This is a genomic window from Thiovibrio frasassiensis (genome assembly GCF_029607905.1).
Classification (GTDB): Bacteria; Desulfobacterota; Desulfobulbia; order Desulfobulbales; family Desulfurivibrionaceae; genus Thiovibrio; species Thiovibrio frasassiensis.
The window spans coordinates 2,568,516-2,680,888 of sequence record NZ_JAPHEH010000001.1 but is presented as its reverse complement, the minus strand read 5'-3'; the positions used below and the strand labels follow the sequence as shown (position 1 = coordinate 2,680,888).

The window sequence follows — 112,373 nt, the reverse complement described above, 5'->3', positions numbered from 1 at the left end:
ATACGATCTTGAGCAGTCGGGAGATCGAGGGAATCGAGGTCGAGGCGCAGGCAACCGCGTCGGGGATCAGCGCCAAGGTCAGGGTGCGGCAAGGGGTGCGGCTCAAGAACCCGGTCCATCTCTGTTTCGGCGTTCTCCATACAAGGGGGAGTCAGAATATCCAGATGGAGGTGCAGCTTGAAAAGAATGCCGCCGCCTCGTTTATCGCCCACTGTATCTTCCCCGAGGCTGAGCAGGTGCTCCATACCATGGATGCGGCGATCGATATCGGGGAAGGCGCGGAAATGCGCTATACTGAGATCCACTTCCACGGCAGGCATGGCGGGGTTGAGGCCATCCCCAAGGCCCTTGTCAGGGTCGGAAAAAACGGCAGATATTTGGGTGCGTTCACGCTGATTACCGGCCGGGTCGGCAGGCTGGCCATTGATTACGCGGTCCAGGCGGAAGAAAATGGCGTGGTCGAGTTGCTGACAAGGGTCTTCGGCCATGGGTCCGATGCCATTGTGATCAAGGAAAAGGTGGTGCTGGCCGGAGAGAACTCCCGGGGGCTGATAAAAACACGGGTTGCGATCGAGGATGAGGCAACGGCGGAGATAACCGGGATCACGGAAGGCAATGCCGCCGGGGCCAGAGGGCATGTGGACTGTCTGGAGATTGTCAAGGATCATGCCGTTGCCAGCGCCAGCCCGGTGGTGCGGGTGACCAACCCCCTGGCCAAGGTGACCCATGAGGCGGCCATCGGCAGCGTGGACAAGCGGCAGCTTGAAACCCTCATGGTGCACGGACTCACGCCTGAAGAGGCCGTGGAGGTCATCGTCAAGGGGATCCTGCGGTGATAAGGGCAAGCTGGGCCGGCCCACAGGCAAGGACCTCTCCGGGGAATAGCGTTTCCTCGCGGCACCTTAAGGAGACCCCATGCGTCTGAGCGAACGCCGCAAAGAGGGAGCCTTCTACTTTGCGGTGCAGCACACGGCAGGGGAGGTGGCCGGCGGGGAGGTGGAGATCGCGGTCTTTGCCGCCGTCCCCGAAGGGGAGGGGGTTCTGCTCCTGCTCCGCAGCCTGTATTTTGACGAGCAATCTCTTGGCCATATCGACAACTTCTGCAAGGAGTTCGCCTACGACCCCCATTACCGCAAGCTCTGCCTCTACGGTGCCGCCCATTGGTGCCGGGTGGCCCGGCTATACGAGGCCAACGCCCGGATCCTGCAAGACGAGCAGCCCGTTGGCCCGGCCGCCCTGGAAAAGAATTGCCGGGAGCTCTTCCACTTGCTGCGCCGCGATCTGGTCCGGATTGAGTCCAGGCCAGAATACCAGGCGGAGATGGCCCGGGTGAACCGCGGCGCCGAGGAGGCGCTGCAGGAGGCGCTCGGCCTGCTGGCAAGGATCAAGGGGCTGAAGGTGGTCTCGGCCTGCCAGGGTTCCGGCATGCTGCAGTTTGGTGAGCGGCGGCTCTATCTCCCCTCCTGCCATGGACCCAAGGCGAGCATCGTTATGGAGCACTTCCCGCACTCCCTGAAAAACCATCTGCAGAGCGGGCCCTTGGGGCAGCAGCATCTCGCTCTTTTCGAGGAAAACCGGCTCAGCGCCGACCATCCCGCCCACAACCCGCGTTTCATCCGGCTGCTCACCGCCTCTCTGCATCCCTTTTTGCAGAAACATCCGCATACCTAAGCCCGCCCATTCCTCCCGATGACAGGGGCTGTATTCTCCTGTATAGTGGCTCCATGAATCCAGCATCTTCCCCAACCGTCACGGCGGTCTATGCTTTCGACCGCACCACCGAGCTCAAACGCCCCCTCTTCGCCTGCCGCGTTTCCGCGGGGTTTCCCAGCCCGGCGGACGACTACATCGAGGGCAGGCTCGACCTCAACGAGCTCATGGTGGCTAATCCCGCCGCCACCTTCTTTGTCAAGGTGGCGGGCGATTCCATGCTCGGGGCCGGCATCCATCACAACGACATCCTGGTGGTGGACCGCTCGCTTACGCCGACCAGCGGCAAGGTGGTGATCGCGGTGCTCGACGGCGAGCTCACCGTGAAACGGCTGGTCATGCAGGGAGAGAGCATCTGCCTCAAGGCCGAGAGCCCCGATTACCCGGACATCCACATGGCCGAAGGAATCACCTGCGAGATCTGGGGGGTGGTTGCCTACGTGGTCCACGCCCTTTAGGCCCGCGCATGCCCTCCCTTTTTGCCCTGCTCGACTGCAACAACTTCTACGTTTCCTGCGAACGGTTTTTTAACCCCGGGCTTGCGGACCAGCCGGTGGTGGTGCTCTCCAACAACGACGGCTGCATCATCGCCCGCTCCAACGAGGCCAAGGCCCTGGGCATCCGGATGGGGGAGCCCTATTTTAAGTGCAAGCCCCTGCTCGAGTACTACCGGGTCCGGGTCTTTTCCTCCAACTACGCCTTATACGGCGACATGTCCCAGCGGGTCATGGAGGTCCTGGGACGGCTGGAGCCCGAGGTGGAGGTCTATTCCATCGACGAGGCCTTCATCCGGCTGCCCGCGACGGGTGAGGAATCCCTGCGCCGTCTGGGGACCGAGATCCGGGGCACGATCCGCCGGGAGACCGGTATCCCGGTTTCCATCGGCTTCGCTCCCACCAAGACCCTGGCCAAGCTCGCCAACCGGATGGCCAAGAAGCAGGTGGAGCATGGCGGGGTGTTCGGACTCCTGCCGGAGCACGATATCACCGCGTTCCTCAAGGATATCGGGGCAGGGGAGGTGTGGGGCATCGGGTCCCGCTCCGCCCAAAAGCTGGCCGCGCACAACATCCGCACCGCCTACGACCTGAGCCGGGCAGACGAGCGCTGGCTCAAGAAAAATCTGAGCATCACCGGGGTTCGCACCATGTACGAGCTGCAGGGCATCTCCTGCTTTCCCCTGGAGGAGATGCCGCAGCCCAAGCACTCCCTCGCCTGTTCCCGCTCCTTCGGCGCTCCGGTGCGCGAGCTTGGCGAGATGCACGAGGCCGCGGTCTCCTATGTCTCCCGCGCCGCCGAGAAGCTCCGGGCGCAACGGCTCAAGGCCGGCTGCCTCACCCTCTATCTCACCACCAACCGTTTCCGCACCGATCAGCCCCAGTACGCCAACAGCCGCACCGTCTCCCTGCCGTGCCCCACCGCCGATACCGCCGAGCTCATCATCCAGGCAGGCCGCTGTCTCAAGGAGCTCTTTCGGGAGGGTTACGTCTACCAGAAGGTGGGGGTGGTGCTCAGCGATCTGCTCCCCGAGCATCTTCACCAAGCCAACCTCTTTGTCACTCCCAGTCCACACCGCGACACCCTCCTGCAGGCCCTGGACCGCATCAACCTCCGCTGGGGCAAGGACACGCTCCAGTACGCCTCCGCCGGCTTCAGCAAGCAATGGCATCACAGGCAGGAGAGGAAATCCCCCTCCTACACCACCAGCTGGCGGGAGCTTCCGGTGGTGCGGGCGTTCTGACCCATCAGTATCATCCCTCTACGTTATAGGTTGTGCCTGGTTTTAGTAGTTGACAATCATTGGTCTCGCATGTGATGCTCCATGTATGCGTTTGGTTGGCCGCGAGGAAGTTTGCGGATAAAAAAAGTCTTTTTTGGGCCAGACAAACTGACGTGTGAGAAACTATATAAATAGGCAGCGGAAAGGGGGTGATACAACTTTTTATTAAATTGAATGCATAATTTGAGAAATGCAGGGAAATTTTCATTTTGAAAAGGAGGCTTTGAAATGAATAAAAAAAAATTAGAAGCACTAAAATCATTGGGAGATATGAAGATTTCTGCAAGTGAAATCGCTGACGCACGTATTGATTTTGCTAAAAGTAAATCTTCTTGCGATAAATGTAAGAAAATTTGTAAATGGATAATTGAAAAAGCTGCGGCAACAGGTTCGTGTGCAGCAGGCGCAGCGGCTTTAGATGGTATATTTGCTCTTGCAGATATTGTTTTTGTTGAAGCGGATGAAATTTTGGTCCCTTTGGAAGTCGTGATTAATGTCGCTTGGGGGACTGTGTGTGGTGAGATCGGAGTTAAGGTGCTGGGTAAAGAGGCGGATAAATATGCGAAAATATGGTGTCAACAGGCGAAGATCTGCTGAGTTGAATTTTTAGTCAAAATGTAGAGCGGTAATTGCTTAACCACTGCACAAATGCAATATGAGGAGGGCAGATTTATTTGTGATAAATAAATCTGCCTTTTTTTTGTTTCTGAATATGCCTGATAGAAATGGGGCAGTTCACTTCGGTCTGCTCCCTGACCATCTCCATCATCTCTCCCCTTGGTTTTCCTGCGTGGATGCGGCGAGAATCTCCTTGCGGAGCCGGGTGTGCAGATAGAGGCTCTCCAGCTTCTCTCTGGCCCAGGGGGTCTTGCGCAGGAATTTGAGGCTCGATTTGATGCTGGGATCCTTGGTAAAGCAGTTGATCGTAATCTTTTCCCCCAGCTTTTCCCAGCCGTAGTGTTGCACCAGTCGGGTGAGGATCATCTCCAGGGTGATGCCGTGCAGCGGGTTGCTTGTCTGGTTTGTGCTCATGCTACGTCCTTTGTGGGTTCGCCTTTCTTGCCGGTGAGCAGGTTGAGGATCAGGCGGATCAGCAGATCCTTCTGCTTGGGGTCACTTTCGGCAACCAGCAAGGCCAGGGCGACCAGGGCATTGTCGTTAAAACCGGATTGTTCCAGCAGGCTGTTTTCTCTGAGGAAGAGCAGAAAGAGAAAGGAGCCGATTCGCTTGTTGCCGTCGCTGAACGGATGGTCCTTGATGACAAAGTAGAGGAGATGCGCAGCCTTTTCCTCTACGCTTCCGTAGAGATCCTGGCCGCCGAAGGTCTGGTCCAGGTTGCCGAGGATGCCTTGGAGGTGCTGGTCCCGCTCCTGGCCGAACAGCTGCGAAGCCTCGCCCCGGGCAAGGAGATCGTCCTTGAGCGCACGAATGGATTTTCTGGTTTGCTCATAATCAAGGGGCTGCCGGGAGGGATGACGTTCCTTGGGCAGTTCAAGTCGGTCTTCATCGTACTGCAGGAGCAGCGACCAGGATTTGGCATATCTGCCGACCACCTCCAGAACGGCCTTGCCCTCCTCGCTGAGGGTTTCATGTCGTGCCAGGGTCCGGGTCAGGAGCGCCAGGGTTTCTTTCATTTCGGCGAGGCCCTTTTCGGCCAGGCGTCGCTCGTTGGCCGTATAGCCCTGGATGAGATGCTGTTTTAAAACCCTGCTGGCCCACTGGCGAAAACGCACGCCGCGTTTTGAATTCACTCGGTAGCCAACTGAGATAATTACATCCAGATTGTACCAGTCAACATGTCTTGTGACCTCACGGTTGCCTTCAATTTGAACCGTTGCATTTTTTGCAACAGTTCCCTCTCGTTGCAGCTCGCCAGAAGAGAAAATTGTCCCCAGATGCCTGGAAATAACAGATTTATCTCTGGCAAACAGCTCGGCCATCTGGGTTAAGGTCAGCCACACCGTCTCTTCGGCAAGATGAACCTCAAATGAGGCCTGGCCGTCATCAGACTGGTAGATGATTATTTCGCCCTGTTCGGGTTGGTGTTGCTCTTTCATTCCGCCTTCTCCAGACTACGCTGGGTTGCTGTGCCGCCATCCGAGGATCTCGCCTGCTTTGCTCCATCATAAGCCGGTTTGCTTCTTTTTGCCAGAGAGGAGAGGGCGAAACCGTTCCGGCCATCCTGCACAATTTTCCTGCGCGAGGAGCGCCCCGCTCAAATTTTGCCGCTCTTGTGGGCGATGTACACCACATGCCTGCGCCCGCCCCTCCCCGGGCGTTGCCGGTTTACGCTGAAACCGGCCGCCTGCAGCCTTTTTTCAAAGGCTTGATCCGGGTCTTCGGCCCAGACCGCAAAGACCCCGCCCGGTTTCAGGGCGGCCCGGCTTAAGGCCAAGGCCTTCTTGCCGTACAGATAATCCCCCCTGCCCTGGTCCCCCTCGTAGGGGCCTTCGTAGAGGTCGAGGATGATGGCGTCAAACCGCTGCTCCTTGCCCTGCTTTGCCGCCTCGGAAATGACCTTGGCCACATCGCTAATCACCACCCTGACCCGGGGGTCGTCCACCGCCCCGCAGGTGAGTTGGGCAATGGGTCCCCGGCACCAGGTGACCATGATCGGGTTGAGCTCCGCCACCACCACCTCGGCATCGAGGGGGAGATGATCCAGGGCCGCCTTGAGGGTGAAGCCCATGCCCAAGCCGCCCACCAACACCCGGGGCTGCTTGATTTCCTTCAGCCCGGTACAGGCCAGCTCCGACAAGACGATCTCGGACATATTGGCCGAGGAGTTCATCAGTACCCGGCTGTCGATGGTGATCAGGAAATCCTTCTCGCCCCGCTGCCGCAGATCGAGGAGCCCCTCATCCGTTTCAATGCTGTCAACCACATGCCAGGGTTGCGCCATTTACGATTCTCCTATTTTTTTCTGATTGCCAAGCAATACCGGTAGCCAGAGCAATATGCGTTATGTTTCTGTTCATTTCTTTGCGTGCCCAAAGAAACGAACCAAAGAAAGGGCACCCTGTGTCCCTCGCCGTGTAATCAAGTCACACTGCTGTCCCGCCATGGGCGGGATACCCGGCGCTCCTCAAGGCTGCCGGGGCTTTGCAAACTCGGCTTTGCCTCAAACAGTGCAAATCCCCTTTTCGGCAGCCTCTCCGGTGCTCGGCGGCGTGCCAATGGGAGTTTAACAGCTATGAAAGCAAAGAATTTGATTGAGATTGCTCGGTAAGCAGAATCTTTTTGACTCGGCCCACCGCCCCGCTTTCCAGGCGGACCTTGATGCCGTGGGGATGGGTGGGGGATTTGGTCAGGATATCCTTGACCACCCCCTCGGTGAGGTTGCCGGTGCGCTGGTCCTCTTTAAGCACGATGCAGACCCGCAGCCCGGGCTTGATCTCGCTGCGCGGGATGCTGCTCATGGCTTGCCTGCCCGTTGGATCAGGGTCAGCAGCTCGGGAAAGGTGTCGCCATAGTAATGGGGCGTGGTCTGCCCCGGGCTGCTCGGGTTTTCCTGGTTCACCCCGTAGGCAAGCCCCTGTTCGGTGAGCACCTTGTACTTTTTCATCTTGCCCGCATACTTCGAGCTGGGCCGCTCTTTTTCCGCGAGCAGGCCGAGGGAGACCAGGATCTTGTTCGCCTTGACCGTGGAGATCTCCACCATATGCTCTTTGAGCAGATTGGTGAGTGAATCGGTTTTTTCCACTGCTGCCTCCTTCAAAGTTCGCTCCGGAAAACGCCCGCCGGAGCTGCGACCATCTTGTCTTTATCTTCAGCCGCCCTGGCCCAAGCCCTCCGCCATAAGCAGACTCTCCAGGCAATGCTCCCGGATCCCATAAAACGCCTTGATCTCCCGGATCTGCTCCAGCCGCTCCGCCTGTTTGCTCACATCCCCCGTCTTCACCCCCAGGATCATCTTGTTCTTGCTGGTGTGTTCCAGGGAGACGAACTCAAATATCTGGGTCTCGTAGCCCGAGGCCTCCAGGAGCAGCGCCCGCAGGGAGTCGGTGACCATCTCCGCCTCCTGACCCAGGTGGATGCCGTGCTTGAGCATGGGCTTGAGCAGGGGAGGGCTGGTCATCTGGGGGCGGATCTGCTTGTGGCAGCAGGGGGCGCACATGATGATCGAAGCGCCTGAGCGGACGCCTAAATGGATGGCGTAATCCGTGGCCATGTCGCAGGCGTGCAGGGCGATGATGATGTCGATACTCTCCGGCGGGAAGCTGCGGATATCGCCCTGGGCAAAGGAGAGGTCGTCGAGTTTGAGCTTGCGGGCCGCCTTGCTGCAGAGATTAACGAGGTCCTCCCGCAACTCCACCCCGGTCACGCTGGGCTTGAGCCCCAGACCAGCGCGCAGATACTCCTCCATGGCAAAGGTGAGGTACCCCTTGCCCGAGCCGAAATCAACCACCCGCAGCCGCTTTTTTTCCTTGAGCTTGGCGGCGACGATGGCGTGGTCGAGAACCTCGATGAACTTGTTGATCTGCTTCCACTTGCGCGCCATGGAGGGAAGCAGCTGGTGCTGCTGATTGGTGACCCCAAGCTCCCTGAGAAAGGGGGAGGTAAGTTCGAGAAACCGCTCCTTCTCCCGGTCGTGTTCCTGGAGAGGGACACTCCTGCCAGAAGCTTTCCCCTGCTGCAGGGTGCACTTGCCCTTCTTGTTTATGGAGAGCTGGATATCCTCACTCACCGTTTGCAGATGGAGATTGTTGAAACTGGTAGCAAAGAGGTCGCGGAGGGTGGCAATCCCCGCCGGGATGGGCAGGTTCTTGGTGATGTCCTTGCTTTGGTAGCGATAGAGAAAGGAGAGGCACTCCCCCTCTTTCAAGGTAAGGCGGCGAACAAAGAGCCGTTCCAGCCCGGGCTCCGCGCCATGGTATTTCCCCAGCACCATTTTGACAAAGGTGTTGTGGCTCAGGCAATCCTCCAGCAGGCTGAAAAAAAGTTCCCGCTGGTTGTCTCTCTCCTTGGGGACGGTTTCCGTTTCAGTTATCTCAGTCATCATCATGCACCATTATATAAGATTCCCAAATAATCTCAGTCGGGTCTTTTAGTTTCATCGCAGTTACAATCCCATTGGCCCGCCGCCGAGCACCGGAGAGGCTGCCGAAAAGGGGATTTAGGTAAGCGGAGCCACAACGTGGCGAAGACTCCGACTGTTTGAGGTACCCCGAAGGAGCATAAACTCCGCGAGTTTGCAAAGACCCGGCAGCCTTGAGGAGTACCCGCAGGGCATAAACTCCGGGCATCCCGCCCACGGCGGGACAGCAGTGTGACTTGATCACGCGGCGAGGGACACCGGGTGCCCTTTCTTCGCCGCTTCGCTGCTGGTTCGTTTCTTTGTACCCTGACGGGCATAAAGTTCCGCAAAGAAATGAACAGAAGAACAAACTATATCACTTGTGCTGCTGAGATTGCAGCGTACTCAGGAAAAACTAAGGGAACAAGCCCCTCACCCTTCTTTAAGAGAAAGCGCAATCCTCTTCCGCAACGCATCAACCTCCAGCACCCGCACCATTACCTGCTGCCGCACCTTGACCACCTCGCCGGGCTCCTTGACATAGCGGTCGGCCAGCTGGCTGATATGGATCAGCCCGTCCTGGTGCACGCCGATATCGACAAAGGCCCCGAACTTGGTCACGTTGGTGACCAACCCCGGCAGCCGCATGCCCACCTTGAGATCAGCGATGGAGTTGACCTCCTCGCTGAAGGCAAAGGTGCTGAAGGTGGCGCGCGGGTCGCGGCCCGGCTTGGCCAGCTCCCCCAGGATATCGTTTAGGGTCGGCAGCCCCACCGTCTCGCTGACATAGCGGCTGAGCTCGATCTTCTCCCGGAGCTCCGGGAGCTCGATAAGGTCCGCCACCTTGCAGCCGCAATCCTTGGCCATCTGTTCCACGATCCGGTACTGCTCCGGGTGGACCCCGCTTGCGTCCAGGGGATTGGCCGCACCCCGGATCCGTAAAAATCCGGCGCATTGCTCAAACGCCTTGCTCCCCAGGCGGGGCACCTTGAGCAGCTCAGCCCGGCGGCTAAAGGGGCCGTTTTCGTTGCGGTACTTGATGATGTTTTGGGCCAACACCGGACCCAGGCCGGAAACATGGGCCAGCAGCTCGGCGCTGGCAGAGTTCAGCTCCACCCCCACCCGGTTGACGCAGCTGGCCACGGTATCGTCCAGGCTCTTTTTCAGGGCCGTTTGGTTAACATCGTGCTGGTACTGGCCCACGCCGATAACCTTAGGGTCCAGCTTCACCAGCTCGGCCAGGGGGTCCTGCAACCTTCGGCCGATGGAGACCGAGCCGCGCACCGTCAGGTCGTGATCGGGAAATTCCTGCCGGGCAATCTCCGAGGCGGAGTAGATCGAGGCGCCGCTCTCATCCACCATGGTGATGATTATCTCGGGAGCCAGCCCCAAGGAGCGGACAAAGGTCTCGGTCTCCCTGCCCGCGGTGCCGTTGCCGATACCGATGGCCTCGATCCGGTATTGTCGGCAGAGTTCGGTTACGATCTTGCCGGCTTCCCGGCTCTGCGCCTCGGAGAGGGTGGGGTAGATGGTGGCGTGGTGCAGGAGCGTGCCCTGTTCGTCCAGGCAGACCAGCTTGGCCCCGGTGCGAAAGCCGGGGTCCAGGGCCAGGACCCGTTTGCGCCCCAGGGGCGAGGCAAGAAGCAGCTCGCGGAGGTTGTCGACAAAGACCTGGATCGCCTCCTGGTCCGCCCGTTCCTTGAGCTGGGAGCGGAGCTCGTTTTCCAGCGACGGGGCCAGGAGCCGTTTGTAGCTCTCCTGCACGGCAAGCTCAACCTGTTGCGCTGCCGCAGTGGTGCCCATGACAAATCGCCTCCGCAACAGCTCGCAGGGTGCCTCTTCCGGCGGGCGCACCGCCAGGGTCAGCACCTTTTCGTTTTCCCCCCGCAGCATGGCGAGCAGCCGATGGCCAGCCACCTTGGCGGCCGGTTCCTGCCAGTCGAAATAATCGCGAAACTTAGCGCCCACCTCCTGGTTCTTTTTCACTACCTTCGAGACGATCACCCCCTTGGAGGTAAAGAGATGCCGCAAAGCGGACCGGGCGGCAGGATCCTCGTTGATCCATTCCGCGATGATGTCGCGGGCTCCATCTAAGGCCTCGTCCGCAGTGGCGACCCCTTTGGACGGGTCGATGAAGTGTTCCGGCTTAAGCGGAGTGTTGTCCTGGCGGAAGATGGCGCGGGCCAGGGGCTCCAGCCCCTTTTCCATGGCGATGATGCTTCTCGTCCTGCGCTTGGGGCGGTGCGGCAGGTAGAGATCTTCCAGGACGGTCAGGTTGGCGGCCCCAAGCAGGGCCTGGTGCAGCTTGGGCTCCAGCAGCTCCCGTTCGCTTAAGGATCCGATGATCGCCTGCCGCCGCTTGTCCAGCTCCGCCAGTTGCAGCAACCGGTCCCGGACCGCGCTGATCTGGATTTCATCCAGCAACCCGGTGGCCTCTTTCCGGTAGCGGGCGATGAAGGGGACCGTGGAGCCGTCCGCCAAGAGGGCGGCCACGGCCGCCACCTGGGTGGTCTTGATCTTCAGCTCTTGGGCAATGATTTCCTGGTGTTGGTTCATGGTTGCTTTTGTATTCATATTTGCGCAACAGCGCCAATTGTTTTTTGCCTTTTCGTGCCTGAGCTCTTTTTTGCTGTCCCTCGCCCCCCCCATCATATCACTTTGCATCCCCCAGCGAATATGGTCAAATACCGGACACCAATTCGTTCGGGTTTGGCTGAAATAAAAACAAAACGCTGCCTTTGCCGGCGGCTGAAACAGAGAGCAAGGAAACGCACATGGCAAACCCGTTGCAGGAACAGCTGCTCAAGGCAGGGCTGGCCAGTAAAAAACAGGCCAAGAAGGCCGAGCACGAAAAACGGATCAGCCGCAAGCAACACGACGGCAACCCTCCTGTCGCAGCCAGCAACGCGGCGCGGGAAGAGCAGGCGGCCAAGGAGCAGCGCAACCGCGAGCTCAACCTCCAGCGCGCCGAGGAGACCCGGGTCAGGGAGCTCAAGGCCCAGGTCAAACAGCTCATCGAGACCAACCGCCTGCCCCAGGATGGGAGGGGCGAGCCGTACCACTTTGCCGAACTCAACAAGATCAAGCGGATCTTCGTTTCCGATGAGATGGCAGATCAGCTCAGCCGCGGCCAGCTGGCCATTGTCAGGCTCGGCACCGGCTACGAGGTGGTGCCGGCCAAGGTGGCCCGCCAGATCGCGAGCCGGGACCAGGCGGCGGTGATCGTTTTTCATGAAAAGGTTTAGGAACCGGCAGCGCACTTGGGAAGGAATCCCGCCCCTGCTCCCATTACCCATGGCCCGGTTGAGGTGAGGCGTGTCAGAACATAAATCCATCGGTCTGGACGAAGAAGGTATCGATGTACCCTACGAGCGGCTCGACCCGGAAACCTTGCGGAATGTGATCGAGGAGTTTGTCACCAGAGACGGTGCGGATTGGGGGGAGGCCGGCGGTACGCTGGAGGAGAAGGTGGGGCAGGTCATGCAGCAACTGCGCAGCCGGAAGATTAAGATCGTTTTTGAGCTGAATTCGGAAACAACGAATATTGTTGTCAACCGCTGAATTGCGACTGAGCCCTTACAACCAAACGCCTAGTGTGACATTCAAGGCGGGAATCGTTTCCCATGCAAACCATACGAGGTGCGCTGTGACATCCCTCTTTTTCCCCGTCCCATTATGTCCCTGATTACCCTCTGGCTGGAAAGCCTGCTCACCCCCTGCCCCCGCTATCTCCGGCGGATGGGTTTTCTCCGTGAACAGCTGGCCATTGAAGACCGTTACCAACGCAACCGCGCCAGCTGGGAGCCGCATCTTGCGCGCAGTCGCAATGCCATCCTCGCCGCGGCCGATGGTTGTACCCAGCACCGCACCGTCCTGATCCTGGGGGGCGGGTTGATCAACGACGTGCCCCTGGCCGAACTGGCCGAACGTTTTCAGCAGGTGGTCCTGGCCGATATCCTGCATCTGCCCCGCAACCGTCGCAAATCCAAGGCCGTGGCCCCCAATATCACCTGCCTTGATTTCGACTGTACCGGAGCAGTGGAGAAACTGTACCAAGCAGGCAACAGACTTGCCGACGAAGCGGCGATTACCCTGTTCCGCCAAGCCTCGCCAAGCCTGCCCGCCGATCTTGCCGCAGGCTGCGACCTCGTTGTTTCTGTCAATCTTGCCTCCCAGCTCGGCTCCCTGCCGGCCAAGTGGTTAGCAAAAGGGCGTCCCCGGGACGATGATTTCCCTCTGCACCTCCGCCGGGCCGCAGCGCTGCGCCACCTCGAATGGCTACAGGGTCTGCCCGGAGTGCGCCTCCTCATTGGCGACCGCGCCATGGTGGTACGGGGCTTGGATGAAAGCGAGGTGGAGCGGGAGGTTATTCTGGGGGAGGGGGATCTGGAGTCCCCAAATGATAGCTGGGTTTGGCGTTTCGCCCCGGCGCCGGAATGGAATAGGCGGTATCATCTGGAACTGGAGGTTGGCGCCTATGCGCTTGGGGGGCACCCCTTGCGGCCGGACGATGATGTCACCGGAAATTGAAAAAATCGGCACAGACGCTCCGTATTCTTTCTGTATTGGTATAGAGGGTAAAACCTGCTAGGATAATCCGGCAATAATGGATGCAGTTAAAAAATGAGCTGGGGGCGGGTATGGCGAGGCGGAGAAGGCAAAGCGTTTTTGAGGATATTGTTGAAGTCGCCTCAAAATTACCGTGGAAGGTTGGCTTGGCTCTGGCGCTGGTATCCTATCTGGTTCTGCATGCGGTTGCGGGGATTCAGGTTGACCAACCGGCCAGTGTCGGGATCATGGGAAACTTTATGCTCAAACAATTTGTTGTGACGTTTGCCGCCTTCGGGCAGGTGCTTCTGCCTTTTTGTTTTCTGATCGGGGCGGGGTGGTCTTTTTTTAAGCAGCGGGAAAAGGAACAGATCTAAAACATCGCAAAGCCGGGGGCGAATGCTCCCGTTGTCTGCAATGGTGGGCGATACTGGGATCGAACCAGTGACCCCTGCCGTGTGAAGGCAGTGCTCTCCCGCTGAGCTAATCGCCCTATCTTTTCTTGAATAATAGTGCATTCCGCCGCCGGTAACAACCGAACTTTGCTGCCGAATAAAAAATAGGGATTGGTTTCAATTCTTTTGGCAGGAATTAAGTATTGTGTCCCCGGAATTTGATTTTGATCTGGGGATAGACAGGAATTGCGCAAGGTGTCCCGGGAAATCCTCATTGCCCATGTCGGCCGAGGTGACGAAATGAGTAAAAAATTGTTGCCGCCGAGTGAAGGTGAAGTGCTCATCTATCAGACCGATGACGGCAAGCTGAAGCTCGATGTCCGGCTGGAGAACGAGACAGTCTGGCTCACCCAGCAATTGATGGCCGAACTGTTTCAAACCACTCAGCAGAACATCAGTCAACATATTCAGAACATCTATTCCGAGGATGAGCTTGCCCCTACGGCAACTCACAAGAAATTCTTGTCGGTTCGGCAGGAAGGTTCTCGCCAAGTTCAACGCGCTCTGGATTTCTATAATCTCGACATGATCATCTCGGTGGGCTACCGGGTCAAGAGCCTGATCGCCACCCGTTTCCGCATCTGGGCCACCCAGCGGCTGAAGGAGTACATCGTCAAGGGCTTTGTCATGGACGATGAGCGGTTGAAGAACCCGCCGGTGCCGGGTTCCCCTGTGCCCGATTATTTCGATGAAATGCTGGCCCGCATCCGCGACATCCGGGCCAGCGAGCGGCGCATGTATCTGCGGGTGAAGGAAATCTTCGCCATGGCTGCGGACTACGAACCGAGCCGGCCCGAAGCCGCCAAATTTTTCAGCATCATCCAGAACAAGCTGCACTTCGCCGCCACCGGCCTGACCGCCCCCGAACTGGTCCGCGCCCGCGCCGATCATCTGCTGCCCAACATGGGGCTCACCAATTGGAAGGCGGGCGAGGTGCGCAAGACCGACGTGACCATTGCCAAGAACTATCTGAGCGAAGAGGAGATCGACGAGCTGAACCGCATCGTGGTCATGTGGCTCGATTTTGCCGAGGATCAGGCCCGACGACGCAAACAGGTGTTCATGAAGGACTGGGAGCAGAAGCTTGACGACTTCCTCCGCTTCAATGACCGGCGGGTGTTGCCCAATGCCGGAGGGGTGAGCCGGAAGACCGCTGAAGAGCATGCCGGTGCCGAATATGAACAATTCGCCCAACGCCGCAGGGAAGACAAAGAAAGCCAGGGAGAGGCGGAATCGATCAAGCAACTGGAGGCAGCGGCCAGGCAACTGACCGAGGGGAAAAAACCGGTTGGGAAAACGAGAGGCCGCAAGTGAAATCCCAGGCATCTCCGCAAGACAAGGATTCCGGGGTGGAGTGGCGGGAGGATATCCCGACGGTTTTTATTTGAGCAAATTCAAAAACAAAGAATATGGGGGATGTCCCTGATTTTCCCCTCAGAAGATCAGTATTCTTTCGGTATTGGTATAGCGTGTAAAACCTGCTAGGATATTCCGGCGCTATGGGATGCAGTTAAAAAATGAGCTGGGGGCGGGTATGGCGAGGCGAAGAAGACAAAGTGGTTTTGAGGACCTTGTTGAAATTGCATCAAAATTCTCATGGAAAACTTGTCTGCTTCTGGCTGTGGGATCTTATATCGTTTTGCATGCTGTCACGGGGATTACAGTTGACCAGCCGGCCACTGTTGGCAACATGGGGAACGTTGCTCTCAACCAATTAGGGGTGACGGTCGCCGTTTTTGCCCAAATGCTTCTGCCACTTGCATTCCTGTTTGGCGCAGTGCTGTCTTTTTTTAAGCAGCGAAAAAACAAACAACTCTACGAATCCATAGCCACCCATTCACCAACGGAAACGAAAAGTTCCGCCTTGCAGGCAGTTGAACGGTTAACCTGGCAGGAATTCGAACTGCTTGTCGGAGAGTCCTTCCGGCGCAAGGGGTATACGGTAAAAGAAACAGGCGGTGGCGGCGCTGACGGCGGTATCGATCTTGAGATGAGTTTGAATGGACAGAAGTATTTGGTGCAGTGCAAGCAATGGAAGGCTTTCAAGGTCGGGGTTGCGGTGGTGCGGGAATTCTTTGGGGTGATGGTGGCAAATGGCGCAAAAGGGGGATTTGTCGTTACCTCCGGTGTCTTTACCGATGACGCAGTGAGCTTTGCCGAAGATAAGAATATTACGCTTATCGATGGTGGTAAGCTGGTGAAGATGATCAATGCTGCCCTGGCCGCTCATCCGCTTGAAAAGAAAAATGTTCCTCCGCCGGGAATTAAAGACACCCCCCGGTCAAACAAAGAGACGAGCGCATCACCGTTTTGCCCGAAATGTAATAATGCTATGGTGAAAAGAACTGCCAGGCAGGGGGCGAATGCCGGGAAAGAGTTTTGGGGGTGCTCGCAGTACCCAAAGTGTAGAAGCGTAGTACCAATAACCATATAACATATTTTGGATGCGGGATAAAATTGGGGAGTGTGCCTAGTTTTGTCCTAGTTTTATCTAGTGTTACTTTCATGCAGTTGTGATCAGCGACAATAAGAAAAAGCTTGCATCCTTTGTTCAGGTTCGATATTTTATGCTAAATTATTACTTAATTTTGAACAACACCCCCAACGCATCTCGTAAGATCTGCGCACCATTGGGGGTTTCTTTTTATGGGGGCTGGTAATGCAATTTACCAAGCCCCCTAAATCTTTTGATGAACAGATTGGCCTGCTTATCGACCGCGGCATGGTAATCACAGACCGCGACCGGGCTAAACGCTATCTCGCCCACCTCAATTACTACCGTCTGGCCGCTTATTGGCTTCCCTACGAGCAAGACCATCCCACTCATCAGTTCAAGCCCGGTACCGACTTTAATCTGATTTTGGAGCACTACATATTTGACCGTGAGTTGCGCCTGTTGGTCATGGATGCAATCGAGCGAGTTGAAGTTTCCCTGCGCACCCGTTGGGCCTATCTCCTTGCGCACACCTATGGGCCTCATGCTCACCTGCAAGGAGATCTCTTCAAGGCAAATTGGAACCACGCGGAAAATATCACCGCACTCAAGGAAACGGTAAATAGAAGTTCCGAGATTTTCATCAAGCACTTCAGAAAATACGACGAAGAACTCCCTCCCCTCTGGGTTGTCTGCGAGGTCATGACTCTGGGGCAACTCTCAAAATGGTACGCCAATCTGAGGCATGGCAGTGACCGCAATGCCATTGCCCATGCCTATGACGTAGACGAGGTGAATCTCACCTCCTTTCTCCATCATCTCAGCATAGTGCGTAATCATTGCGCCCATCATGCCCGGCTCTGGAATCGATTATTTCCCTTTGCCTGGAAACTGCCGCGGAAAAGACCTGCTGATCTACAGGGAAATTTTAACCACACAGACGGGAAACGTCTTTACAATACCCTGGTTATGCTGGCATACCTCATGGATAGCATTAACCAAAATACATGGAAGCAGCGGTTAGCAAACCTTTTTGTCAAGCATCCGGATGTGCGGTCACAAGCCATGGGCTTTCCGGATGATTGGCAAGAGCGACCGTTCTGGGTTGCATGCAATAAGAATTAATAGTGCTGTCGTTGCTAAAAAACTGGGAGTTTAGCGAGATTATATGATCACCGGCGAAATACGATCCAAAATCGATAAAATTTGGGACACCATGTGGTCCGGGGGCATCTCGAACCCGTTGTCGGTCATCGAGCAGTTGACCTACCTGCTTTTCATCAAGCGGCTCGATGAGCTACAGACTTTGAAAGAGAGCAAGGCGGCCCGCACCGGCAAGCCCATTGAGGAGCCGGTTTTCTCCAAAGCCCAGGACAACCTGCGCTGGTCGCGCTTTAAAGAGACGGCGCCGGATAAGATGTTCGTCACGCTGCGCGACGAGGTTTTTCCCTTCATCAAGCAGCTCGGCAACAACGGCGACCGCGACCCGGAAGACTCCACCTACACCCACCACATGAAGGACGCCCTGTTCATGATGCCGACCCCTCGAGTGCTGGCCAACGTGGTCGATCAGCTCGACTCCATCGAGATGGCAGACACCGATACCAAGGGCGACCTCTACGAGTACATGCTCGGCAAGATTGCCACCGCCGGGCAGAACGGCCAGTTCCGTACCCCGCGCCATATCATCAAGCTGATGGTGGAGATGACCGCTCCGACTCCGAAAGACAAGATCTGCGACCCGGCCTGCGGCACCGCCGGTTTTTTGATCGCCACCTCGGAGTATCTGGTCAAGCACCACAGCGACGCCATCTACCGTGACGAAGCCTCCCGCCGCCGCTTCAACGAGGGCACCTTTCATGGCTACGACTTCGACTCCACCATGCTCCGCATCGGCAGCATGAACATGCTGCTCCACGGGGTGGAGAACCCGGACATCCGCTACCGCGACTCCCTGGCCCAGGCCGACGATAACGAGGCCGAGAAGTACTCGCTACTCCTCGCCAACCCGCCCTTTGCCGGCAGCCTCGACTACGAGTCCACCGCCAAGGACCTGCTGCAGATCGTTAAAACCAAGAAGACCGAGCTGCTCTTCCTGGCCCTCTTCCTGCGCTTGCTGCAGAGCGGCGGCCGGGCGGCGGTCATCGTGCCGGACGGGGTGCTGTTCGGCTCGTCCAATGCGCATAAGGCCCTGCGTAAAATGCTCGTTGAGGAGCAGAAGCTCGACGGGATCGTCTCCATGCCCTCGGGGGTGTTCAAGCCCTACGCCGGGGTCTCCACCGCCATCCTCTTCTTCACCAAGACCAACTCCGGCGGCACCGACCAGGTCTGGTTCTACGACATGAAATCGGACGGCTTTTCGCTGGACGACAAACGCACCCCGCAGCCGGACAAGAGTGACCTACCGGACATCCTCAGCCGCTGGCAAAACCGCAAGGCGGAAACCAAGCGCAAGCGCACCGAGCAGAGCTTCTGCGTGCCCAAGGTGGAGATCGCCGGGAACGACTACGACCTCTCCATTAACCGCTACAAGGAGGTGGAGTATAAAGCAGTGGACTATGATCCGCCCAAGGTGATCCTGCAGCGGCTGGCCAAGCTGGAGGAGGAGATTGGTGAGGGGCGCGAGGAGCTGGAGGGGTTGTTGGGATGAAGTGGGCAACTGCCACTATCGGGGAAGTGTGCGAAGTAGTTTCTGGCGCAACTCCCAAAACCGGGACCCCGGCATTTTGGGATGGTGACGTGCCTTGGGTTACGCCCAAAGACCTGAGCGACAATGTGCAGAAATATTTGACTGATACACCAAGGAAAATAACGACAGCCGGCCTCAGAAGCTGTTCTGCAAAAATGCTACCTGCTGACTCGGTATTGTTCAGCTCACGTGCGCCGATAGGGCTGGTGGCAATCAATAAAATTCCTGTGTGCACCAACCAGGGCTTTAAGAACATGGTGCCGCGCAACGGCATTCTTTCTCCCGATTACCTTTACTGGTGGTTGGATATACACCGGGAGGACGTTCAACGACTTGGACGCGGAGCAACATTTAAGGAAGTCTCCAAAAAGATTGTTGAGGATATACAAATCCCCCTCCCTCCCCTCGCCGAGCAGAAGCGGATTGCGGTCATCCTGGACGCGGCGGACGGGCTGCGGGCCAAGCGGCGCGAGTCCCTCGCCCAGCTCGACACCCTGCTCCAATCGACCTTCCTCGACATGTTCGGCGATCCCGTGACCAACCCGAAGGGGTGGAGAGTTGTGGATTTCAAAGAGGTCGGGACCAGCCGCCTTGGAAAGATGCTCGATAAAGGTAAGGAGGCCGGGAATTGTCAATTTCCGTACCTTGCGAACTTCAATGTGCAGTGGGGCCGTTTTGTGCTGGACGACCTGAGGCGCATGGACTTTACAGAGAAAGATCGCAAAGAATTTGAACTGAAAGATGGTGATCTTCTAGTTTGCGAGGGCGGTGAAGTTGGAAGGACTGCCATCTGGCGGGGCGAAATGAAGGACGTTTACTTTCAAAAAGCTCTGCATAGAGTAAGGCTGAATCCTTCTAAATCTGTCCCTGAATACGTCCAGCAGTGCATGTGGTTTATGGCTAAGAATGGAGGCTTTCGAGACTTCACTAACTCGGCGACAATTGCGCACCTCACCGGAGTGAAACTCAAGACTGTACCGTTTCCACAGCCTCCTCTCGACCTCCAACACCGCTTCGCCACCATCGTCGAATCAATCGAGCAGCAGAAAGCCCGGCTCCGTAGTCATCTGGCCGAACTCGACACCCTCTTCGCCTCCCTGCAACAGCGCGCCTTCAACGGAGAGCTGTTGCCATGAGCAACTTCACCTTCCTGCCCCAAGAATTTCGCGACATCGCGGAATCCGCCGCCAGAGCGGAAGGCCACATCATGGGCGACCCGCGCGCCGCCTGCTTTCACGCCCGCTTCACCCTGGAGGCGGCGGTGCACTGGCTCTACCGCCACGACCGCAGCCTGCGCATGCCCTACGACAACAGCCTCGGGGCGCTGCTGCACGAACCCTCCTTCCAGAACCTGCTACCGCAGCCGGTCTTTCAGAAAGCCCGCGTCATCCAGAAGCTCGGCAACCAAGCCGTCCACAGCCAGAGACCGGTGCGCCAGTACGACGCTCTGCAGGTGGTGAAAGAGTTGCACCATATCTGCTACTGGCTGGTGCGCACCTATGCCCCCGCCACCCCTCTTGCCGGGGTGATCTGGCAGGACGACCGGGTGCCGAAACCGGCGAAAGCCGAGGAAGTCGTCTCCCGCAAGGAACTGGAGAAGCTGGAAGCGACCCTGGCCGAGCAGAACCGGAAAGACCTCAAGCAACAGCAGGAGCGTGACTCCCTCGATGCCGAACTCCAGAGATTGCGCGAGGAGCTGGCCAAGGTCCGCGCCCAGGCGGAACAGACCGCCGACACCCACGACTACTCCGAGGCAGAGACCCGCAGCTACCTGATCGACGTCGACCTCCTTCGCGCCGGTTGGCCCCTGGATAAAAAACGCGACCGGGAATATGAAGTCATTGGCATGCCGAACAACAAGGGGGTTGGCTACGTCGACTACGTGCTCTGGGGGGATGACGGCAAGCCGCTGGCCGTGGTGGAGGCGAAGAAGACCACTGTCGACCCGCGAGTTGGCCAACAGCAGGCCAAGCTCTATGCCGACTGCCTGGAACAGATGCACGGCCAGAGGCCGCTGATCTTCTATACCAACGGCTACAAGACCCGGCTGTGGGACGATCTGAGCTATCCGCCGCGCCGGGTGGCCGGGTTCTACAAGAAGGACGAGCTGCAACGGTTGATCCTGCGCCGCAGCCAGAAAAACAATCTCGATGTCGCCCAGATCAAGGACGGTATTGTCGAGCGTTACTACCAGAAGCGCGCCATCGGCTCCATCTTCAACCAGTTCACCCAGGCCAGACGCAAGGCGCTGCTGGTGATGGCCACCGGCACCGGCAAGACCCGGACCGCCATTGCCCTGGTGGACGTGCTGCAACGGGCGGGCTGGGTCAAGCGGGCGCTCTTTTTGGCCGACCGGGTGTCGCTGGTCAACCAGGCGGTCGGGGCCTTCAAGGCGCATCTGCCGGAATCGAGCCCGGTCAACCTGGTCACCGAAAGGGATACCGAGGGCAGGGTCTACGTCTGTACCTACCCGACCATGCTGAACCTGATCGACCAGACCGATGGCGGCGAGGCCCGTTTCGGGGTCGGCCACTTCGATCTGGTGATAATCGACGAGGCGCACCGCTCGGTCTACCAGAAGTACGGGGCGATCTTCCGCTACTTCGATTCCATGCTGGTGGGTCTCACCGCCACGCCACGGGAAGAGGTGGACCACAACACCTACGATTTGTTCGAGCTGGAGCCGGGGGTGCCCACCGATGCCTACGAACTGCAGACCGCCGTTGCCGATGGCTTCCTGGTGCCGCCCAGGGCGCAGCAGGTCGACCTCAAGTTTCCCCGCGAGGGGATCGACTACGAGTCGCTCAGCGAGGAAGAAAAGGAGCAGTGGGAGAGCCTCGACTGGGGGGATGACGCCGACGAGCGCGGCATGCCGACCCAGGTCAATGCAACGGCGATCAACAACTGGCTGTTCAACCGGGACACGGTGGACAAGGTTCTCCAGCACCTGATGGAGCACGGCCACAAGGTCGATGGCGGCGATCGGTTGGCCAAGACCATCATCTTTGCCCGCAACCATAAGCATGCCGAGTTCATCGAGGAGCGCTTCAATCACCATTACCCGCACTACAAAGGGCACTTCGCACGGATCATCGACAACTACGCCACGTACCCCCAGAGCCTGATCGACGACTTTTCACAGAAGGGCAAGGCACCGCACATCGCCATCTCGGTGGATATGCTCGACACCGGTATCGACGTGCCCGAGGTGGCCAATCTGGCCTTCTTTAAACCGGTGTACTCTAAGATCAAATTCTGGCAGATGATCGGACGCGGCACCCGCCTGTGCCCCGAGTTGTTCGGCCCGGATGAAGACAAAGAGGACTTCCGCGTTTTCGACTTCTGCTTCAATTTCGACTTTTTTAACGAGAATCCGCAGGGCATCGAAGGCGGCGGCGGGGTGCCTCTGGCCATCCGTTTGTTCCGAGCCCGTGTGCAGTTGCTGGGGCAGATGCAGCAGTTGCCGGAACTGGACCCCGAAGCCAAACTGCGTGAAGGGATCACCTCGGGGCTCCACGAGGAAGTTACCGCCATGAACCGGGAGAACTTCATCGTTCGCATGCACCTGGAGGCGGTGGAGAAGTATCAGGATCGCGGGGCCTGGGACAAGCTCGGGGAAGAGGACCGCGAGGTGTTGCAGCGCGAGGTTGCCTGTCTGCCGAGCGAGCTTGCAACCGACGAGATCGAATCGCGCATGTTCGACCTCACCGTGCTGCGCATGCAGCTCGCCCTGGCTCAGAACGAACCCAACACCTTGGAGCGGCATCGTCAGAAGGTGGTTGAGATTGCCATGCTGCTTGAGGAAAAGGCGACCATCCCGGCGGTCAAGGCGCAGTTGAGCTACCTGGCTGCACTTCAGGAAACCGGCTTCTGGGAAGGGCTCAACCTGGAGATGCTGGAGGAGATGCGGTTGCGGCTACGCAACCTGGTGGTGTTCCTCGACAAGAAGAAGCGCAAGATCGTCTACACAGACTTCAAGGACGAGGTGCTGGGGGTGCGGGAGCCCGAGGCTGTTTATATGCCCAGGATGACCGGGGCGCAGTATGAAAAGAAGGTCAGGGACTATCTGCGTAATCATCTGAACCATCTCGTGATCCACCGCCTGCGAACCAACCAGCCGCTGACCGAGACGGACCTGAAGGGATTGGAGCAGGCCCTGTGCGAGATCGGCGAAGAAGACGGCCAGACCTTGCTCAGCAGTTTGCTGGCTCGCAGCGGCGCCCCTTCACTGGCCTGGTTCGTGCGCAGCCTGGTCGGCATGGACCGGGCCGTGGCACAGGCTGCATTCTCGCAATTTTTGAACGACCGCAGCCTCACCGAACCGCAGATGCGCTTCGTGGAGACGATTATCGACCAGCTCACCGCCCGTGGAGTGATGGAAGCCTCGGCGCTCTACGAACCGCCGTTCAGCAACCTGCATGCCGGTGGGCCTGACGCGTTGTTTGCCGACAAGAACAAGGTCATTGACGGAATATTTGGAGCGCTGAATGTCGTTCAGACCGGATTGAAGGGGCAGTTGGCGTAAAAGGCATCGTGGATTAAGGTTTGCCAATCGAGAAGGGGCGAGCCTCAGGGATCACAGGGCACACACCAAACCGCTTGACTCCATAACGTTATGACGTTACATTGCCCACAGGAGGAACAAGCGATGGGCACACTTACCAAAAGAGCAACTGTATATTTTGACCCCGCCATGCACCGGGCGCTTCAGCACAAGGCTCTGGCGACATCCCGATCCCTTTCCGATATTGTCAACGAGGCGATCCACCATGCACTGGCCGAGGACGCTGAAGACTTGGCCGCCTTTGAAGAGCGGCTCAACGAGCCGCTGGTTTCCTACGAAACCGTTCTGAAAGAGCTCAAGGCCAATGGCCGTTTATAACCTCTTTTTTAAGGATTCGGTCAGGAAGGATCTGGATTCCATCCCCAAAAACGACCTGCGACGGATCATCGAAGGGATAGAAAGCCTTGCCGCAAATCCCCGGCCCCTTGGTTGCGAAAAACTCTCCGGCCAGGAAAAATACCGCCTTCGCCAGGGAAATTACCGCATCATCTATTCGATACAAGACACGCAACTGACCGTTTGGGTGGTCAAGGTCGGCCACCGCCGGGAAGTCTACCGAGGCTAAATTTTCTCGCTTCGCCACTCCTCTTTTTTCTGAAAAACCTCGCCCGCGTCTGGGGCGAAGACAAGCTATCCGCTGTGAATGCCTGAAAGCGTGGAAAAAGCAGGGACACTCACCTAGTTTCCTCCACCAAATCAAAGAATCCGGGAATCATCCCCACCTTCATCTTGGACCCACTATGAAAAAAAACTTTAAGTTGACCCACCCAAAGATCAAAATCCCAAGGCTGGTTGAAGCCATCAAATTTGAAGTGAGAAAATACCTAAAAAGAGAACGGAATAAGCCGCTGCCCGATACGGTCGATTTTTGGGATTTTGACTGCCGGTTCGGACCGGATGAGGATAGCGCCGAGGTGATTCATGTCTCCGCCATCAACAAATCCATTGATGGGGCCGAAGCAAAACAACTCGAATCCTTTTACTTGGAAATTCTGGCCAAACCGGGCCGTCGCACCAAAAAGCCCAAGGAAGAGGTGCAAATAGAAGGGGAAGAGGGGGAGTAGAGAACGGAGATCAGTAAACCTGGTTGACTAGTTTAGCTAAATTGCTTGTAATAGCTTTATTAGGAGGTGGTCTTATGGAAATTACAGCCACGGAATTAAAAAATAGGTTCGGGAAATACCTTGATATCTCCAGGGTGGAACCGGTGATTGTTGACAAAACCGGGAGAAAGACAGCGGTGTTGCTCTCTTATGAGGAATACAAACGCCTCACGGAAATGGAAGACGCCTACTGGGCACAGAAAGCTTTTGGGGCGGAGCAGGAAGGGTATGTCGGTACGGAAAAGAGCATGGCCTTTCTGAAAGAGAAGCATGCTTAAGCTCGATCTGACCAAAAGAGCCTTGGGTTTTCTCGAACAGTTGCCGCCGAAGCAGTTCAGACAGGTGGCGAACAAGGGTTTCGGCTTGATGGGAAACCCGGAGCCTCACGACTCAAAAGAGCTGATTGGTTATCCCTTTCGTCGGGCCGATATTGGGGAATATCGGATCGTTTACCGAGTGGAAGATGATATCCTGAAAGTGGCGCTTATCGGCAAGCGTAATGATGATGACGTCTATAGACAGCTGAAACGATAGTAAAAATTGTGGAGAAATGGATAAGAAGAAACACCGTCACCTGGCCTTGCTTCCCGCCTGCCTCGCTTTCTCCGTTTCCCCCAGTTTTAGATACGCCTTTTCCATCAAGAGCCAGTTCTGCCGGATCAAAGCACGGTCCTTGCCGGCCAGGCTTTTCGACTTGATACAGAACTGGACCGCCTGCCGATAATCCTTCTGCCCGTACTTCACCTGACCCATCTCCTGCCAGAGTCTGGCATTGCGGGGTTCAAGCCGGAGGGCGCGTTCCAGCGTCATTTCCGCCTTAGCAAACTGGCCGACCCGCAGATTTTGGCGGGCACTGGCCAGCAAGGTCGCGGCAGCCTTGCCTTCTTTCGGCACCGGTACCGACTCATAGCCGGGAGCCGGAGCTTCACTCGGCGCAGGAGCTTGGCCGGGCCGGGAGCTTGGCGCCGGTGCGCTGGGCTGCTCGACAAGTGTTTTCCCCGCACAGCCGTGCATAACCAGAGTCAAAGCCAGGAGCAACCCGATCTTCACGCCCATCTGCCATAAGTGGTTCCCTGCTTTCCGCTGCATCCCGTTTTTCCTTGTTTCGTGTTTTTCTGCTCAGACAAGCATTCAATTGATTTGGTGACTCAATACGTCATGCCCGAAGGCTTTCGTCGGGCATCCATTTCTTTGGATTCCCGCCTTCGCGGGAATGACGGTTTACAAATCCGCAGCATCGCGGAGAAACCCTTTCTTTCCGGTTCTTCTGCGGCGGTTAATTGAACCAGCCGCGGATCGTGTTCAAGATTCCCGGGCTGCTCTTCTTCTCCTGCCCGGGATCAGACGGGCCGGAAGTCGGGGTTGCCCCCCTGGGCATGGTGCCTGGGGCAAAGGGGAGGATCAGATTGGTACGGGGGGTATCCGCGGAGGGGGAATAGCTTCCCGCATCCAGCCTGGCCCATTCGATCCCCTCCGGCTCAATCAGCTCCAGGGGCTGGGGCTGGAGCGACTGCATGATCCTGCCCCACACCACCATGGCGCCGCTGGCCCCGGTAAGCCCGGTCGGCTTGTTATCGTCGCGGCCGAGCCAGACCACAGCCAGCCGGTTTCCGGTGAAGCCGGCAAACCAGCTGTCCCGCAGCTCATCCGTGGTTCCGGTCTTGCCGGCAGCCCCCACCGAGGGTGGCAGATACTGGGCCAGCGACCGGGCGGTGCCCTCGCTCACCACCCGCTGTAAGGCGGTATTGAGCAGAAAGATCTCCTGGGGGGCAAAATGCTGCTCCACGGTGAGGCCGTAACGCTGGAGCAGCGTGTTCTCCACGGTCAGCACGCTGCTGATGCACCGCTGCGGCTGATGGAAACCTCCCGTGGCAAAGAGCTGATAGAGCTGGGCCACCTCAAGGGGAGAGAGCTCCGCCGTGCCCAGGAGGAAGGAAGGGTAGGGCTTGAAATCCCGGGTGATCCCGGCCCGCTTGAGATTGGCCACCACCTTTGCCACCCCGACATCCATGCCGATCTTGACCGTAGCCAGATTATAGGAATGGGCCAGCGCGTCATAGAAGGGCACCGTCCCATGCTCTTGCTTGTCATAATTTTCCGGGCGCCATGCCTTGGCCCCGGCAGTTTTCAGGTTGAAGGAGGTGTCCGCCACCGGGGTTGCCAGGGTGTAGCCGTTGCTCAGGGCCGTCAGATAGACGAGCGGCTTGATGAGCGAGCCGATGGGGCGCTGGGCATCCAGGGCCCGGTTGAACCCGGGTTGCATGGCGTTGCGGCTTCCCGCCAGGGCGAGGATCTCCCCGCCCTCCCGGCTGCTGACAATCACCGCCCCCTCAAGTTTGCTGGTCCCTCGCCGTTTTTCCAGGGCCGGCAGGGTTTGCCGGAGATTGATCTCCACTTGCTGCTGCACCTGGGGATCGAGGGTGGTGAGGATCTTCAAGCCATTGGAGGTGAGATCTGCCTCGCGATACTCCCGGGTCAGCTGGCGGCGCACCAGTTCGAGAAAATCGGGATAGCGGTTAAAGCCGCTCTGCACCGAGCTGCTCTCCTCCAGGCCGGCAGCCATGGCAATGCGGTATGCCTTCTCGGTGATCACCCCTTCTTTACGCATCACCTCGAGGACCAACTGCTGCCGCAGCAGGGCGCGCTTGGGGTCTTGGCGCGGATCATAATAGGAAGGGCCCTTGATCATCCCCACCAGCATGGCAATCTGACCAGGGGAAAGATCCTGCAATTCGCGGCGGAAATAGAACTGGCTCGCCAAGCCGAAACCATGCACCGACCTGCCCCGGTCCTGGCCGAGAAAAATCTCATTGGCATAGGCGGTGAGGATCTCGTCCTTGCTGTAATGCGCCTCCAGCAGCAGGGCCATGATCGCCTCATTGACCTTGCGCTGCAGGGTGCGCTCGTTATTGAGGAAAAAGTTTTTCACCAGCTGCTGGGTCAGGGTGCTGCCGCCCTGTACCGTTTTGCCGGCGCGGATATTGGCGAACATAGCCCGCAGGATTCCCAGCGGATCGACGCCGGAATGGCTGTAAAAATGTCGGTCCTCCACCGCGAGCAGGGTCTTGACCAGCAGCTCGGGAAGCTCATTGCGCTTGTAGATCACCCGGTCTTCGTTTTCCAGGGGATGAAAACTGCCGATCCGGGCCGGATCGATGCGGGCCAGGCTGATTTCCGCCCCGCTCTGGGTCGCGGAGATCTGCTTGATTGCGGAACCGTCAAACTCCACCGTGAGGTGGGCCGATTTTTCCAAGCCGTCGGGAAAGGCAAAATCCCGGGTCACCAGATGCATGACTTGGCCTGTCCGGTCATAGCCGCCCGGATCTTTTGCCGCCTTGTCCCGCCGATAGCCGCCGAGCTCCAGTTCTTCTGCCAGCATGGCCGGAGTGAGCACTAGGCCGGGATACAACTCCAGGGGTCGGGCATAGACCACGGCGGGCAGGGCCCAGCGCTTGCCGTCAAATTTGAGGCGGATCACCCGGTCCAGATACATGACGTAGAGGACAAGGGCCGCCAGGAGCAGAAGCGTCGCTGTCAGCAGGATCTTGAGCAGACTCCAGCGACGTCTCCTGCTGCCCTTGCCCCCCTTCTTTTTCGGGAATAATTTTTTCTGAGCCAATTTTTTCCGCTCCCTTCAAGCCAGCAAGGTATTTTTCAGTCAATAGCTATTGCTTTCTGCTTGACCCGCAAGAATATGTCCGCGTACGGGTAAGTCCTGCATGATACCCATAATTGCCTGTAAATAAAATCACTCATGCAGCTCCTTGAGATTTAGGACAGGGTTGGCGCAAAAAAAAATGGTCCCTGTCGGGCAGAAGAGCGAAAGCGGGGTGGCCGAGTTTCCGCGCTACCTGGGGCAAGAGGAGGTTGAATGCGGAGCTTCCGTGCTCTCTTCAAGGCGGTGCGGGGAAATCGGGGTCAGGTCTTGAAAGGCGATTTTTGGGGTATGGCGGCGTTCGTCTTGCTGAACGGGAGGCACTTCTCAAAGCAGATTGTAGTTGGCCTTCATCTCCTGATAGATCATGGAGGAAACGTGGCGGATCACGTTGCCCCGGGCCATTGCCCAGTGCCCGTAGTTGCCGGTCGCCCGTTGTTTCTCGATGATCCCCACCACCACATAGGGATAGCGGCGGCCGTTTTGCCCCTTGGGGGCCAGGATGCCCATGTCCCCGCAGAGTTTTGCGGTGCTGCCGGTCTTGTTGTAGACCAGGGTGCCTTGGGGAATCGGGGTGCCGGAGTAGAGGCGGTCGCGGCCGGGCAGGGCCATCAGCCTCCGCAGCTCTTTGCCTTGGGGGAGTTCCTTGCGCCAGAGCGCTACGAGGAAGCGGCCGTAATCCTTGGCCGAGGCCTTGTTGCGGTAGGTTCTCCCGCCGCCGGGGATGTATTCGACAATGCTGGTTTCCTTGAGCAGATGGCCGTAATGGCTGCTGAGGATCTTCTGCGCCGCTCTCGGGCCGCCCACCTGCTTTAAGACCCAGTTGGTGGCCGCGTTGTTGCTGTGCTGGATCATCGCCTCCATTTTCCGCCGGGCCTTGGAGGTGTATTTCAGTTTCCCCTCCTTGAATTGGTGGAAATAGGCGAGGGCGATGAGCGGCTTGATCATGCTCGCCGCCTGGTAGGGTCTGTCGACGTTGATATCGACAATGGTTTCCCCCTTGGTCAGATCGATGACCAGCCAGCCGGTTTTTTCATCCTGGGCCACCTGGCCGGTGCGCCGCAACTCGGCGATATACTCCTCCAGCTGTTTTTTCAGTGTGCCGTTGGTTTTGCCCCCAATTTCCGTGAAGCATTGTTTCTTCACCCCGGTGAGCACGGGCACCGCATCGGCCGCTGGTTTCTTCTTTTCGGCCACCTGGGGTTCCGGTAGGCATGGTCCGGGAGCGGCTTCGCTTGCTTTTTCTTCGTGGTCCAGGAGGCTCGACTCGCCGAAAACCACCTCGTTGTTGTCCTCCCGGGTGATGGAGGCGGAGAGGTGGATCTTGCTCAGGATCTTGGCGTGCTTGCGGGCCACAGCCATGGCCGAGACTTTATCGGTTTGCCGCCGGTAGATCAGGGTGTATTTGCCGTCGCCGCTCTTTTCGATGAAGAGCTCTTTGCCGACCTCTGCCCCGAGGTAGCTGTTGATGAGCTTGTACTGCTCGTGCAGCGCCTCGAGGTTGGCGCCGTGGCCGTAGGAGACGTTGTAGAGTTCGTGGTAGTCTTCATCCTTGATCGCCCTGGCGTCGCCCAGCTCGACCTTACTGAGGAGGACGCTGTGGCGCACCGCCATCTTGGCGGCGGCCAGGGCGGTGGTGTTGCAGTCGTAGATGATCCCGTACTGGTCGCCGCGCTGGATCAGGCGCAAGTGTCTGCCGACCTCGTCGCCGAGCTGGCCTTCCAGCTCCTCTTTGTAATCCTGGAGGTTGCTCAGGTCCTTGTCCCAGATATAGAGCACGTCGTAGCGGCTGGCGGGCGGGACCGATTTGGCCGAGGAGACCACCGGCAGGAGGAGCAGGGCCAGGAGAAAGAGGGAGGCTGCCATTTGACGGAGGTTGGGTTGGATATTTTTGCGCATCATGGGCTTGTTGCAAGTGTTGGTTGTTTTTGCTGCGGGTGATGTCTGTTGGTTTTTAATAAGCATTACTCCTTATGAGAACCCACTCGGCCCGGAATTGCAAGGGGTTGGGGGATATTTCTTGTCTGGGCAACGGAATTGCCTTGCCAAGCGGGGGTGTTTTAAGGGATTTTTTAGAGGAAGAGATTTTTGCACTATTCCTCAATAGCGATCAACAAGGCATGGCAGCAATCCTGAGCCCTGTCGAAGGGTGTGTCCGTCCCTCTCCGCCCCACGGCTGCGTGCCAATGGGATTGAACCTGCGAAAAATCAAAACAAAAGGAGATCACGATGAAAATCGATTGGGCTTATCTGCGCAAGGGGTGAACATCCTGCAAGAATGCTCGGGAGGTTCTTGAGCGGGAAAAGGCGGTGCTGGCCGAGGTGGTGGACGCCCGCACGGTGCGGCTGGATGCGGCGGCGGCTTGGGCGTTGCTGCACAAGGCGGCGAAGATCACCGTGGCCAAGGGCAAGGCGGTTTCGGAGCTGAATCCGCAGCAGGAGGGGAAGGAGGCGGTCCTTAAGCTTGTGATGGGGCCGAGCGGCAATCTCCGCGCCCCGACCTTGCGGGTCGGCGACGCCTTTGTGGTTGGCTTTCACCCTGATTTTTATCAGCACTGGCTGGCGGGGAAATAGGGGGCGGGGGGGCTGTACAAAAAAACAGGGCCGAAGAATCGACCCTGCTTCCTGAGGAGTAGCCTCACACAAAGTATACGAGCGTTGTGGCTGCCGTTTTTATTTGTAAGGTTAGGCACTCCCTCATTAGCTTTAGTCTAGGCCTTCTCAAAAGAAGAAGTAAAGCACTATTTTCGCGAAAAAGCGGTTTGCCTGTTTCAAGGCCGGACCGCTCAAACCTTACACTTGCCGCCTTCGATCTTGGGAAACCCCTGCAGGTTGAAGCTCTGGCCGCAGCCGCAGGTGGTTTTCGTATTGGCGTTGGTGAACTGCAAGCCGCCGTTGAGCAGCTCGTCGGAGTAATCGATGACCAGCCCGTCGAGAAACTGCACACTGGGTGCATCGGTCACGATCCGGATCGCACCCGCCGTATGGACCACACTCTCATTGGGCTGCATCTCCTTGGCGATGGCCGCCCCGTAGGTCAGACCGGCACACCCCCCTTCCTTGACGAAGACCCGGAGGAACTCCCCCGGGGTCAGCTTGCTGTTCAGCATCGTTGCTGCTTTTTCTTTGATGGTGATATGCATGGAAAAACCTCCTCGGTTATTTTTTTGATCCGCATACAAGTACTATTGGCAGGGGGGAGGGGAATGTCAAGGTTGCGCCAGCCAAACAACCTGAAGATCACTTGACAGAAAACTTGACTTATACTTGACTTTCAGTTACTCTTTTTTTATGGTCTACGTCCCCAAATTTATCATAACCCCGCACCTACTTGCCGAAGTCGAACAAGTAGCGGCATTGCGCGAACGGATCCAAAGCGCTGTGGTGGACCTTGCCTGGATTCCCGCCTTACAGAAAGACACCCGCACCCGGAATGTTCATGCCTCGACGGCCATTGAGGGCAACCCGCTGACCCTTGAGCAAGTCCGGGTCCTCGATGAGGGGCGCGAGCTTTCCGCTGTCGGCCCCAGACACGAGCGGGAGGTTCTCAATTATTTCGCCGGACTGCGGCATGTGGAAAAAAACGCGGCCATAAAAACCATCCGTCATACAGACATTCTGGAGCTGCACCGGATTCTGGCCGGAGAGGTGATGGATCAGGGCACGGCAGGGAAATACCGGACGATTGGGGTGCGGGTCGGGGAGTATCTCCCCCCTCCGCCGGAGGCTGTCTCGGGGTTGATGTTTGAGTTGCTGGAATGGTGGAATACAACATCGCAACAACTCTCGCCGGTGATCAGTTCCGCCATCCTCCATTACCGCGTCGAGGCCATCCATCCCTTTGCCGACGGCAACGGCCGCACGGGCCGGGCGCTCGCTTTGTGGGAACTCTACCGGCGAGGGTTTGACACCCATCATATCTTTTCGGTGGATGAATATTACTGGGAAGACCGACCAAGGTACTATGCCGCGCTGGCTGCTGTGCGGCAGGATGGAGAAGACCTGACAGGTTGGCTGGAATACTGCACGACGGGCCTCAAACAAACACTGGAACGTGCCTGGCTGCGGATTCAAACCTTCCAGATTAAATCCGTGGAAAAACTGGTCCTGCGGCCGCGCCAGGAACAGCTGCTCCATCTGCTCCGCGATCATGGAAGCATGGCCCCCAGCGAAATATGGCAGGCGTTGTCCGTATCCCGACAGGGGGCGATGGACTTATTGCGTCCGTTGCTCGATGCGGGTTTGGTCGAAAAAATTGGCGGGAAAAAAACCGGTCATTATGTTTTGAAGAAGCAATGAACAACGCAGATTACGAACTGGAAGAACTTCTGGCGGGAATTACCCCGGAGAATCGGCACCCGGAGGGAGATTTCGCTATACCCCAAGGGTTGGAACTCCTCTGTGGGCTGTGCCCTATGTTCTCGGCGATACGGAATTAGGTTTGCACTTATAACCAGGATCCCCCAGTAATCCCTCTGAACCCCGACGCATTCGCGCACCTGCGCTCGGGCTTATGACTGAAAGGATGCGCACATGTCCTCTCTTCTCCAATGCCCGGTTTGCCGGGAACCGCTGCTGCCCACCCCCTCCGGCTACCAATGCGCTGCATTGCACAGCTTCGATGTTGCCCGCCAGGGGTATGTCAACCTGGTGCTTGCCCAGAACAAACATTCCAAGGAGCCGGGGGACGACCCGGAGATGGTCCTGAGCCGGAGGCGGTTCCTGGATCTGGGGTATTACAACCCGATCTCCGACGGGGTCAACGAGGCCGTCGCTTCCGTGCTTGCGCAAGTGGCGCTTGGCAGCGAATGCTCCGTGCTCGATGCCGGCTGCGGCGAAGGCTTTTATCTTGCCCGCCTCAAAGAGGCGTTGAGCCGGGGTCGCGGTGCGCAGCCGGGGATGGAATACCACGGGGTGGATGTCTCCAAGTTTGCCGTTCGCCAAGCCACTCAGCGGGACCGGAGCCTGGGCTGGTTCGTGGCGAGCATCAACGATCTCCCTTATCTGGATGGTTCTCTCGATATCGTGCTCAATGTCTTTTCCCCGGCCAATATCCCGGAGTTCGCCCGGATCCTCAAACAGGGCGGCAGTCTCCTCTTCGTCAGCCCCGGCCCGCGTCACCTCAATGGTCTGCGGGAGATCATCTATCCGGTCACCCGGGAGCATGGTGCGCCTGCGATCACCGAAAAGGCCGATCCGCTTTTTGCCCCGGCCACCGTGGCGCGGATCACCTATCCGCTCGCCCTTGAAAACAATCTGGAGATCATGGATCTGCTGGCCATGACCCCCTATTACTGGAACATCGATCGGGAGACCAAGGGTAAGGTGGCGGCCCTGAACCGCTTGCAGCTGGATGTGGATGTGGAGATCCGGCTCTTCAGGAAAAAGTGAGGATGAGGGGAGTCAGCGATCAGCGGTGATGTTCGCTAATCTTGGCAAACATCTGCACCAGTCCCGAGCAGAGGGTGTAGATGGATTTGATATGGAGATTGGTGCTGCAGGAGGCATCAAACAAGATGGTGAGCTTGGAGTGCAGGTCGCCCTCCGGCCCTTGGTAGCAGATGAGCAGGGGGACTTTCGGCAGGGGATGGAGGATCAGGGCGATATCCGCCTCGTACCAGGCAATGGATTTCCCCATGAAGAGCCCGATCAGGTCGGTGAGCAGCTCCGGGTTGGCGTCCGCCAGTCTCCTGAGCGGTTCCTCGCAGCGGCTGCTGAAGAGCCCCTGCCATTCGATGCCCCCGGGAATCTCCCGAAAGGAGATCCAGCTGCCGCTGATCTCCGCATGGCTCTGGTGGGTGATGCAGGAGAGCAGCGGGGCCAGGACCCAGGGGATGATATGGCATTCCGAGGTCATCCTGCCCCGGCGGTCCAGGACGAAATCCTTGCCCAGGGAGTTGATGACGATGCTCTCGCCCTTGACCGTCGCCCCGATCAGGGGGGCAACCGCAGCCAGATCGACCAGGGCCATCTTGGCTTGCAGCCTGTCGAGGAACTCCGCCTGATTCTCCTCCTTGAGTCCTGGCTGCCGATACCGGGCGGAAAATCCCGCCGCAGTAGTCGGGTCCAGGTCCGGGCATTCCTGGAGCTGCTTGCTCCCCGCCACGATTGCCGCGGCAAAGGCGAGGCAGGAGGGAAGCCGGCATTTGCCGCAATTGGATTGCGGCAGGATCTTATAGACCTCAAGGGGGGTGTAGGCGGCTTTGGACATGAGGGCAGGGTACTGAAGAAAGGGAGAAAGAACGAGGGAATTCCCTAGCCCCTTTCAAATTTTTTCATCTTATCGCCGATCCGGGAGGCTTTTTCGCATTGGGACCCCTGCTTGGGGTTGCAGTCGAGGAGGATGGTCATCACCTTGTCCGCCGTTTTATAGCAGTGGGCGTCTTCCAGTCTGCCCAACAGCTCGGACATCAGCTTGTTGAATTGCACGCATTTTTCGTAATCGGAAGAGGCGCGCTGGTGGAGGATGGCGGCCTCTGCCAGGTCTGCCTTGATATCGTCCGGGAGTATTTCAGCCATGGGGCGGGGTCCTTTGGGGAAAAACGGGGAGCGGTCGGATCAGAGTGTACCTCGTTCGTACTTGCGGTCAAGGACGATCATTTTTTTCCACCTTCTTCTGCCGCTCGGCCGAAGGCAATTTGAGATCCATGACCATGCCCTGGGTGGAGAGGATCAGCATCCGCGCTTCTTCCTCGATCCGCACCGGCTGCTCCAGGATGCGCTGCTGGAGCAGGAGCTGGATCTGCTTAGGGGTCAGGGGTACTCCCTTGCATTCCGGGTCGAGGACAAAACCGCACCCCTCCTTCCAGCCCGAGCAGCCGTAAGCTTTGTTCCCCTTGACCACCTCCTTGCCGCAGAGCGGGCAGCTGCCCCAGCGGCTGGTGTCCAGCCGGGCGGCGGAGCTGCTCGTAATCAGGGTGCGGATGTAGCCGGAGATGGTGGTCATGAATTCGTCGGGGTCCAGCTGGCTGCGCTCGATTTTCTTGAGTTTTTCCTCCCACTCTCCGGTCATCTCCGGTGATTTGAGGAGCGGGTCCCGAATCAGGGCGATGAGGCAGCGGCCCATGTCGGTGCAGCGCAGATGTTTTTTGTCGCGCCGGATATAGTTGCGGCTGAGCAGGGTTTCGATGATGGCCGCCCGGGTGGCCGGAGTGCCGATCCCCCGTTCTTTAAGGGCCTCGCGCAGGGTGTCGTCCTCGACGAACTTGCCCGCCGCCTCCATGGCCCCGAGCAGGGAGTTCTCGCTGAAATGCTTCGGGGGAATAGTCTTGCCTTCGCGCAGGGCGGGCTCGTGCGGCCCGGTTTCCCCCTCGCTGAAAAGGGGCAAGGACTGTTCTTCCGCCGCCTCCTGGGAGTGTTTCTTGTTGGCAAAGAGCACGGTCCAGCCGGGCGCAACGATCTGGGTCCCCTTGGCCTCAAACTTCACCCCGTTGCTGATCCCCTCCACCGTGGTGAGATTTTTGACGCAGACCGGGTAGAAGGCGGCGATGAACTGGGTGGCGATGGCCTCGTAGACCAGCTGTTCGTTGGCCCCCAGGCCATGCGGTTTGACCCCGGTGGGGATGATGGCGTGGTGATCGCTCACCTTGGTGTCGTCGATGATCCGCTTGCTGAAAGGGAGCTTCGCCAGGTTGAGGGGCGCGATCGCCTCGGGGTGGCTGGGCTTAAGCTGCTCCATGATCTTGGGGATCCGCGGCTGCAGGTCCTTGCTCAGGTAGCGGGAATCGGTACGCGGATAGGTGACGAACTTTTTCTCGTAGAGGTTCTGGGTGGCGGCCAGGGTGTCGGCGGCCGAGATCCCGTGAAGCTTGTTGATCTCCCGCTGCAGGGTGGTGAGGTCGAAGAGTTGGGGCGGCTGTTCTTTTTTCTCTTTCGCCGCAATCCCGGTGACGGCAAAGGGGTGGTCGGTGATTTTCTCCAGCAGCAGTTGCGCTTTTTCCGGTGTTTCAAACCGCTTGCCCGTGTACTTGAACACCACCTCCCGGTACTTGCTGGTCAGCTCCCAGAAGAGCTGGGGCCGGAACTGGAGGATGGTGTCGTCGCGCTCCACGATCATGGCCAGGACCGGGGTCTGTACCCTGCCGATGCTCCAGAGCACCCGGTCGCTGCCCCCGCCGATCCGGCCGTGGCGCACGGTATAGTAGCGGGTGGCGTTGAGGCCGACGATCCAGTCTGATTCGCTGCGGCAGCGGGCCGCGGCATAGAGCGGGTCGTAATCGTGGCCGTCCTTGAGATCCTTGAACGCTTCCTGAATGGCATCGGGGGTCAGCGAGTTGAGCCAGAGGCGGCGGATGGGCTTATCCTCGCAGTTGCACAGGGCCAGGATGTAGCGGAAGATCAACTCGCCTTCCCGCCCGGCATCCGTGGCGCAGACAATCTCTTCGGCCTGCTTGCACAGGGTTTCGATCACCCGGAACTGCTCGTCCACCCCGCGGTTCTTGATTAGGGTGAGCTTGAACTGCTCCGGCACGAAGGGGAGGGTATCGAGCGACCAGTGCTTGAGGGCCGGATCATAGTCGCCCGGCTCTTGTAAGGTGACGAGATGGCCGAAAGCCCAGGTGATCGCGCAGCCCCGCCCCTCGATGTACCCCTTTTTCTTGGCCTTGATATCGAGGACCTCGGCAATGTCGCGGGCCACGGAGGGCTTCTCGGCAATAATCACTTTCATTCTACGATCTTCTCGCGCTCGTTTGCTTGGTCTGTTACAAGGGAGACAGGGGGCTGGTTGCGGCAACCCCATTGTACACGGTGTCCATCCGGCGGCCCACCCTAAACTGAATTATCCGCCGACGCAAGAAAGAGTGACCGGCTCCTCCAGAGGATGTAAAGCGCAGCGCGCTCAGAAACGAGGTCCATCCATGCGCAGATACCTGCTGGCCAACTGGAAAGCACACAAAACCCTGGGTGAGGCGGAAGCGTGGCTGGAAACATTTGCCCGCAGCCATCGTCTTGACCCGCACCTGCAGGTGATCCTTGCCCCGCCGGTTCCCTTTCTTATCCCATTGTGGCGGAAACTGCAAAAAATGAACCTTAGCAACCTGGCCCTGGCGGTGCAGGATCTTTCCCCCTTTCCGCCGGGCGCCTACACCGGCGCGGTGGCGGCCGAGATGGTCAGGGATTTTGCCGAGTATGCCATTATCGGACATTCGGAACGGCGCCGCTACTTCCATGAAACCCACCAGGAGATTGGCAACAAGGTGCGTGAAGCGGTTGCCGCCGGGATCACCCCCATCCTCTGCCTGGACCAGCCCTATGCCCGGGCCCAGCTGGCGGCCATCGAGGAAGAGGATTTGCCCGGGCTGCTCATCGGTTATGGTCCGGTGGAGGCCATCGGTATCGAGGTGCCGCAATCCTTTGCCAAGGCAGGTGCGGCCATCGCTGCAATCCGGGGCATGGCGCCGGACACCCCGATTCTTTTCGGCGGCTCAATCAATGCGAAAAACGCCAGCGAGTATAGTGCCCTGGCCGGGAGCAGCGGCTTGATGGTCGGCACGGCCAGCCTGGATGCGGAGGAATTCGGTGCCATCGGTCGCACGCTCTCCGGCGGCGCAAGCAATCCTGGTTGAATAAATCACGTAACCATTGAATTTTATAAAATAAAATACTGCAAGCAGAGGTACTGTGAAGATACGTAAACTCACCCCGGAAAATTATCCCAAGGTTTCCGCCTTGTTGCGCCAAGCCTTCCCTGACAGCAGCGAGGAGGTGCAGCTGGTGGAGAATCTCCATGCAAATGGCAAGGAGATGCATGAGTGGATCTGCATCCATGTCAATGCGGTCATCGGCTATATCGCCTTCAGTAAGGCGTATAACGGCGCCGCGGTTTGCGGCCTGCACTTGGCGCCCTTGGCCGTGAAGCCGGAGTTTCAGGGCCAGGGGGTCGGCTCGGAGCTGCTGCGCTTTGCCCTGCGCCAGGAGGGGATCAAGGATGCGACCATCTTTGTCCTCGGCGAGCCCCATTTTTACCAGAGGTTCGGTTTCAGCCCCTGCGTGATGCCGATCTGCCCCTTTGAGCCCAGCAATGCGCATTTTCTCAGTCTCCGCAATACCAGCGAAAGCCAGTTCAGCGTGCGGTATGAGCCGGAGTTTAAAGCCGGTCCCAGGAAAGCCAAGCGGAGCAAAAGGAGGCGTTGAGGCCGGGGGGGAATGCCCGCCGGAAGCAGCAGCAGGGGGAGATGCTTGCTGCAGCGATGTTTGGCCGCATCTTAAAAAAAAGTTTGGAGGTTCCCTCCGGACGGAGGCATACTGAAAAGAAACCAGGGCTTCACTGGAACGGTTTTGCCGGCCCCAAAAACATAAGGAGCAGCATCATGAGCCAAGGCAAACAGGGCAAGTGCGAAGATTGCGGCAAGAATTACGAGGATATCCAGACCACCTGTGCCCATTGCGGCTATTCGCCCCATGGCGTCTATGTGAAGGAGGCGGCCGATCCCTTCTGGAAATGCGGGGGGTGCGGGCGGACGACCCAGGCCGCAAAACCGCCGGAAAAATGTCCGGGTTGCGGCGAGGTGTGTGATTTTAAAAATGTTACCTGCTATGCGCCCCAATGCGGCGGCCCCGGGAATATCGATCCGCAGTTGTAAGGGTGAGGGAGGGGAGGGTGAAGAGAAATTTGTTCATCGCCGTTGTCGTGTTGCTGCTCGGGGGTGGGGGCTTTCTCCTCTATTACTTCAGCGACCAACAGGTGATCATCCGGAGATGTCACGGTGTTGCCGCAGCCCTTGCTAAGAAGGGGGCGGAGAGTCCGGTGGTGCTGGCCCTCAAGATGAAGGAAGTGAAGGATTTTCTCGCCCCGGCCTGCGAGGTGGTAGTCCCGGAGCGCGAGTACCGCGAGGTCCTGGATTCCGGGCTGGCCATCCGCTACCTCATCATGTACCGTTCCCGCCGGGCGGACCTGCAGGTCACCTTTGCCGAGATTCTGGTTGAGATCCCGAGCAAGGGGCGGGCTGAGGTCAGCGCTCTGGTGCAGGTGACCGGTAACCGGAACCGGCCGGACTTTTTCGCGGAAACCCATCGGCTGGCTTTTTCTCTGATCAAACAGGAAAAGGTCTGGCTGCTCCACAGGGTCATCCTGCCCGACGCCTTGGTGCGCAGCTAAGAGCGTGCCTGCCGAATCGTAAATCCCTTTCGCTTATCCTCTGGCCAAGGCGCTTCCTTTAAGGGCGCTTGGCCCCTTTCACGTCCTGATTCTTCCTCCCAAACACAGAGAGCAACGAGACAGATTTTTTTCTTCGGAACAATTTTTCCTGCCTGTTCAAGGGCGACCAAGAAAAGTTGACAAATAAATCTGTCCTTTTTTTCGCCTTGCGAAAAAAACTTGTCAGGAATTTTTCCTTGGCATACAAGAGAATATGATCATTGGGTGTGCTAGGGTGATATGGGTTGGTCGATGCCTGTTCCTGGCCTTGGGTGAAGATTCCCTAGCGCCAGAGGATAACTCGGCATGGCGGTCGTTCGAAGTATGGAGCCGGATCCAAAAAAAAATTGGTGCGCAAAAAGGAGCGGCACAGGGGGCCCCGGTGGCGATCCCGGAGGTTGTCAAAGGTTCTGTTTTTCCGGTGACGACAGTGACCATGAATGGTCGGGTATGCAAAAAAATACTTTGCGAAGAAAAGCGGCGAATTGTTTTCAGGCACATCTGCCTGATGAAGGGCTCAATAAAAACGATCTAAATCAAGGAGGTAGCACATGGTAGCCAGCAACCGTCGGATCACGCACAAAATTGTCCTTCCCTCATACGCATTCAGCAAGTTCCTTCGCAAGGCGGTCTTTGACGAGGAGACCTTTGCGCTGTTTATGGAAAACTCGGCCGGGGCTCTCAAAAGCAACGGAATTGAATTGGATGCCTGCGTTTCGGAAGAGGCGCTGATGCGGCTCCGCTTTCTGGTAGTCCGTGCCCATGATTTCGTGCTCAAGGGAAAAATAAATTCGGCCAAATTTGAGGAGTTATTCGGCGTGGTGGTAGTGAACCCCCAGCTGAAAGATGTCTCGATCAAGGTCGGGGTCATGGCCAAGGCGGAAGCCTCGGTTGACGTCTACTATTCTGAAAAGCAAACAGAAAGCCATCGTGGAGCCAACACAGAGTTTAAAAACCAAGACGCGATTACCGAGAGTCGTACCGATCACTGGAGTACTACCAAGTGGGACGGCAAAGGAATCGCGCGCCCGGAAGACCGCTTTACGCATGTTCCCTTGTTGGACGCTGTCACTTTGGGCTCACTGATCGCCAAAATGGACAGCCAACTCAAAGAGTTGGGAAAATATTAGGAGGCGGAAATGATTTCACGCGTGGTATTTTCCGTTACCTACGATTGTCCTATCAGCTGCAAATACTGTGTGACCGAGTCGGGACCATGGAATGGCCCCGCCCTCGACGCCCCTTTTATGAGCAGGGTAATTGATCAGGCCCTGGAATTGGGGAGTCTCATCGTCGTTGTCTTTACGGGAGGGGAGCCTCTCCTCAAGCTGCGCGATGTGAAGGAGACAATTCGCTATGCGCAACAACACCGGCTATGGACTCGCATCGTTACCAACTCCTTCTGGGCCGCCACCCCGGATATTGCGTTGCAGATACTTGGCGATCTCAAGCAGGCTGGGTTGTCTGAAATCAACTTGAGTTGCGATGATCTCCATCAGGAGCATATTCCCTTAGAGCGGGTTCGCAATGCCTATCTGGCCGCCAGAGAACTTGAGCTGCCGATTCTTATCGCTCACAAGCGGGTAAAAAACGGACAGATCACCCCCGAATCCATCTCTGATTTTTTCGGTGTAAAGCTGAGCGAATTCAAAGAGGGTGGGGTAAATCAGAAGACCGATCTGTATAGTTCATCCCTGACAATACCAGTTGGCCACGGGGCCAAAACGCTTAACCTGGACGATCACATTATCTACCCAACAAGTCCGTCAGCATACAGCTCTCCTTGCAGCAGCATTCTCAGCTCCATTATTGTTTCCCCCGCCAAGGATGTCCGGATTTGCTGCGGCATGATCGACCAGCGGGTTCCGGAACTCACCATTGGCAGTCTTGAAAGTCAGACCCTGGCCGAGATCGTTTGCGAAGGGAACGCCGACCTGATTGCCAATTGGCTTGCTCTGGAAGGCCCTTACGGCATCATGCGTTTCATTCGGGAAAAGGCGCCGGAGATCAATTTTCAAGATCAGTATGTCAACCACTGTCACCTCTGCAACGACATCTTCACCAGGGACGATGTCCGAAAGGCAATCAAGCAGCATGCCCATGAAAAAGTCGAAGCGATTTCCCTGCAAAGAGGGTTTCTGGAAGCGTTACGCTTCAAGGATGAAGCAGCAGAAATAAGGGGGTAAACAGGTTCGGCTGGAGTGCGCCATTTTCCATGCTCAGCAGGCCATGGGAAATGGCGCATTTTTTGCTATTTTTGAAATAAGGAATTATCGGATCAGCACAATTTCGCCTGCCTGAAAGCCTCGCCTACACTTTCCTCTTCTGCCCCCCAACAGAGAACGGTTGCCGAATTACCGGCAGCTCTAAAGTCTTTCGGCAATGTTGTGCAAGCGCGCGGGTTTGGCGTCTTGTCCGGAGTGGGGAGGTGTTTGGCCAAAAAAGGATTGTGGTGCAAGGCTGGGCAGATTCCCCTAGGGGGGTGCGGATACTCTTGTTCGCTCCTGCGGGCTGGGGGTGCTGGAATACAAAAGAAGAGTTGTGTGGCTGGGGGATAGGGATTCGAACCCCAATAGGCAGAGTCAGAGTCTGCAGTCCTACCGTTAGACGATCCCCCAAATTGTGTCGGGCAAAGAACCGTCCAAAAATAGAGGAACAGGGGGATTATGTCAAGGAGAATTGTGGTCTTTCCCTAGGTTTTTCAGGAAATCACCACCCCGGCATAGCCGACCACCTGATTGATGTCGCCGCTGGCCTCGCCGGAGTCGGTGTAGCGGATGAGCCGGGCCTGGCTTGCTCCCAAGCGGAGGGCGGCGATGAGGGCGATGGTGGCGGGCATGATCCCGCACATGCTGATCTTTTTGCCCAAGACCGTATTATACAGTGCCTGAGGGTCCATGGCCATGAGCTGCTTGAGGGCCAGGGCATCCTTGGTGGTGGCGGACTCACGGGATTCGTAGTGGGTCATATCCGAACTGGCCACGATGAGGACCGGCTTGCCGTATTGTTCGATCGCTGCGGCGATCGCCTCGCCGACAATCTGGCAGGACTTGAAGGAAAGATGGGAAATCACCAGGGGGGTCAGGGTCAGGTCCGGCCGGAAATACTGCAAAAACGGCACCTGGACCTCCAGGGAATGTTCGAACCGGTGGGCCAGGGTGTCAGTTTCGATAATCTCCGTCTGGGCCAGGAGGTGGCGGGCCAGCACGGTGTTGATCGCCACCTCCCCCAAGGGCATGTCCCAGGCGCCTTTCTCCATCAGGGCAACGGAGGCGCCGTAGCCGTGATGGTTGGGGCCCATGACCAGGATGTCGCGGGGAATCTCCACGGCGGCGAAGGTCTCCCCGGCCACGGAGCCGGAATAGATATAGCCGGCATGGGGCGAAACCACGGCCAGGGCCTTTTGCTTGGCGGTGGCGGCAGGGATGAGGCGGTCAAGGGTCTCTTTCAGGGTGGCGGGGTCTCCGGGATAAAACTGATAGGCAACCGCAGGCTCTCGTTTCATGGCAGACCTCCAGGCGCAACTGTGGGAAACAGACGGGAAAACGTGTTTGTCTAATTATAGCGCAGAAGGGGGAGGAGAATCAAAGAGATATCTGCGCATCGAGCAATCGCAACAGCAAAGAGATTGCTCGATGCGCAGAGGCGAGGCTGAGGAAAAAAGGAGCTTAGGGAAGTTTGACCTGCCAGGAGGTCCCGGTGGGGCCATCCTTCAGCTCGATGCCCTGGGCCAAAAGTTGGTCGCGGATTGCATCGGCGCGTGCCCAGTTTTTTGCTTCCCTGGCCGCAGTTCTTTCCGCGATCCCCTTTTCGATCTCCTCCGGAGTAATGGCGAGGGTCTTGAGGATTTTCTCTTGCTCTTTGTGCATGTACTGGACCGGCTCTTCGCTGAGCAACCCCAGGGTGTTGGCCATCTCCCGGGTGGTTTTCGCGCCGTCTTTAAGCAGTTGCAGATCGAGGCTGGCCGGTTTGCCGGGCAGATGCTGGCGGATCTTGTTGAGGATCTTCACCGCATCGAAAAGATGGCCCAGACCCTGGGCGGAATTGAAATCGTTGTCCATGGCCTTGAGGAAGCGTTCGGCCAGGGTTTCGATCTTTTCGCGGTCTGCCTTGGAGATACCGGAGGCTGCCTGCTCATTGGCGCTGAGGTCCAGCTGCTCGATTTCGGCCAGGCAGGTGTATAACCGGTTGAGGCCGGCCACCGCATCGAGCATGGCCGCCTCGGAGTAGTCAAGCGGGTTGCGGTAGTGGGTGGAAAAGATGAAGAGCCGCAACGCCTCCGCGGGGAATTTGTCGAGCACCTCCCGGATGGTGAGAAAGTTGCCCAACGACTTGGACATCTTTTCGTCCTTGATGGTGACAAAGCCGTGGTGCACCCAGTACTTGACGAACTCTTCGCCGCTGACCCCTTCGCTCTGGGCCATCTCGTTTTCATGGTGGGGGAAGACCAGATCCTTGCCGCCGCCGTGGATGTCAAAGGAGTTGCCCAGGTATTTGCGGCTCATGGCCGAGCATTCGATGTGCCAGCCCGGACGGCCTGGGCCCCAAGGGCTTTCCCAGGTGGGCTCCCCCGGCTTGCTTCCTTTCCAGAGAGCAAAATCCATGGGGTGTTCTTTCTTCTCGTTCACCGAGACGCGGGCGCCGGCCTGCATATCTTCCAGGTTGCGGCCGGAAAGGGAACCGTAGCCGGTGAAGCCGGTTACCCGGTAATAGACATCGGTCTCCACCTGGTATGCGAGCCCCTTGTCGATGAGGTCTTCGATCAGCCCGATGATCTCGCCCACATGTTCCGTGGCCTTCGGTTCGATGGTGGGGGGAAGGATGGAGAGGCTGGCCATGTCCTCATGGAACATGGTGATAAAGCGGCTGGAAAGCTCTTCGCAGGTGGTGTTTTGTTCCTGGGCCCGCTTGATGATCTTGTCGTCGATGTCAGTGAAATTGCGGACAAAGGTTACCGCATAACCCCGGAAACGCAGGTAGCGGACGATCATGTCGAACACCAGGGCGGAGCGGGCATGGCCTATATGGCAGTAATCGTAGGCGGTGATGCCGCAGACATAGAGCTTGACCTTACCCTCTTCCAGGGGGACAAAAGGGGCTTTTCGACCGGTTTTGGTGTTGTAGATCTCGAGACTCATGGTCTGTTCCATCGAGTTGATATGTGAGGCTGGGAACGCTGAGGAGAGGAAAGGGGGCGATGTTGCTTGGCTGAAATCCGCCTGCCTCTGCCCTCTCCAGGGCGTTTGCCGATGTCGCGTCTGTCTTTATGATAAAGGAGTTATCCCCTTTGTAAAAAGATATGTTATATACCCGTTTCCAGGAAAGAGAGCAAGTCTTGTTGTGTGCATATGCAAATATCAAAACAGGGCTTTTGTCCCAAGTGTTTCAGCGACCAAGGAGTTTTGCCCATGGAGATACTCGAGCAACGCAAACTTGACAATACTATGACCGTTACCGTCTATGACCAGTCAAAAAAAATGGTCGGTGACCGGTGGCTGATCAAGATTATCTGCGAGGCGGAGCTGCCGGTGGATGAGGAATTTTTTGCCCGAATACCCGAAGCGGATCTCGCTCTGCAGGCAGAGGTGCGTCAGGTCATGGGGGGATCGGTAACGTTTTCGGCTACCAAGGAGCGGACCTTTGTCGCCGAGAGCGAACGGGTCGCGTTGGTGGAGAGCATGGTCACGGAAATCATGACCAACATGGTGGCCTATCTGAACAAAGCGGAATTCCCGGAAAGGCTTTTTGCCCGCAAATATGGGGAGTTCCGGGAAGCGTGCGCCACGGCCCGGCATTACCGGAGCCTGGAGGCTGCGGAGTGTGACGGGGAGGCCGATGAAGGGCCGGCGGATTTTTCCGCATGTTTTAAGGACTGAGTTCCGGACGGGAAGACAGGGCTGTTGCGGATGTTTTATTCTTGACAAACTCCCCTGATCACATAATATTCGTGTTTTTAGATTGCCCCCGGAATCTCGGGTATTTCACTTTTTTTTGGTCTCTATTATCCACGCCCTCTCTATTTGCCAAGGTCTGAAAATGGCTTTGGCCGCTTTTCATATATAAAGGAGAAACAATGAAAGTTCTGATCAGTGACAACCTGTCGCCCATTGGTGTTCAGATTCTCGAGGATGCCGGGCTTGAGGTTGATGTGAAAACAGGCCTTTCCCCGGAAGAGCTTAAAGCCGTAATCCCCGAGTACGACGGCCTGGTTATCCGCAGCGCCTCCAAGGTTACCGAGGAGATCATCGATGCGGCGACCAACCTGAAGGTTGTCGGCCGGGCCGGTATCGGCCTTGATAATGTCAATATCCCCGCGGCAAGCAAGAAGGGGATCATCGTCATGAATGCCCCGGACGGCAACGCCACCACCGCGGCGGAGCACGCCATCGCCATGATGATGTCGCTGACCAGAAACATCCCCCAGGCCACCGCCTCCATGAAGGAAGGCAAGTGGGAGAAAAAGAAGTTCGGTGGCCGCGAGGTAACCGGCAAGACCGTGGGTATCGTCGGCATCGGCCGGATCGGCAGCATCTTTGCCGACCGAGCCCAGGGGCTGAAGATGAAGGTTATCGCTTTCGATCCCCACATGCCCAAGGAGTTGGTGGAGAAGATCGGCGTCGAGCTGGTGAGCCTGGAAGAGTTGTGCAAGCGGGCCGATTTTATCTCTGTCCATGTGCCGCTCACCAAGGAAACCAAGCACCTGCTTTCCACCGAGCAATTCAAGATGATGAAGAAAGAGTGCGTCTTCCTCGATTGTGCCCGTGGCGGCGTGGTGGATGAGGAGGCGTTGTACCATGCTCTGAAGGATGGAGAGATTCGCGGAGCCGGGCTGGATGTTTTCGAGGTGGAACCCACCACCAGGGAAAACTGCAAGCTGTTGAGCCTGGATAATTTCGTCTGCACCCCGCATCTGGGCGCTTCCACGGCGGAGGCCCAGGAGAATGTCGCCGTGGCCATCGCCGAACAGATGGCTGCGTATCTGTTGCGTGGCACCATCACCAATGCGGTGAACGTGCCTTCCGTAAGTGCCGAGGTTCTTTCCCAGGTCGGTCCCTATATCTCTTTGGCCGAGATGCTGGGCTCTTTCCACATGCAGATCGCCAAGGGCGGGGTGGAAGAGGTCACCATCGAATACTGCGGCGATCTTTCCGAGATGATCACCAGCCCGATTACCGTTGCCTTTCTGAAGGGATTGTTTACCCCGATTTTGAAAGATGCGGTCAATTACGTGAACGCTCCCATCATTGCCCAGGAACGGGGCATCCGGGTGGTTGAAGCAAAAACCAGCAAGAGCGATGATTTTCTCAATCTGGTGAACATTCGGGTGAAAACCACCGAGGGCGAAAATGTCCTCGCCGGTACGGTGTTCGGCAAGAATGAGCCCCGCTTGGTGCGCCTCAACGGCTTCCGCATGGAAGCGTTGCCCGCCGGCCCCATGCTCTTTGTCCAGAACAACGATGTCCCCGGGGTGATCGGCCTGCTCGGCACCACCCTCGGCAACGACGGGGTGAACATCGCCCGGATGACCGTGGGCAAGCAGCGGGAAGGGAATTTGAATCTCAACGTGATCCTGCTCAATACCGACGGCTTGGTGCCCAAGCCTCTGCTGGAGAAGGTCCGTGCTCTGCCGAACATCAACGAAGCGATGGTTCTTGAGTTGCCCGAGTTGGTGAGCGCCTAGCGTTTTTTGTTTTCTCCTTCTGCCCATTGGGACAGCCCATGACCGAAAATGAGAAAAACGAAAAAAAGTGCCCCGAGGGGTATGTTCGGCAAGGGTGCAACTGCGTGCTGCCGGAGGTAACCTTTACCACCCTGGTCATGTCGTTGAACAGCTCGGCGCTCTATCATATGGGAGAGATCCAGGATCCGGAAACCGGGCAGGCCGGCAACGATCTTGCCCTGGCCAAGCACACCATCAGCACCTTGCAGTTGCTGAAGGACCGGACCAGGGGCAACTTGACCGACAAGGAGGAAGAGCTCCTCGGTCATGTGCTTGCCGATTTGAAGCTGCGGTATGTGAAGGCCAGCAGCTGATTTTTGATCTACGCCAATAGTTACGATCGCCTGATTTTAAGAAACTGAAATCAGGCGATTTTTTTTATGATCCCGGGGCAGGGTGCGGAGCATTTGCTGAAGAGGGAGAATGGGTGCGCAATGGAACTGGTTTGTGAGGCTCCGGCAAAAATAAATCTCTATCTTGCCATCAAGGGCAAGCGGGCGGATGGGTTCCACGAGCTGGAGACCAGGATGCTCAAAATCACCCTGGCCGATCGTCTGCATCTGGCAAAGCGGGATTCCGGCATCACCCTGGAATGTCCGGGAAGCGACCTGCCCACCGGGGAAGGCAATCTGGTGTATCGGGCGGCGAAAAGTTTTTTTGCTGCCTTGGGTACAGGCGGCGGGGTGCATATCGTCCTGGAAAAAAAGGTCCCCATTGCCGCGGGGCTGGGTGGGGGAAGCAGTGATGCCGCTGCGGTATTGCGGGGATTGAACACCCTGTATGGCGTTCCCTTCTCCTTCGAGGAGCTTGTTGCTCTGGCGCACCCTTTGGGCGCCGATGTTCCTTTTTTTGTCCATGATTGCAGTGTTGCCTGGGCCACCGGTATCGGCGATGCGATTCAGGCCGAAGATATTTCCCCTGCCGAGTGGATTGTTTTGGTAAACCCTGGATTTGCCGTGTCCACCCAGTGGGTGTATGAGAATTTTACATTGACAACAGGTGGCAATCCATATATCTTAGGCCGCGACTTCGTGCATGGTAATGTTGCATGTGCCGGGCCGGGGAATCTTCCTTTATATAACGAGTTAGAGGCCATGACCATCGGGAAATATCCGGAGCTCGGCCGCATAAAAGATGCGCTTCTGGCTGATGGTGCCCACGGGGCATTGATGTCCGGCAGCGGCCCCACAGTGTTTGGTCTTTTTGACAACGAGGCGCAAGCGCGGAAAAGCGTTGCTCGATTTGCAGAACGTTTCGGCCGGAATGTCTTTCTTGCACAACCACTGAGCACACAGGCAAAGCTTTAAGACGTTGGGGCGTCGTCAAGCGGTAAGACATCAGCCTTTGACGCTGACATTCGCAGGTTCGAATCCTGCCGCCCCAGCCATTTTTATTTCCTCTGGCGCGCATGGCTGGAGTAGGCAATTCGCAGCGGCGGAAATACGATAACCCGAACTTCAGGCAACAGAATGAAAGATATGAAGGTCTTTGCCGGTAACGCCAACCCAGCCTTGGCTGGGGATATATGTAACTATCTCGGGGTGCCCCTGTCCAAGGCGGAAGTTCGCCGGTTCAGCGATGGGGAAATCTTTGTCGAGATCGGCGAAAACGTTCGCGGCCGGGATGTCTTTATTATCCAGCCGACCTGCCCGCCCGTGAATGACCATCTCATGGAGCTGGTCATCATGGTCGACGCCATGCGGCGCGCTTCCGCCCGCAGGATCACCGCGGTTCTTCCCTATTATGGCTATGCCAGGCAGGACCGTAAGGTTGCTCCCAGGGTGCCCATTACCGCCAAGGTCGTGGCTGAGATGATGATGGTCGTAGGGGTACGGCGGGTTCTGACCATGGACCTCCATGCCGGCCAGATTCAGGGATTTTTTAATATCCCGGTGGACAACCTCTTTGCCGCCCCGGTCTTGCTTGACTACATCTCGCAAAAAATGAAGAATGATGTGGTGATGGTTTCTCCCGATGCCGGCGGGGTTGAGCGGACCAGGGCCTTTGCCAAACGTCTCAATGCCAGTCTGGCGATCGTGGACAAGCGTCGTGAGCGGGCCAACGAATGCAAGGCGATGAACGTCATCGGCGATGTTGCCGGGAAAACCGCGATCCTGCTTGACGATATGGTGGATACCGCCGGGACTCTGTGCGCCGGGGCCGATGCTCTCATCGACGCGGGAGCCAAGGATGTGTACGCCTGTTGCTCCCACGGGGTACTTTCCGGGCCGGCTATCGAGCGGCTGGAAAAATCGAAGATCAAAAGCCTGATCATCACCGACAGTATTCCTCTCAGCGAGGCTGCGCGGAATTGTAAGAAGATCAAGGTGCTTTCCGTCTGCCAGCTGTTGGGCGAGGCGGTAAAGCGTATTCATAGTGAGGATTCTGTCAGTTCATTATTCGTGTAGTGAGTAAGACAGAGATATCTATACAACCGGAGGCCACTGCTTAAGTGGCCATTGCTGGTTTTTTGTTATGAGAATCGGTAAATGAGGAGGTCAGTTCCATGTTACAAATCGATATGACGGCGCGGGTCCGGAAAACTGTTGGTAAAGGTGCGGCAAGAACAATGCGTAGGGCTGGGAACACCCCTGCTGTTATTTATGGTCCACTGGGAGCGCCTGTTTCCCTGGAATGCAATACCAAGGATCTCACCCAGGGTTTGCTCTCCATCCACAGAAAGAATGCCTTCATCAATCTGGAGATTGATGAAGACGGCAAGAAAATCACCAAGCACGTTATTACCCGGGAGATCCAGACGGATCCGATCCAGGACAACGTTTTGCATGCCGATTTTTATGAGGTTTCCATGGATGCGCCCATGGAATTTAAGGTGCCGCTCAAATATCTCGGTAAGGCCAAGGGTGTTGATCTGGGCGGCGACATGACCATCCTCAAGAACAAGATCACTGTTTCCGGTAAACTTCTGGATATCCCCGATCTGATCGAGGTTGATGTTACCCCTCTGGGGCGGGGTGCTGCCCTGACCTGCAAGGAACTCGGTCTCTCCTCCGGCGTGACTCTTGTGACTGCCCCTGATGCTGTTTGCGTTTCTATCTCCGCCGCGGCAGAGTAAAACGTTTGGGATAGCATCGTTTCAATAGAGTGTGGTGAAAGCCGAAAAGAGGTGCTTCCTTTTTTCGGCTTTTTTTATTGTCCGGTGGGGTTCCGGGTATTTTCTTATCGAGTGCGAGCAGAGAGGGACATATCGTGTACGTCGTGGTTGGCTTGGGAAATCCCGGTAAAGAGTATGCTGCTACCCGGCATAATATCGGTTTTATTTTTCTCGATTATCTGGCGGAAAAATACCGGTTTACTTTCAAGGGAACCAAATGGCAGGCGGATGCGGCGAAGGATCTTTCCTGGGGGTATCCGGTCCTTTTTCTCAAGCCGCAGACCTATATGAACAGAAGCGGCGTTGCCGTACGAGCGGTTGCCGATTTTTATCAGATCGAACCCAGTAAGATCATCGTGGTCCACGATGATCTTGATCTGCCCCTGGGGCGGACCAAGATCATGCTCAACCGGGGCGCGGGCGGCCATAACGGGATCCGTTCCTTGATCGAGCATCTCGGCGGGAATGATTTCGTCCGAGTGCGGGTTGGCATCGGCCGGCCGGATAATGCAGCGAAGGTGAGCGATTTTGTTCTTTCCCGTTTCGGGCAGGAGGATGCGGAGATGGTGCGCGAAGAGCTGGAGCGCATCGAGAGCGGAGTGCGCTTGATCATGGAAGAAGGGGTCTCGGTTGCCATGAACCGGATTAATTCCGAGCCAGTGTAGTATAAGCCTTTGTAATTCCATGTTTTTTAAAGTTTGAATTGATAATTCTGAGATCTGTGGTATAGTGCCCCCTAATCTTCATTTCTCCGTCGATGTTGGAGTGCTTCCTTGTAGAAAAAGGAACAGGGTGTTCCACTGTTGGCGAAAGGGAGGCGCGTGTGTTTAACGTTGGTGATATGGCAGTGTATCCGGCCCATGGTGTTGGCAAAATCGAATCCATCGAGCAACGGCAGGTCGGAGACAAGAAGCAATCCTTTTATGTGATGAAGATTCTTGATTCAAGCATGGTTATCATGATTCCCACAGTCAGTTGCCAGAATGTGGGGCTGAGAAATATCATCAGCTCCTCGGATGTGAGCAAGGTTTACGATATCTTGAATGAAAAGGATGTTGCAATCGTCTCCCAACCTTGGAACCAGCGGTACCGGGAGTACATGGAAAAGATCAAGACCGGTTCGGTATACGAAATCGCCGCGGTGTTGCGAGATCTTTTTCTCTTGCGCGTCGATAAGGATCTTTCTTTTGGCGAACGTAAGATGATGGATACCGCCAAGAGCCTTTTGATAAAAGAGATCGCTCTTGCCAACGAATGCAACGAAACCGAAACAGATGTGGAAAAGAATATCGAGCAGATTTTTTCCTGATCCCGCTCCTCTGGTCGATGGTGGTTGCTTTTAAATTGTTCCGGACATTCTCACCTGTGCTATCATTCGGTAGCACAGGTGTTTTTTTTGATACTGAATTTCCCCCCGCCCTAAGTTCTCTGACCGCACCTTTTCCCTTTGAGCGCCTATGAGTATGAATAGTATTTTTACCGTCGAAAGGGGAGGGCAGCGCCTTGATCAGTATCTGGCCAGCCAACTTGAGCCTGAAGGACTGACCCGCTCCCGGATCCAGCAACTTATCCGAACCGGCATGGTCTTGGTGAACGGAAGTTCCCTGAAGGCCAAGTATCTTCTCCAGGTCGGAGATAAGTTGACGGTCACCATTCCGCCGCAAATCCCCTCCGAGCTGGTTCCGGAACCGGTTGATTTTGTCACCCTGTATGAGGACGAGGATCTCATTGTTCTTGTGAAACCCCCCGGCGTCGTGGTGCATCCTGCCGCCGGTCACAGCTCGGCAACCTTGGTGCATGGCCTTCTCCATCATTGCGGCGGCTTATCCGGGATTAATGGGGAGCTGCGGCCCGGGATCGTGCATCGTCTTGATAAAGACACCTCCGGGGTCATGGTGGTTGCCAAAAGCGATTTTGCCCACCAGGCTCTGGCCAGCCAGTTTAAGGAACGCGAGGTGAAAAAGGTTTACCAGGCTCTGGTCGAGGGCAGCCCGACCGCCCAATCCGGCAGGGTTGATCTGCCCATTGGCCGTCATCCGGTGCATCGCAAAAAAATGGCGATTCGCGAAGATGGCCGGGAGGCCGTGACCAACTGGCGGGTGCTGGAGCGGTTTTCCCTGGGGCTGACCCTTCTTGAGCTTGGCCTGGAAACGGGGCGGACCCATCAAATCCGGGTGCACATGGCTGCTCTCTCCTATCCTGTTGCTGGTGATCCCGTGTATGGCCGAAAAAATTCCCTCTATCCGGAAATGGCCATAACCCGTCAATGTTTGCACGCGCATACCCTGGCTTTTTCCCATCCCAGGAGCGGGGAGAAATTGCAGTTTGTCGCGCCCCTCTGGGGGGATATGCTGTATACTCTTGAGTTGTTGCGGCAGGCGGCGAACGCTTAAGAAGCGTGCCGGTGGAAGGTGTCGCGTTTGCCTGCAGGATGATGATGGTATTGTGCGTTTAGGTGCAGATTCTTTTTGGGGGGAGTGACCGTGGGGCAGCAGTTACATGCATCGGTGGTTGCCGTCACCGGCGGCATGGGTTCCGGCAAGAGTTCCGTCTCGGCCTATCTCTGTGAGATTGGCGGGGCCCAGGGACTCAACGCCGATACCATTTGCCGGCAACTGCTCGAACCGGAGGCTTCCGGCTGGCTGGCGGTGCGCCAAGCGTTCGGCGGAAGATTTTTTTTGCCGGACCATTCCATTGACCGACCCCTCTTGCGGCAGGTGCTCTTTGCGGACCAGGAATTTCGTCGGGAACTCAACGCGCTTCTCCATCCCCTGGTGCGCAAGGTGATAAGCGGCTGTATCGCAGCGGAGCTGGAGCGAAACCCGCCGGCCCGGCCGAGGTTTGTGGTTGAGGTGCCCCTTTTGTATGAGGCGCACTGGGAACACGATTTTTCCCCGGTGGTGGTGACTTATGCCGATGCAACAACCTGTTTACGCAGAATCATGCAGCGGGACCGGATCAACGAGGCGGAGGCCGAAAAGGGTCTGGCGGCCCAGATGCCCCTGCCGCATAAGGCCCTTCTTGCCGATCACGTTATCGATAACAGTGGCCCCTGGTCCGATACCTGCCTGCAAATTCTGCATCTGCGTGAGCTGCTTTGGTAGTTCTTCTTGGGGTTGTTCTCCCCAATGCTTGAAAATAAAAAAACATGGATTCCAACCGTGGCCCAAGAAATTTTGGCAAGGACAGCCTCTGCCCTGTGGTTCCACCCTGCCTGAATACGGGGCTGGAAGGGTTGAGTAGAAAAATGTTTAAGTACTTAATTAAAGGTTGTAATATTGTGCGACAACAAACCGCATGGGATTTGTTGGCAGAGCATGCTAGAGAACAAAAGCGTAATGGAGCGCACATTTTTTGTATAAGACAAACTTACAGCATCCAGTAGGAAAATTGATGGCGCAAGAGGAGGCATTCCCGGAGATAGATGCAGTCCAAGGACAACGGGCGGGAATGGCCTTCCTTGCCGGGAGCCGCTTTTCCGAAACCTTTCTTGATTGCGCCAATGATCTGATTCAGAGCATCGACCGGGGCGGAAGGTTTCTCTACGTTAACAAGAAGTGGCGGGAAACTCTGGGCTATGACGCCAGCGAGGTTGCCGCCCTTACTATCTTCGATGTCCTTGATCCGGCTTGCCGGGAGCAATGCGCCACCCTGTTTCGTGATATCGCGGCCGGCAAGATTTTGCATTCGTACGAGGTGGTCTTTGTCGCCAAAGACGGCCGTAAGATTCCGGTGGAAGGCAGGATCAGCACCGATTTCAGAGACGGTGAACTGTTCGCCACCAGGGGGATCTTCCGTGACATCAGTCGGCGGAAAGAGGCGGAAGATCTCTTGCGGGATCAGAAGCTGCTTACGGAAAAGTTGATTCGTTACTCAGCAGTGCCAATCTTCGTGCTGGACCCGCAGCACCGGGTCACCGATTGGAATCGTGCCTGTGAGTTGCTCACCGGGATTTCCGCCACAGAGATGGTGGGAACCTCGAATCACTGGCAGGGCTTTTATACTGAAAAACGCCCCTGCCTGGCCGATCTCGTGATTGATCCCGTTTCACCCAACGCTCATGCCAGCCTGTATACCGCAGCGCAAAACTCCGAGTTGCAGGAGGAGGGCCTCCATGCCGAGGGATGGCTGGATGCGGTGCGCGGTGAGCGCCGTTATATCTCCAGCGATGCCGTGCCGATCTATAACCGAAATAGGGAACTTGTTGCGGTCATCCAGACGCTACATGACCTTACCGAGCGTAAAAAGATGGAAGAGGAACTTCTCCGTCTCGCCACCATCGACACCCTGACCGGGATATACAACCGTGGCAAGGTCGAGGATGCGCTGCGCCAGGAAATGGCCAGGGCTGCCAGGTATGAAAGTCCCTTGGCCATTCTTCTTTTCGATCTCGATGAATTCAAGAAGGTCAACGATACCCACGGGCACTCCATCGGCGATCTGGTCTTGAAAGCGGTCGCCACTTCGGTGGGAAAGCAGCTCCGGAAAACGGATATGCTGGGTCGTTGGGGCGGGGAGGAGTTCATGGTACTCTGCCCCGGCATTATGGCGGAGGATGCCGTTGCCATTGCCGAGAAGTTGCGGCAACAGATTGAGGGGCTGCCTTTTGGGGTTACCATCAGTTGCGGACTTGCCGGATATCGGCCGGGGGATACTCTGGATGCGCTGATAAACCGGGCGGACAAAGCTTTGTATGGAGCCAAGTATGCCGGGCGCAACCGGGTGCGCTTAACGGTCTAAGCCGAGACTCAACGGATTTCGTCGCTGTCCACATAGGCATAGGCACTGTGCTTGTGGATGGATTCAAAACTCTCCACGCTTACGGAAAACCAGGTGATGGCCGGATGGGCCATGGCCTGTTCCGCCACCTTGCGCACCGCGTCTTCGACAAACATCGGGTTGTTGTAGGCCTTTTCCGTCACATACTTCTCATCCGGTCGTTTCAGCAGGGAATACACCTCGCAGGACCCGCCCGCCTCGGCCATGACGATGAGCTCTTCCATCCAGATAAAGCCTGAGTATTTGACGGTGAGGTTCACCTCGCCCCGCTGGTTGTGGGCGCCGCACTCGCTGATCTCTCTGGAGCAGGGACATAAGGTGGTCACCGGCACCCAGACCGAGAGGACGAAGTCTTCATCCTTGCCGATGCCGCCGGTGAAGCGGCAGGTATATTCCATGAGGCCTGCGGTGCCGGTGGTCGGCGCCTTTTTTTCCAGAAAATAGGGGAAGGTCATTTCCACATGGGCCGATTCAGCCCGCAACTCTTCCTTCACCTCGGCCAAAAGGTTCCTGAAGATCCGGTTGCTCATCTCATCCTGGTAGGTGTTCAAAACCTTGATGAAGGTGGAAACGCAGGATTCCCGGTACTGGCGCGGCAGGCTAACCTGGAGGCTGATGCTGGCCACGGTCTCCTGCATGCCTCCGGATTTTTCGCGCACCCGCACCGGATACCTGATATCTTTTATGCCGACGGTATTGAGCTTCATGGTGGGAAGATATATACACTATTTACATCCCTGCGGAAAGCGGTAAACGGGGTTAAGGGATCCCCTTTGATGGCACTTGGCCCTGGGATGTGAACTGTGCTAGGCTGGAAAGAGAGCGGGAGGAGGCACCAAGAACAATGAGTGAGGAGAGTCAGGTCCGCCTCGATAAATGGCTGTGGGCCGCCCGTTTTTTCAAGACCCGCGCCTTAGCCTCCCAGGCCGTGGCCGGGGGCAAGGTTCAGGTGGGGGGCTTGCGGGTAAAGCCTTCCCGTTTGCTGGCGGTGGGCGATGCTGTGCGGATCCAGAAGGATCAGGACGAATTCGCCATAGTTGTCCGGGCGCTCAGCAGCCAGCGGCGGGGTGCCCCGGAGGCACAACTGCTCTACGAGGAGACCCCGGAGAGCATTGCGGCCCGCGCCCAGGCCAGGGAGGCGCAACGTCTGTTGCGCGTGGTTGGCGCGGCTCCGCCGGGTCGGCCTGGCAAGCGGGATAGGCGCTTGATCAGGAGGTTTATCAAAAAAGAGCAGTAGGGGGAAGGCGCAGGATTTTGCCGGAGAAGAGCACGGAGGCTTTTTTGTCTCCGGCTATCTGTTTGCTTTGCGTCTGGGCCTCTTTACGTTACAGTGTTTTTTCTAAGGTTGCGGTAGAGAACGAAATTTTTTGAGATGATATCCAGGATTCAGGAGGAAGGCATGAAAAAGATAGAAAGAGCGCTGATCAGTCTCACGGATAAATCCGGGATCGAGGGATTTGCCCGCGAACTGGAGCAGCTTGGGATCGAGATCCTCTCCACCGGCGGCACCGCCAAGAAGATGCGGGACAACGGCATCAAGGTGAAGGACGTTTCCGAATTCACCGGCTTTCCTGAGATGCTCGACGGCCGGGTCAAGACCCTGCACCCCAAGGTACACGGCGGCATTCTCGCCCAGAAGTCCAATCCCGACCATCTGCGCCAGATGCAGGAGCATGGCTTGCAGGCCATCGATCTGGTGGCGGTGAATCTTTACGCCTTTGAGAAAACCGTGGCTAACCCAGACTGTACCCTGGGGGATGCCATTGAAAACATCGATATCGGCGGGCCCACCATGCTGCGCTCCAGTGCCAAGAATTTTCAGGATGTCACGGTGATCGTTGATCCGGCTGATTACCCGCAGGTGCTGGCCGAGATCAAGGCCACCGGCAACACCACCCTCAAGACCCGTTTCCGCCTGGCGGTAAAGGTCTTTGCCCTGACCAGCACCTATGACACCACCATCGTCAAATGGCTGAAGAGCGTGGATGTCGACAGCAATCCTTATTTCAAGTAGGTGGCAGCAATGAAGATGGCGGTATTGCTCTCCGGCTCCGGCAGGACCCTCGACAATTTTCACGAACGGATTGCGGCCGGGACCATGCAGGGAAGTATTGAGGTGGTGCTCTCCAACCTGCCGGATGCCCTCGGCTTGGACAAGGCGAGAAAATATGGCTACCCGGCCTTCCACGCCAAGGACAATGCTGCCATCAACGCTATTCTTGAGCAGTACGGGATCGAGCTGGTGCTGCTGGCCGGGTATCTGAAGCTCTATGCACCCCCGCCCCGTCTGCGGCGGGCGGTACTCAACATCCACCCTTCTTTGATCCCGTCCTTTTGCGGGGCGGGGATGTATGGCATGCGGGTGCATCGGGCCGCAAAGGCGCGGGGGGTGAAGGTCAGCGGTTGTACGGTGCACTTTGCCAACGAGGTGTATGACGAGGGGCCGATTGTGGTCCAGCGGTGTGTGCCGCTTGAAGAGAGCGACACCCCTGACGATATCGCCCATAAGGTTTTTGCCGCAGAATGCGAGGCCTATCCCGAGGCGATCAACACGGTGGTGGCCCGGGGTATCGATTCGTTCTGGCCGTAACCCGGCAGTGGTTGTTCCTAAATCCTGGAGGAAAAAAGATGGAAAAACGGATCATGACGGCGGAGGATATAGACCGGTCCTTGCACCGGATTGCCCTGCAGATCGTGGAAAACAACCACGGCGTTGCCAATCTGGCCATAATCGGCATCCATACCGGCGGAGTCTTTCTCGCCGATAGGATCCAGAAGTTGATTCAGGACCGGGAGAAGATCGAGTTGCCCACCGGCACCCTGGATATCACGCTCTATCGGGATGACTGGAGCCTGGCCAGCCAGAATCCCATTGTCAAGAAAACCAGCATATCCTTTCCCATGGAGGAGATGGTGGTTGTTCTGGTCGATGATGTCATCTTCACCGGCCGCACCATTCGGGCCGCCATGGATGCCCTGATGGATATCGGTCGGCCGCTTCGCATCCAGTTGGCCGTCTTGGTTGATCGGGGCGGGCGGGAGTTGCCGATCCAGCCCGACTATGTGGGGATGGACATCCCGGTCAAGGTTGATGAGCATATTCATGTGCGGTTGGCTGAAAAAAGCGGAGCCGATGAAATCGTGCTGGTTGACCGGAATTAGTTTTTTGTCTGTGCCGGTCCATGTGATAGGATATTTTCTGGAAGCAGAAAATATGCGGTAAGCGCTTGCAGTTCAGGGAGATCATGAGCCAAGAACCCCATTCATGCATGGATTTGCAGCAGATCAGGTCGCGGATCAGGGAAAAGAAGCGCAGCTACGCGAGCTATAATCTCAGCCCTGTCCAGAATGATCTCTTGCGTGCCTTTTTCGATCTTGCCCAGGAGTTTGACTCCAACGAGGATTTTTATCGGGTCTGCGTGGCAGCCCTCTCCGAGTTTCTCGGGTTGCACAGTCGGCTCTATCTTTTCGACAAGGGTCAGGAAAAGCTGCTGCTTGTCTGTGACAGCCGCAACGGGTTGCTGGCAAAACCGATTGCAGCCCCGGAGTATGTGCGGCTGACCTTTAAGAGCTACGAGAGCGAGCATTCCCTCCTGGTGCCGATTCATTGCAAGCCTTCCGCGCAAACGCAGTCCGAAGGGATGCTCCCGGTCAATATGCAGGTCATGGGGGTTTTTGAGGTCTATCCCCTGGGAAAAATTTCCCAGGCCGATCGTTTTTTTCTCCGCAAATATGTAAACCGCATCGGCTATAATCTGCACAACCGTCTTATCTCATACGATAATATCAGGCATCTGCAGTTCATCAACAACCTGGTGATGGACATCGAACACAATGTCATCACCCCCAACATGTATTTCAAACATCTCTTCAATCAGCTCAAGGCCCGCATCGGCGATATCGATGAATTGGAAAAACTCATTGCCGGGTTAAAGGCGGGCCAGGGTGTGCCCAGTGCCAGCTGTGAGCTGGTGATCAGCAAGGTGAGCACCCTGCACCGGAGCCTGCTGGAAAACCACCGAGAGTTGCTGGAGCACCATGCCAATTACAGCCTCTTTCTCGAGAGCCTGTTTCGGCGGGATCATTTTGCCCAGGGCCGTTTTGTCCTGCGCCCCCGCAAATGCTCCATCGATCGAGAGATTGTTTCCCCCCAGCTGGATCATTATTTGAGCAGATTCGGTGCCCGGGGGATTGTGGTGGAAAAGCCCGAGGATATGCAGGAGGAGGAACTCTTTCTCCGGGTGGATGTCGGCTTGCTTTCCCAGGTGTATGCCAATCTTTTTTCCAACGCGGTGAAGTATACCGGTGAGATTATGGGCCGCAACGGCAAGGTGAGGAAGGCGGTGGCCTATGGCCGCGAGCTGCTTGCCGATTATTTCGGCCCAGGCAAGGGGGCGGTCAAATTCAACGTCTTCACCACCGGGGAGCATCTTTCCCAGGGCGAGGCGAAAATGGTTTTTGCCGACGGGGTGCGGGGGGAAGGGGTTCAGGCTGAGCCCGGAACCGGGCACGGCCTCGCTTTTGTCAAGCAGGTGGTGGAGATCCATGGCGGGGTGGCAGGCTATGAAGCCACGGAAGAGGGGAATAATTTTTACTTCATCCTGCCCCTGCCCGATCCGGACGAAATCCCTGTTGACCAGGGATGACAGGGAATTGTTGAGGCATGTTCCCCTTAAAAGATGATGTTCCTTCTCGACATTTCCCGGTAGTCAATCTCTGGCTGATCATCGTTAATATTCTTTGCTTTGTCTACCAGCTGAGCCTCGGCCAGGAAATGGAAACCTTTATTGTCGCCCATGGTTTTGTCCCGGTCCGTTTTGCTGCCGAACAGGCGGGAAGCGTTATCTCTCTGAGCGGGTATACCCCGATATTCAGCGCCATGTTTCTCCATGGCAGTCTCTTCCATGTTTTTTCCAATCTCTGGATGCTGTGGATTTTTGGCGATAACGTGGAAGACCGGATGGGGCATGGCCGTTATCTGCTCTTTTATCTCCTCTGCGGGGTGGGTGCCACCCTTGCCCAGTTCTGGGCCAACCCCCACTCCCAGGTCCCGATGATCGGGGCGAGCGGCGCTATTTCCGGGGTGCTTGGCGCTTATTTTCTCCTCTATCCCCGCGCCCGGATCCTCACCTTTATCCCGATCTTCATTCTTTTTTATCTGGTGGAGATCCCGGCCTATTTTTTTATCGGCTTCTGGTTTCTCATGCAGTTTCTGCAAGGGGCTGCGCAGCAGATTGCGGTGGGTAAGGGGATCGAAGGCGGGGTTGCCTGGTGGGCCCATGTCGGCGGCTTTGTGGCCGGGGTGCTGCTGCTCTACTTTTTCAAACGAAGCTCTGGCGATAAATCAGGGCAGGTGTGGTTGTAGCACGGGTGGAGCAGCTTTTTTTTCTCAGGCCCCGCTCTTCTTATTCTCCACGTAATGGGCCGCGGCCAGGGCTGCGGTGCAGCCGTCCGCCGCGGCTGTGACGATCTGTTTGGCGTATTTTTCCTTGAGATCGCCCACTACGAAGATGCCCGGGGTGTTGGTTTCGCATTTCTCATCCGCAATCACATAGCCGTTGGCGTTCATCTTGGTGCCTGCCGGAACCAGTCCATTGTTCGGCTCAAAGCCGATAAAGACGAAGACCCCATCGGTGGCCAGGGCGGAGGTCGTGCCATCCATGGTATTCCGGGTGATTACCCCATTCACCCCCTGTGCATCCGCCTGGATCTCGGTCAGCACCGTGTTCCAGAGCACGGTGATCCGTTCTTCATGCAGCACCCTCTTTTGCAGGATCATGCCGGCCCGGAAGGCATCCCGCCGATGGGCGATGTACACCCGTTTGGCGAGCTTGGCCAGATAGAGGGATTCCTCCAGGGCGCTGTCGCCCCCGCCCACCACCACCACGGTTTTGTTTCGAAAAAAGAAGCCGTCGCACACGGCGCAGTAAGAAACCCCTCGGCCATAATTTTGGTCTTCCCCCGGAATTCCCAGTTTTTTCGGGCTGCCGCCGGTGGCAAGAATAACTGCGTGGCTTGTGAGTTTTTCTCCGTTATCCAAGAGGATCGTATGGTGGTTACGTCCCGGTTCAATCCCAACAACCTCACGGTTCAAAACCGCAAGATCATAGGCTGCGGCATGCTGGGAAAATTGGATGGCCAAGTCCGCGCCGCTGATCTTTTCGGTGCCGGGCCAGTTCTCCACCTCGTCGGTATTGTTCAACTGGCCGCCGGGGATACCTTTTTCAATGAGGACTGTTTTCAGGGCGGCCCGTTGCGCATAGATGCCTGCGGTATAGCCGCCTGGGCCACCGCCGATGATGATGAGGTCGTGGAGTGAGGAATCCGGCATGGTGTGTTCTCCTTGGGCTTGCGTCTGGGCAATGCCCGGTTATTTGGTGGTAAAGGTGAAGGCGCCGTCCCAATCTTCCGGTGGCGGGTTGGCCGCGAAGTGGCTGAGCCGGTCAAGGTAAAGCGCATAGAGTGGTGTGGGGTGCGCGTTGTTGAGGGCGAGGATGATTTCTGCCGCCTCCTGAAACTCGCGGTTTGCGTAATGGTGCAGCGCCGCGGCAAATAACTCTGTTTCCTTTTTCAGCTCCGGTTCCGGCTCGCCTTCGCAGAGGGGTTCGTAGATCCGCACCGGGATTTCTTTACCCTTGACCCGGACCAGATCGAGGAGCCGGCAGTAAAACCCTTCTCCCAGCGCAGTCTTGGTGTATTCCGAGATGGCGATGCTGGTGCCGTAGGTTTTGTTCGCCCCTTCCAGCCGGGAGGCAAGATTGACGTTGTCGCCCATGACCGTATAATCAAAGCGCTGGTCGCTGCCGAAGTTGCCCACGCTCATGACCCCGGTGTTGATCCCGATGCGGATAGCCACATCGGGGAGCCCCCGTTTCTGCCAGTCGGTTTGCAGGGTGTCAAGTTGGGCCATCATCCGGAAGGCCGCCCGCACACAGTTGGCGGCGTGGTCACTATCTTCAATGGGTGCGCCCCAAATGGCCATGATAGCGTCGCCGATGAATTTGTCAACGGTTCCCTTGTGCTCAAAAATGAGATGGCTCATGGCCGTGAGATACTCATTCATGAAGTGGCCAAGCTCTTCGGAGGTCATTTTTTCGGAGATGGAGGTGAAGCCCCGGATATCGCTAAACAGCACGGTCAGGTTTTTTTCCTCTCCTTGCAGGGAAAGTTTTTCCGGATGTTCCAGAAGCTGGTGCACGATCTGCGGGGAGACGTAGTGGCCAAAGGCCGAGCTGATGAACCGTTTTTTCTGGCCTTCGAAAAAGTAGTTGAACAGGGTGACCATCAGGAAAATGGCCAGGACGGTCAGGAGCGGATAGGAGAGGCCGAGGAGCTGGTTCTGACTGAAAAAGAAAAAATAGTTGCCGGTCAGGGCGGCCAAGAAGAGCAACAACCCGCCGAGGCCGCCGGCCAAGGGGGTGGCATAGGCGAGGAGCGCGCTTAAGCCCAGGCCGCCGATGAGGAGCAGGGCATAGGTGATGCCGATCTCGGTGAAGATGTCGTAGACAAACGGGTCGTGGCTCAGGATGTTGTCGATGATGGTGGCGTGCACTTCAACCCCCGGATAGATGTTGGAAAAGGGCGTGGCCCTGAGGTCAAGCAGTCCGGCGGCTGAGGTGCCGACGAGCACATATTTGCCCCGTACCCGTTCCAGGTTGGTGCCTGCCAGGATCTCTGCCGCGGAAAGATAGGGGTAGGTCTGGCCCGGGCCCCTGAAATTGATGGTGATCTGCCCCTGTTCATCGGTGGGGATAAAGGATGCGCCCAGCTCGATCCCGAGGATATCTCTGCCTCTTGTTTTATCCTGCCGTGAGATATGGATGGTTGCCTCCTGTTCCCCCAGGCCGATCCGCGCCACTTCCAGGGCAAGGGAGGGGTAGGGGACGCCATCCAGCATCATGAAGAGCGGCACCTTGCGCACCGTACCCGCAGAATCAGGGAACACATTGAAAAATCCCTCGCTCTCGCCTTGGGCCACGGAGATAACGTTGGTAATGGCCCGGTAGGCCCGGCGCAGGGAGATGTCCTCATACCGGGTGGTGCTGGGCACGAGGCGGGTGGTTGCGGAGGGAAAGGGGATATCTGCCTGGTTTTTCAACCCGTCGTTCTGGGTTTGAAAGACGTAGCCCAACACCGAGGGGGTTGCAGCCAACGCCTTGCCCAGAGCGAGATCGTGGTCCAGCGCCTCGCTGGCCTTCAACTCGTTCAGGGTTTCCTGGGGGAGTTGGGTCGGGAGCAGTTGCTGCATTTCCTCAATAAAGTTTTTGGGTGAGGTGCGGTCTGATTCGGCAAAAACGATATCCAAGCCAACGACCTTTGCCCCGCCCGCGCCGAGGTTGTGCACCATCTTCGCTACGATCTGTCGAGGCCATGGCCATTGGCCGATGGACCGCAGGCTCTTTTCGTCGATATCGACGATGACGATGGGTTGGGAAGGGGTAACCGTGCCCCGGTAACGGAACATGGTGTCGGTCAACCGGTTGTCGAGGGTTTGCAGGATCTCGGGTTTTTGCTGGCCAAAGGAAGCGAAAAGCAGGACGGCTGCCAGGGTTACCAGGCAGCCGACCTTGAAGGGGGAGAGGGTGAAAAATGCTTTGAGCCGGGCGGGGATCGTCATGTGTTGTCGGGGGCCAGGCGCTTACTTGTTGCCGCCGAAAATACCGAGGTACTGATTGCCGCCGGTCGAGCTGTAAAAGTTGCCGCCCACGGCCTCGGCATTGGTGCCGTAAAAGGCGCCTTGGATGGTGCCCCCCGTGAGAATGGCGTTGAAGCGGTTCGTTGAAGCGTCAGCCGAATAGGCGCCGCCGCTGATAGAAAGGGTGGTGCCGTTGGTAAAGGCCAGGCTGCCGGTGATGCTGGGGGTGGAGGTGAAGTTGGCCGTGAGATTCATGGAGCCACTTATTTGAGAAATTTGGGTGGTATCGGCTATGTTGATCATCGTGCCGTAGGCCTTACCACTGTACGTGCCGGAAAAGGACCCATTGATAACCGAATTCGTCGAGGGTTTTCCCGCCAGCCACATGGATTCCGGCACCCTGATTTGGCGTTGAAGGGAGGATTCTTCGTAGGCGACCTCCCAGTACCCCCAGGTGAAATGGGTGGAGAGCTGTCTTGCTGGGTCTTCGACGACCATATAATTGCCGTACTCTTTTACCGCAAGGTTGGAACCACCCAGCAGGGCGGCCAGGTACTGGTCATTGAGGTACACTGAGCCGTAGGAGCTACCCACGGTCATGCCGGAGATATTATAGCCGCCGCCGACGTTCACGTCGGTGGTCAGGGTGCCGAGGATGGTGCCGGCGTCCTTGTTGATGTTCATGGTAAAGGAGTTCGGATTCGTATTGTATATGAGATGGCGGCCAACGGGGCGGTTGTTCATGTCCTCACTTGAGGCCACCACAAAGCCACTCCATATTTCCGTGCCCTTGGGAGCCGTTGGAACCATGGCTCCAGCCACCTGCTGGCCGCCGCCGGCCACAATCCAGGAATCCTGCACGGGTTGGGTGGGCGTCCCCTTGGTAAGATAGGAGTTGCCCGTGGCGTTGAAGCTGAAGAAGTCATAGGCCGTGCCCGAGAAGAGGCCGCTACCGCTGCCGCTGATAAATGCGGCATCGCTGGAAGGGTAAGAGCCACCCTCATCGGAACCGAAGATCTTGAGGTCGGAAATGGTGGTGCCGTTCACCGTGCCAAAGAAAAAGACCGGCTTGTTTTTCTCAACCGTATCGTCATAGGCAATCCCGAAGATTTTGTGGTTGTACCAGTTCACCCCCATCTGCAGACTGTTGGAAAAGGTTTCTGTGGAGCCGTCACTCTTGGTCGAGGTTCCTCCCAGACCGCCACTGAACGTGAAGATGCCATCGCTCGGGGGCGGCGGAGGCGTAGGGAACGTCCATTCAAGATCGCGGGGGTCCGGCACCGGAACGGGTTGAGGAACCGGAGGGGGTGGCAGCGGGGCAGGCTCCGGTGCCGGTGCGGGTTCCGGAGCAGGTTCTGGAGCAGGCGTTGCTTCCGGTTCACCCTCGGCGGGTGGGGCGTCCGCTGCTGGCTGTTGCTCTTCGCCGCCTTTCTCGCTGGCCGCAGCCTGATCGCCATTGTCGCCATTGGTGCCGTTGCCGTTGAGCTGCTTGTTTAAATCGTTGAGTTCCTGTTCCGTGAATTTGGCCGGTTTTGCCGGGGCGGTGTTGAGTACTACCTTGGTGCCGAAACCGGGGGTGGTGATGGTGACCTTGCCCTGGTCGTTGAAGATCTCGATGCCCTTGCCGCCCTGGAAGAGAACGGAAAGCGACTCCCGGGTTGACTTGAATGCATACATGGAACCGCGGATGCCGATGGTGGCGGTGGGGGTAACGGTCTTGAAATTCTGGGGTGCTTCCTTGGCCAGCGCCCCGCCCATCACCCGGAAGGTGCCTTCCTTGACCTGGGTTTTGAGAGCGCCGTCTTTCTGCCCGGGCTGGTAACGGTATTCGGCGATTTTCATCTCACTGTTGCGGCCGAGGCTGATGATGCTGTTGTCGGTGAACATGATCTGCAGCTTGGCGTTTTTGCCGGTTTTCAGAACATCTTCCTGAAAAATATCGCTCTTGATGCTCAGGTTGCGGTCTGCTCCGCTTTTGTCCTGGGCAACCACCGTGCCACGCAGAGCCACCACCGTGGCCACCGTTTGGGGGGTTGCGTTGACGACGGAGGAGAGTGGCGCAACCAGGCAGAGCAGGCTGAGCAGGAGAATTTGTGGGAGAGCAGCACTTTTTTGCATGACGGTCCTCGTTGCTCAAAAGCTCACAGTGAGGCTGAGCTCGGTGACATTCTTTCTGTAGGTGTAAAGACCGATATTGGACTCCGAGTAGGTATAGGTGTGTCCCAACTGCATGATGAGCGCCTGGCTGCTTGCCTTATCCTGCCAGAGCAGACGGGAGACCCCACCGTTGAGTTCCTGAACATCGTCGCGGCGGTAGGTAAAGAAGAAGGGGTGGCGGGTATCGTAATCGGTGGAGGTGTAACCTAAACCGGCAAAGGCGGCAAAATCGTTGGGCAGAGGATGATCGTAGCGGAGTTTCCAGCCGAAACGGTCATAGCTGTTGACCTTGTTCTCTGCGCTTTCTCTCTCCTTGCTGAATAAAAGGCTCAAGCGATTATCGCCGATCAGCAGGATCGGCCCTGCGGAAATCAAGAGGTTGACCGCATCCCGCTCCGGGTCCACATAATTGTTTTTTTCCTCAGCCTTGGCGGCAAAGGCGCCCATCATTTTCTCCGAGAAAAAGACGGTCAGGGATGAGGATGCGCCATAGGCGCTCTGGTAGCGGTCGTGTTCCACATCGACACCAGAGCCGAGTGCTTGGATATCCCAGATGTAGTTGTCCTTCTGAAAAACCGGGCCGGTGGCCAGGCCAAGATAATTTACGTCGAGATCATGCAGGCTTTGGTACAGGGCATTGTATGAGGTTGCCGCGGTTTTCCACAAGAAGGGGTACTCTTCGTTTTTGTACACATGATTGAGAACCAGGGTGGTGTTATTGATCTGGTCGCTCTCAGGGGTGGCGCTTGCGCCGGTGAGTTGAAATTCGAAAAGACCTGCAGAGATCTGGCTGCTCACCGGGGCGGAACGGGCGTTGGAGTCCCAGGCGTGGCCGAAGGTGAAGGTGCCGTTAACAAAATGTTTCCGCTCTGAGGCCTCAATGGAGGCGAGGAATTTTTCGATATTTTTCCACACCTGTTGCGGCGGGTTGGTGGCAAGCACCTCCTTGAAGTACTGCTTGGCCAGTTCCCGGGTGCCGAGCTTGAGGTGGGTGCGGGCAAGTTCGAGCTTGACCCGGGATGCCTCGGGGTCGGCGATGAGTACCCGTTCGTAGGCCATGACCGCTTCTTCGTATCGTCCGGTTTCAAAGGCGGCTCGACCGAGAAGGAAATTGAGTTCCGGATTGCCCGGGTCCAAGCGAAATGCTTTGTGCAGTTCGCTGTACGCCTCCTCAAAACGGCCCTGATCAACATACTGTTTTCCAAGAGAGAATGGGGTGGATGTCCCTTCTGCGGCAACGGCTTGGCCCAAAAAAAGATGGAGGGCAATGAGTATCACGGCAATAAAATTAAATTGGGTCATAACAGATTCCTGAAGCAGTCGGCTGTAGGGCAAATGGACATTTGACGATAAAAAATTATACCGGATAACACCCTATCGGCATAACTTTTTTTTGGTAAAAAGAAACAGAAAGCAAAAGCGTCCAGCCTGGAAACCTAGGCTGGACGCTTTTAAAGGGCGAAAATGGTTAAAAGTGGCTTGGGCTGTGAGGCGGAAGGTCGTTTATTGTATGAGCGTTGTTGTCCGGTTGCCGCCAAAGGTGCCGTTGACTGTCACGCCATTTTCACTTCCTGAGAAGCCGCCTTTTACCACCTCTGCTGCGGGTCCATAGAATGCACCCGTGAACGAGCCGATGATTGATTCACTACTTGATACGACTGAACCAGTGAACGAATTCGAGGTAGGAGTGGAAGTAATTGACACGCCGCTAATGCCATAGTTATCAAAGGCAGTGTGATCGATATGGTTGAGATTAATGTCGCCGGTGATGGATTGTGAGGCGAAATTTGCCGTCAGGTTAAAAGTACCAGTCAAGGGCGTAACGACGTTATTGTCCGTGTAATTTGCGTCTATTCCACCTGTGTAGGTACCAACAAAACTTGTATTGATAACGGCGTTGGTGGAAAGAGCGAAGGGGGTGGCCGGGGCACCAGGGAGCTCATTGGTCGGGGGGAGTTGCGGCGGTGGCGGCACGGTAAGCGGCGCGGTGAACGAGTTGAGATTTCCCCCTCCTCCATTGCCGGAAGAGTCGCCGTTGCCGTTGAGCTGCTGGTTGAGTCTTTTGAGCTCCTGTTCCGTGAATCTGGAAGGAGGCGCTGGCGGAGTGTTCAGCATGACATGGGTGCCGAAGCCGGGGGTGGTGATGGCGACCCGACCCAGGTCGTTGAATATGTCAATGCCTCTGCCGCCTTGAAAGACCACGGAAAGTTGTTGCACCGTTGACCTGAAGGCATACATGGAGCCCCGGATGCCTATGGTGGCGGTGGGGGTTTCGGTTTTGAAATTCTGGGGGGCATCCTTGGCCATCGCCCCGCCCATTACCCGGAAAGTGCCTTCCTTGACCTGGGTTTTGAGAACGCTCTCTTTTTGCCCGGGCTGCCAGTGATATTCGGCAATCTTCATTTCGCTTTCCCGGCCAAGGGTGATGATGCTCTTGTCGGAGAACAAGATCTGCAACTGGCCGTTTTTGTCGGTTTTCAGCAGGTCTTCCTGGAAGATCTGGCTCTTCATGCTCAGGGGTCGCTCTGTGCCGCTTTTGTTTTGAGCAACCACTGTCCCGCGCAGAGCCACCACCGTGGCCACAGCCAGTGATTCGGCATAGGCGGAAGAGACGGCTCCGGTCAAGCAGGACAGAATGAGGAACGCAATGATGATCGGGAGGGAGGTATTTATTTTCATGGTGTCCTCGCTATTCAAAAACTCACGGTGAGGTTGAGTCCGGTTACGTTCTTTCTGTAGGTGTAGAGGTCGATATTGGAGTCCGAGTTGGTATAGGTGTGGGCCAGCTGCATGATCAGTGCCTGATGCCTGGTCGTATCTTGCCAGAGCAGGCGGGAGATTCCCGCTGTTATCTCCTGCACCTCGTCGCGGCGGAAAGCCGAAAAGAGTGGAAGCTCGGCGTCATAATCGGTGGAGGTGTAGCCAATCCCGGCAAAGAGGGCAAAATCGGCGGGCAGGCTCCGGTCGTAGCGCAGTTTCCAGCCAAAGCGGTCGTAGCTGTTGATCTCGTTTTCAGCGTTTTCATTTTCCAAGCTGAACAGGAGACTCAACCGATTGGGGCCGACCAGGAGAACCGGTCCTGCGGAAATCATGAGGTTGAGCGCATCCCGGTCAGGGTCCACGTAATTGTTTTTCTCCTCGGCCTTGACCGCGAAGGTGCCCATGAAATTTTTGGCGAAAATCGCGGTCAGGGATGAGGCTGCGCCAACGGCGCTCTGGTAGCGGTCATGTTCCACATCGATATACGATCCGATCGCCTGTACGTCCCAGATGTAGTTGCTTTTTTGGAAAACCGGGCCGGTGGCCAGGCCAAGATAGTTTATGGCAAGGTCATACAGGCTCTGGTAGAGCGAATTATAAGAGGTTGCGGAGGTTTTCCACATGAAGGGATATGCTTCGTTTTTGTAGATATGATTGAGGATCAATGTGGCGGTGTTGATCTGGTCGCTCTGGGGGGTGGCGGTCGGACCGGTGAGCTGAAATTCGAACAGCCCTACGGAAATACGGTCGCTGACCGGGGCGGAACGGGCGTTGTCATCCCAGGCATGCCCGAGGGTGAAGGTGCCGTTGACAAAATGTTTCTGTTCCGAGGCCTCGATATATGCAAGGAAGGATTCGATGTTCTTCCACACCTGTTCCGGCGGATTGGTGGCGAGCAGTTCCTTGAAATATTGCTTGGCCACCTCCCGCGAGCCCAGTTGCAAGTGGGCTCGGGCCAGTTCCAGTTTTGCCTGTTGGGCATCCGGGTTGGCGATGAGAATGCGTTCGTAGGCCATGACCGCTTCTTCGGGGCGGCCTGTTTCAAAGGCGGCCCTGCCAAGATAGAAATTAAGGTCGAGATTCGCCGGATCCTGGAGAAATGCCTTGTATAGCTCGGTGTATGCCTCGGCGAACTTTCCCTGCTCGAAATATTGTTTGCCCAAGGGAAAGGAGCTTGCTGGTTCGTCCGCAGCAACGGGCAGAGCAAGGCTGAGGTGCAGGGCAAGGATCAGTAACACGGAATGGATGCGGGAATGTGCCATGGCTATACCTGTCTGGTTCGGTAAAAAGAACGAAAAATTAACAAGCTGAAAACACTATGGCAGAATATGGGCAACAAATTCAATTTTTTTTTGAGGCCAACAGGGGGAAGGGCGTGGTGTGTGTTGGCTAAGGGGCTTAGTCTCTGCTATGATGGGGTTCCGGAAGTGTTTCCTCTGATCTGTGTGTGAAGAAAATACGGAGGCTGATCGTGTTGTTGAATGATTGCAAACGGAAGGTCGAGCTGGAGTATCCCTGCCCATGGGTGTATAAGGTCATCGGCAGGGAAGAGGATGAGTTGCGGGGAGCCATCGCCGAGGTTGTCCAGGCGCGGGAATGCCTGGTAACCGTCTCTCATTCCAGCAGTGGCGGCAGATACCTCTGTCTGGACGTGGAACTTGTCGTTATCAGCGCCGAGGACCGTGAGGCTCAGTATTTGGCTTTTAAGGCACACTCGACGGTGGTGATGGTTTTATAGTTTATTGCGTTGCGCCGCTCCCTTGGCGCGGCGCGATCTGTTTTAGTCCACCACCTCGAAGCCGATGGCGGCGATGGCGGATTTGATGGTGGTCAAGGGCACATCTTTGCTTTGGGTGAAGGAGGCTTCGTTTTTTTCGAGGGAGATATTCACCTCGCTGATGCCGTCGATGGCGTTCAGTGCCGTGGTAACCGAGGCCGCACAGTGGCCGCAGCGCATTCCTTTGATCTGGATGGTAGGCATGGGATAACTCCTTGGTGCATGGTTGGGGTTGAGAGTGGAAATAATGTATATGAACTGTTAACTTGGTTGCGGATGCAATTTTATTGTCTCATCTAAATTACTGCGAAATAGCTGGATAATCAAGGGGATTCCCATGGCTTCGTCGATCGAAAAACAGCGGTTCTCTATCCGGGGCATGCACTGCGCTTCCTGTTCTTCCCGCATCGAAAAGGTGCTGTCTGGCACCGAGGGGATTCGGAGGGTGGCGGTAAATCTCGCTGCCGAGAGCATGGATTTGGAGTGGGAATCCAGTCGACTCAGTCTTGCCGATATTGCCGGGATCGTAAAAGGGTTGGGTTTCGAACTGGTGCTGCCGGAAAAAGAGGTGCGGCTGGCGCTGGCCATTGCCGGCATGACCTGTGCCTCTTGCTCTGCCCGGATCGAAAAGGTGGTGGGCGGGATGGCCGGGGTGCGGAGTATGCAGGTCAATCTGGCCAGCGAATCGGCAACGGTTGTTTTTGACCCTGAGGTTGTTAGCCAGCGGCAGATCCGTGAGGGTATCGAGCGCCTTGGCTTCAAGGCCCAGGTTGCCGGGCTGTCCGGAAATTCTGATTTTGAGCGGCAGCAGGAAGAAGCCCTTGCCCGTCTATCGGCCATGGCAAGCCGTCTGTATCCGGCCTTCATCTTTGCTGTCTTGCTGCTGGTTCTTTCCATGGGCGAGATGGTCGGCCTGCCGTTGCCTGCGTTCTTGGCCCCCCATCAGGCGCCTTTCACCTTTGCTTTTGTCCAGTTTCTTCTGGTGCTGCCGATTATCTGGTCGGGCCGCAATTTTTATCAACTCGGTTTCCCGGCTTTGTGGCGCGGGGCGCCCAACATGGATTCGCTCATCGCCATCGGTACCGGTGCCGCCTTTGTCTACAGCACCTGGAACCTGATCGAGATCGGTCTGGGCATCGACCCCATGCTCCGGGTCATGGATCTCTACTTTGAGTCGGCCGGGGTGCTCATCGCCCTGGTTTCTCTGGGCAAGTATCTGGAAACCCGTTCCAAGGTACGCACCTCGGACGCCATCCGTCAACTCATGGCCCTGAGCCCGGAGGAGGCCACCTTGGTGGTGCCCGGAACTGATGAGCCTAAAAAGATTCCCGTTACGGAGATCGAGCAGGGTGATATCCTGCTGGTCAAGCCGGGGGAGCGCATTCCCGTAGACGGCTTGGTGGTCAAGGGCCGCTCCAGTGTGGATGAGTCCATGCTCACCGGGGAATCCCTGCCGGTGTCCAAGGATGTTGGTGATTCGGTGGTGGGCGCCACCCTGAACAAGAACGGTCTCTTGCAGATGCGGGCCGAGAAGGTGGGGCAGGACACAGTGCTGGCCCGGATCATCGCCATGGTCCGCGAGGCCCAGGGCTCCAAGGCGCCCATTGCCAATCTGGCGGACCGCATCAGCCTCTATTTTGTCCCCACCGTTATTGCCCTTGCCATTCTCGCGGGGCTTTCCTGGTATTTCATCGGTCAGGCCGAGTTCTCTTTTGCCCTGCGGATCTTTATCGCCGTGCTGGTTATTGCCTGCCCCTGCGCCATGGGTTTGGCCACCCCGACCTCGATTATGGTTGGGACCGGGCGCGGGGCCCAATTGGGAGTATTGGTGAAAAGCGGCGAGGCATTGGAGATGGCGCAGAAGATCGACGCGGTTGTTTTTGACAAGACCGGAACCCTGACCCATGGCCGCCCGGAATTGACCGACCTGCAGGCGATCTCCACGGAGATGGATGCCAACCAGATCCTTTCTTTGGTCGCCAGTGCCGAGAGCGGTTCGGAACACCCTCTGGCCGAGGCTCTTGTCAACTCAGCGAGAGAAAAGGGGCTGACTTTGGCAGAGCCGGCTGATTTTGAGGCCGTTCCCGGCCGGGGGATTCGAGCCACAGTGCGGGGCCAGCAGGTAATGCTTGGCAACCATGAATTCATGCTGGAGCACAAGGTTGCCGGGTTGGGGGTGGCGGTTGAGCAAATCGCCCATGGCTATGCCGGTGCAGGCAAGACCGCGCTTTACTGTGCTGCGGATGGCAAGCTTCTCGCGCTTCTGGCCATCGCCGATCGGCTCAAACCCGAGGTGCCGGCGATCATCAACGCTTTGCAACGCATGGGGATCAAGATCTTCATGCTTACCGGAGATAATGAAAATACCGCCCGGGCCATCGCCTCCCAGGCGGGGATCAGCGAGGTCTTTGCCCAGGTTTTGCCGGATCAAAAGGTGGAAAGAATAGCGGCTTTGCAGGCCGAGGGTTTTCGGGTTGCCATGGTGGGTGACGGCATCAATGATGCCCCGGCCCTGACCAAAGCCGATGTCGGTATTGCCATGGGTACCGGCATCGACGTCGCCATTGAGTCCGGTGATATTGTCCTGATGAAGGGCCATCTTTCCGGTCTGCTTGCCGCGCTCTCCTTGAGCCGCGCCACCATGCGCAATATCAAGCAGAATCTTTTCTGGGCCTTTATTTATAATATCATCGGTATTCCGGTGGCTGCGGGGGTTCTGCATCTCTTCGGCGGCCCGACCTTGAACCCCATGATCGCCGGCGGGGCCATGGCGATGAGTTCGGTTTCCGTAGTTTCCAATGCCCTGCGTCTGCGATTTTTTACCCCGCCGGGCTTGAATAGGGTGTAGCGCCCATCGTTTTAAAATAAAGGGCAGCGCAGCATCGCCTTGACAATTTTCAGAAACCTTGCGTAGATGATAGTACTGGCCTGTGCCTGTGCAGCAGCTTTTTCCGTTTTTAATGTGTGTCCGGTTCGAAAGGAGTATTCCATGAAAAAAATTATTGCATCGACGTTTATTCTCGCCTCTGTCTGCGGAGTTTTTGGCGCCGGGGAAATTTGGGCGGAAAATACAACCACCCATGCGGTACAAAAAGGAGACACCCTCTGGGATTTGAGCGGCGGCTATCTCAATAATCCATTGCTCTGGCCGAAAATTTGGAAGCTGAATCCCGGGATTGCAAACCCCAACCTGATTTTGCCTGGGCAGATCGTTACTATTCCCGGGGGGGGTAAGTCTCCGGCCCCGGAAGCACCCGCAGAAATGGTTGTTGGCCCGGTGGCTTCGGGATCTTCTCCCCTTGCCAAGGCAGGTTTAGCATCCACCTCCGAGCCGCTCTCCCTCATTGTGGTAAAAAAAGAGCTTGCCGGAAACGGGGCGCAGGCCGCAGCTGGTCTTGGCAATGTCCCGGCCCGTTATTATGAGCAGGGGGTAGGCATGCTCACCAACGATATTCCCAAGGTGGGCAAGGTGCTGCAAACCGAGGGGGGTTGGAAGGTTGCGGCTCTCGGCGAGACCATTCTGATCTCTGCCCCTGGCGCCCAGGTTGGCCAGCAGTTCGGCGTATATCGGGATATGGGGAAGGTCGAGTCCCTCTCCTATTTTGGCGCAAGTCCCGGGCATCTGTTGGCCGAGATTGGCATACTGGAGGTTGTCGCCTCGGACCCGGTCCGGCAACAGGCGGTTATCCGGCGTGCTTTTGGCGAAGTGAAAAGAGGTGATCTTCTGGGCCAGGTGCCAGAGGTTCCTACTGTTTCCGAGATTCCGGTCCAGGGCGGGCCGCCTTCCGTTAAGGGCGCTGTGGTCGCGTTTCATATGATGCGTCAGCTTGCTGGACCCGGTGACATTATCTATCTCAATGTCGGCACGGATCAGGGGCTTGCGCCCGGACACCTTTTGTCGGTGGCCGCGGCTGACCAAGCTGAGGGGAGAACCTCGGGGGAAATCCTGGTCCTGCGGGTTTCTGCAAAGAGTGCCGCAGCTGTGGTGACGAAACGGAGCGGACATGAGGTGCGCAGGGGGGATTTGGTGGGGCCGCCGGCTTTGTAAAGGCAGTGTTTTTTTTGTTGTGCCCTGGGGGAGGGCAAGAAAGGATATCTTGAGGGGAAAGAGCGGTTTTGCTGTCTCAAATTCTCACGGAAAGCAGATTCCATGGATACCGGAAAAAGTCCCGAACTCTCCCTGGCTGATCTACTGGAGCGCGTTGAGACCTCGGCCATTGCCTCCATTAAAGGTACGGTAAGTGGGATATTGTCTATTATCAGCGATCCTGCCGCCAGTTCCTCTGATCTTATCCAGCTTATTGAGGTTGATCCGCCGCTGGCGGCAAAGATTCTCCGGGTTGCCAACTCATCGTACTACGCTACCTCCAGGACTATCAGCGATATACATCAGGCCCTGATCTGGGTAGGTTTTGACACCCTCAAGGAAATTATCCTCACTCAGAAGATGAGTGAACTGTTCCACGACGGCATGTCCGTTTGTGGCTATTCCCATCTTCACCTCTGGCGGCACAGTCTGGCTGTCGCCCTGCTCGCCAAGACCATATACCGGCGTGAGTTCGGCGAAAAGGGCAACAATGCCTATGCCGCGGGATTGATGCATGACATAGGGGTCATTGTTGAAGATCAACTCCTGCATCGCGAATTTATTTCGATGGTGCAGGCCATGGAAAAATCCCCTCAGGCTCTAACCGAGGCAGAGCTTTCTCTTTTTGGCTACGACCATGGCCGGGTTGGCAGGGCCCTGGCTGAGAAATGGAATTTTCCGGCTGAATTGATTGAAGGCATTGGTTTTCATCATAATCCTGAGGGCGCCAGTGAAAAACACTGTCTGTTTACCAAAACAATCTTCATTGCTGATTACCTCATGTTCGAACAGGGATATGGCTATGTGCGCATGCCCCTGCCAGACCGGGAGATTCTGCAGCAGTATGTTCGGGACCTTGGCCTGCAGTGGTACGCCTTGCGGCTTATCGTTGAGTTGGTCAGGGAAGAGTTGGGGCAAATCGAGCAGAAAGGATACTTGGCTGTATGAACAGCAGCGACTTGACGCTTCGGCAACGGATTCAGGAACTTGAGACACAGCTGCGTCAGCTTGGCAACGAGCTTCGCCTGACCAGGCAAGAGTATGAGGAGGCCACTGCCAAGTATCTGGATATTTATTGCAATCTTGAACAGAAGATCAGCGACCGGACCAGTGCGCTTGATGTTGCGAATGGGAAGCTGCTTGAGGAAATCGAAGAACGTAAACAGACAGAGATGGAGAAGGAGCAACTCATTGCCCAGTTGCAACAGGCCATGCAGGAGGTGAAGGTTTTGAGCGGTTTTCTCCCGATCTGCGCCTCATGCAAAAAGATTCGGGATGATACCGGCTATTGGCGTCAGATAGAGGAATATATCAGCAAACACTCAAATGCCCTGTTCAGTCATGGCATTTGCCCGGACTGCACGAAAAAATTGTATCCGGAATTTCACGCCAAGCTGCATCCGCCGAACAAGGAATGAGAGGTGTTTATCGCAGTCTTGCGACCGCATCCCAGATCCGGTGGGCGGTCTCTTCCTTGCTGAGGAGCGGCAAATCTTCCTGAACTCCATTGCGGTCGAGCAGGGTGACTCTGTTGGTGTCTGCTGCAAAACCGGTTTCCGTTCCGCCAATATCATTGACCACGATCAGATCAAGATTTTTTTCCTTAAGTTTTCTGGCCCCTTCCCCAAGATGATCCCGGCTCTCCGCAGCAAAGCCGATGAGAAAAGGGAATTGAGGAGATTCTTTTTTGAGGTCCCCCAGTTCTTTCAGGATGTCCGGGTTGGCGGCCAGGGCCAGAGATAAGTTGCCCTGCCCTTTTTTTACCTTGTGGGGCTCAGTTTCGCTGAAACGGTAGTCGGAAACAGCTGCGGCCTTGAGGACAATGGTCGCCGCAGCGAGACAGTGCATGACTTCCTCGCGCATTTCAGCGGCGGTGGTTACCTGAATGCGCCGGACGCCGGGCGGCACAGGCAGGGCGGTGGGTCCGCTGATCAGGGTGACCGTCGCCCCCCGTTGTTTGGCGGTTGCCGCCAAGGCATATCCCATCTTGCCGGTGGAGGGATTGCTCAAGAAGCGAACCGGATCAAAGGGTTCCCGGGTGGGGCCGGCAGTAATGAGCACATGCTCATCGGCAAGGGTCTGGGGGGCAAAGAAGGTGAGGATGGCTTGTCTGACGGTTTCCCAATCGGTCAGGCGGCCGGGTCCTTCTTCGTCACAGGCCATTTTCCCGGAATCGGGTTCGACGACCGTATATCCGTAGGATCTGATGGTGGCAAGATTCGCCTGGGTGGCCGGATGCTGAAACATGACGCTGTTCATGGCCGGACAGACCAGCACCGGTCCGGATGAGGCCAGGGCGACGGTGGCAAGCAGATTGTCGGCCAGACCATGGGCCAGGCGGGCGATGGTCTGGGCCGAAGCCGGAGCAATGACCAGAAGATCATGCTCCCGGGCGAGAGTGATGTGGGGGATGGTTTCCGGCGCCTCGGCACCGAACATGGTGGTGTGCACAGGATTACCGGAAAGGGCCGCCATGGTCAGGGGGGAGATGAACCGGCAGGCAGCCTCGGTCATAACCACAGTGATCTGGCAGCCTTCCCTCCGCAGGGCGCGAACCCAATCCGCCACCTTGTAGGCGGCAATGCTGCCGGTAATCCCGAGCAGGATTTTTTTATCGGTCAGTAGAGACATGGAATTCGCGTCGCCTCAATGGTTACATGCCCGGGCCGAAGGGATTGGACTGCTGTCCTCCGCCGGCGCGTGCTGCGGAGATATCCTCGGCGATATAGATGGAGGCCAGGGTTTTCATCATCAGTTGATCCTCGGACAAGAGGATGGTGCAGGTTTTGTTGGGTTTGACAAAGGCGAGCAGGATATTCTTGTATTTGGCCGAGCCGGCAAGCTTCCAGCCTTTTTTACCCATGTTGTTGGTGAAAAAATCGGACAAGGAAGTTATGTCGACCCGGCCGGAGTAGTGTAATACCCCGCCGGCGAAGGAATCGGTCCGGACAATCATGCTTTTTTCCCGCTCCCAGGTGAGTTCGCTGGGAAGCAGGAGGTCGGAAAATTCATTGGCGAGAAAGGGCGGGGCTTCCTGGGAGGATGAGGAGAAGGGATCCGTGGAACTTCCCTGGTCGCTGTTGGTGCCCAGGCCCAATTCGGCGCAGCCGCTGAGGGCAACAAGGCTGGCGAGGGCAAGAACGGTTGATACGAACACGGTGCGGAACGGTTTACGGAGCGTGGTCATATGGCAGGCCTCCTGGGTAATGGTTACAAGACTATAGGGTTATAACTCTTTAACGATGAATTCCGCCAAGGGTTTTCTCTGTGATTGCTGGTCGCGTCGGTTCGGGTATCCGATGGCGATGACCGCCATCAGTTCAAGGTTTTCGTTCAGATCCAGAATCCGGGCGACGTTTTCCCTGTTTTTCAGGATCTGTCCGAGCCAGACCCCGCCCAGGCCAAGGGCCTCGGCGGCCAGGAGCATGTTCTGGATGCAGGCCCCGGCTGATTGCGCGTCTTTCAACGTATCGTACATGGCTTCTTTCTCAAGATATACGACGATCAGGGCGGGGGCGGCGAGGACAATATGGCCATAATGGGTCTGTTCGGCCAAGCGGGCGCGGATTGATGCATCCCGCACAATGACAAAACGCCAGGGCTGATTGTTCAGCCCGGAAGGAGCCCATACCCCGGCCTGGATAATTTCGTGCAGTTGGGCGCTCTCCACCGTCTGCTCGGTGAAATCCCGGATACTGCGCCGCTGTTTCATGGCGATAAGAATCGGTGAAGGCATGGGGCTGAGATCAGGTCGTCTTGTAATGATTGTCAACGAATAATTGTTCGGAACACCCTGAAATTTCAAGAAAATTATAGTCGGTTGGGCAAGGGTTTGTCAAACGCTTTCCGTCGCAAGGGCTATATTGCGCTGGAAATAAAAAACTGTTAGAAACTGCACCCTGGGAGGCGTGCATGGAAAAAAATATCCGAAAAAAAGAGATTGCCCTGCCGGTCTTAGGCGACGGGGCAGTGCTGATCGACACCCACTGTCACCTCGATATGTCGGCCTACCAGGAGGACTATGCGCCGTTGCTGCTTCGGGCCAGGGATGCGGGGGTTAGCCGGATCATCAGCGTGGGTATTGATCTGGAAAGCTCGCGCCGAGCCATTGCCTTGGCCGAACAGGACGATGGGATCTATGCCACGGTGGGGGTGCATCCCCATAATGTTGGAGAACTCAGCGATGCCGATTATCTCGAGTTGGTGGACCTCTGCCGTCACCCAAAGGTTGTGGCTTATGGGGAGATCGGCCTTGATTATGTGAAAAATTATGCTCCTGTTTCGTTGCAAAAGGAGCATTTTGCCAGGCAGGTTGCCCTTGCCAAGGAATTGCACCTTCCCTTGGTGGTGCACGACCGGGAGGCCCATGAGGATATCATGGAACTGCTGGAGATGGCCGGGCCGTTTCCTGCCGGCGGCGTGATGCACTGTTTCTCCGGGGATGCTGCCTTCGCCAGGCGGGTTCTTGCCCTGGGGTTTTATATTTCCATCCCCGGGGTCGTGACCTTTGCCAAGGCCGAGATGCTCCAGGAAGCGGTGCGCGAGATCCCGCTCAGTTCGCTGGTGCTTGAGACAGACGGACCATTTCTTGCCCCGGCACCCTATCGCGGGAAACGGAACGAGCCGCGTTTGCTGCTCTTTACTGCCCAGAAGGTTGCTGCATTGAAAAATCTTTCCCTTGCGGAGGTGGCCAGAGAGACCACCCGCAATGGGGTGCGGCTTTTCGCTCTTGAGGGACGGTGAGATGATGGGAACGGTGGCAGAGAATATCGAGAGTATTCGGCGCAGGATTCGCGCTGCGGCGGAACGGGGTGGGCGGGATCCTGAAGCGGTGCGGCTGGTTGCGGTCAGCAAATATCAACCGCTTGAGGCAATCCGGGAGGCGATGGCGAGTGGGCAGGTGGTTTTTGGTGAGAACTATCTGCAGGAGGCCGAGGCCAAGATTGCCGCTCTTGGCCCGGGGCTGGTCTGGCATTGCATCGGGCATCTGCAGAGCAACAAGGCCCGGACCGCTGCGGAGATCTTTGACTGTGTCGAAACCATCGACCGGCTCAAGCTTGCCAAAGCGCTGGAAAGCAGGCTCGCCGAGTTGGGTAAGAGTATGCCGGTTCTGGTTCAGGTCAACGTGGGTGGAGAGGCGCAGAAAGCCGGGGTTGCTCCGGAGGAGGCCGGGCGGCTGTGCCGCGATTTGCAACAGTTTCCGCACCTGCTTCTGCAAGGGCTCATGACCATGCCGCCCTTTGTCCAAGAGCCGGAGGAGAATCGAGGCTGTTTCCGGCAGCTCCGTTTGCTGGGGGAGGCGCTTGCAGCCCAAGGGCTCCTAGGCCAGCATGGCCCAGTGCAACTCTCCATGGGAATGTCCGGTGATTTTGAGGTGGCCATCGAGGAAGGCGCCACCCTGGTGCGGGTGGGCACGGCGCTGTTCGGCGAGCGTGAGCAGGCGGTTTAGCCCCCAACCGTATCGTGGCCTTCGCTTAATTCAATTCCTCATCCTGCCAGTATTTGGTGCCTTTGACCGTGGCCTGAAGCGCAAGTCCGCTTTGGGTCAACTGATAGATGGTTATGCCGTCGAGCAACGCCTCGCCCCCCACAGCCGCGCCTTTGTCGCTGGCTTTGGCCGCGGCATCGGCATGCCCCCCGAATTCCCACCCGCTGTTAATGAATTTTGTCAGGGTTGCCCGGTCATGGAAGATAAAGACCGCCCGAAAATCCTTGACGCCAAGGCCCAATCCCACCCCGGCTTCCCCCATCTTCATGAAGACAGGTTTGCCCGCTTTGCTGTCGGTGACCACCCCATGCCCGCCCCCGAAACTGATGAAGATTATGTTGATGTCGGCATTGTTGAACACCGCATAACCCGGGGCTTTGGCAACCTCGGATTTTGCCTGGGGGTGAATCTTGTAAAGATCGGTCAGCACCTCGTCCCGCATGGAGAGAATGGCCTTGCGTTTATCCGGAGCGGTTGTCCCAGTGGTTGTGGCGCAACCAGTCATGTTGCTCAGGAGAAGCAGAGCGCAAAAGCCGAGGAGTATCCGGTTCATATCTATTCTCTCATTCTATTGTATGATTTTTCTGCATCTGTATGGTCCCAGCCAATCTCTGGAACCAGGCAACATCATGGGGAATTGTGCCGATGATGTCAATCGGAAAAAAAGAGCGGCATAGGACGATCGTGGGCAGAAGGAAGTCTGTGGGGATTCTGGTTGTGCCGGAAGGGGAAGGGGGTTGCATCTTTAACGGTTGGGCAAACCGGAAATAATTTGTGCGGATGAGGAACGACAGTCTCTCCGGAATTATCTTTGGTAAAGATGGCGGCCATGATCGACTTATTGTCTCAACGAATTTGAGCAAGGATTGTCTGGCGAGGACAAAATTAGCCGGTGGCCGCCTGGCCGGGAATAGAGTTGTTTTTCAAGACGGGCGGATCAGGCCCATTGTATTATTCCGTAGCGTACGGGCAGTTGGTCAGCGGTTGCGCCCTCCACCAGGCCCCATGCCTCCGCCCGGTCCCATGCCACTGCCAGGACCCATGCCACTGCCAGGCCCCATGCCTCCGCCTCTGGTCGGTGGTTCATCGGGAAGAGTAATGCCGCGTTCCTTGGCGAGAGTCTTCATCCGTTCGTGATGTTCCCTGCGGATTTGTTCGCGTTCCTCCACCGTTTTTGCGGTGCGCATCCGCGAGCGATATTCTTCCCGCTCTTGCGGCGTCATCATTTGACTGCCGTATATCTGCTCTTGGGTTTGGATTTGTTTTTGTTGTTGCGTGCGTTCTTGCTCGGCCGCTACTCCCATTCCAAAAGAAAGCGCCAAAGTGGTGGTTGCTACTGTTAGGATCACCGTTTTTTTCAGCATATTGCCTCCTGTGCGTTTGGGTCACGGAAAAGGCCAAAACCCATTGCCTTATCAGAGGTAATGGGGAAAGGCCGCGTTATTGTAAAGCTCTTCCTATTTCCACGATTTTCCGTTGCAAATACTTCCTAGCATATTCTCTATTATCAGCATGGATAATTCTCGTGATGATGTCAATCAGGAAAAAATATGCCGCCCACGGGGGTGTTTGCAGCCCTGAAAACTTATTTTGCCAGAAGCGGATCGACTCTCAATCTGGTAAAGTGAAAAAATGGAAAAACAATCTGCACGGAACATGGAACTGCTTGCTCCGGCCGGTACCATCGAGGCCTTTGAGGCGGCGGTGGAGAGCGGGGCCGATGCGATCTATATCGGGGCGCCGGCCTTTAATGCCAGAGCCTTGGCCCGGCATTTCTCCCTGGCCGAGGTGGCGGCCATGATCGACCATGCCCACAAGAATCGGGTCAAGGTCTATCTGGCCATGAACAGCCTGATGAAGGAGGGGGAGATCGGTAAGGCGGTTGAGGAGTTGGCAGCCCTTGAAGCGCTCAAGGCCGACGCCCTTATTATCCAGGATCTCGGGATCTCCTATCTGGCCCGTAAATTCTTCCCCGGGCTGCGTCTGCATGCCAGCACCCTCATGGGTGCGCACAACTCCCTCAATGTCCGGCAGTTTGCCGAGATGGGTTTTCAGCGGGTGGTTCTCGCCCGGGAGATGACTCTGAGCGAGATCGGCAAGATCCATAATGCATGCCCGGTGGAGCTTGAGGTCTTTGTGCACGGGGCGCTGTGTTTCGCCTATTCCGGCCTGTGTCTGTTCAGCAGCTATCTCGGTGGAAAAAGCGGGCTACGCGGTCGTTGCGTCCAGCCCTGCCGCCGCCGTTACACCTGGGGCAGCAAGGGCCGTGGCCCGGGGGCTCCGGCCGGCTACCTCTTTTCCATGAACGATCTGGCCGGGCTTGAGCTCATTCCCCAGCTGCGGCAGGCCGGGGTCAGCTCGCTCAAGATTGAAGGTCGGATGCGCAGCCCCCAGTACGTGGCCTCGGTGGTCAAGGCTTATCGGCTGGCCCTTGATAACCCGGCAACCCCGGCGGTGCTGGCCGAGGCGAAAGAACTGCTGGAGCAGGCCATGGGCCGCAAAGCCTCGTTCGGCTATTTCAAAAAGGCCCAACCGGCGGATATCATCGCCCCGCAGCATTCGGGCAATATCGGCCTCTTTCTGGGCAAGATCGAGAAGGTTACGGCCAATCGGGCCCAGATGACCCTGAAAGAGCCCCTTCGGACTGGCGACCGGCTGCGGATCCACCAGGAAGGCTCCGGCGATCGCCAGGGGTTTACCCTCAAGGGGCTTTGGCAGGGGAAGGTCCCTCTGGATACGGCCAAGGCGGGCAGCAAGGTGCAGCTGGATCTGCCGCCGGGTGCCAAATGGGGCGACAGCCTCTACAAGGTGGACTTGGGCGAGCGCCGTCAGCAGGCGGCCAAGAAGGGTATCCAGCCCGGGTTGTTCAGCAAGAAAGTGGCCAAGCTGGTTGATCCGCGCAAGCTTGCCCAGATCGCTCATTTTCTGGGCAAGCCGGTCAACAGGCCCGCCGTGGGCAAGGGACGGGAGGAGCGGCCCGTCCGCGGCCAGGTTCAGAACCCTGGCCAGGTCCAGGGTCGCCGGGGCGTGCCCCAGGTGCAGTTGCCTCTGGAATGGTGGCTCAAAATCGATGATTTTGAATCGCTCAAGGTGCAGATGCCCACCCCGCCGTCGCGGCTGGTCATTACCTTGTCCCGCCAGACTTTCAGCCAATACTCCCGCCAGCAGAAACGGTTGACTCCCTATCGCCGCCGTCTGGTTTGGGCTTTGCCGCCGGTGATTCTCGAAGATGACCTCTCCTTTTACCGGGAGGCCATTGAGCATCTGCGCCGCAGCGGCTACAACGCCTGGCAGATCGGGCACATCGGCCAACGGTTGCTTTTTGCCCAGGCTCATCAGGAGGTCCCGGGAGAGCCTGGGGGCGGCACCCACCCGCCGGGTCGTAAAAAAGGGCGGGGCATACAGGCTTCGTCCGAGAGGCTGTTGCTTTTTGGCGACTATACCCTGAATGTCTTGAACAGCATGAGCGTGCAGGCCTTGGCCGGACTGGGGCTGGGCAATGTCCAGCTGGCCATTGAAACGGATCGCCAGAACCTCTTCGATCTTCTCGGCCATAAAAACACCTTGCCGGTGGGCATGACCATCTACGGCTTGCCCCCGCTCTTCACCGCCCGGCTGGCCTCCTCTTTTTTCAAATACGATCAGCCCCTGATCAGTCCCAAGGGCGAGGTGATCGTGCTCAAGCAGTGTTGGGGGCAGACCGTGGCCGTGGCCGCTGAGCCGTTTTCCCTGTTGCCGCACAGTGTGGAGCTCGCCGCCCGGGGGGTCGCCTTTGGAGTGGTTGATCTCTCCCACATGCGGCCGCGGCCGGACGAGCTGGTCGGGGTTTTCCGGCAGTCCGGTCAGCCAGGCCGGGGTGGGCACAGGCTCAGGACCTTCAACTATACCGGGACCCTCTTATGAACCGGGCGCTCTCCCCGCTGAGCCTCTTTTGGGTCCTGCTGGTCACCGCCACCCTTTTCTTGCCGCCCGATAGAGCCGTTTCCGCGCCATCCCCGGACGAACAGGAGGCCCGTGCCATTCTGCTGGAGATCGACGATCTCTGGCGTGCCACCAGCTCGCAGGGCACGGTGCGCATGCAGGTGAAAACCGCCAATTATACTCGGACTATGCGCATGGAGATCTGGTCCAAGGGCAAGGAGAAATCCCTGGTCCGCATTGTTTCCCCGCTCAAGGAAAAGGATACGGCCAGCCTGAAAACCGGCAACACCATGTACACCTATCTGCCCAAGACCGATCGCACCATCCGCCTCACCTCCGGTATGATGATGAGTTCCTGGATGGGCAGCCATTTCACCAACGACGATCTGGTTAAGGAATCGCGGCTGGCCGATGATTATGAGCCTGGCATCACTTTTCGGGGGAAAAGGGACGGGAGGGAGATCATTGAATTCACCCTGCGCCCCCACCCGGATGCCGCCGTGGTTTGGGGGAGGATTGTCATGACCGTGACCGCCCAGGACCATCTGCCGCTCTTTGCCTCCTATTATGACGAGGACAACGTCTTGGCCCGCACCATCCTTTTCAGCGAGGTCAAAACCATGGGGGGCAGGCTCCTGCCTGCCGTGCTCAAGGTCGTACCGACGGACAAGCCCGGGGAATACACCGAGCTGGTCTATGAAACCCTGCGTTTTGATCTTGACCTGCCGGAGTCGCTGTTTTCCCTTTTAGAATTACGGCGCCGCTGACAGGCTCTCTCTGTTCCGGTAGAGGTGAAACGTGCAGATTGTTTTTTTTGCCTTGAGAAATTTCAACCGTTCCCGGGCCAGAACCTGGATCACCGTGGGGGCCATGGCCTTTGCCTGCGCGATCATGATCTTCTATGCCAGCCTCTTGGAAGGCTGGCTTGCTGCCATGGAAAAAAATGCGGTGAGCATGGATCTTGGTGAATTCCAGATCCATGCCCATACTTTTCGCGACGACCCGGATCTCTATAAACGCATCACCGGGGAAGAGAGCGTGCTTGCCCGGCTGGAAGCGGCGGGATTTGCCGCGACCCCGCGTCTGTATGCAAGCGGCTTGGCGGCGGCTGGTAATAGCTCCAGCGGCATAGAACTGCGGGGGATGGATCTGGTCCGGGAGCGGCTGGTCACCTCCCTTGATCAGCATGTCTGGCAGGGGCAATGGCTTGCCGAAGAGGACCACTCCGGAGTGGTGCTTGGCCGCAGACTGGCCCGGATCCTCAATCTTACGGTGGGAGACGAGGTGGTGGTGGTGGCGCAGGGTGCGGACGGCTCCACGGCCAACGAACTTTTCCGGGTGCGGGGCATCCTGAAATCGGTGGGCGAGGGAGTGGACCGCACCGGTTTTTTTATGACTGCGGCCACCTTCCGCCGGCTGATGATTGTGCCCAACGGGGTGCATGCCATCGTGGTCAAGCGGCAACAAGCCACCGAGGATCTGGTTCAGGCCACTGCCCGCCTTGCCCAACTACTGCCCGGTTATGAGGTCCGCAACTGGCATCAGCTGCAGCCGGTATTGGCCCGGCTTTTCGAGATGAGCAAGATCTCCCTGGTGATCATGCTGCTCATCACCTATGCCGCCGTGGGCATCCTGACCCTCAACGCCCTCTTGATGAGTGTCTTTGAACGGATCCCCGAGTTCGGGGTGATGAAGGCCTTGGGCCTTTCTCCCTGGGGGCTGTTCGCCATGATCGTGGTGGAGAGCATGCTTCAGGTTACGGTGGCGGTATGTTTGGCCTTGGGTGCCGGGTTGCCCCTCTCCATGTATTTCAGCCGCCATCCCCTCGATTTTTCCCGCTTTGTCCAATCCTCTTCCACCATTGCCGGAATCGCCTTTGATGCGAAATGGTACTGTGCGGTAACCGCCAACAGCGTGTTGCTGCCCATCCTCTTTTTGTATCTGGTGGCGGGGCTGGCCATCCTCTATCCCGCGCTCAAGGCAGCGATGCTCAAGCCGCTGGCCGCTATCTATCATCGCTAAAGGAGCATCGATGCAGCTTACGACCATGGCCTGGCGAACTTTGATGCGCAACAAGCGGCGAACCGTGATCACCGCTTTTTCCGTGGGCTTTGGTGTCTTGCTCTCCGTGACCTTTACCGCCTCGGGCGACTATGCTTATACCAACATGATCAATACCAGCGCGGTCATGGGGCTTGGGCATTTGAGCGTGGAGCATCGGGAGTACCGGGATACTCCGACCTTGGATAAGCGCTTGCACGATGCGGTCACCGTCCAGCAGAAAGCGTTGCGCATCCCTGGGGTCACCGCTGCGCAGATTCGCATCATGGGGCAAGCCATGTTTGCCAGCGGCGCCAAGAGCGTGGGCGGCTCCTTCATCGCCATGGATGCGGCCCAGGAAACCCCGGTCCATAATATCTTTCTCCGGACCCTTGTGGAGGGAGAGTGCTTTCAACCCGGTGATGCGCATGGCGTGGTGGTCGGGGTGAAAATGGCAGAAAAGCTCAATCTGCGGTTGGGCAAGAAGCTGATCTTTACCATGACGGATAAGGATGGGGAGTTGGTCAGCGAGCTCGGCCGGGTGCGCGGGATGTTTAAAACCGGGGACGATGCGGTGGATGGAGCGGTGGTTCTTTTGCCTCTTGCTTTAGTGCGTAAGGGGCTTGGCTATGAGCCCAGGGCCGCTTCCCTGGTGGCAATCTTTCTTGAAGATCACCGGGCGGCGAAAACCATCCAGGGGAAGCTTGCAAGGTGGTGGTCGCTGAGGCCGGATATTTCCGTGCTCAGCTGGCAGGAGAGTCAGGCTGATCTCGCCGGTCTTATTGCCGTGGATCGGTTGTTCAATTATTTGCTCCAGTTTCTCGTTGGCCTGATCATTGCCGCTGGGATCATGAATACCCTGCTGATGAGTGTCATGGAAAGGCGGCGGGAATTCGGGATCATGATGGCGCTGGGGATGATGCCGAGCCAAGTTGTGCGGTTGGTGCTGCTGGAGTCCTGCTGGCTCGGGCTTTTGGGGCTGGCTTTGGGGGTAGCGATTACCACGCCCTGGTTTCTCTATATGGCCCGAATCGGCCTTGATTTTAGTGGTCAGATAGGGACGGATTACAGTGCCGGTGGGGTTTTGGTGGATCCGGTGATGAAATTCCGCCTCTATAGAGAAAGCGCCGGCTGGATAGCGGTTGCGGTGTTTTCCTTAACCCTGGTGGCCGGAATTTATCCGGCTTTTAAGGCGGGCAGGATGACGCCGGTGGAGAATCTGAAGCAGGGCTAGGTTTTGAATCTTGAACAAAAGGCAACTCATGAACAACACGCCGCTTGTCCAACTTGAAGATGTCAGTAGGATTTATCAGCAGGGCAAGGTCCAGGTCGCTGCAGTGACGGAATTTTCCCTCCAGGTCCAGGCCGGAGAATTCAGCGTGCTTTGCGGACCGTCCGGTTCCGGGAAAACAACGATCCTCAATCTCATCGGTGCACTGGATGAACCTTCCCTGGGCAGGGTGGTGCTGGAGGGGCGTGATCTGGCCCAGCTGCGACGCAGCGACTTGGCCAGGCTGCGGCGCGACCGCATCGGTTTTGTGTTCCAGTCCTACAACCTGAATCCGGTGCTGACCGCCTGCGAAAATGCCGAGTTTGTCCTGGCCCTGCAGAATATTCCCTTTGCAGAGCGGCGGCAGCGGGTCATGGCCGTGCTGGGTGAGGTGGGCATGGCCGAGCTGGCCGAGCGCAGGCCCGATGAGCTTTCCGGCGGTCAGCAGCAGCGGATTGCCATTGCCCGCGCCATTGTCTCCCGCCCGGCCATCGTTTTGGCGGATGAGCCCACCGCCAATGTGGATTCGGCCACAGCGGATGCGATCCTCGATCTCATGGCGCGTCTCAACCGGGAACAGGGGATAACCTTTCTTTTTTCCACCCATGACCAGCGGGTCATGGATCGGGCCAGGCGGCTGATCCATCTCAAGGATGGCAGGCTGGAACACGATGAGGTGCGTGGGTGAGGAGGGGAGTTTGCTTCTGTTCCGCGTTTTTCTTGTCCGCAGGGTTTCTTTTTCCCGCCCAGGGCCAAGCGTTTAGCGAATGGCAGTCCGATGAGGCCTCGTTGAGTCTGCGGGGTTTTACCGGGGTGGATGGGGGGTACAGCCGTAATCCGCAGGTAACGGATTATTGTGACAGCCGGGAGGATCTGCTCTGGAACCTGGATCAGCGGCTCTTGGCCACGGCGAAGTATCGGGAGCATTCGCGTTTTGATCTCAATTTGTTGCAAAATATCCGTGCCACGCCCAATGCCTCCCTCGGCTCCAGACCACTCGGAACAGAGCGCAGCGGGCTGTTATCCTGGCAGCAGCATGACAGCGGTAACTCCGAGGCGAGCTTGCGTGTGGACACCGCAGCCCTCCATTATACCCAGGAGAACACCGAGTGGAGCATTGGCAGGCAACCGGTGAACCTGGCCACCACCATGTATTTCAGTCCCAATGATTTTTTTGCTCCCTTTGCGGCGCAAACCTTTTATCGAACCTACAAGCCAGGGGTGGACAGCGGCCGGGTCGAGGTGCGGCTGGGAAACCTTGCCCAATTGACTCTGGTTGGGGTGCTTGGCTATTCGCCCGAGGGCACGGGGGAGACAGAGTGGCGGCACCGCCCCGACTGGAGCCGGAATTCACTTGTGGCCAGGCTTGCCGTCAACCGCAACGATTGGGAATGGGGGGTTCTCGGCGGCTCGGTGCGCGAGCATCGGATAAGCGGGGGCTCTCTGCAGGGGGAGCTTTTCGACTGGCTGGGGATCCGGGCGGAGGGCCATTACGCGGCGCCGGAACAAGAGGGGGGGGCCGGCGGGAGCGAGGCAAGCGTCGGGTTTGAGCATCGTTTTGCCAGCAGCCTTGAGTTGCGGCTGGAGCAATTCCACCATGGTCAGGGCTATGGCTCCAGCGAGGGGCTGAATCAAGCCCTGGCGGCCAATACTCTCCGGGAGGGGTACACGGGGCGGGACTACACCGCGTTGGGGGCAAGCTATGAGTTCTCCCCCCTACTCACTGGGCAGGCCCTGGTTCTTGCCAACTGGAGCGATCATTCCCAGCTGCTGAGCCTCAACGGGGTTTATTCCCTTTCCGATGAGGCGGAGCTGGCGGTGACCTTTTCTCTCCCCAGGGGGCAGGAGCCGGAGGGCACTTCCATCGGCTCCGAATTCGGCCTTGTCCCCACCACCGTGACGTGCTCGCTTCGTTTTTATTATTGAAAGGCGGAGAATGAAACCGGGAGGGGTTGGCTGCAGACCCTGTCCGGCCACCAGAGAGATCGCGGTCTCTCGGCAGGATCCGAGCACGAACACAGCAAGGGATAGTGTGCGGCCGGACCGGCCGCATCGTTTTCAGGCTCAGGAAAATCCCGATTTCGTGGAGCAGCCCGAGAGCGCCCCGGAGGGAATGGAGCTTGAGCCCGAGGATATGCGAAAGCTGGAGGCGGAGATGGTTTTTTTCACAACCTTGCTGCCGCATTTGGGGCAGACAACTTCCGGGGCTGCTTCCGTGGAGGTGACAATGGTCTCGAACAGTCCCTTGCAGTCCTGGCAGCGGTATTCATAGATGGGCATGGCGTTCTCCTTGGAAATGGGTGGTATTTTCGCATTCCATGTATGAATAGAATTTAAGTCTTTTCTTAACCTTTGTCCAGGGGAAAATGTGAGGCCGGGGAGTCTGGCCTGCCATGGGGCAGTCAGGGCCTAAGTTGTTTTTTTCGCGGAAGGTTATAATGGATACGAAGGTTCTCTCTCCTGAAAACCAGGGTGGAGAGCAGGGTTCCGAGCGCAACCAACCCGAGGATGATGGCGAGACGCTGCCAGGGAAGCCCTTGGGATTGTCGGAACATGGCAAGCCGGACTGCGGTTGCGAGCCATTCGGCTGTGCCTGCGCCGAGCAACCCTTGCAGCAGCCAGACCGCAGGCGGCCGGCGGATACAGAGCAGGCCAAGGGAAAGCAGCGCGCCGCTGGCAAGCAGCAGATGTCCCCCCCGGTAGAAATGGGTGGAAAGCAGCACCATGCTGAAGATCACAGGTAAGAGTCTGAACACAAACATGGTTGTCCTCGTTTTTTAGAGTAATCCCGTCCCCAGAGCCAAGGCAAGCAAGAGAAGCAATACGCCCACCAGGGTCTGCACCGAGTGCAGGGTCATCTTTTTCAGAAAACGCGAGGCAGAGAAGGTGCCCACAAAGGCGGCGAGGGTGCCCGCCGCTACCAGGCCCAAAAGACCCTCTCTCTGCATCAGCGTAAAGTCCCGGACGAAAAAAGTCGTGCCATACACCAGCATCCGGCTGAGGTCTACGACAATGGCGGAGAGGATCATGGTGCCGATGAGGCTCTCCTTGCTCAGTCCGGCCCGGAGCAGAAAGGCGGTGCGCAATGCGCCCTGGTGCCCGGATAATCCCCCGAAGAAACCGGAAATAATCCCGCCGAGGGGAATGAGGGGTGGCGGGAAAGAGAGTCTTTTGAGGCCCGGCCACAACTCGGCCAGGGAAAAGCCCAGGATCAGTATGCCGATGGATGATTTGAGCCAGGTGATGGTGAAGAGGCGGCTCCCCAGGGTATAGTGCATGATGGGCTCCATGCCGCTGAGCCGGTTGAGGAGCAGCGCGCCGACTATGGCTGCAAGAGCAGCGGGCAGGGCGAACCGGGCAACGATTCCGGGATCCGCCTGTCTGCCGAACAGGGTGGCCTTGAAGAGATTGTTGGCCAGATGCACCATGGCCGTAGCGGCAACCGCCACCTCCACCGGGAAAAATAGGGCAAATACCGGCATCAGAAGGGTTCCCAGGCCGAAGCCGGAGAAGAGGGTCAGGGTGGAGACGACAAGGGCGGCGAGGCAGATGATCAGATAGCTCATGGGTTTCTGAAACTCTTCCTCCGCTGCACCGCCATGTTGGTTCGCCTAAAAAAAGCCCAGGGCAGGAAATCTCCCGCCCTGGGCTGTAGGTGTTTTAGCGGGTGCGGGTGGAGTTCATGGTTGGAAATCCTGGCTCAGACTGCCTGGGCTTGGCTCTCTGTCTCGCTATCCAGGTGGATGGTGCTGATCAGCTCACGCGGTATGCGGCTGCGGATCTTTTTTACCGTGGAAAGAATGGTATGGGCCGGATACTCTTCCCGGATCTCTTCGCTCTTGTCCTTGTAGGAGGTGAGGATAAACTTTTTGTTTTTGATATCGAACTTGTGGGTCCAGTTGATTTCGATGGTCTCGGGATTCTCTTCGATCTGCACCGGGAGCTTTTCTCCATCCTGGGCCACCTGGATGGCGTCCATGTCCGTGACCTCGAGAAGCCAGGCATCACCACCGGTGGTGGAAAAAAGAACAAAAACTCCCAGAGCCAGAACCGCTGCTTTTTTGGCCGCCGCGCTTCCCTGGATTTTTTCCACTTCATTTTTTACTGAAGGGATGGCGGGTTTGGCTGGTGCCGTTACGCGGAGACCCAGGCAGCATTTCTTGAATTTTTTGCCGCTGCCGCAGAAACACAGATCATTTCTTCCTATCGTGGCCATATGAACGCTCTTTCTTGAGGGTGTGGTTTCATCTCTGTATCAAACTGTGCCAATATGCCATGACCGGTGTGGTTTGTAAAGCCGAGGTTGCATCTTCTCGGGTGTCCGAACCGACCCATTTTCAGTTTGCCGGAGCCGAGTCCATCCGGACCATTTTTTCCTGGTCGCAATAATACTGGACCAATTGGGAGAAGACATCGTCGCGCCCGGTGTAGATTTTGGTGTTGCTGTTGAGGATCTGCACCAGGGCCTCGCCGTAGTCGTCCACGCCGATGATATTGTCGGAAATGAGGGTGTTGCCGCATTTTCCGGTGAGCAGGGTGTCCATGTACCGGTTGACGTTGGCCCAATACACCTGGTTGTTGCGGAAATGGGTATCCTCGCGTTTTGCCTTGTCGATGTTTTTGTCCATCATTTCCTGCAGTTCCTGCTGGAAAAGGTGGTTGTAAATGCGGCCGGCAATCTTAGCCGGGGCGTTGCCGGAGGTGCCCACGCTTTTGAAGCCGCCGGTATTGGTGGTCACGGAAATAAGCATGGTGAGGGTCCGGTCCTTGTGGGTCTGCCGGTCACGGTACGGGTTGAAATGGCTGATGAAGAGTGCGGATTTGTTCATCGGCGCGGTGCCGGTCTTGCCGGAAACCAGATTCTTGTGATGTTTGAATTCCGTTTTCATGGCCGAGCCGGTGCCGCGATTGCACACCTCGTACAGGGCGTTCATCTCAGCTTCCCGTTCCTTCTTGGAGTCGAAAAGCGGGATCTTGGCGTACTGTTCGTCCTGGTCCCGGTCATAAATAGTTTTGCCGTTTATCTGGATCCGCCGGACAAAAGAGGGGTCGCGGTACTGACCGTCTAAAAAGGCGTTGTAGATGCCAAGCCATTGTTGTACCGAAACCGCTGAGGAGCCAATGCCGAAAGGCCAGTATTTGGCGTCTTCCTTGCTGTAGTCGAGGCCGACCTGGTCAAAGCCCTGGAGCATGGCGTTACGGAGCAGCGGGTTGGTGTAGAGCCTGGCGAAGATGGTGTTGACGGAAATTACCTGTGCTTCCAGCAGGTTGTATTCGTGGCCCATGGGCCGGTTGGCGTCGTAATTGTACCAGTTGCGGGGCAACCAGGTCTGTCTGCCGGTGCTGGCCACATACTTGTACTCAATGGGTTTGTCGGCAAAGCGGTCGCTCATCTTGGCATTGTTGGCCACCATGGCGTAGTAGGCAATGATCGGCTTCATGGTGGAAGAGGGGGTGATCTTTGCCTTGGTGTTCATGATGTCGATGATCACGGCTTTTTGATTGCTGCTCTTGCCTGCGCTGGTGCCTGCCGCGGTTTCGCTGGGATCCGGCGCCTCGTCCTCCTCTTCGTCCTTTTCGTCGTTTCGGGTTTGCAAAAATTCCTTGCCGCCGACATAGGCGACGATCTCACCCTTCTGGTTGACGGCAAGGAGGCCAACATTGATATTGTGTTGCAGGTATTCGAGAAAGCTGTTGAAGTCGGTGTAGGGCGGGGTAAGGCCACGGGAGGTGTAACGCTCTTTGTCACGCAGCCAGGTCCCTTGGTTGCTGGAGGCAAGAATCTCTTTGAAATAGCTGCTTTCGAGGAACTCGCCGATGATCACCTTCATCTTTTCGACCAGGGCCAGATCCGTGCCGGTCTCGATGGAAACGGCCCCCTTTTCGTCAAGCAGGAGCTGGGTGCCGGAGATCTCCCGGCCATTGAGGGTATAGGTTCGGGAAGAGACCTCCTTGATCACGTTCCAGGAGGTCCATTCTTCTTCCCCATACAGCGGGGAGCGGAAATCGCGAAAACCGATGCGGCGGATGGATTCTTCGTCGGTCAGCAGCCAACTGCGGTACTGATCGTCGGCGATCTCCTTGCGTTTCCAGAGGTGGGTGAGCGCGAGGTTGATCTTGTTGATCGCGCTTCTGGCATGTCCCTGCAGGGCAGGGGAGAGATCGCTGAAATTTTTGCCGTTGACGATTTCATAGAAAGCGATCTGGCGGTTGTGGTTGGGGATGAAGGAGCCGATGGTCACCAGCTGCTGCATGTTGAGGGTGGCCAGGTCCTTCTTGAAATAGTTGGTGGCTGCGGCGGGGAAACCGTAGATGTTGGCGCCAACCGGTACGGTGTTGATGTAAAAATTGAGGTTTTTTTCCTTGCCGAATTTGGCCACCATCATGTAGGCGATGATGATCTCTTCCAGCTTGTTGGCGATGGTCCTTTTTTCGTTGCCCAGGATCTTCTTGGCGTTCTGCATGACAATGGTACTGGCGCCGCGGGGATCGCCCTGGAGGGTGTCTTTCACCGCGCCGACCAGATTGAGCCAGCTGACGCCGGGGTGGATCAAAAAGAGATTCTCGTACCAGGTGTTGCCGGGGTGGGGGAGGAAATAATGATCTTCGCAGGCCAGTAACGCCTTCTGGGCGGCGGCGGGGATCTGCTGGGTCACTTTCCGCTTGCCGTAGGACTTGATGATGGCGCCCCGGCTGTCCTTGATATCGGCGGAGTGGGCATAGGTTTCCAGATCGTCGGGCAACCGTTCGATGGGCGCCGTGTCGTAAACGGAGCGGGCAATGAGCACTTCGATGATATGCTGGGTCGGACCGGGGATGTAATTGAGAATGAAGAGCGCCAGGGCGAGCAGGGAGCCCCATTTCATAAAACGCGGGATCCAGTAAGCCCCCCAGAAAAGGAAACGGTTGAACGGGTTCTGCCAGGGGTAGGTATGGCTGCCGCGATTGTCGTCATCCCGCATTTCCAGGTATTGGCGGTAGCGGCCGCTCAGGCTTTTGCTTTTTTTGATCTTGCGGATGATGGATTTTTCATCAAGCCCCTTTTTGACATCCTTATCCGAGAAAATATGACGGTAGGCCTTGTATTTTATGGCCTGTTCCCTGGGGTCGAAGATCTTCTGCTTCCCCTGGTCGTCGCTCTTGTTTTCTGTTTGCGGAGATTCTGGTTGCTTTGGTTTATCCACGGAACGTTATCGCCTCGGATTCTGCTTCAGGGGAAGTGCCCTGTCCATAGTGGCTGTCAATGATTACAGGGACAACAAAAAAATGAAAAGAACCGCAGTGCATGGTGCGGTCCTTGGGGGGAATTATTCCTTGGCACAACCAACATTCTGTTACCCCCCCGAGTAAAGTGGTATATTACCCTATCTGATTTTTTTTTACAGCAAAGCTCTTGCCGGTGTCGAAATAGATGAAGTATTTTTTTGTTATGGTCGATGATGCATGTAGCAATTGGTGCTGCCTCTGTCCGGCAAGTTTGGTTTTTCGCTGGGCTGGGGGTGTGGTCTTACGTTCTGTTGAGGATGCTGGATGATTTTTTACTGCGATAAATGCAGATATTCCGTAGAGGTTGAAAACCGCCATGCCGGCAAGGCAGTACCCTGCCCGAAATGCAGACATACGGTGATCGTCGGCAAAAAAAATTCTGCTCCCGCAAATGATCCCAATCGGGCGATCTTTTCCTGCAACAAGTGCGGGTTTCAAAAAATGGTGTCGTCTTCCTTTGCCGGGAAAAAGGCGCCCTGCCCCAAGTGCCATTCAGAAAAAACTCTTGTTCGGGTTCCCGGGCAAGGTGGGGGCGTTCGGACGGTTTTATCGAGACTCGGCCTGGCGCTTGCCGCCTTGATATCCTTTGCTCTGGTGGGGGGTGGTGGGTATTTATTGTTGGACAATATGGGAAGTGTGGTGGGCTGGTTCTCTTCTGCCCCGGTCTCTGTCTCTGGGGTCAGACCAGGAGAAAAGCCCGCGGCTACGGTGGCGGCAACCACTCCCGATACACCCCGCTTTGCAGGCAAGGATTTTCATGGGGCGAATCTCGCAGGTAAAAACTTGCGGGGGCTTAATTTTCAGAATGCCAATTTTGAAGGAGCAAACCTCAGTGAGGCCGATCTGCGCGGGGTGAATTTTAGCCAGGCAAATCTGCTCAATGCGGATTTGCGCCAGGCGGACCTCCAGGGGGCTATCCTTGTCGGGGCTAGACTTCAGAAGGCCGATCTGTCCCGAGCCAGGCTAGGGGGGGCAAACTTGGCCGATGGTGATCTTAGCAGGAGCAATCTCCGGGGAGCTGATCTTCAGGAGACGATACTGACCGGTGCCCTTCTGCTGGAAACGGATTGCAGCGAATGCGACGCGCGGGGTGCCGATTTTTCCGGGGCGACTTTTACTAAAACGAAACTAGCCTCGGCGAACCTCAGTGAGGCAAAACTGGGGAATAGTAACCTGACCACCGCCTTTCTTCAAGGGGCGAATCTCACCGGGGCAATACTGAATGAGGTGGATCTCCGGCGCACCAATCTGCGGGGTATTGCTTTGGCCAAGGCGAATTTGAGCCGGGCGAATCTTGATGGTGCTGAGCTGGGCGGGGCGAACCTGGAAGAGGCGAATCTTTCCGAGGCGAGCCTGGCCGGAACAAACCTGGTTGGGGCCAAATTGAATGAGGCTCTCCTGCGCAAGGCCAACCTTAATGGTGCGGTACTCACCGGTGTTAGCGCTGAAAAAGCCAGCTTCCGGGAGGGCAATCTCACCAAGGCAAACTTGGCTGGGGGAGAGTTTGGAGGCGCGAATTTCCAGCAGGCGAATCTCACCGAGGCCAACTGTGAAAAAGCCAAGATGGGGCGGGTTGATTTGACTGGGGCGAATCTCACCGGGGCCCGATTGTCCGGGGTTGATTTTGGCGTCCGTACGCTCATGGTCAACAGCAACCTTACCAATGCCGATCTGCGCAAGGCAAGGCTGAACACCGTCGATTTAACCGGGGCGAATTTGAACAACGCCAGTCTGCAGGGGGCGGATCTTACCAAAGCGAAATTGAGTCATGCCTATCTGAACAGGGCTGATCTGAGCAATGCCGAACTGGCCAACGCCAATTTCAGCAATGCCGACTTGAAGGGGGCGAACCTTTCAGGGATCAATCTGGCGGCGGCTAAACATTTCGATCTCAAGAACCTGCGTGAAACCGTGTTGAGCGATGCGAAGTTGGTCAGCCTCGATCTGCGCAATGCCAATCTTATCGATGCCAATCTGAGCAATGCGGATCTTGCCAACGTGGATCTGGCCAACGCCGATCTGACCAATGCCGTGCTCACCGGAGCCAATCTCCGGGATGGCGATCTTCGCTGGGCAGACCTTACCGACGCCGACCTCTCCCATGCAATTCTGGTCAATGCCAACCTCAATGATGCCGATCTGAACAGGACCAACCTGGAGGGTGCGGATCTGACCAAGGCCTCCTTGCAGAATGTGAAAAATATCAAGCGGGCCAAGAAGATCAATACGGCGAAAGGGTTCAAAGCCCCTGGCCCGGAAAGCAGTCTGGGGTCGATGAGTGCTTCGCGCGGAGCGAAGCAAGCTGCGGCCGGAGACGGGGCTAAGGATTCGGCCGCGGTGACAGGCTCGGACCGCCCCGTGAAGATCTGGGCTTTGCAGGTTGAGAGTGCGGGTTTGGTGCAGCAGCCGTTTCAGCAGGTTTCCGAACTCAGCGCCGCCTATGAAAACATCCGCGATATCGAACTGAATATGAAAAAAATTCAGATGTTTGCCGGCGGGGCGAACAATATTCCCGGAAAGGTCGGGGCCACCCTGGGCGCGCTCTATTCGGTGAATTTCCTGCCGGCGGATCAGACGTTGCCCCTGGTGATCCAATGGTACGGGCCGGACGGAAAGCTGGTCCGCACCTCAAAGCAGCAGGTCAGGTACATGCAGCGTCTGGTTGAGGCGCTTACCCTCACGAGAATGATGCCACTTTACGGAACCTGGAGGGTGCAGTTTTTTTACCAGAACCGGAAGATCGGAGAGCAGCACTTTGAAGTCAGGAATGGCAAGCAGTTGGAAGTCAGTCTTCCCAAACAAGGCGCCATGTTATAGGCATCAAGCCCCTTTGCGCCCATGGTCATTGCAACCTAATAGTCACTATCTTGTGGTTGTTTCCCCCGTTTTGTCTGCAGTGTTATTCTTTTTTGCCGAGGGCCTGCTGGATGGTTTCGGCCATGGTGTTGATGGTCACCGGCTTCCAGAGGATCGCGCTGATTCCTTGGGCTTGGGCTTGCTCCTTGCTGGTTGCCTCGCTGTATCCTGTGGCCAGGACCACCGGGAGATCGGGGCGGATGGCCAGACATTCTTTGGTCAGCTCCAGGCCGGTGAGACCGGGCATCATCTGATCGGTGAGCAGGAGATCAAAGGCCAGGGGATCTTTTTTGAATAGATCCAGTGCGTCTTGACTGTTGTTGAGGGCGGTTACGGTGTGTCCGAGTTTCTTGAGGATGCTCGTCCCAAGCCTGATCAGCATTTCCTCGTCGTCCACCAGCAGAATTCTGGCCTGGCGGGAGGTGGCTCCTGTTTCCCCCCAGCCGGTCAGGGCAGCGGCAAAATCTGTTTCCACCCGGGGGAAATATATGTCAAAGGTTGTTCCCTCGTTGATAGCGCTCTTCACCGAGATGACGCCTTCGTGGTTCTCCACGATTCCATGCACGGTTGCCAGGCCCAGTCCTGTTCCTTCTCCTTGTTTTTTTGTGGTGAAATAGGGGTCGAATACCCGATCCAGGGTATTTTCGTCTATGCCGTGTCCGGTATCCGAAACCGTCAGCCGCACATAGTTTCCCGGCTTGAGTCCTGTCGGCGTGTCGAGCGTCTCCCTGCTGATTACGGCATTTTGCAGTCTGACGACCAAGAGCCCCCCCTGCTGTTGCATGGCGTGGTATGCATTGGTGCAGAGATTCATTACTATCTGATGTATCTGGGTGACATCGGCCATAATTGTTCCGCAATCACCATCGATTTCCTGACGGATGTCGATGGTGGAGGGGATAGTGCCGCGGATCAGTTTGAGGGCCTCTTTGACCACCGAGTGGATCTGCAGCGGCTGTTTCTTGAACTCCGCCCTTCGGCTGAAGGTCAGGATCTGCCGGATTAGATCCCCGGCTCTGCGACTGGCGCCGATGATCTCGGCAAGATTGTGGGCGAGCTCACTGTCGGGAACGGCTTCGAATTTTGACAGTTCCGCATAGCCGAGAATGGCGGTGAGGATATTGTTGAAATCATGGGCGATGCCTCCGGCCAGGGTGCCGATGGCCTCCATCTTCTGACTCTGCAGCAGCTGGTCGGCAAGTCGTTTCTGGTCGGTAATATCCCGGATTACCTCCACTGCGGCAATGATTGTCCCCTTGCCGTCGCGAACCGGGCTTACTCCCATCTCAAAGAAGAGATTTCCCTGGTCGTTGGTTTCATTCATTTCAAACCAGTGGGGCGCACCGTCTTTAATGCAGGCCATCAGCCCGCAGTTCGTGCAGGGGGTCTCTCTCCCGTGGTAGGCAACATAGCAAAGTTGGCCCGCGCAATCGCCATACCGTTTACTGAGAACGGCATTCTGGAAGAGTATCCTGAAGTCTCGGTCATGTACGGAGAGGCCATCGCTCATGGCAGCAAATACCGCTTCCAGGGTGTTTTTTTCCTTGGTTAGGTTTTCTTCGGCAAGCTCCTGGCGGAGAATAGTCTGCTGCAGTTTGGCATTGGTCTCGGTCAATTCTGAGGTGCGCTCACCAACGATTTTTTCCAGGCTCTCCCGGTATTGCTCAAGCTCATATTCCGCCGCTTTGCGGGCGGAGATATCACGCAGAATGGCACCAAGGTAAGGGGGACTGTTTTCCTGCTCAATGGCAAAGCAGCTTATTTCCGCGGGAAGATGGCTTCCGTCCTTTCTCACCAGAAGCGTTTCCTGGGGAGAAACATTTTTTCTCGCAAGAATTCTGTTCCAGAGGCCGCTGAGGGCAGAACGGTATTTGGGATGAATGATTTCGGTGATTGATCTGCCCTGGAGTTCTTCCGCCTTGATCTCAAGGAGTCGGGTCAGGGCTGAGTTGACGAAGATTGTTTTTCCCAGGCCGTCGCTCAGGATAATGAGATCCCCGGTATTTTCCGAGATCATCTGGAAGCGGATTTCACTTTCCCAGAGAGCCATCTCCGTTTGGCGCAGTTGCGTGATATCCGGGAGAAAGGCAAGGATGGCTGGTCTCCCTCCCCATTCGATGACCCCGGCATTGATCTGTAGCCATTTTGCCTCACCATTGACGTCTATCACCCGGAACTGATAGATGTTTGGCACGTCCTTGCCCTGCATTCTGAGTAAGGAGCGGTGCATGACCATTTCTCGGTCTTCCGGATGGATAAAGGCGTGGAAAGGCTGGGAGAGATACGCTTCTGGGGAATAACCGGTTATGGCAAGGGCTGTGCGGTTGAAAAATTTAATCCGGCCGTCCTGGATAACGAGAACGGCCTCGTTGGCATCTTCCACCAACCGCTGAAAGCGAGTCCCTGTGTGGAGCGCAGTGATGTCCTCCCGTGAAACGATAACGTGGCGGATTTGCCCCTCCGCGTCACAAACCGGTGTGCACAGTGTCCGCAAGCGCATGATGTTCCACGGCTTGCTTGTTAAAGTGTTTGGGTAGCTTCGGTCGGGGGCCGCGCAGGCTGTTCTTTTCGTAATTGCGTTCAAAAAAGCGGTACGGTCGTCCTCGTGGGCGGCCTTGATGCAATGATCATTGTCCGCGTCTTTGGGAAAGGTCGGCAGGTTGCGGGCGGCAGCATTGGCCATGAGCAGGGTGCCGTCCGGAAGATAGATTTCCAGCGGCGAGGGAATACACTCCAGCAGTTCGAGGAACGGTGCTGATTCGCCGGGGAGGAATCTGTTGCTGGTGGAGGGAGGAAGGTTCATCGCATTTCGTTGTCTCAACCATGGCTGTTGTGCAATAGGAGCGAGAACTTGAAGAAATGTGTAACTGACCTGCTTACTATTCTATATGAGCAAGGGGCGTTGCGTGAAGTTTTTTTTGTTGGGCAGTAAAGGTGAAATTTCTCAACAGGGGGGAGAGAATGATTTTTGGCTATGGAGCGCAGAAGGGGCGCGGGGCATATAAAAAGAGGCGCAGCCAATTGGCCGCGCCTCCCAGGGGTACAGATTGTATCGAACCGCTCTAGATTTCTTCGGAAAGTGCCATGACCATGGCGCCCTTGGCCGTGGTGTTGAGAGGGTCATCGGCAATCCTGACCTCGGAGATCTCGATGGGGAGATTGAACTCCTTCAGCGCTTTCTCGAAGTGTTCCTTGAAGCCGTTGGGCAGGGCGGTGCCGCCTGCCAGCACGATGGGGATGGGCTTGGCGATCTTTGGAATCTTGTCGGAAGAGTGCAGCACATCCTGCAGGCTGTGGAGCAGGGTGTGGATCAAGTCGTCGTAGTAGATGTGCAGAGCGGTCTCGATCCGGTTCTTCGCGGGTCTGGCTAGACGGAAGGTGCTTTCCTTGATGGTTTTGACCTTGGTGGCCGGTTCGCCTACCGAGACGCCGACCATCTGATCGATGTAATCGCCGCCCTTCTGGATGCTGTAGGTGATAACCGGTACGGAGAGATAGGCCAGGCAGATGTTGCACATCCCGCCGCCCATGCTGATGCCGATGCCGGTGAAGTTGTCTTCCGCCAGCTCGGCCATGACCGTGGCCAGACCCTCGTTGATGGAGATCGGGTTGTAGCCCAGGGTGGCCAGGTACATCTTGATGATCGATTCGTGGTAAACCACGGACTGGCCGCTGTCAACCGGGGTGCCCGGCATACTGAAGCAGATGACCTCGCCGGGGTTTTTCGGCCGCTTGATCAGGGTGCCGATGATGGCCTGGAGCACATTGATCCCTTCGTCCTCACGGGCAGAAAGCAACCCCTTCTCCATGGTGCGACGGGTGTTGGTGTTGAACATGTTGGCAAAGTTCTCGGCCGAATAGCCGAGGATGTAAAACATGTCTCCCTTTTCAAAAAAGGTCACCTCGTTGTCCACCAGGATTTTCTTGGTGAATTTTGAATAGGGGATGGTGAAGAATGCATTGAGCTGTTTGATGGTGTGGATGTTCTTGCCCTTGTTCTGGGCCATGACGATATGGCTGGTGCCGATATCGAGGCCTACCGGGCCCTTGGGGCGCTCGGCATCCTCGCCGGTCTCCTTTTCGCGGGAGACTACGGTCTTCTGCGATGCTTCAATGGCATTATCAATGTTTCCCATTTCTTCCGTCATCCTTATGCTCCTCCTTGTCCTCTATTCCCCGCCTGAGAGCGGTGTGACTGCCCCGTAGCCTGCCGCTTGCGCGTCGCCGATGTATTTTCTGCCTGTTGTTGCGTTCTTTCCTGCAGTTTCACAGGAAAATTGTTATTATTGTACTTTCGGAATTGTAAAAATTCTACTTTATTTTCGACTGGTTCGGCATTCTTCTTGAAGAAATTTTAAAATTTTTTCTTTCACCTCGCAAATAAGGGGCTTAACCGGAGGCAACTTCTCCGCTAAGCCTCCTGGGAATTGAAGCAACGCACGCATGGAACAGGAAAGAAATTTGCACTATCCACCGGAGTTGCCCATCGTGGCGCACCGGGAGGAAATCATCCAGGCTATCCGCACCAGTCAGGTGGTCGTTGTTGCCGGCGACACCGGCTCAGGCAAGACCACGCAGTTGCCCAAGATGTGTCTGGAGGCAGGGCGCGGCAAGCGGAAAAGGATCGGCTGCACCCAGCCCCGGCGGATCGCGGCCATCACGGTGGCCGAGCGGGTTGGCGAAGAACTCGGTGGTGATGGTGATCTGGTCGGGTACAAGATTCGCTTTAAGGATCAGACCAATCGCAATACCCGGCTCAAGTTCATGACCGATGGCATCCTGCTGGCCGAGGCCCATCATGACCGTAATCTTTCCGCCTACGATACGATCATCATCGACGAGGCCCACGAGCGGAGCCTCAATATAGATTTTCTCCTCGGCTTGCTCAAGCAGCTCCTTGTCCGTCGTCCGGATCTTACCCTCCTGATTACCTCGGCCACCATCGACACGGCGCGCTTTGCCAAGCATTTCGGCAACGCCCCGGTGATCGAGGTGTCGGGACGAACCTTTCCGGTTGAGGTGCGCTACCAGCCTCTGGATTCGGCCAAGGAGGAGGAAGGGGAGCAGAGTTATGTGGATCAGGCGGTAGCGGCGGTATGCGCTCTCCACCAGCAGGAGGGGTCGGGGGATATCCTGGTCTTCATGCCGGCGGAGCGGGATATCCTGGAAACCGTGGAAGCGCTGCAAGCCCGGCTGGGCAGGGGGCACGGCCAAGGTGGCCCCGTGGTCCTGCCCCTGTTCGGCAGGCTCTCGCCCGGAGACCAGAAAAAGATCTTTCAGCCGGTAAAAGGCCAGAAGATTGTGGTGGCGACCAATGTGGCCGAAACCTCCATCACGGTGCCGGGTATCCGCTATGTGGTCGATACCGGTCTGGCCCGCTTGGCCAGCTACAATGTCCGGGCCCGAACCAGCAAGCTCCCCATCGTTTCGGTTTCCCGGGCAAGCTGCGATCAGCGTAAGGGCCGCTGCGGCAGGGTGGGGCCTGGGGTCTGCGTCCGCCTCTATTCCGAGGAGGATTACCTGAACCGGCCCGAATATACTCTCCCTGAGATTCTGCGCACCAATCTGGCCGAGGTTATCCTGAGGATGATCAGTCTGAAGCTTGGCGATCCGGCGCGCTTCCCCTTTCTCGATCCGCCTACGGGGCGGGCCATTCAGGATGGGTATGGACTGCTCACCGAGCTTGGCGCCCTGGACCGCAAGCGCCATCTCACCGGGCACGGCAGACTCATGGCGCGGCTCCCTCTGGATCCGAGGATCTCCCGGATGATTATCGAGGCCCGTGAGCACAATGCTCTGCGGGAGGTGACGGTTATCGCCGCGGGCTTGAGCATTCAGGATCCGCGGGTTCGCCCGCTGGATAAGGAGGCATTGGCGGACGCAGCCCATGCCCGGTTCGTCAAGACCCCCTCGGATTTCCTCTTTTTTCTCGCCCTCTGGGATGGGTACCATGCCACCTTTGATAAACTGCAGAGCCTCTCCCGAATGCGCAAATTCTGTGTGAGCCATTATCTTTCCTTCCTGCGGATGCGGGAATGGCGCGATATCCACGAGCAGATCTGCCAGGTGCTGGCCGAGGAGCCTGGCTTTACCCTGAACACGCAACCCGCCGCACCCGACGCCATCCATCAGGCGATCTTGAGCGGCAACCTCAGAAATATCGCGGTGAAGAAGGAGAAGAATCTCTATCAGACCGGGGGAGGCAGGGAGGTTATGATCTTTCCCGGCTCCACTCAGTACGGCAAGACCGGCGACTGGCTCATGGCCGCCGAGATGGTTGAGACCTCGCGTCTCTATGCCCGGACCGTGGCCGAAATCAAGCCGGAGTGGATCGAACCCCTGGCCGGGGAGCTTTGCCGCTCTTCCTATTCCGAACCCCATTGGGAAAAGGGGCGGGGCCAGGTGGTTGCCTTTGCCAAGATCAGCCTGTTCGGGTTGGTTATTGTGGAAAGGCGCAAGGTCAATTATGGCTTGATCAAGCCCGAGGAGAGTCGGCAGATTTTTATCCAGTCTGCCCTGATTGAGGGGGAGCTGAAGGGAGAATATCCCTTTCTCGCAGCAAACACGGCGCTGGTGGCACAGCTGCAGGACCTGGAAGACCGGTTGCGCCAGCGCAGCATCATGGTGGACGATCAGGATCTTATTCGCTTCTACGATGAACGCCTCGGCCCGGAGGTGCGTGACCAGCGCAGCCTGAACCAGTGGCTGAAAAATCCCGGCGCCCAAGCGCTTCTTACCATGACCGCCGATGATATCCGGAGGCAGCTGCCCGAGGCCGCGGCCCTGGAACCGTTTCCGCTTTCCCTGGAGACGGAGGCGGGTGGGCTGGAGTTGTCATACCGCTTTGCCCCCGGGGAGGAGGACGATGGAGTGACCGCAAGGATTCCCCTCAATCTGGCGCAACATCTGCGGGCCGAGCTGTTTGAATGGCTGGTGCCTGGCTTGCTTGCCGAAAAGGTGATGTTTCTGCTCAAGGGGCTTCCCAAGAGTCTGCGCAAACAGCTGGTGCCCATTCCCCAGACCGCCGCGGAGATTGTTCGAGATCTGCCCTTTGGCCGTGGTTCGTTGTACCGAGCCATGGAACAGGTGATCGCTGATTCCTTCAAACTGCGGATTGCCGCGCGGGATTGGCCTCTGGCCGATCTGCCGCCGCATCTCAGGTTCCGTTTCTCTCTGCTCGATGGGCAGGGCAATGTTGTCAGTGTGACCAGGGATTTCACTGCCTTGAAAAGCGGGGCCATGGGGCAGACGGAGGTCTTTAGTCCAGGGAATCTGGCGGCCCTGAAAGAGCAGTGGGAACAAAAACATATTACTCCGGCCCAGTTCGGGCAAACGCCTCCTTCCCTGCCTGTGCCCGGTGGGGATGGCTCCCTGCAGGGCTATGTCTATCCCGGCCTCAGTTACGATGCACAGGAGGGCGTGGGCCAACGTCTTTTTCTCAAGGAAAACGAGGCGCGGCAGAACACCAGGGAGGCGCTGTTCCGCTTGTATGCCAATGGGTTTGCGACCCAAATCAAATCCCTGCGCAAGGAGCTTGCCATCCCTCGTTCTCACTGGGCTTTGTACGAAGGATTGGCCAGCCATGAGCAGATCAACCAAGATATCTGGGATTTTGTTTTTTTTACCGTGTTTGACATCCGCGACGGCCTGCCGCCCACAGCCGAACAATTTGGTGCCAAGATCGAAGAAGTGCGGCACCAGGGGCTGATTTTGCTCTGTCGGGAGATCTTTGCCGCTGTTCTTCTGGTCTTACAGGAACGGCGCACTACCCTCGACGCCATTGCCCGGCTTTCCGGGAAGGGAACAGGGACAGCCCGGGATACGGCGCGGTTTGACGAGTTTCGTCGCCAGGTGACGCAGATTGTCCCTGCTGATTTTTTGCAGAAGACGCTTCCGCCGCGCCTTGCGGCCATGTGCCGGTATCTGAAAGCCCTGCGGATCCGGCTTGAGCGGGCGCAGGTCTCCCCAAGCAAGGATGCGCTCAAGGCGCAGCAGGTGGCGATTCATGAAGAGCGTTATGCCCGGGCGGCCAGCAGCCAGGATCTCTCCGGTACCCTGGGGGAGCGGCTGCGGGAATACCAGGAGATGATCGAGGAGTTCAAGGTCTCGCTCTTTGCCCAGGAGTTGGGCACAGCCTTGCCGGTTTCCGCCAAGCGGCTGGACAAGAAATGGCAGGAGGTTGACCAACTCTGTTCATGATCGAACACTACCTACTTTTCTGTATTTTCCCGGAGAAGGAATTTTTAAATGTGAAAAATGTCGGATTTTTGCTAGGTTAAAAGTTCTTTTTGCTTCCGGGACTTCCACTCTGTCAGGATTAGTTGCAACGCATGGAAAAAACAGACTCTTTTTCACCTGACCCGGAGATCCGGAAACTGCTCGATGCTGTGCAAACAGGGGTTTTGCTGTGCTGTGGAGCAGGCCTGATGTCCTTTGCCAACAGCGTTGCCCTGGATTTATTTCGCCGCGCAGGCCTGGAGGCGCTTGGGCAGCCATGCCATAGGATCTTGTTTGGCAGCGAGGCGCGGTGCGATGGGTGTCCAGCCGAGAGGACTGATCTTGATGGCAAGCGCCAGGCCATTACTCTCAAGACGAAAGAGGGTGACATCTACCTCAAGGTTTCCTGCCAGGTCTGGCAGGGGCAATGTTTGCTCAGTCTCCACGATGTCTCCCAGGAAATTGCTCTTCTGCGGCGTAGCGATCTTGACCGGAAAGAGTTGCAGGCCAAGAATATTCTCCTTGAGCGGCGCCGCCGGTTGAACCAGGAAGAACATCAGTTTCTCACCCAGATCATGGACAATCTTCCCGAAGCCCTGCTCGCCGTGGACGAGAATTTTTTGGTCCAGCGGCAGAACAGGGCGGTTCTTGACCTGTTTCCCAGGCAAATCGGCTCCCATTGCTATGCCCTGTTCGGCAACAGTGCTCCCTGTCCTGACTGTCCGGCGCAGCGTGGTTTTAGTGAGGCCAACGGGCAGAAAAAAAGCCACGAAACAGGGGGACGGGTCTATACGGAAATATTTTCTGTCTCTCCCAACGGCAAAGGGGGGCTGCTGTTGTTCCGGGATATCACCCGGCAGGTCGAATTGATTGGTCAAATTCGCGGCCAGCGTGAAGAGATTGCCAGCAAAAACAAGGTCTTGTCTCTACTTGTTGATTTTGGCATCTACATGCAAAAAGAGACTGGAATCAAAGAGGTGGCCGGATATTTTCTCGATGCGATCCTGCCCGATCTGCACGGCGGTGCGGCTGGTCTCATAATCAACGATATCCGGGCAGGAAATATCTGGCTTTCCCATCAGAGCGGGATGACCACCGAGGAGTGGAAAACCGTTACCAAGGCCTGTATGTCCAGGGATCTGCAGCGATTCAAGCCCGGCGGCCTTTTAGCCGATTCGGTTCTCCCTTGGCGGACAAGCACGCAGATTCCTCTGATGGGAGCCCAGGGACAGAGGGTGGGGCTGGTGTTACTGGAGGGGAGCATTAATCAGGAAGCGCTGGGCATCCTCCGTCTGGTCACGGAACCGTTGGGCGCCTATTTTCAGAATCAGCTTCTCCTCCGTCAGCTTGAGGAAAAGGCGAACAAGGATGCCCTGACCGGGCTTTTCAATCGTGGATATCTGACCCAGTCCCTGGAGGAAGAGCAGGAAAAATTCCGCGGATACGGGATCCATCATGCTCTGGTCTTGGGGGATATCAACCAGTTGAAAAAACTCAATGACCACTACGGTCATGAGACCGGCGATCGCTTGATTGTCGCCGTTGCCGAGGCCCTGCGCAGCACCTTGCGCAATACCGATATCGCGGCCCGGACCGGGGGGGACGAATTCATCGTCTTGCTCACCAACAGCACGGATGAAGACGCGGCTTATTTTATCGAGCGTTTGCAAACCCAGGTTTTCCCCAGCCTCATCCTGCTTCTGCCGGACGGGAGCGAATTCCCGGTCACGGTCAGTCTGGGCAAGGCGGGTACGGACAAACATCCTCCCGAAGTTTTGACCAAAGAAGCGGACAGGCAGATGTATGCAGCGAAAGAACAGTTTTATGCCACTGCTTCCCGTTATCGTTAGGATCTGCTTGTTTTGAGGGCAATTCTTGGAGATCTTTAGGGGGATTCCGCCATTTGAGTTGCTTTTCTTCTGATCTTTCAGTATGTATTTTTAATGCTTGATCGTCCGGTAAGGATAGAGTTCCAAAGCGCGGCTTTGCGTGAACGGCTTGCCGGTTGACGAGCCATTCTTCTGTTTTCCCGAAACAGTAACATAATCCTCCAATGTTCCGTAATGCAATGCAGGTGAACCCTAATATTGTCGGAAGGCTTTTTTTTCTATTCCGTCGTAGCTGCTTGAGCCGTTAGGGGAAAAAATATGATAATCAGGAGAGTCGTTGCCAGGAACAGCAGTCCATGTGTCGCTGGTCAGCTCCAGGCCAATGAACCGAACGCATCATGAGATGGATTGAGCAAGGAAGCAGGGAACAGCATGGTAAAGGTCAATAATTCGCATCTGGAAAAAAGCATCGCCTCCCTAGTTGAGATCACGGATTCGTTCCTGCGGGGAGATTACAAGGGGGATATGCCGGAGGTTGACGCCGAGGGTGTGCTTTCCATGTTGACCAAAAGGATCAACACCATGCTGGTCAACATGAAGACCGTGCAGGTGCCCTTGGCAAGCGCAGGGGAACAGGCGCCTTTTGTCCTGAGCCATGCCCTGGATGTGGTGCAGCTCATGGAGCAGTCCACCAGCGCGGTGCTTGATAAATCCGACAAGATTGTCATGCAGATCGAGGAGCTTGAGAATATGCTTCGCCAGACAGGCGGGGATAATGCTCGGGCCAAGGCGGTGGTTGTCGAGATGAAGGCGGCCATGTACGATATCATTGCTTCCCAGTCCTACCAAGATGTCGCCCGGCAGAAGATGGAAAAAATCATCATTGATCTCAATCAGATCCGCGATTGGCTTCTTGAGGTTTTGGTGATTCTCAATATCAAGAAGGATGGTTCTCTGGAAAATGTACAAAAAAAGAAGGAATTGCTGCGTGGCGTTCAAGCCCCCAGCGCGCCTTCGTCTCTGAAGCAAGATCTGGTGGATGATCTCTTGTCCGAGTTTGGTTTCTGATTCTTAGTCCCTGAACAGGGTTGTTCCGCCCTTTTGTCCCGCCGTCATTTCCCCCCCCCTACTTCTTTGGCCCCTTTTTTTCCCCAAACTGTAGTTCCGCGTCCGAGGCCCGCACATATATGGGCACAGCCGTGGCCGGGTTTAAGAAAGAGCCCTGCCGGAAAAGATGCCAGGCTACGGAACCAATGGCGGCTGCCCTGGCAAAACAGATCTCCGCAGGGGCAAGACAGACCGATTCCCCCAGTAAATCCTTGAGCATTCGGCCATACAGGGGCAGGCCATCGCCCACCAGCAGGGTGGGGGTGGTGATGAATTCGGCAAGTCGTTCCGGCTTGATGACCATGGCTTCGCTGGTTATCTCCGGAAACCCTTGCCGGTTGCAGCGGTAAAGAGCGGTGTAGATCTCTTTTTTGCGGGCGTCAATCACCGGGCAGATGGGGAGGGAGGAAAAGGGGAACTGGCTGGCGATTCCGGTCAGGGTCGGAACCCCGATGAGCGGTTTTTCAGTGGCCATGCACAACCCTTTGGCAGTGCTTAAGGCAATGCGCAGACCCGTAAAACTCCCGGGGCCAAGGGTGACGGCAATGGCGGCAATATCGGGCCAGCTCAGTTCACACTGGGCAAGGAGCCAGTCTATCCCGGCCAGCAAACGGCGGGAGTGGGTGGTGGCGGTGTTGAGGGAATATTCGGCAAGGCAGCGGTCTTCCGCAACCAGAGCCAGGCTGCCGCAGGTGGTGGCGGTTTCCAGGGCGAGAATAACGGCTGGCGTTGCAGAGGAAGGAGGCATGCGCTGCCTCAGCCCCCATTGCCGAGAAAACGGAAATCGTTGTAGAAGACAAAAAGCATCAGGGAAACGAGGAGGATCAGGCCGACCATCTGGAGCCGTTCCCGGGTTTCAATACTCAGCGGCTTGCGGCGGATCGCTTCCACGGCAAAGAAGACGAGATGTCCGCCATCCAGGATCGGGATCGGGAAAAGATTCAAAACCCCGAGGCTGACGCTGAGCAGTCCGGTGAAATGCAGGAGATTGACCCAGCCTGCCGACATCTGTTGCCCGGCCATTTGGGCAATACGGATGGGGCCGCCCAGTTCGCTGGCCGGGACAACCTTCTGGATGATCTTGACAATGCCCAGAAGGGTGATCTTGATCAGGACCCAGGTGTGCATGGCTCCGGTCTGGATTGCTTCGCCCGGGGAGATATGGACCAGTTCGTCGGCGACCCGGATGCCCAGCATGTAGCGGCTGTCGATCACCTCGCCGAAGATGTTCTTGTCCTCTTCCATTTTCGGTTGCCCGGTAATGGTCAGGGTCTGGTCGGCTCGCCGAACCTGGAGGGTTACGGGGTTTCCCCCGCTGAGCTTGATGAGGCGTGCGACGTCATTCCATTCTTGAACCGGGGCGTTATTGATACTCAGGATGAGATCGTTGGCTGCGAGCCCGGCCGTGGCGGCGGGAGAACCCGTGGTGACCGCGCCGATTCTCGCTTCGGTGACCGGTTGGGAAACGCCCATCACCGCAAAGATGGAGGAAAAGAGCAGCACCGCGAAAACGAGATTGAAGAGCGGTCCGGCAAAGACCACCAGGAAGCGTTGCCAGATCGCCTTGTGCGAAAAGGAAAAACCTTCCTGGTCGCTGGCCACTTCGTCGGTGAGGCTTTCGCCGTACATTTTCACGTAGCCGCCAAGGGGGAAGGCGCTCAACAGGTATTCGGTTTCTCCGATTGTCCGGCCAAAAACCTTGGGGCCAAACCCCAAGGAGAATTTGAGTACCCGGATGCCGAACAACTTGGCGCAGAGAAAATGGCCGAATTCATGGATGAAGATCAGGGGGCCAAGAACGAGGATAAAGGCAAGGATAGAGTTCATAGTCTTCAGTTGGTTAAGGTTGTATGTCCCGGCGGCAGCTCCGGCGAGTGGACATCTTTGCCGAGGCGCTGTTGGGTCTGCATGCGCAGGGAGTCAATTATGGAGGCAGCCTGCATCCGGGCGGCAAGGTCGGCGTCGAGGATCGCGGTCAGGCTGGCCGCCTGTTCTCTCGGCAACCGGCTCACTGTTTCCGCAACGACCAAGGCGATTTCCGGAAAGCGGATAATGCCGGTCAAAAAGGCTTCCACCGCCACTTCGTTGGCGGCATTGAGCACGGCTGGCAGGCTTCCCCCCCGCTTGCACACCTGGTAGGCGAGTTTTAAGGCGGGAAATTTTTCAAAATCCGGGCGGGAAAAACTCAAATCCTGGGCCTGCGCCAAATTCAGGCGCGGCATATTCATCCGCAAGCGTTCCGGGTAGGAAAGGGCGTAGGCAATAGGGATGCGCATGTCCGGCACCCCCAGTTGGGCGACCACCGAGCCGTCAACGTATTCCACCATGGAATGGACGATGCTCTGCGGGTGGACGAGAACCTCAATGTCTTCGACATCGATATCAAAAAGCCAGCGGGCTTCGATAACCTCCAATCCTTTGTTCATCAGGGTGGCGGAGTCGATGGAGATTTTTTTGCCCATCTCCCAGTTGGGGTGGGCCAGGGCCTGTTCGGGAGTGACTGTCCAAAGGTCACGCTCGGCCATATTGCGGAAAGGTCCGCCGGAAGCGGTGAGGATGAGTTTGCTGACATCCGCTTTTTTCCCGGCCTCCAGCGCCTGGGCAATGGCGCTGTGTTCGCTGTCAATGGGCAGCAGGGTAACCTTGTGGCGTTTGACCGCGCTCATGACCAGCTGGCCGGCCATGACCAGGGTTTCCTTGTTGGCCAGGGCGATGTTTTTGCCGGCTTCGATGGCGGCCATGGTGGGGGTAAGGCCGGCGGCGCCGACGATGGCGGAGACAACCGTGTCCGCCTCGGGCAGGGTGGCAACACCAATATTGCCTTCGGTGCCGGTCATAATCTTTTCAGACCAACCTGGGGGAAGGCTCTGGATCAGTTCACCCGCCAGTTTTGCCTCGCCGATGGAGACCTTCTCCGGGTTGAAGGCTTCGATCTGCTCGCGCAAGAGGCGGCCATTGGTGCCGGCGGCCAACCCCACAATGCGGAAGCGACCCGGGAACTGGCGGACCACCTCCAGAACATTGCGGCCGATGGAGCCTGTTGAACCAAGCAGGGAAATGTTTTTCATGAGTCCTTTTGTTGTCTTGGGAAATGACGGTCAGCGATACCATGCAAGCACATGGATATCACAGCAAACACAGTCCTGTCTGAAAATACAACAGGTAATAGAGTACCGGCGCGGTCAGGAGCAAGGAGTCGATGCGGTCCAGCAAGCCGCCGTGTCCGGGCAGCAGGCTGCCTGAGTCTTTCACGCCAAAGGCCCGCTTGATCACTGATTCCGAAAGATCTCCGGCCGCGCCGAGGCAACCGAGCAGGAGGACGATGAGGCAGATCCAGAGGATACTTTGTTCGGGCAGAAAAAAGTGGCGGACAAGGAGGGAAGCGAGCAAGCTGCCGGCCAGGCCGCCGAGAAATCCTTCCCAGGTTTTCCCCGGGCTGATGGCGGGGCAGAGCTTGTGCCTGCCAAATTTGCTGCCGGTATAGAAGGCAGCGGTGTCCGAGGCTGCGGTTATGGCGGTAAGGAGCAGCAGCCAGGCACGGCCCTGCGGCAGGGCCATGAGCAGGACCAAATGGGCGCTGCACAGGCCGAGGTAGAGATAGCCAAATCCGCCGCGGCTGATAACCTCAAAGGGGAGGGTAAGGCTGGAGTACCGAGAAAGGGTGAAAAGCAGCAGGGCGACCAAGGCAAGGCTTAAGCCGCAAAGCAGACCGACAGGTGCGCCGGAATACGCGCCCAGCAGGGGGAAGAGACCGAAAAGGATTATGGGAACCCGGATTCGTTGGCTGAGTTCGGAGAGGGCAATGGTCAGATATTCGTTCAATGCCACCGCAGCCAAACCGGTGATGACCAGCCAGAACAAGGGGAATGGTCCTGCGAGCAGCAGGAGCAGCCAGGCAGCGCTTGCGATAATCCCGGTAATAAGTCGTTTCATGCTGATCCTGTCGTAGGTCCGTCGCTGCGGCGGATGATCAATGGGTGGAAGAGTGTTCCGCCTGTTTGCCTGTTTTGCCAAAACGCCGTTGCCGCGTCTGGAAATCCAGAATGGCGGTCAGCAGATCTTTTTTTCTGAAGTCCGGCCAGAGGATTTCCGTGAAATAGAGCTCCGCATAGGATGCCTGCCAGAGAAGAAAATTGCTCAATCTGGTTTCTCCTCCGGTACGAATGACAAGATCCGGGTCCGGCAACCCTGCCGTATAGAGGTGCTGTTCCAAAACGGCCTGGTCGATTGCCTCGGGATTCAGGGTGCCATCCTGGCATT

Annotated in this window: 105 protein-coding genes, 3 tRNA genes and 2 pseudogenes (2 of these 110 cut by a window edge); 66 read left to right on the top strand and 44 right to left on the bottom strand. The window is 56.8% G+C overall.

What is annotated here, in order from left to right; all coding sequences use genetic code 11:
* The 5 genes from OLX77_RS12515 to OLX77_RS12495 all read left to right on the top strand — a co-directional run.
* Positions 1-836 carry the 3' portion of a SufB/SufD family protein gene (locus OLX77_RS12515; protein WP_307633946.1) on the top strand. Its footprint begins 100 nt before the window's first position, so only the last 836 of its 936 coding nucleotides appear in the window; its start codon lies off the left edge, out of view; the stop codon is at positions 834-836.
* A 79-nt stretch (positions 837-915) separates the two neighbouring features.
* Positions 916-1,671 carry a hypothetical protein gene (locus tag OLX77_RS12510; RefSeq protein WP_307633945.1) on the top strand — a complete coding sequence of 252 codons (756 nt, stop codon included), beginning with the start codon at positions 916-918 and terminating at the stop codon, positions 1,669-1,671.
* Between the two features lie 53 nt (positions 1,672-1,724).
* Positions 1,725-2,168 (top strand): LexA family protein, encoded by a 444-nt coding sequence (locus OLX77_RS12505; protein WP_307633944.1) that lies wholly within the window; start codon positions 1,725-1,727, stop codon positions 2,166-2,168.
* An 8-nt stretch (positions 2,169-2,176) separates the two neighbouring features.
* Positions 2,177-3,448, top strand: coding sequence for a Y-family DNA polymerase (locus OLX77_RS12500; protein WP_307633943.1), 1,272 nt, complete (start codon positions 2,177-2,179; stop codon positions 3,446-3,448).
* Positions 3,449-3,715: 267 nt separating this feature from the next.
* Entirely contained in the window at positions 3,716-4,084 is a 369-nt protein-coding gene (locus tag OLX77_RS12495) for a hypothetical protein (protein ID WP_307633942.1), read from the top strand.
* A 168-nt stretch (positions 4,085-4,252) separates the two neighbouring features.
* On the opposite strand, the gene OLX77_RS12490 is transcribed toward OLX77_RS12495, so the two are convergent.
* From OLX77_RS12490 to OLX77_RS12460, 7 genes are all read right to left on the bottom strand, one after another.
* Complete coding sequence (locus OLX77_RS12490) at positions 4,253-4,519, bottom strand: VF530 family protein (protein WP_307633941.1); 267 nt, start codon at positions 4,517-4,519, stop codon at positions 4,253-4,255.
* Entirely contained in the window at positions 4,516-5,544 is a 1,029-nt protein-coding gene (locus OLX77_RS12485; RefSeq protein WP_307633940.1) for a virulence RhuM family protein/type II toxin-antitoxin system death-on-curing family toxin, read from the bottom strand. The genes OLX77_RS12490 and OLX77_RS12485 overlap by 4 nt, the downstream gene beginning before the upstream one ends.
* 158 nt (positions 5,545-5,702) lie before the next feature.
* Complete coding sequence (locus OLX77_RS12480) at positions 5,703-6,389, bottom strand: spermidine synthase (RefSeq protein ID WP_307633939.1); 687 nt, start codon at positions 6,387-6,389, stop codon at positions 5,703-5,705.
* A gap of 289 nt (positions 6,390-6,678) precedes the next feature.
* Complete coding sequence (locus tag OLX77_RS12475) at positions 6,679-6,906, bottom strand: YwbE family protein (protein ID WP_307633938.1); 228 nt, start codon at positions 6,904-6,906, stop codon at positions 6,679-6,681.
* Positions 6,903-7,190 carry a hypothetical protein gene (locus OLX77_RS12470; protein WP_307633937.1) on the bottom strand — a complete coding sequence of 96 codons (288 nt, stop codon included), beginning with the start codon at positions 7,188-7,190 and terminating at the stop codon, positions 6,903-6,905. The genes OLX77_RS12475 and OLX77_RS12470 overlap by 4 nt, the downstream gene beginning before the upstream one ends.
* A 66-nt stretch (positions 7,191-7,256) precedes the next feature.
* On the bottom strand, positions 7,257-8,486 hold the full coding sequence (locus tag OLX77_RS12465; protein WP_307633936.1) for a class I SAM-dependent methyltransferase: 1,230 nt from the start codon (positions 8,484-8,486) through the stop codon (positions 7,257-7,259).
* 450 nt (positions 8,487-8,936) lie between these two features.
* The gene (locus tag OLX77_RS12460; protein WP_307633935.1) at positions 8,937-11,078 is read right to left on the bottom strand and encodes a Tex family protein; all 2,142 of its coding nucleotides are present in this window, start codon (positions 11,076-11,078) and stop codon (positions 8,937-8,939) included.
* Positions 11,079-11,278: 200 nt separating this feature from the next.
* Here OLX77_RS12460 and OLX77_RS12455 point away from each other — a divergent pair, with 200 nt between their 5' ends.
* The 4 genes from OLX77_RS12455 (at position 11,279) to OLX77_RS12440 (ending at position 13,429) form a co-directional block, all read left to right on the top strand.
* A complete protein-coding gene (locus OLX77_RS12455) occupies positions 11,279-11,749 on the top strand; it encodes a DUF2058 domain-containing protein (RefSeq protein ID WP_307633934.1) in 471 nt (156 codons plus the stop codon).
* Between the two features lie 70 nt (positions 11,750-11,819).
* Positions 11,820-12,065 carry a YheU family protein gene (locus tag OLX77_RS12450; RefSeq protein ID WP_307633933.1) on the top strand — a complete coding sequence of 82 codons (246 nt, stop codon included), beginning with the start codon at positions 11,820-11,822 and terminating at the stop codon, positions 12,063-12,065.
* A gap of 114 nt (positions 12,066-12,179) precedes the next feature.
* The gene (locus OLX77_RS12445) at positions 12,180-13,034 is read left to right on the top strand and encodes a hypothetical protein (protein WP_307633932.1); all 855 of its coding nucleotides are present in this window, start codon (positions 12,180-12,182) and stop codon (positions 13,032-13,034) included.
* A 110-nt stretch (positions 13,035-13,144) separates the two neighbouring features.
* Positions 13,145-13,429 carry a hypothetical protein gene (locus OLX77_RS12440; protein ID WP_307633931.1) on the top strand — a complete coding sequence of 95 codons (285 nt, stop codon included), beginning with the start codon at positions 13,145-13,147 and terminating at the stop codon, positions 13,427-13,429.
* A gap of 41 nt (positions 13,430-13,470) precedes the next feature.
* On the opposite strand, the gene OLX77_RS12435 is transcribed toward OLX77_RS12440, so the two are convergent.
* A tRNA-Val gene (locus OLX77_RS12435) sits at positions 13,471-13,545 on the bottom strand.
* 202 nt (positions 13,546-13,747) lie between these two features.
* On the opposite strand from OLX77_RS12435, the gene OLX77_RS12430 reads away from it, so the two are divergent.
* From OLX77_RS12430 to OLX77_RS12380, 11 genes are all read left to right on the top strand, one after another.
* A complete protein-coding gene (locus OLX77_RS12430; RefSeq protein WP_307633930.1) occupies positions 13,748-14,821 on the top strand; it encodes a virulence RhuM family protein in 1,074 nt (357 codons plus the stop codon).
* Between the two features lie 190 nt (positions 14,822-15,011).
* Positions 15,012-15,941, top strand: a complete 930-nt coding sequence (locus tag OLX77_RS12425) for a restriction endonuclease (RefSeq protein WP_307633929.1) — start codon at positions 15,012-15,014, stop codon at positions 15,939-15,941.
* 225 nt (positions 15,942-16,166) lie between these two features.
* Positions 16,167-17,066, top strand: coding sequence for an Abi family protein (locus tag OLX77_RS12420; RefSeq protein ID WP_307633928.1), 900 nt, complete (start codon positions 16,167-16,169; stop codon positions 17,064-17,066).
* Between the two features lie 43 nt (positions 17,067-17,109).
* Positions 17,110-18,591, top strand: a complete 1,482-nt coding sequence (locus OLX77_RS12415) for a type I restriction-modification system subunit M (protein WP_307633927.1) — start codon at positions 17,110-17,112, stop codon at positions 18,589-18,591.
* Positions 18,588-19,766 carry a restriction endonuclease subunit S gene (locus OLX77_RS12410; protein ID WP_307633926.1) on the top strand — a complete coding sequence of 393 codons (1,179 nt, stop codon included), beginning with the start codon at positions 18,588-18,590 and terminating at the stop codon, positions 19,764-19,766. The genes OLX77_RS12415 and OLX77_RS12410 overlap by 4 nt, the downstream gene beginning before the upstream one ends.
* On the top strand, positions 19,763-23,155 hold the full coding sequence (locus OLX77_RS12405; RefSeq protein ID WP_307633925.1) for a DEAD/DEAH box helicase family protein: 3,393 nt from the start codon (positions 19,763-19,765) through the stop codon (positions 23,153-23,155). Before OLX77_RS12410 ends, OLX77_RS12405 begins: the two co-directional genes overlap by 4 nt.
* A 123-nt stretch (positions 23,156-23,278) precedes the next feature.
* Positions 23,279-23,512 (top strand): RH3 domain-containing protein, encoded by a 234-nt coding sequence (locus OLX77_RS12400; RefSeq protein WP_307633924.1) that lies wholly within the window; start codon positions 23,279-23,281, stop codon positions 23,510-23,512.
* A complete protein-coding gene (locus tag OLX77_RS12395) occupies positions 23,499-23,759 on the top strand; it encodes a type II toxin-antitoxin system RelE family toxin (protein ID WP_307633923.1) in 261 nt (86 codons plus the stop codon). Before OLX77_RS12400 ends, OLX77_RS12395 begins: the two co-directional genes overlap by 14 nt.
* Before the next feature lie 175 nt (positions 23,760-23,934).
* Complete coding sequence (locus OLX77_RS12390; RefSeq protein ID WP_307633922.1) at positions 23,935-24,258, top strand: DUF6172 family protein; 324 nt, start codon at positions 23,935-23,937, stop codon at positions 24,256-24,258.
* Positions 24,259-24,332: 74 nt separating this feature from the next.
* Entirely contained in the window at positions 24,333-24,575 is a 243-nt protein-coding gene (locus tag OLX77_RS12385; protein ID WP_307633921.1) for a type II toxin-antitoxin system Phd/YefM family antitoxin, read from the top strand.
* Positions 24,568-24,831 carry a type II toxin-antitoxin system RelE family toxin gene (locus OLX77_RS12380; protein WP_307633920.1) on the top strand — a complete coding sequence of 88 codons (264 nt, stop codon included), beginning with the start codon at positions 24,568-24,570 and terminating at the stop codon, positions 24,829-24,831. Before OLX77_RS12385 ends, OLX77_RS12380 begins: the two co-directional genes overlap by 8 nt.
* 36 nt (positions 24,832-24,867) lie before the next feature.
* Here the strand turns inward: OLX77_RS12380 and OLX77_RS12375 are convergent, their stop codons facing one another.
* The 3 genes from OLX77_RS12375 to OLX77_RS12365 form a co-directional block, all read right to left on the bottom strand.
* A complete protein-coding gene (locus OLX77_RS12375) occupies positions 24,868-25,386 on the bottom strand; it encodes a tetratricopeptide repeat protein (protein WP_307633919.1) in 519 nt (172 codons plus the stop codon).
* A gap of 187 nt (positions 25,387-25,573) precedes the next feature.
* Positions 25,574-27,916, bottom strand: coding sequence for a penicillin-binding protein 1B (mrcB, locus tag OLX77_RS12370; RefSeq protein WP_307633918.1), 2,343 nt, complete (start codon positions 27,914-27,916; stop codon positions 25,574-25,576).
* 363 nt (positions 27,917-28,279) lie between these two features.
* Complete coding sequence (locus tag OLX77_RS12365) at positions 28,280-29,854, bottom strand: serine hydrolase (RefSeq protein ID WP_307633917.1); 1,575 nt, start codon at positions 29,852-29,854, stop codon at positions 28,280-28,282.
* Between the two features lie 104 nt (positions 29,855-29,958).
* Between OLX77_RS12365 and OLX77_RS12360 the strand changes: the two genes are divergently transcribed.
* Together OLX77_RS12360 and OLX77_RS12355 are read left to right on the top strand one after the other, a co-directional pair.
* Complete coding sequence (locus OLX77_RS12360) at positions 29,959-30,249, top strand: hypothetical protein (RefSeq protein WP_307633916.1); 291 nt, start codon at positions 29,959-29,961, stop codon at positions 30,247-30,249.
* Positions 30,250-30,262: 13 nt separating this feature from the next.
* Positions 30,263-30,526 (top strand): hypothetical protein, encoded by a 264-nt coding sequence (locus tag OLX77_RS12355; protein ID WP_307633915.1) that lies wholly within the window; start codon positions 30,263-30,265, stop codon positions 30,524-30,526.
* Between the two features lie 212 nt (positions 30,527-30,738).
* Here the strand turns inward: OLX77_RS12355 and OLX77_RS12350 are convergent, their stop codons facing one another.
* Complete coding sequence (locus tag OLX77_RS12350) at positions 30,739-31,095, bottom strand: HesB/IscA family protein (RefSeq protein WP_307633914.1); 357 nt, start codon at positions 31,093-31,095, stop codon at positions 30,739-30,741.
* A 148-nt stretch (positions 31,096-31,243) separates the two neighbouring features.
* On the opposite strand from OLX77_RS12350, the gene OLX77_RS12345 reads away from it, so the two are divergent.
* The 3 genes and pseudogenes from OLX77_RS12345 (at position 31,244) to OLX77_RS12340 (ending at position 33,343) form a co-directional block, all read left to right on the top strand.
* Positions 31,244-32,251, top strand: coding sequence for a Fic family protein (locus tag OLX77_RS12345; RefSeq protein ID WP_307633913.1), 1,008 nt, complete (start codon positions 31,244-31,246; stop codon positions 32,249-32,251).
* Positions 32,252-32,268: 17 nt separating this feature from the next.
* Positions 32,269-32,391 (top strand): annotated as a pseudogene (locus tag OLX77_RS13285) (AbrB/MazE/SpoVT family DNA-binding domain-containing protein); the annotation flags it as partial.
* A 94-nt stretch (positions 32,392-32,485) separates the two neighbouring features.
* A complete protein-coding gene (locus OLX77_RS12340; protein ID WP_307633912.1) occupies positions 32,486-33,343 on the top strand; it encodes a putative RNA methyltransferase in 858 nt (285 codons plus the stop codon).
* A 19-nt stretch (positions 33,344-33,362) separates the two neighbouring features.
* Here OLX77_RS12340 and OLX77_RS12335 read toward each other — a convergent pair whose 3' ends face one another.
* From OLX77_RS12335 to OLX77_RS12325, 3 genes are all read right to left on the bottom strand, one after another.
* A complete protein-coding gene (locus OLX77_RS12335; protein ID WP_307633911.1) occupies positions 33,363-34,163 on the bottom strand; it encodes a DUF3786 domain-containing protein in 801 nt (266 codons plus the stop codon).
* A gap of 44 nt (positions 34,164-34,207) precedes the next feature.
* Entirely contained in the window at positions 34,208-34,471 is a 264-nt protein-coding gene (locus OLX77_RS12330; RefSeq protein ID WP_307633910.1) for a hypothetical protein, read from the bottom strand.
* Between the two features lie 67 nt (positions 34,472-34,538).
* Positions 34,539-36,620, bottom strand: coding sequence for a DNA topoisomerase 3 (locus OLX77_RS12325; protein WP_307633909.1), 2,082 nt, complete (start codon positions 36,618-36,620; stop codon positions 34,539-34,541).
* Between the two features lie 190 nt (positions 36,621-36,810).
* Here OLX77_RS12325 and OLX77_RS12320 point away from each other — a divergent pair, with 190 nt between their 5' ends.
* The 6 genes from OLX77_RS12320 (at position 36,811) to OLX77_RS12295 (ending at position 41,275) form a co-directional block, all read left to right on the top strand.
* The gene (locus OLX77_RS12320) at positions 36,811-37,518 is read left to right on the top strand and encodes a triose-phosphate isomerase (RefSeq protein ID WP_307633908.1); all 708 of its coding nucleotides are present in this window, start codon (positions 36,811-36,813) and stop codon (positions 37,516-37,518) included.
* A 55-nt stretch (positions 37,519-37,573) separates the two neighbouring features.
* Positions 37,574-38,086, top strand: coding sequence for a GNAT family N-acetyltransferase (locus tag OLX77_RS12315; protein ID WP_307633907.1), 513 nt, complete (start codon positions 37,574-37,576; stop codon positions 38,084-38,086).
* Positions 38,087-38,262: 176 nt separating this feature from the next.
* Positions 38,263-38,535, top strand: coding sequence for a hypothetical protein (locus tag OLX77_RS12310; RefSeq protein WP_307633906.1), 273 nt, complete (start codon positions 38,263-38,265; stop codon positions 38,533-38,535).
* Between the two features lie 17 nt (positions 38,536-38,552).
* Positions 38,553-39,050: a hypothetical protein gene (locus OLX77_RS12305; RefSeq protein ID WP_307633905.1), complete on the top strand. Its 498-nt coding sequence runs from the start codon at positions 38,553-38,555 to the stop codon at positions 39,048-39,050.
* Positions 39,051-39,640: 590 nt separating this feature from the next.
* Positions 39,641-40,219 (top strand): hypothetical protein, encoded by a 579-nt coding sequence (locus tag OLX77_RS12300; protein ID WP_307633904.1) that lies wholly within the window; start codon positions 39,641-39,643, stop codon positions 40,217-40,219.
* Positions 40,220-40,228: 9 nt separating this feature from the next.
* Complete coding sequence (locus OLX77_RS12295; protein ID WP_307633903.1) at positions 40,229-41,275, top strand: radical SAM protein; 1,047 nt, start codon at positions 40,229-40,231, stop codon at positions 41,273-41,275.
* A gap of 358 nt (positions 41,276-41,633) precedes the next feature.
* On the opposite strand, the gene OLX77_RS12290 is transcribed toward OLX77_RS12295, so the two are convergent.
* The 3 genes from OLX77_RS12290 to cysS all read right to left on the bottom strand — a co-directional run bounded on the left by OLX77_RS12290 (position 41,634) and on the right by cysS (position 44,227).
* Positions 41,634-41,707, bottom strand: a tRNA-Gln gene (locus tag OLX77_RS12290).
* A gap of 83 nt (positions 41,708-41,790) precedes the next feature.
* Entirely contained in the window at positions 41,791-42,594 is an 804-nt protein-coding gene (amrB, locus tag OLX77_RS12285) for an AmmeMemoRadiSam system protein B (protein ID WP_307633902.1), read from the bottom strand.
* A 163-nt stretch (positions 42,595-42,757) separates the two neighbouring features.
* On the bottom strand, positions 42,758-44,227 hold the full coding sequence (gene cysS / locus OLX77_RS12280) for a cysteine--tRNA ligase (protein ID WP_307633901.1): 1,470 nt from the start codon (positions 44,225-44,227) through the stop codon (positions 42,758-42,760).
* A gap of 270 nt (positions 44,228-44,497) precedes the next feature.
* On the opposite strand from cysS, the gene OLX77_RS12275 reads away from it, so the two are divergent.
* From OLX77_RS12275 to OLX77_RS12220, 12 genes are all read left to right on the top strand, one after another.
* Complete coding sequence (locus OLX77_RS12275) at positions 44,498-44,965, top strand: hypothetical protein (protein ID WP_307633900.1); 468 nt, start codon at positions 44,498-44,500, stop codon at positions 44,963-44,965.
* Between the two features lie 197 nt (positions 44,966-45,162).
* On the top strand, positions 45,163-46,770 hold the full coding sequence (gene serA / locus OLX77_RS12270; RefSeq protein ID WP_307633899.1) for a phosphoglycerate dehydrogenase: 1,608 nt from the start codon (positions 45,163-45,165) through the stop codon (positions 46,768-46,770).
* 38 nt (positions 46,771-46,808) lie between these two features.
* Positions 46,809-47,123 carry a DUF1844 domain-containing protein gene (locus OLX77_RS12265; protein WP_307633898.1) on the top strand — a complete coding sequence of 105 codons (315 nt, stop codon included), beginning with the start codon at positions 46,809-46,811 and terminating at the stop codon, positions 47,121-47,123.
* A gap of 120 nt (positions 47,124-47,243) precedes the next feature.
* Positions 47,244-48,116, top strand: a complete 873-nt coding sequence (gene ispE, locus OLX77_RS12260; RefSeq protein ID WP_307633897.1) for a 4-(cytidine 5'-diphospho)-2-C-methyl-D-erythritol kinase — start codon at positions 47,244-47,246, stop codon at positions 48,114-48,116.
* A 5-nt stretch (positions 48,117-48,121) separates the two neighbouring features.
* Positions 48,122-48,196, top strand: a tRNA-Gln gene (locus tag OLX77_RS12255).
* An 82-nt stretch (positions 48,197-48,278) separates the two neighbouring features.
* Positions 48,279-49,217 (top strand): ribose-phosphate pyrophosphokinase, encoded by a 939-nt coding sequence (locus tag OLX77_RS12250; protein WP_307633896.1) that lies wholly within the window; start codon positions 48,279-48,281, stop codon positions 49,215-49,217.
* A 98-nt stretch (positions 49,218-49,315) separates the two neighbouring features.
* Entirely contained in the window at positions 49,316-49,885 is a 570-nt protein-coding gene (locus OLX77_RS12245; protein WP_307633895.1) for a 50S ribosomal protein L25, read from the top strand.
* A gap of 134 nt (positions 49,886-50,019) precedes the next feature.
* Complete coding sequence (gene pth / locus OLX77_RS12240; protein ID WP_307633894.1) at positions 50,020-50,589, top strand: aminoacyl-tRNA hydrolase; 570 nt, start codon at positions 50,020-50,022, stop codon at positions 50,587-50,589.
* A gap of 158 nt (positions 50,590-50,747) precedes the next feature.
* Positions 50,748-51,233, top strand: a complete 486-nt coding sequence (locus OLX77_RS12235) for a CarD family transcriptional regulator (protein WP_307633893.1) — start codon at positions 50,748-50,750, stop codon at positions 51,231-51,233.
* A gap of 148 nt (positions 51,234-51,381) precedes the next feature.
* Positions 51,382-52,317 carry an RluA family pseudouridine synthase gene (locus OLX77_RS12230; RefSeq protein ID WP_307633892.1) on the top strand — a complete coding sequence of 312 codons (936 nt, stop codon included), beginning with the start codon at positions 51,382-51,384 and terminating at the stop codon, positions 52,315-52,317.
* Between the two features lie 90 nt (positions 52,318-52,407).
* Positions 52,408-53,028, top strand: a complete 621-nt coding sequence (gene coaE, locus OLX77_RS12225; protein ID WP_307633891.1) for a dephospho-CoA kinase — start codon at positions 52,408-52,410, stop codon at positions 53,026-53,028.
* Between the two features lie 289 nt (positions 53,029-53,317).
* Positions 53,318-54,664 (top strand): sensor domain-containing diguanylate cyclase, encoded by a 1,347-nt coding sequence (locus OLX77_RS12220; RefSeq protein ID WP_307633890.1) that lies wholly within the window; start codon positions 53,318-53,320, stop codon positions 54,662-54,664.
* 8 nt (positions 54,665-54,672) lie between these two features.
* On the opposite strand, the gene folE2 is transcribed toward OLX77_RS12220, so the two are convergent.
* Positions 54,673-55,410, bottom strand: a complete 738-nt coding sequence (gene folE2, locus OLX77_RS12215; protein WP_307633889.1) for a GTP cyclohydrolase FolE2 — start codon at positions 55,408-55,410, stop codon at positions 54,673-54,675.
* A gap of 137 nt (positions 55,411-55,547) precedes the next feature.
* Here folE2 and OLX77_RS12210 point away from each other — a divergent pair, with 137 nt between their 5' ends.
* The 6 genes and pseudogenes from OLX77_RS12210 to OLX77_RS12185 all read left to right on the top strand — a co-directional run bounded on the left by OLX77_RS12210 (position 55,548) and on the right by OLX77_RS12185 (position 60,068).
* A complete protein-coding gene (locus OLX77_RS12210; protein ID WP_307633888.1) occupies positions 55,548-55,940 on the top strand; it encodes an RNA-binding S4 domain-containing protein in 393 nt (130 codons plus the stop codon).
* Positions 55,941-56,102: 162 nt separating this feature from the next.
* A pseudogene (locus OLX77_RS12205) lies at positions 56,103-56,678 on the top strand (IMP cyclohydrolase); the annotation flags it as partial.
* A gap of 48 nt (positions 56,679-56,726) precedes the next feature.
* Entirely contained in the window at positions 56,727-57,293 is a 567-nt protein-coding gene (purN, locus tag OLX77_RS12200) for a phosphoribosylglycinamide formyltransferase (RefSeq protein ID WP_307633886.1), read from the top strand.
* A 38-nt stretch (positions 57,294-57,331) separates the two neighbouring features.
* Positions 57,332-57,865 carry a bifunctional pyr operon transcriptional regulator/uracil phosphoribosyltransferase PyrR gene (gene pyrR / locus OLX77_RS12195; protein ID WP_307633885.1) on the top strand — a complete coding sequence of 178 codons (534 nt, stop codon included), beginning with the start codon at positions 57,332-57,334 and terminating at the stop codon, positions 57,863-57,865.
* Between the two features lie 83 nt (positions 57,866-57,948).
* Positions 57,949-59,349: a sensor histidine kinase gene (locus OLX77_RS12190; protein WP_307633884.1), complete on the top strand. Its 1,401-nt coding sequence runs from the start codon at positions 57,949-57,951 to the stop codon at positions 59,347-59,349.
* A 17-nt stretch (positions 59,350-59,366) separates the two neighbouring features.
* On the top strand, positions 59,367-60,068 hold the full coding sequence (locus OLX77_RS12185; RefSeq protein WP_307633883.1) for a rhomboid family intramembrane serine protease: 702 nt from the start codon (positions 59,367-59,369) through the stop codon (positions 60,066-60,068).
* Between the two features lie 24 nt (positions 60,069-60,092).
* On the opposite strand, the gene trxB is transcribed toward OLX77_RS12185, so the two are convergent.
* The 6 genes from trxB to OLX77_RS12155 all read right to left on the bottom strand — a co-directional run bounded on the left by trxB (position 60,093) and on the right by OLX77_RS12155 (position 69,517).
* The gene (gene trxB / locus OLX77_RS12180) at positions 60,093-61,034 is read right to left on the bottom strand and encodes a thioredoxin-disulfide reductase (protein WP_307633882.1); all 942 of its coding nucleotides are present in this window, start codon (positions 61,032-61,034) and stop codon (positions 60,093-60,095) included.
* Between the two features lie 39 nt (positions 61,035-61,073).
* Positions 61,074-63,320: a CHASE2 domain-containing protein gene (locus tag OLX77_RS12175; protein WP_307633881.1), complete on the bottom strand. Its 2,247-nt coding sequence runs from the start codon at positions 63,318-63,320 to the stop codon at positions 61,074-61,076.
* A 21-nt stretch (positions 63,321-63,341) separates the two neighbouring features.
* Complete coding sequence (locus tag OLX77_RS12170; RefSeq protein ID WP_307633880.1) at positions 63,342-65,456, bottom strand: FecR family protein; 2,115 nt, start codon at positions 65,454-65,456, stop codon at positions 63,342-63,344.
* Positions 65,457-65,471: 15 nt separating this feature from the next.
* On the bottom strand, positions 65,472-66,797 hold the full coding sequence (locus tag OLX77_RS12165; protein WP_307633879.1) for a porin family protein: 1,326 nt from the start codon (positions 66,795-66,797) through the stop codon (positions 65,472-65,474).
* 201 nt (positions 66,798-66,998) lie between these two features.
* Complete coding sequence (locus tag OLX77_RS12160) at positions 66,999-68,174, bottom strand: FecR family protein (protein ID WP_307633878.1); 1,176 nt, start codon at positions 68,172-68,174, stop codon at positions 66,999-67,001.
* Between the two features lie 14 nt (positions 68,175-68,188).
* Positions 68,189-69,517 carry a tetratricopeptide repeat protein gene (locus tag OLX77_RS12155; protein WP_307633877.1) on the bottom strand — a complete coding sequence of 443 codons (1,329 nt, stop codon included), beginning with the start codon at positions 69,515-69,517 and terminating at the stop codon, positions 68,189-68,191.
* Between the two features lie 209 nt (positions 69,518-69,726).
* On the opposite strand from OLX77_RS12155, the gene OLX77_RS12150 reads away from it, so the two are divergent.
* Positions 69,727-69,993 carry an HP0495 family protein gene (locus OLX77_RS12150; RefSeq protein ID WP_307633876.1) on the top strand — a complete coding sequence of 89 codons (267 nt, stop codon included), beginning with the start codon at positions 69,727-69,729 and terminating at the stop codon, positions 69,991-69,993.
* A 42-nt stretch (positions 69,994-70,035) separates the two neighbouring features.
* Here OLX77_RS12150 and OLX77_RS12145 read toward each other — a convergent pair whose 3' ends face one another.
* A complete protein-coding gene (locus OLX77_RS12145) occupies positions 70,036-70,236 on the bottom strand; it encodes a heavy-metal-associated domain-containing protein (RefSeq protein ID WP_307633875.1) in 201 nt (66 codons plus the stop codon).
* Between the two features lie 133 nt (positions 70,237-70,369).
* Between OLX77_RS12145 and OLX77_RS12140 the strand changes: the two genes are divergently transcribed.
* From OLX77_RS12140 to OLX77_RS12125, 4 genes are all read left to right on the top strand, one after another.
* On the top strand, positions 70,370-72,880 hold the full coding sequence (locus OLX77_RS12140; protein ID WP_307633874.1) for a heavy metal translocating P-type ATPase: 2,511 nt from the start codon (positions 70,370-70,372) through the stop codon (positions 72,878-72,880).
* A 141-nt stretch (positions 72,881-73,021) separates the two neighbouring features.
* Positions 73,022-74,080, top strand: a complete 1,059-nt coding sequence (locus tag OLX77_RS12135; RefSeq protein ID WP_307633873.1) for a LysM peptidoglycan-binding domain-containing protein — start codon at positions 73,022-73,024, stop codon at positions 74,078-74,080.
* 102 nt (positions 74,081-74,182) lie between these two features.
* Positions 74,183-75,067, top strand: a complete 885-nt coding sequence (locus OLX77_RS12130; RefSeq protein ID WP_307633872.1) for an HDOD domain-containing protein — start codon at positions 74,183-74,185, stop codon at positions 75,065-75,067.
* Positions 75,064-75,537 carry a hypothetical protein gene (locus tag OLX77_RS12125; protein ID WP_307633871.1) on the top strand — a complete coding sequence of 158 codons (474 nt, stop codon included), beginning with the start codon at positions 75,064-75,066 and terminating at the stop codon, positions 75,535-75,537. Before OLX77_RS12130 ends, OLX77_RS12125 begins: the two co-directional genes overlap by 4 nt.
* 7 nt (positions 75,538-75,544) lie before the next feature.
* Here OLX77_RS12125 and coaBC read toward each other — a convergent pair whose 3' ends face one another.
* Genes coaBC through OLX77_RS12110 form a run of 3 tightly spaced genes read right to left on the bottom strand, consistent with a single transcriptional unit; the run spans position 75,545 to position 77,855 of the window.
* Complete coding sequence (coaBC, locus tag OLX77_RS12120) at positions 75,545-76,750, bottom strand: bifunctional phosphopantothenoylcysteine decarboxylase/phosphopantothenate--cysteine ligase CoaBC (protein ID WP_307633870.1); 1,206 nt, start codon at positions 76,748-76,750, stop codon at positions 75,545-75,547.
* Between the two features lie 22 nt (positions 76,751-76,772).
* Positions 76,773-77,306, bottom strand: coding sequence for a hypothetical protein (locus OLX77_RS12115; RefSeq protein ID WP_307633869.1), 534 nt, complete (start codon positions 77,304-77,306; stop codon positions 76,773-76,775).
* 39 nt (positions 77,307-77,345) lie between these two features.
* Complete coding sequence (locus OLX77_RS12110) at positions 77,346-77,855, bottom strand: nitroreductase family protein (RefSeq protein WP_307633868.1); 510 nt, start codon at positions 77,853-77,855, stop codon at positions 77,346-77,348.
* Between the two features lie 176 nt (positions 77,856-78,031).
* On the opposite strand from OLX77_RS12110, the gene OLX77_RS12105 reads away from it, so the two are divergent.
* Both OLX77_RS12105 and OLX77_RS12100 read left to right on the top strand, forming a co-directional pair.
* Positions 78,032-78,862 carry a TatD family hydrolase gene (locus OLX77_RS12105; protein WP_307633867.1) on the top strand — a complete coding sequence of 277 codons (831 nt, stop codon included), beginning with the start codon at positions 78,032-78,034 and terminating at the stop codon, positions 78,860-78,862.
* Position 78,863: 1 nt separating this feature from the next.
* Positions 78,864-79,568, top strand: a complete 705-nt coding sequence (locus OLX77_RS12100; protein WP_307633866.1) for a YggS family pyridoxal phosphate-dependent enzyme — start codon at positions 78,864-78,866, stop codon at positions 79,566-79,568.
* 25 nt (positions 79,569-79,593) lie between these two features.
* Here the strand turns inward: OLX77_RS12100 and OLX77_RS12095 are convergent, their stop codons facing one another.
* Positions 79,594-80,160: a lipid-binding SYLF domain-containing protein gene (locus OLX77_RS12095; RefSeq protein WP_307633865.1), complete on the bottom strand. Its 567-nt coding sequence runs from the start codon at positions 80,158-80,160 to the stop codon at positions 79,594-79,596.
* Positions 80,161-80,584: 424 nt separating this feature from the next.
* On the bottom strand, positions 80,585-80,971 hold the full coding sequence (locus tag OLX77_RS12090) for a hypothetical protein (protein WP_307633864.1): 387 nt from the start codon (positions 80,969-80,971) through the stop codon (positions 80,585-80,587).
* 268 nt (positions 80,972-81,239) lie between these two features.
* Here OLX77_RS12090 and OLX77_RS12085 point away from each other — a divergent pair, with 268 nt between their 5' ends.
* The 6 genes from OLX77_RS12085 to OLX77_RS12060 are packed head-to-tail and all read left to right on the top strand — an operon-like array spanning position 81,240 to position 88,764.
* Entirely contained in the window at positions 81,240-83,510 is a 2,271-nt protein-coding gene (locus tag OLX77_RS12085; protein ID WP_307633863.1) for a peptidase U32 family protein, read from the top strand.
* On the top strand, positions 83,507-84,295 hold the full coding sequence (locus OLX77_RS12080) for an outer membrane lipoprotein-sorting protein (RefSeq protein WP_307633862.1): 789 nt from the start codon (positions 83,507-83,509) through the stop codon (positions 84,293-84,295). The genes OLX77_RS12085 and OLX77_RS12080 overlap by 4 nt, the downstream gene beginning before the upstream one ends.
* Positions 84,296-84,326: 31 nt before the next feature.
* Positions 84,327-85,550: an ABC transporter permease gene (locus tag OLX77_RS12075; protein ID WP_307633861.1), complete on the top strand. Its 1,224-nt coding sequence runs from the start codon at positions 84,327-84,329 to the stop codon at positions 85,548-85,550.
* Between the two features lie 10 nt (positions 85,551-85,560).
* Entirely contained in the window at positions 85,561-86,802 is a 1,242-nt protein-coding gene (locus tag OLX77_RS12070) for an ABC transporter permease (protein ID WP_307633860.1), read from the top strand.
* Between the two features lie 28 nt (positions 86,803-86,830).
* The gene (locus OLX77_RS12065) at positions 86,831-87,526 is read left to right on the top strand and encodes an ABC transporter ATP-binding protein (protein ID WP_307633859.1); all 696 of its coding nucleotides are present in this window, start codon (positions 86,831-86,833) and stop codon (positions 87,524-87,526) included.
* A gap of 32 nt (positions 87,527-87,558) precedes the next feature.
* Complete coding sequence (locus tag OLX77_RS12060) at positions 87,559-88,764, top strand: hypothetical protein (RefSeq protein WP_307633858.1); 1,206 nt, start codon at positions 87,559-87,561, stop codon at positions 88,762-88,764.
* A gap of 138 nt (positions 88,765-88,902) precedes the next feature.
* Here OLX77_RS12060 and OLX77_RS12055 read toward each other — a convergent pair whose 3' ends face one another.
* From OLX77_RS12055 to OLX77_RS12030, 6 genes are all read right to left on the bottom strand, one after another.
* On the bottom strand, positions 88,903-89,118 hold the full coding sequence (locus OLX77_RS12055) for an FmdB family zinc ribbon protein (RefSeq protein WP_307633857.1): 216 nt from the start codon (positions 89,116-89,118) through the stop codon (positions 88,903-88,905).
* Between the two features lie 122 nt (positions 89,119-89,240).
* Complete coding sequence (locus OLX77_RS12050; RefSeq protein ID WP_307633856.1) at positions 89,241-89,600, bottom strand: hypothetical protein; 360 nt, start codon at positions 89,598-89,600, stop codon at positions 89,241-89,243.
* Between the two features lie 15 nt (positions 89,601-89,615).
* Positions 89,616-90,404 (bottom strand): sulfite exporter TauE/SafE family protein, encoded by a 789-nt coding sequence (locus tag OLX77_RS12045; RefSeq protein WP_307633855.1) that lies wholly within the window; start codon positions 90,402-90,404, stop codon positions 89,616-89,618.
* A gap of 134 nt (positions 90,405-90,538) precedes the next feature.
* On the bottom strand, positions 90,539-91,054 hold the full coding sequence (locus tag OLX77_RS12040; RefSeq protein ID WP_307633854.1) for a YecA family protein: 516 nt from the start codon (positions 91,052-91,054) through the stop codon (positions 90,539-90,541).
* Between the two features lie 121 nt (positions 91,055-91,175).
* Complete coding sequence (locus tag OLX77_RS12035) at positions 91,176-94,022, bottom strand: transglycosylase domain-containing protein (protein ID WP_307633853.1); 2,847 nt, start codon at positions 94,020-94,022, stop codon at positions 91,176-91,178.
* A 175-nt stretch (positions 94,023-94,197) separates the two neighbouring features.
* Positions 94,198-94,596 carry a hypothetical protein gene (locus tag OLX77_RS12030; protein WP_307633852.1) on the bottom strand — a complete coding sequence of 133 codons (399 nt, stop codon included), beginning with the start codon at positions 94,594-94,596 and terminating at the stop codon, positions 94,198-94,200.
* A 135-nt stretch (positions 94,597-94,731) separates the two neighbouring features.
* On the opposite strand from OLX77_RS12030, the gene OLX77_RS12025 reads away from it, so the two are divergent.
* Positions 94,732-96,921 carry a pentapeptide repeat-containing protein gene (locus OLX77_RS12025; RefSeq protein ID WP_307633851.1) on the top strand — a complete coding sequence of 730 codons (2,190 nt, stop codon included), beginning with the start codon at positions 94,732-94,734 and terminating at the stop codon, positions 96,919-96,921.
* 82 nt (positions 96,922-97,003) lie between these two features.
* Here the strand turns inward: OLX77_RS12025 and OLX77_RS12020 are convergent, their stop codons facing one another.
* Together OLX77_RS12020 and OLX77_RS12015 are read right to left on the bottom strand one after the other, a co-directional pair.
* Positions 97,004-99,763 (bottom strand): PAS domain-containing hybrid sensor histidine kinase/response regulator, encoded by a 2,760-nt coding sequence (locus OLX77_RS12020; protein ID WP_307633850.1) that lies wholly within the window; start codon positions 99,761-99,763, stop codon positions 97,004-97,006.
* Between the two features lie 259 nt (positions 99,764-100,022).
* Entirely contained in the window at positions 100,023-101,108 is a 1,086-nt protein-coding gene (locus OLX77_RS12015; protein WP_307633849.1) for a disk-shape morphogenesis protein volactin, read from the bottom strand.
* A 295-nt stretch (positions 101,109-101,403) separates the two neighbouring features.
* Between OLX77_RS12015 and hrpA the strand changes: the two genes are divergently transcribed.
* The 3 genes from hrpA to OLX77_RS12000 all read left to right on the top strand — a co-directional run bounded on the left by hrpA (position 101,404) and on the right by OLX77_RS12000 (position 108,074).
* On the top strand, positions 101,404-105,159 hold the full coding sequence (gene hrpA / locus OLX77_RS12010) for an ATP-dependent RNA helicase HrpA (protein WP_307633848.1): 3,756 nt from the start codon (positions 101,404-101,406) through the stop codon (positions 105,157-105,159).
* Between the two features lie 227 nt (positions 105,160-105,386).
* Positions 105,387-107,027 carry a GGDEF domain-containing protein gene (locus tag OLX77_RS12005; RefSeq protein WP_307633847.1) on the top strand — a complete coding sequence of 547 codons (1,641 nt, stop codon included), beginning with the start codon at positions 105,387-105,389 and terminating at the stop codon, positions 107,025-107,027.
* A 411-nt stretch (positions 107,028-107,438) separates the two neighbouring features.
* A complete protein-coding gene (locus OLX77_RS12000) occupies positions 107,439-108,074 on the top strand; it encodes a protein phosphatase CheZ (RefSeq protein ID WP_307633846.1) in 636 nt (211 codons plus the stop codon).
* Positions 108,075-108,132: 58 nt separating this feature from the next.
* On the opposite strand, the gene tsaB is transcribed toward OLX77_RS12000, so the two are convergent.
* The 5 genes in view from tsaB to uppS are tightly spaced (at most 58 nt apart) and all read right to left on the bottom strand, a layout consistent with a single transcriptional unit that may run on beyond the window.
* Positions 108,133-108,861, bottom strand: coding sequence for a tRNA (adenosine(37)-N6)-threonylcarbamoyltransferase complex dimerization subunit type 1 TsaB (gene tsaB, locus OLX77_RS11995; protein WP_307633845.1), 729 nt, complete (start codon positions 108,859-108,861; stop codon positions 108,133-108,135).
* Between the two features lie 8 nt (positions 108,862-108,869).
* Positions 108,870-109,940, bottom strand: coding sequence for an RIP metalloprotease RseP (rseP, locus tag OLX77_RS11990; RefSeq protein WP_307633844.1), 1,071 nt, complete (start codon positions 109,938-109,940; stop codon positions 108,870-108,872).
* 5 nt (positions 109,941-109,945) lie between these two features.
* Complete coding sequence (locus OLX77_RS11985; protein WP_307633843.1) at positions 109,946-111,181, bottom strand: 1-deoxy-D-xylulose-5-phosphate reductoisomerase; 1,236 nt, start codon at positions 111,179-111,181, stop codon at positions 109,946-109,948.
* 58 nt (positions 111,182-111,239) lie between these two features.
* Positions 111,240-112,046: a phosphatidate cytidylyltransferase gene (locus tag OLX77_RS11980; protein WP_307633842.1), complete on the bottom strand. Its 807-nt coding sequence runs from the start codon at positions 112,044-112,046 to the stop codon at positions 111,240-111,242.
* Positions 112,047-112,083: 37 nt separating this feature from the next.
* Positions 112,084-112,373 carry the 3' portion of an undecaprenyl pyrophosphate synthase gene (gene uppS / locus OLX77_RS11975; RefSeq protein ID WP_307633841.1) on the bottom strand. Its footprint extends 457 nt past the window's final position, so 290 of the gene's 747 nt are visible here — the last part of the coding sequence; its start codon lies off the right edge, out of view — the gene reads right to left on this strand; its stop codon occupies positions 112,084-112,086.

What these genes read in the sequence shown, in the direction of transcription:
- trxB (WP_307633882.1), bottom strand. Translation starts at nt 61,034, where the DNA reads ATGCCGGATTCCTCACTCCACGACCTCATCATCATCGGCGGTGGCCCA.
- serA (WP_307633899.1), top strand. Translation starts at nt 45,163, where the DNA reads ATGAAAGTTCTGATCAGTGACAACCTGTCGCCCATTGGTGTTCAGATT.
- OLX77_RS11985 (WP_307633843.1), bottom strand. Translation starts at nt 111,181, where the DNA reads ATGAAAAACATTTCCCTGCTTGGTTCAACAGGCTCCATCGGCCGCAAT.
- OLX77_RS12165 (WP_307633879.1), bottom strand. Translation starts at nt 66,797, where the DNA reads ATGACCCAATTTAATTTTATTGCCGTGATACTCATTGCCCTCCATCTT.
- OLX77_RS12510 (WP_307633945.1), top strand. Translation starts at nt 916, where the DNA reads ATGCGTCTGAGCGAACGCCGCAAAGAGGGAGCCTTCTACTTTGCGGTG.
- folE2 (WP_307633889.1), bottom strand. Translation starts at nt 55,410, where the DNA reads ATGAAGCTCAATACCGTCGGCATAAAAGATATCAGGTATCCGGTGCGG.
- tsaB (WP_307633845.1), bottom strand. Translation starts at nt 108,861, where the DNA reads ATGCCTCCTTCCTCTGCAACGCCAGCCGTTATTCTCGCCCTGGAAACC.
- OLX77_RS12390 (WP_307633922.1), top strand. Translation starts at nt 23,935, where the DNA reads ATGAAAAAAAACTTTAAGTTGACCCACCCAAAGATCAAAATCCCAAGG.
- OLX77_RS12095 (WP_307633865.1), bottom strand. Translation starts at nt 80,160, where the DNA reads ATGAACCGGATACTCCTCGGCTTTTGCGCTCTGCTTCTCCTGAGCAAC.
- pyrR (WP_307633885.1), top strand. Translation starts at nt 57,332, where the DNA reads ATGGAAAAACGGATCATGACGGCGGAGGATATAGACCGGTCCTTGCAC.
- OLX77_RS12410 (WP_307633926.1), top strand. Translation starts at nt 18,588, where the DNA reads ATGAAGTGGGCAACTGCCACTATCGGGGAAGTGTGCGAAGTAGTTTCT.
- OLX77_RS12245 (WP_307633895.1), top strand. Translation starts at nt 49,316, where the DNA reads ATGTTACAAATCGATATGACGGCGCGGGTCCGGAAAACTGTTGGTAAA.
- OLX77_RS12105 (WP_307633867.1), top strand. Translation starts at nt 78,032, where the DNA reads ATGGAAAAAAATATCCGAAAAAAAGAGATTGCCCTGCCGGTCTTAGGC.
- OLX77_RS12330 (WP_307633910.1), bottom strand. Translation starts at nt 34,471, where the DNA reads ATGGCTGAAATACTCCCGGACGATATCAAGGCAGACCTGGCAGAGGCC.
- OLX77_RS12135 (WP_307633873.1), top strand. Translation starts at nt 73,022, where the DNA reads ATGAAAAAAATTATTGCATCGACGTTTATTCTCGCCTCTGTCTGCGGA.
- OLX77_RS12220 (WP_307633890.1), top strand. Translation starts at nt 53,318, where the DNA reads ATGGCGCAAGAGGAGGCATTCCCGGAGATAGATGCAGTCCAAGGACAA.
- OLX77_RS12185 (WP_307633883.1), top strand. Translation starts at nt 59,367, where the DNA reads ATGTTCCCCTTAAAAGATGATGTTCCTTCTCGACATTTCCCGGTAGTC.
- OLX77_RS12350 (WP_307633914.1), bottom strand. Translation starts at nt 31,095, where the DNA reads ATGCATATCACCATCAAAGAAAAAGCAGCAACGATGCTGAACAGCAAG.
- OLX77_RS12045 (WP_307633855.1), bottom strand. Translation starts at nt 90,404, where the DNA reads ATGAGCTATCTGATCATCTGCCTCGCCGCCCTTGTCGTCTCCACCCTG.
- OLX77_RS12265 (WP_307633898.1), top strand. Translation starts at nt 46,809, where the DNA reads ATGACCGAAAATGAGAAAAACGAAAAAAAGTGCCCCGAGGGGTATGTT.
- OLX77_RS12340 (WP_307633912.1), top strand. Translation starts at nt 32,486, where the DNA reads ATGTCCTCTCTTCTCCAATGCCCGGTTTGCCGGGAACCGCTGCTGCCC.
- amrB (WP_307633902.1), bottom strand. Translation starts at nt 42,594, where the DNA reads ATGAAACGAGAGCCTGCGGTTGCCTATCAGTTTTATCCCGGAGACCCC.
- OLX77_RS11980 (WP_307633842.1), bottom strand. Translation starts at nt 112,046, where the DNA reads ATGAAACGACTTATTACCGGGATTATCGCAAGCGCTGCCTGGCTGCTC.
- OLX77_RS12040 (WP_307633854.1), bottom strand. Translation starts at nt 91,054, where the DNA reads ATGGCCACGATAGGAAGAAATGATCTGTGTTTCTGCGGCAGCGGCAAA.
- OLX77_RS12395 (WP_307633923.1), top strand. Translation starts at nt 23,499, where the DNA reads ATGGCCGTTTATAACCTCTTTTTTAAGGATTCGGTCAGGAAGGATCTG.
- coaBC (WP_307633870.1), bottom strand. Translation starts at nt 76,750, where the DNA reads ATGTCTCTACTGACCGATAAAAAAATCCTGCTCGGGATTACCGGCAGC.
- OLX77_RS12420 (WP_307633928.1), top strand. Translation starts at nt 16,167, where the DNA reads ATGCAATTTACCAAGCCCCCTAAATCTTTTGATGAACAGATTGGCCTG.
- OLX77_RS12000 (WP_307633846.1), top strand. Translation starts at nt 107,439, where the DNA reads ATGGTAAAGGTCAATAATTCGCATCTGGAAAAAAGCATCGCCTCCCTA.
- OLX77_RS12445 (WP_307633932.1), top strand. Translation starts at nt 12,180, where the DNA reads ATGTCCCTGATTACCCTCTGGCTGGAAAGCCTGCTCACCCCCTGCCCC.
- OLX77_RS12050 (WP_307633856.1), bottom strand. Translation starts at nt 89,600, where the DNA reads ATGTTTGTGTTCAGACTCTTACCTGTGATCTTCAGCATGGTGCTGCTT.
- OLX77_RS12160 (WP_307633878.1), bottom strand. Translation starts at nt 68,174, where the DNA reads ATGAAAATAAATACCTCCCTCCCGATCATCATTGCGTTCCTCATTCTG.
- OLX77_RS12070 (WP_307633860.1), top strand. Translation starts at nt 85,561, where the DNA reads ATGCAGCTTACGACCATGGCCTGGCGAACTTTGATGCGCAACAAGCGG.
- OLX77_RS12300 (WP_307633904.1), top strand. Translation starts at nt 39,641, where the DNA reads ATGGTAGCCAGCAACCGTCGGATCACGCACAAAATTGTCCTTCCCTCA.
- OLX77_RS12380 (WP_307633920.1), top strand. Translation starts at nt 24,568, where the DNA reads ATGCTTAAGCTCGATCTGACCAAAAGAGCCTTGGGTTTTCTCGAACAG.
- OLX77_RS12085 (WP_307633863.1), top strand. Translation starts at nt 81,240, where the DNA reads ATGGAAAAACAATCTGCACGGAACATGGAACTGCTTGCTCCGGCCGGT.
- OLX77_RS12475 (WP_307633938.1), bottom strand. Translation starts at nt 6,906, where the DNA reads ATGAGCAGCATCCCGCGCAGCGAGATCAAGCCCGGGCTGCGGGTCTGC.
- OLX77_RS12125 (WP_307633871.1), top strand. Translation starts at nt 75,064, where the DNA reads ATGAACAGCAGCGACTTGACGCTTCGGCAACGGATTCAGGAACTTGAG.
- OLX77_RS12320 (WP_307633908.1), top strand. Translation starts at nt 36,811, where the DNA reads ATGCGCAGATACCTGCTGGCCAACTGGAAAGCACACAAAACCCTGGGT.
- OLX77_RS12310 (WP_307633906.1), top strand. Translation starts at nt 38,263, where the DNA reads ATGAGCCAAGGCAAACAGGGCAAGTGCGAAGATTGCGGCAAGAATTAC.
- OLX77_RS12090 (WP_307633864.1), bottom strand. Translation starts at nt 80,971, where the DNA reads ATGCTGAAAAAAACGGTGATCCTAACAGTAGCAACCACCACTTTGGCG.
- OLX77_RS12430 (WP_307633930.1), top strand. Translation starts at nt 13,748, where the DNA reads ATGAGTAAAAAATTGTTGCCGCCGAGTGAAGGTGAAGTGCTCATCTAT.
- OLX77_RS12175 (WP_307633881.1), bottom strand. Translation starts at nt 63,320, where the DNA reads ATGACGATCCCCGCCCGGCTCAAAGCATTTTTCACCCTCTCCCCCTTC.
- hrpA (WP_307633848.1), top strand. Translation starts at nt 101,404, where the DNA reads ATGGAACAGGAAAGAAATTTGCACTATCCACCGGAGTTGCCCATCGTG.
- OLX77_RS12400 (WP_307633924.1), top strand. Translation starts at nt 23,279, where the DNA reads ATGGGCACACTTACCAAAAGAGCAACTGTATATTTTGACCCCGCCATG.
- OLX77_RS12230 (WP_307633892.1), top strand. Translation starts at nt 51,382, where the DNA reads ATGAGTATGAATAGTATTTTTACCGTCGAAAGGGGAGGGCAGCGCCTT.
- OLX77_RS12005 (WP_307633847.1), top strand. Translation starts at nt 105,387, where the DNA reads ATGTCCTTTGCCAACAGCGTTGCCCTGGATTTATTTCGCCGCGCAGGC.
- OLX77_RS12115 (WP_307633869.1), bottom strand. Translation starts at nt 77,306, where the DNA reads ATGACCACGCTCCGTAAACCGTTCCGCACCGTGTTCGTATCAACCGTT.
- OLX77_RS12030 (WP_307633852.1), bottom strand. Translation starts at nt 94,596, where the DNA reads ATGGCACTTGGGGCAGGGCGCCTTTTTCCCGGCAAAGGAAGACGACAC.
- OLX77_RS12460 (WP_307633935.1), bottom strand. Translation starts at nt 11,078, where the DNA reads ATGAATACAAAAGCAACCATGAACCAACACCAGGAAATCATTGCCCAA.
- OLX77_RS12480 (WP_307633939.1), bottom strand. Translation starts at nt 6,389, where the DNA reads ATGGCGCAACCCTGGCATGTGGTTGACAGCATTGAAACGGATGAGGGG.
- OLX77_RS12020 (WP_307633850.1), bottom strand. Translation starts at nt 99,763, where the DNA reads ATGAACCTTCCTCCCTCCACCAGCAACAGATTCCTCCCCGGCGAATCA.
- OLX77_RS12190 (WP_307633884.1), top strand. Translation starts at nt 57,949, where the DNA reads ATGAGCCAAGAACCCCATTCATGCATGGATTTGCAGCAGATCAGGTCG.
- ispE (WP_307633897.1), top strand. Translation starts at nt 47,244, where the DNA reads ATGGAACTGGTTTGTGAGGCTCCGGCAAAAATAAATCTCTATCTTGCC.
- OLX77_RS12080 (WP_307633862.1), top strand. Translation starts at nt 83,507, where the DNA reads ATGAACCGGGCGCTCTCCCCGCTGAGCCTCTTTTGGGTCCTGCTGGTC.
- OLX77_RS12295 (WP_307633903.1), top strand. Translation starts at nt 40,229, where the DNA reads ATGATTTCACGCGTGGTATTTTCCGTTACCTACGATTGTCCTATCAGC.
- OLX77_RS12490 (WP_307633941.1), bottom strand. Translation starts at nt 4,519, where the DNA reads ATGAGCACAAACCAGACAAGCAACCCGCTGCACGGCATCACCCTGGAG.
- OLX77_RS12210 (WP_307633888.1), top strand. Translation starts at nt 55,548, where the DNA reads ATGAGTGAGGAGAGTCAGGTCCGCCTCGATAAATGGCTGTGGGCCGCC.
- OLX77_RS12455 (WP_307633934.1), top strand. Translation starts at nt 11,279, where the DNA reads ATGGCAAACCCGTTGCAGGAACAGCTGCTCAAGGCAGGGCTGGCCAGT.
- OLX77_RS12495 (WP_307633942.1), top strand. Translation starts at nt 3,716, where the DNA reads ATGAATAAAAAAAAATTAGAAGCACTAAAATCATTGGGAGATATGAAG.
- OLX77_RS12325 (WP_307633909.1), bottom strand. Translation starts at nt 36,620, where the DNA reads ATGAAAGTGATTATTGCCGAGAAGCCCTCCGTGGCCCGCGACATTGCC.
- OLX77_RS12110 (WP_307633868.1), bottom strand. Translation starts at nt 77,855, where the DNA reads ATGCCTTCACCGATTCTTATCGCCATGAAACAGCGGCGCAGTATCCGG.
- purN (WP_307633886.1), top strand. Translation starts at nt 56,727, where the DNA reads ATGAAGATGGCGGTATTGCTCTCCGGCTCCGGCAGGACCCTCGACAAT.
- OLX77_RS12170 (WP_307633880.1), bottom strand. Translation starts at nt 65,456, where the DNA reads ATGCAAAAAAGTGCTGCTCTCCCACAAATTCTCCTGCTCAGCCTGCTC.
- cysS (WP_307633901.1), bottom strand. Translation starts at nt 44,227, where the DNA reads ATGAGTCTCGAGATCTACAACACCAAAACCGGTCGAAAAGCCCCTTTT.
- OLX77_RS12465 (WP_307633936.1), bottom strand. Translation starts at nt 8,486, where the DNA reads ATGACTGAGATAACTGAAACGGAAACCGTCCCCAAGGAGAGAGACAAC.
- OLX77_RS12145 (WP_307633875.1), bottom strand. Translation starts at nt 70,236, where the DNA reads ATGCCTACCATCCAGATCAAAGGAATGCGCTGCGGCCACTGTGCGGCC.
- OLX77_RS12275 (WP_307633900.1), top strand. Translation starts at nt 44,498, where the DNA reads ATGGAGATACTCGAGCAACGCAAACTTGACAATACTATGACCGTTACC.
- OLX77_RS12345 (WP_307633913.1), top strand. Translation starts at nt 31,244, where the DNA reads ATGGTCTACGTCCCCAAATTTATCATAACCCCGCACCTACTTGCCGAA.
- OLX77_RS12250 (WP_307633896.1), top strand. Translation starts at nt 48,279, where the DNA reads ATGAAAGATATGAAGGTCTTTGCCGGTAACGCCAACCCAGCCTTGGCT.
- OLX77_RS12405 (WP_307633925.1), top strand. Translation starts at nt 19,763, where the DNA reads ATGAGCAACTTCACCTTCCTGCCCCAAGAATTTCGCGACATCGCGGAA.
- OLX77_RS12335 (WP_307633911.1), bottom strand. Translation starts at nt 34,163, where the DNA reads ATGTCCAAAGCCGCCTACACCCCCCTTGAGGTCTATAAGATCCTGCCG.
- OLX77_RS12375 (WP_307633919.1), bottom strand. Translation starts at nt 25,386, where the DNA reads ATGCAGCGGAAAGCAGGGAACCACTTATGGCAGATGGGCGTGAAGATC.
- OLX77_RS12130 (WP_307633872.1), top strand. Translation starts at nt 74,183, where the DNA reads ATGGATACCGGAAAAAGTCCCGAACTCTCCCTGGCTGATCTACTGGAG.
- rseP (WP_307633844.1), bottom strand. Translation starts at nt 109,940, where the DNA reads ATGAACTCTATCCTTGCCTTTATCCTCGTTCTTGGCCCCCTGATCTTC.
- OLX77_RS12365 (WP_307633917.1), bottom strand. Translation starts at nt 29,854, where the DNA reads ATGATGCGCAAAAATATCCAACCCAACCTCCGTCAAATGGCAGCCTCC.
- OLX77_RS12025 (WP_307633851.1), top strand. Translation starts at nt 94,732, where the DNA reads ATGGGAAGTGTGGTGGGCTGGTTCTCTTCTGCCCCGGTCTCTGTCTCT.
- OLX77_RS12485 (WP_307633940.1), bottom strand. Translation starts at nt 5,544, where the DNA reads ATGAAAGAGCAACACCAACCCGAACAGGGCGAAATAATCATCTACCAG.
- OLX77_RS12505 (WP_307633944.1), top strand. Translation starts at nt 1,725, where the DNA reads ATGAATCCAGCATCTTCCCCAACCGTCACGGCGGTCTATGCTTTCGAC.
- OLX77_RS12065 (WP_307633859.1), top strand. Translation starts at nt 86,831, where the DNA reads ATGAACAACACGCCGCTTGTCCAACTTGAAGATGTCAGTAGGATTTAT.
- OLX77_RS12425 (WP_307633929.1), top strand. Translation starts at nt 15,012, where the DNA reads ATGCAGTTAAAAAATGAGCTGGGGGCGGGTATGGCGAGGCGAAGAAGA.
- OLX77_RS12100 (WP_307633866.1), top strand. Translation starts at nt 78,864, where the DNA reads ATGATGGGAACGGTGGCAGAGAATATCGAGAGTATTCGGCGCAGGATT.
- OLX77_RS12015 (WP_307633849.1), bottom strand. Translation starts at nt 101,108, where the DNA reads ATGACGGAAGAAATGGGAAACATTGATAATGCCATTGAAGCATCGCAG.
- OLX77_RS12155 (WP_307633877.1), bottom strand. Translation starts at nt 69,517, where the DNA reads ATGGCACATTCCCGCATCCATTCCGTGTTACTGATCCTTGCCCTGCAC.
- OLX77_RS12440 (WP_307633931.1), top strand. Translation starts at nt 13,145, where the DNA reads ATGGCGAGGCGGAGAAGGCAAAGCGTTTTTGAGGATATTGTTGAAGTC.
- OLX77_RS12385 (WP_307633921.1), top strand. Translation starts at nt 24,333, where the DNA reads ATGGAAATTACAGCCACGGAATTAAAAAATAGGTTCGGGAAATACCTT.
- OLX77_RS12415 (WP_307633927.1), top strand. Translation starts at nt 17,110, where the DNA reads ATGATCACCGGCGAAATACGATCCAAAATCGATAAAATTTGGGACACC.
- OLX77_RS12140 (WP_307633874.1), top strand. Translation starts at nt 70,370, where the DNA reads ATGGCTTCGTCGATCGAAAAACAGCGGTTCTCTATCCGGGGCATGCAC.
- OLX77_RS12500 (WP_307633943.1), top strand. Translation starts at nt 2,177, where the DNA reads ATGCCCTCCCTTTTTGCCCTGCTCGACTGCAACAACTTCTACGTTTCC.
- OLX77_RS12055 (WP_307633857.1), bottom strand. Translation starts at nt 89,118, where the DNA reads ATGCCCATCTATGAATACCGCTGCCAGGACTGCAAGGGACTGTTCGAG.